Annotated in this window: 96 protein-coding genes (1 of these 96 cut by a window edge); 45 read left to right on the plus strand and 51 right to left on the minus strand. The window is 72.0% G+C overall.

Going from position 1 to position 114,396, the window contains the following annotated elements; translation table 11 throughout:
• The 3 genes from trhA to ACFPZJ_RS16685 all read left to right on the plus strand — a co-directional run.
• Window positions 1–149, plus strand: partial view of a PAQR family membrane homeostasis protein TrhA gene (trhA, locus tag ACFPZJ_RS16675; RefSeq protein WP_381021884.1) — the final stretch only. Its footprint begins 565 nt before the window's first position; only the last 149 of its 714 coding nucleotides appear in the window; its start codon lies beyond the left edge, outside the window; the stop codon is at window positions 147–149.
• 234 nt (window positions 150–383) lie between these two features.
• The gene (locus tag ACFPZJ_RS16680) at window positions 384–1,016 is read left to right on the plus strand and encodes a TetR/AcrR family transcriptional regulator (protein WP_381021886.1); all 633 of its coding nucleotides are present in this window, start codon (window positions 384–386) and stop codon (window positions 1,014–1,016) included.
• Between the two features lie 66 nt (window positions 1,017–1,082).
• Window positions 1,083–1,814, plus strand: a complete 732-nt coding sequence (locus ACFPZJ_RS16685) for a Mut7-C RNAse domain-containing protein (RefSeq protein ID WP_381021887.1) — start codon at window positions 1,083–1,085, stop codon at window positions 1,812–1,814.
• Here the strand turns inward: ACFPZJ_RS16685 and ACFPZJ_RS16690 are convergent.
• The 5 genes from ACFPZJ_RS16690 to ACFPZJ_RS16710 form a co-directional block, all read right to left on the minus strand.
• Entirely contained in the window at window positions 1,811–4,216 is a 2,406-nt protein-coding gene (locus ACFPZJ_RS16690; RefSeq protein ID WP_381021888.1) for a galactose oxidase-like domain-containing protein, read from the minus strand. The genes ACFPZJ_RS16685 and ACFPZJ_RS16690 overlap by 4 nt on opposite strands.
• On the minus strand, window positions 4,213–5,541 hold the full coding sequence (locus ACFPZJ_RS16695) for a glycosyltransferase (RefSeq protein WP_381021889.1): 1,329 nt from the start codon (window positions 5,539–5,541) through the stop codon (window positions 4,213–4,215). Before ACFPZJ_RS16695 ends, ACFPZJ_RS16690 begins: the two co-directional genes overlap by 4 nt.
• Complete coding sequence (locus ACFPZJ_RS16700) at window positions 5,538–7,199, minus strand: ArnT family glycosyltransferase (protein WP_381021891.1); 1,662 nt, start codon at window positions 7,197–7,199, stop codon at window positions 5,538–5,540. Before ACFPZJ_RS16700 ends, ACFPZJ_RS16695 begins: the two co-directional genes overlap by 4 nt.
• Entirely contained in the window at window positions 7,196–8,458 is a 1,263-nt protein-coding gene (locus ACFPZJ_RS16705; RefSeq protein WP_381021893.1) for a glycosyltransferase, read from the minus strand. The genes ACFPZJ_RS16700 and ACFPZJ_RS16705 overlap by 4 nt, the downstream gene beginning before the upstream one ends.
• 138 nt (window positions 8,459–8,596) lie before the next feature.
• Window positions 8,597–10,630 carry a thioredoxin domain-containing protein gene (locus ACFPZJ_RS16710; protein ID WP_381021894.1) on the minus strand — a complete coding sequence of 678 codons (2,034 nt, stop codon included), beginning with the start codon at window positions 10,628–10,630 and terminating at the stop codon, window positions 8,597–8,599.
• Between the two features lie 149 nt (window positions 10,631–10,779).
• On the opposite strand from ACFPZJ_RS16710, the gene ACFPZJ_RS16715 reads away from it, so the two are divergent.
• Complete coding sequence (locus ACFPZJ_RS16715; protein ID WP_381021895.1) at window positions 10,780–13,980, plus strand: tetratricopeptide repeat protein; 3,201 nt, start codon at window positions 10,780–10,782, stop codon at window positions 13,978–13,980.
• Between the two features lie 115 nt (window positions 13,981–14,095).
• On the opposite strand, the gene ACFPZJ_RS16720 is transcribed toward ACFPZJ_RS16715, so the two are convergent.
• Window positions 14,096–14,383 carry a hypothetical protein gene (locus ACFPZJ_RS16720; protein WP_381021896.1) on the minus strand — a complete coding sequence of 96 codons (288 nt, stop codon included), beginning with the start codon at window positions 14,381–14,383 and terminating at the stop codon, window positions 14,096–14,098.
• The gene (gene mca / locus ACFPZJ_RS16725) at window positions 14,376–15,236 is read right to left on the minus strand and encodes a mycothiol conjugate amidase Mca (protein WP_381022142.1); all 861 of its coding nucleotides are present in this window, start codon (window positions 15,234–15,236) and stop codon (window positions 14,376–14,378) included. The genes ACFPZJ_RS16720 and mca overlap by 8 nt, the downstream gene beginning before the upstream one ends.
• A gap of 224 nt (window positions 15,237–15,460) precedes the next feature.
• On the opposite strand from mca, the gene ACFPZJ_RS16730 reads away from it, so the two are divergent.
• Window positions 15,461–15,859 carry a DUF4307 domain-containing protein gene (locus ACFPZJ_RS16730; RefSeq protein ID WP_381021897.1) on the plus strand — a complete coding sequence of 133 codons (399 nt, stop codon included), beginning with the start codon at window positions 15,461–15,463 and terminating at the stop codon, window positions 15,857–15,859.
• A 179-nt stretch (window positions 15,860–16,038) separates the two neighbouring features.
• Window positions 16,039–16,536 (plus strand): transcription elongation factor GreA, encoded by a 498-nt coding sequence (gene greA, locus ACFPZJ_RS16735; protein WP_365666382.1) that lies wholly within the window; start codon window positions 16,039–16,041, stop codon window positions 16,534–16,536.
• 80 nt (window positions 16,537–16,616) lie between these two features.
• Here greA and ACFPZJ_RS16740 read toward each other — a convergent pair whose 3' ends face one another.
• The 3 genes from ACFPZJ_RS16740 to ilvA all read right to left on the minus strand — a co-directional run bounded on the left by ACFPZJ_RS16740 (window position 16,617) and on the right by ilvA (window position 19,799).
• Complete coding sequence (locus ACFPZJ_RS16740; RefSeq protein WP_381021898.1) at window positions 16,617–17,462, minus strand: ABC transporter permease; 846 nt, start codon at window positions 17,460–17,462, stop codon at window positions 16,617–16,619.
• A complete protein-coding gene (locus tag ACFPZJ_RS16745) occupies window positions 17,459–18,424 on the minus strand; it encodes an ATP-binding cassette domain-containing protein (RefSeq protein WP_381021899.1) in 966 nt (321 codons plus the stop codon). The genes ACFPZJ_RS16740 and ACFPZJ_RS16745 overlap by 4 nt, the downstream gene beginning before the upstream one ends.
• A 145-nt stretch (window positions 18,425–18,569) precedes the next feature.
• Window positions 18,570–19,799 (minus strand): threonine ammonia-lyase, encoded by a 1,230-nt coding sequence (gene ilvA / locus ACFPZJ_RS16750; protein ID WP_381021901.1) that lies wholly within the window; start codon window positions 19,797–19,799, stop codon window positions 18,570–18,572.
• 162 nt (window positions 19,800–19,961) lie between these two features.
• Between ilvA and ACFPZJ_RS16755 the strand changes: the two genes are divergently transcribed.
• The 3 genes from ACFPZJ_RS16755 (at window position 19,962) to ACFPZJ_RS16765 (ending at window position 21,618) form a co-directional block, all read left to right on the plus strand.
• Entirely contained in the window at window positions 19,962–20,486 is a 525-nt protein-coding gene (locus ACFPZJ_RS16755) for a MarR family winged helix-turn-helix transcriptional regulator (protein ID WP_381022143.1), read from the plus strand.
• Between the two features lie 246 nt (window positions 20,487–20,732).
• Window positions 20,733–21,236: a sigma factor-like helix-turn-helix DNA-binding protein gene (locus ACFPZJ_RS16760; RefSeq protein WP_381021903.1), complete on the plus strand. Its 504-nt coding sequence runs from the start codon at window positions 20,733–20,735 to the stop codon at window positions 21,234–21,236.
• Between the two features lie 133 nt (window positions 21,237–21,369).
• On the plus strand, window positions 21,370–21,618 hold the full coding sequence (locus ACFPZJ_RS16765; RefSeq protein WP_381021905.1) for a hypothetical protein: 249 nt from the start codon (window positions 21,370–21,372) through the stop codon (window positions 21,616–21,618).
• 28 nt (window positions 21,619–21,646) lie between these two features.
• On the opposite strand, the gene ACFPZJ_RS16770 is transcribed toward ACFPZJ_RS16765, so the two are convergent.
• Window positions 21,647–22,801, minus strand: a complete 1,155-nt coding sequence (locus ACFPZJ_RS16770; protein WP_381021907.1) for a cystathionine gamma-synthase — start codon at window positions 22,799–22,801, stop codon at window positions 21,647–21,649.
• Between the two features lie 244 nt (window positions 22,802–23,045).
• Between ACFPZJ_RS16770 and ACFPZJ_RS16775 the strand changes: the two genes are divergently transcribed.
• From ACFPZJ_RS16775 to ACFPZJ_RS16785, 3 genes are all read left to right on the plus strand, one after another.
• Window positions 23,046–24,164 carry a hypothetical protein gene (locus tag ACFPZJ_RS16775; protein ID WP_381021908.1) on the plus strand — a complete coding sequence of 373 codons (1,119 nt, stop codon included), beginning with the start codon at window positions 23,046–23,048 and terminating at the stop codon, window positions 24,162–24,164.
• 97 nt (window positions 24,165–24,261) lie between these two features.
• Window positions 24,262–24,936 carry a peptide-methionine (S)-S-oxide reductase MsrA gene (msrA, locus tag ACFPZJ_RS16780; RefSeq protein ID WP_381021910.1) on the plus strand — a complete coding sequence of 225 codons (675 nt, stop codon included), beginning with the start codon at window positions 24,262–24,264 and terminating at the stop codon, window positions 24,934–24,936.
• A gap of 215 nt (window positions 24,937–25,151) precedes the next feature.
• A complete protein-coding gene (locus tag ACFPZJ_RS16785) occupies window positions 25,152–26,267 on the plus strand; it encodes an AI-2E family transporter (RefSeq protein WP_381021912.1) in 1,116 nt (371 codons plus the stop codon).
• 15 nt (window positions 26,268–26,282) lie between these two features.
• On the opposite strand, the gene ACFPZJ_RS16790 is transcribed toward ACFPZJ_RS16785, so the two are convergent.
• A complete protein-coding gene (locus ACFPZJ_RS16790; RefSeq protein WP_381021913.1) occupies window positions 26,283–26,666 on the minus strand; it encodes a VOC family protein in 384 nt (127 codons plus the stop codon).
• A gap of 150 nt (window positions 26,667–26,816) precedes the next feature.
• The gene (locus ACFPZJ_RS16795) at window positions 26,817–27,857 is read right to left on the minus strand and encodes an NAD(P)-dependent alcohol dehydrogenase (RefSeq protein ID WP_381021915.1); all 1,041 of its coding nucleotides are present in this window, start codon (window positions 27,855–27,857) and stop codon (window positions 26,817–26,819) included.
• A 168-nt stretch (window positions 27,858–28,025) separates the two neighbouring features.
• Here ACFPZJ_RS16795 and ACFPZJ_RS16800 point away from each other — a divergent pair, with 168 nt between their 5' ends.
• On the plus strand, window positions 28,026–28,937 hold the full coding sequence (locus tag ACFPZJ_RS16800) for a helix-turn-helix domain-containing protein (RefSeq protein ID WP_381021916.1): 912 nt from the start codon (window positions 28,026–28,028) through the stop codon (window positions 28,935–28,937).
• Between the two features lie 301 nt (window positions 28,938–29,238).
• On the opposite strand, the gene ACFPZJ_RS16805 is transcribed toward ACFPZJ_RS16800, so the two are convergent.
• The 3 genes from ACFPZJ_RS16805 to ACFPZJ_RS16815 form a co-directional block, all read right to left on the minus strand.
• Window positions 29,239–32,553, minus strand: coding sequence for a S8 family peptidase (locus ACFPZJ_RS16805; RefSeq protein ID WP_381022144.1), 3,315 nt, complete (start codon window positions 32,551–32,553; stop codon window positions 29,239–29,241).
• A gap of 456 nt (window positions 32,554–33,009) precedes the next feature.
• The gene (locus tag ACFPZJ_RS16810) at window positions 33,010–34,263 is read right to left on the minus strand and encodes a L,D-transpeptidase (protein WP_381021918.1); all 1,254 of its coding nucleotides are present in this window, start codon (window positions 34,261–34,263) and stop codon (window positions 33,010–33,012) included.
• 240 nt (window positions 34,264–34,503) lie between these two features.
• Window positions 34,504–34,884 (minus strand): hypothetical protein, encoded by a 381-nt coding sequence (locus ACFPZJ_RS16815; protein WP_381021920.1) that lies wholly within the window; start codon window positions 34,882–34,884, stop codon window positions 34,504–34,506.
• A gap of 109 nt (window positions 34,885–34,993) precedes the next feature.
• Between ACFPZJ_RS16815 and ACFPZJ_RS16820 the strand changes: the two genes are divergently transcribed.
• Together ACFPZJ_RS16820 and ACFPZJ_RS16825 are read left to right on the plus strand one after the other, a co-directional pair.
• Entirely contained in the window at window positions 34,994–35,308 is a 315-nt protein-coding gene (locus tag ACFPZJ_RS16820) for a hypothetical protein (protein WP_381021921.1), read from the plus strand.
• Window positions 35,309–35,350: 42 nt separating this feature from the next.
• Entirely contained in the window at window positions 35,351–36,127 is a 777-nt protein-coding gene (locus tag ACFPZJ_RS16825) for a hypothetical protein (RefSeq protein ID WP_381021922.1), read from the plus strand.
• A gap of 305 nt (window positions 36,128–36,432) precedes the next feature.
• Here ACFPZJ_RS16825 and hutH read toward each other — a convergent pair whose 3' ends face one another.
• From hutH to ACFPZJ_RS16840, 3 genes are all read right to left on the minus strand, one after another.
• Complete coding sequence (gene hutH / locus ACFPZJ_RS16830) at window positions 36,433–37,971, minus strand: histidine ammonia-lyase (protein ID WP_381022146.1); 1,539 nt, start codon at window positions 37,969–37,971, stop codon at window positions 36,433–36,435.
• Between the two features lie 81 nt (window positions 37,972–38,052).
• Complete coding sequence (locus ACFPZJ_RS16835) at window positions 38,053–39,204, minus strand: GGDEF domain-containing protein (RefSeq protein WP_381021924.1); 1,152 nt, start codon at window positions 39,202–39,204, stop codon at window positions 38,053–38,055.
• Between the two features lie 94 nt (window positions 39,205–39,298).
• Window positions 39,299–40,099: an enoyl-CoA hydratase/isomerase family protein gene (locus ACFPZJ_RS16840; RefSeq protein ID WP_381021926.1), complete on the minus strand. Its 801-nt coding sequence runs from the start codon at window positions 40,097–40,099 to the stop codon at window positions 39,299–39,301.
• 217 nt (window positions 40,100–40,316) lie between these two features.
• On the opposite strand from ACFPZJ_RS16840, the gene ACFPZJ_RS16845 reads away from it, so the two are divergent.
• Window positions 40,317–40,967 (plus strand): hypothetical protein, encoded by a 651-nt coding sequence (locus ACFPZJ_RS16845; RefSeq protein WP_381021927.1) that lies wholly within the window; start codon window positions 40,317–40,319, stop codon window positions 40,965–40,967.
• A gap of 21 nt (window positions 40,968–40,988) precedes the next feature.
• On the opposite strand, the gene ACFPZJ_RS16850 is transcribed toward ACFPZJ_RS16845, so the two are convergent.
• Complete coding sequence (locus ACFPZJ_RS16850) at window positions 40,989–42,116, minus strand: adenylate/guanylate cyclase domain-containing protein (protein WP_381021929.1); 1,128 nt, start codon at window positions 42,114–42,116, stop codon at window positions 40,989–40,991.
• 546 nt (window positions 42,117–42,662) lie between these two features.
• Window positions 42,663–43,583, minus strand: a complete 921-nt coding sequence (locus tag ACFPZJ_RS16855; RefSeq protein WP_381021931.1) for a biotin--[acetyl-CoA-carboxylase] ligase — start codon at window positions 43,581–43,583, stop codon at window positions 42,663–42,665.
• Between the two features lie 110 nt (window positions 43,584–43,693).
• Here ACFPZJ_RS16855 and ACFPZJ_RS16860 point away from each other — a divergent pair, with 110 nt between their 5' ends.
• Together ACFPZJ_RS16860 and ACFPZJ_RS16865 are read left to right on the plus strand one after the other, a co-directional pair.
• The gene (locus ACFPZJ_RS16860; protein ID WP_381021933.1) at window positions 43,694–45,283 is read left to right on the plus strand and encodes an acyl-CoA carboxylase subunit beta; all 1,590 of its coding nucleotides are present in this window, start codon (window positions 43,694–43,696) and stop codon (window positions 45,281–45,283) included.
• 15 nt (window positions 45,284–45,298) lie between these two features.
• Complete coding sequence (locus ACFPZJ_RS16865) at window positions 45,299–45,511, plus strand: acyl-CoA carboxylase epsilon subunit (protein ID WP_381021935.1); 213 nt, start codon at window positions 45,299–45,301, stop codon at window positions 45,509–45,511.
• Between the two features lie 4 nt (window positions 45,512–45,515).
• On the opposite strand, the gene ACFPZJ_RS16870 is transcribed toward ACFPZJ_RS16865, so the two are convergent.
• Window positions 45,516–46,655, minus strand: coding sequence for an SGNH/GDSL hydrolase family protein (locus ACFPZJ_RS16870; RefSeq protein WP_381021936.1), 1,140 nt, complete (start codon window positions 46,653–46,655; stop codon window positions 45,516–45,518).
• Between the two features lie 121 nt (window positions 46,656–46,776).
• Between ACFPZJ_RS16870 and mmpB the strand changes: the two genes are divergently transcribed.
• Together mmpB and ACFPZJ_RS16880 are read left to right on the plus strand one after the other, a co-directional pair.
• Window positions 46,777–46,905 (plus strand): morphogenic membrane protein MmpB, encoded by a 129-nt coding sequence (gene mmpB / locus ACFPZJ_RS16875; protein WP_365666435.1) that lies wholly within the window; start codon window positions 46,777–46,779, stop codon window positions 46,903–46,905.
• A gap of 31 nt (window positions 46,906–46,936) precedes the next feature.
• The gene (locus tag ACFPZJ_RS16880; RefSeq protein ID WP_381021937.1) at window positions 46,937–47,557 is read left to right on the plus strand and encodes a Maf family protein; all 621 of its coding nucleotides are present in this window, start codon (window positions 46,937–46,939) and stop codon (window positions 47,555–47,557) included.
• Here ACFPZJ_RS16880 and ACFPZJ_RS16885 read toward each other — a convergent pair.
• Complete coding sequence (locus ACFPZJ_RS16885) at window positions 47,526–48,011, minus strand: hypothetical protein (protein ID WP_381022148.1); 486 nt, start codon at window positions 48,009–48,011, stop codon at window positions 47,526–47,528. The two genes, ACFPZJ_RS16880 and ACFPZJ_RS16885, sit on opposite strands and share 32 nt — an antisense overlap.
• A gap of 366 nt (window positions 48,012–48,377) precedes the next feature.
• Between ACFPZJ_RS16885 and ACFPZJ_RS16890 the strand changes: the two genes are divergently transcribed.
• Window positions 48,378–50,153, plus strand: coding sequence for an acetyl/propionyl/methylcrotonyl-CoA carboxylase subunit alpha (locus ACFPZJ_RS16890; RefSeq protein ID WP_381021938.1), 1,776 nt, complete (start codon window positions 48,378–48,380; stop codon window positions 50,151–50,153).
• Between the two features lie 708 nt (window positions 50,154–50,861).
• Here ACFPZJ_RS16890 and ACFPZJ_RS16895 read toward each other — a convergent pair.
• Window positions 50,862–51,854 (minus strand): DeoR/GlpR family DNA-binding transcription regulator, encoded by a 993-nt coding sequence (locus ACFPZJ_RS16895; RefSeq protein WP_381021939.1) that lies wholly within the window; start codon window positions 51,852–51,854, stop codon window positions 50,862–50,864.
• A 166-nt stretch (window positions 51,855–52,020) separates the two neighbouring features.
• Entirely contained in the window at window positions 52,021–53,466 is a 1,446-nt protein-coding gene (locus ACFPZJ_RS16900) for an NAD(P)H-quinone dehydrogenase (protein WP_381021940.1), read from the minus strand.
• A gap of 95 nt (window positions 53,467–53,561) precedes the next feature.
• On the opposite strand from ACFPZJ_RS16900, the gene ACFPZJ_RS16905 reads away from it, so the two are divergent.
• The 3 genes from ACFPZJ_RS16905 (at window position 53,562) to ACFPZJ_RS16915 (ending at window position 57,019) form a co-directional block, all read left to right on the plus strand.
• A complete protein-coding gene (locus tag ACFPZJ_RS16905; protein WP_381021941.1) occupies window positions 53,562–53,999 on the plus strand; it encodes a gamma-glutamylcyclotransferase family protein in 438 nt (145 codons plus the stop codon).
• 102 nt (window positions 54,000–54,101) lie between these two features.
• The gene (locus tag ACFPZJ_RS16910) at window positions 54,102–54,926 is read left to right on the plus strand and encodes a purine-nucleoside phosphorylase (RefSeq protein ID WP_381021942.1); all 825 of its coding nucleotides are present in this window, start codon (window positions 54,102–54,104) and stop codon (window positions 54,924–54,926) included.
• A 461-nt stretch (window positions 54,927–55,387) separates the two neighbouring features.
• On the plus strand, window positions 55,388–57,019 hold the full coding sequence (locus tag ACFPZJ_RS16915) for a phospho-sugar mutase (RefSeq protein WP_381021943.1): 1,632 nt from the start codon (window positions 55,388–55,390) through the stop codon (window positions 57,017–57,019).
• 211 nt (window positions 57,020–57,230) lie between these two features.
• On the opposite strand, the gene ACFPZJ_RS16920 is transcribed toward ACFPZJ_RS16915, so the two are convergent.
• Entirely contained in the window at window positions 57,231–58,883 is a 1,653-nt protein-coding gene (locus ACFPZJ_RS16920) for a hypothetical protein (protein ID WP_381021944.1), read from the minus strand.
• 247 nt (window positions 58,884–59,130) lie between these two features.
• Entirely contained in the window at window positions 59,131–59,826 is a 696-nt protein-coding gene (locus ACFPZJ_RS16925) for a PH domain-containing protein (RefSeq protein ID WP_381021945.1), read from the minus strand.
• 533 nt (window positions 59,827–60,359) lie between these two features.
• Between ACFPZJ_RS16925 and deoC the strand changes: the two genes are divergently transcribed.
• The 4 genes from deoC (at window position 60,360) to ACFPZJ_RS16945 (ending at window position 64,584) form a co-directional block, all read left to right on the plus strand.
• Window positions 60,360–61,316, plus strand: a complete 957-nt coding sequence (gene deoC, locus ACFPZJ_RS16930) for a deoxyribose-phosphate aldolase (protein WP_381022150.1) — start codon at window positions 60,360–60,362, stop codon at window positions 61,314–61,316.
• Between the two features lie 14 nt (window positions 61,317–61,330).
• Window positions 61,331–62,794 carry an aldehyde dehydrogenase family protein gene (locus ACFPZJ_RS16935; protein ID WP_381022151.1) on the plus strand — a complete coding sequence of 488 codons (1,464 nt, stop codon included), beginning with the start codon at window positions 61,331–61,333 and terminating at the stop codon, window positions 62,792–62,794.
• A complete protein-coding gene (locus ACFPZJ_RS16940; protein WP_381021947.1) occupies window positions 62,787–63,689 on the plus strand; it encodes an aldehyde dehydrogenase family protein in 903 nt (300 codons plus the stop codon). The genes ACFPZJ_RS16935 and ACFPZJ_RS16940 overlap by 8 nt, the downstream gene beginning before the upstream one ends.
• A 259-nt stretch (window positions 63,690–63,948) precedes the next feature.
• The gene (locus ACFPZJ_RS16945; protein WP_381021949.1) at window positions 63,949–64,584 is read left to right on the plus strand and encodes a uridine kinase family protein; all 636 of its coding nucleotides are present in this window, start codon (window positions 63,949–63,951) and stop codon (window positions 64,582–64,584) included.
• A gap of 272 nt (window positions 64,585–64,856) precedes the next feature.
• Here the strand turns inward: ACFPZJ_RS16945 and ACFPZJ_RS16950 are convergent, their stop codons facing one another.
• A complete protein-coding gene (locus tag ACFPZJ_RS16950; protein ID WP_381021950.1) occupies window positions 64,857–65,609 on the minus strand; it encodes a SigE family RNA polymerase sigma factor in 753 nt (250 codons plus the stop codon).
• Between the two features lie 239 nt (window positions 65,610–65,848).
• Between ACFPZJ_RS16950 and afsQ1 the strand changes: the two genes are divergently transcribed.
• From afsQ1 to ACFPZJ_RS16975, 5 genes are all read left to right on the plus strand, one after another.
• Window positions 65,849–66,526 carry a two-component system response regulator AfsQ1 gene (gene afsQ1 / locus ACFPZJ_RS16955; RefSeq protein ID WP_187827957.1) on the plus strand — a complete coding sequence of 226 codons (678 nt, stop codon included), beginning with the start codon at window positions 65,849–65,851 and terminating at the stop codon, window positions 66,524–66,526.
• Window positions 66,523–68,124, plus strand: coding sequence for an ATP-binding protein (locus ACFPZJ_RS16960; protein WP_381021951.1), 1,602 nt, complete (start codon window positions 66,523–66,525; stop codon window positions 68,122–68,124). The genes afsQ1 and ACFPZJ_RS16960 overlap by 4 nt, the downstream gene beginning before the upstream one ends.
• A 689-nt stretch (window positions 68,125–68,813) precedes the next feature.
• On the plus strand, window positions 68,814–69,392 hold the full coding sequence (locus ACFPZJ_RS16965) for a hypothetical protein (RefSeq protein ID WP_381021952.1): 579 nt from the start codon (window positions 68,814–68,816) through the stop codon (window positions 69,390–69,392).
• 92 nt (window positions 69,393–69,484) lie between these two features.
• Complete coding sequence (locus ACFPZJ_RS16970) at window positions 69,485–70,066, plus strand: VanZ family protein (RefSeq protein ID WP_381021953.1); 582 nt, start codon at window positions 69,485–69,487, stop codon at window positions 70,064–70,066.
• Window positions 70,067–70,130: 64 nt separating this feature from the next.
• Window positions 70,131–70,331, plus strand: coding sequence for a PspC domain-containing protein (locus ACFPZJ_RS16975; RefSeq protein WP_381021955.1), 201 nt, complete (start codon window positions 70,131–70,133; stop codon window positions 70,329–70,331).
• 79 nt (window positions 70,332–70,410) lie between these two features.
• Here the strand turns inward: ACFPZJ_RS16975 and ACFPZJ_RS16980 are convergent, their stop codons facing one another.
• Window positions 70,411–70,746, minus strand: a complete 336-nt coding sequence (locus ACFPZJ_RS16980; protein ID WP_381021956.1) for an ATP-binding protein — start codon at window positions 70,744–70,746, stop codon at window positions 70,411–70,413.
• Window positions 70,747–70,893: 147 nt separating this feature from the next.
• The gene (locus ACFPZJ_RS16985) at window positions 70,894–72,051 is read right to left on the minus strand and encodes an adenosine deaminase (RefSeq protein ID WP_381021957.1); all 1,158 of its coding nucleotides are present in this window, start codon (window positions 72,049–72,051) and stop codon (window positions 70,894–70,896) included.
• 113 nt (window positions 72,052–72,164) lie between these two features.
• Between ACFPZJ_RS16985 and ACFPZJ_RS16990 the strand changes: the two genes are divergently transcribed.
• A complete protein-coding gene (locus tag ACFPZJ_RS16990) occupies window positions 72,165–72,926 on the plus strand; it encodes an alpha/beta hydrolase (RefSeq protein WP_381021958.1) in 762 nt (253 codons plus the stop codon).
• 73 nt (window positions 72,927–72,999) lie between these two features.
• Here ACFPZJ_RS16990 and ACFPZJ_RS16995 read toward each other — a convergent pair whose 3' ends face one another.
• Window positions 73,000–73,962: a LysR family transcriptional regulator gene (locus ACFPZJ_RS16995; protein ID WP_381021960.1), complete on the minus strand. Its 963-nt coding sequence runs from the start codon at window positions 73,960–73,962 to the stop codon at window positions 73,000–73,002.
• 63 nt (window positions 73,963–74,025) lie between these two features.
• On the opposite strand from ACFPZJ_RS16995, the gene ACFPZJ_RS17000 reads away from it, so the two are divergent.
• Together ACFPZJ_RS17000 and ACFPZJ_RS17005 are read left to right on the plus strand one after the other, a co-directional pair.
• On the plus strand, window positions 74,026–75,300 hold the full coding sequence (locus ACFPZJ_RS17000; RefSeq protein ID WP_381021962.1) for an MFS transporter: 1,275 nt from the start codon (window positions 74,026–74,028) through the stop codon (window positions 75,298–75,300).
• Between the two features lie 385 nt (window positions 75,301–75,685).
• Window positions 75,686–76,702 carry a sigma-70 family RNA polymerase sigma factor gene (locus ACFPZJ_RS17005; RefSeq protein ID WP_381021964.1) on the plus strand — a complete coding sequence of 339 codons (1,017 nt, stop codon included), beginning with the start codon at window positions 75,686–75,688 and terminating at the stop codon, window positions 76,700–76,702.
• On the opposite strand, the gene ACFPZJ_RS17010 is transcribed toward ACFPZJ_RS17005, so the two are convergent.
• The gene (locus ACFPZJ_RS17010; protein WP_381021966.1) at window positions 76,586–76,972 is read right to left on the minus strand and encodes an STAS domain-containing protein; all 387 of its coding nucleotides are present in this window, start codon (window positions 76,970–76,972) and stop codon (window positions 76,586–76,588) included. The genes ACFPZJ_RS17005 and ACFPZJ_RS17010 overlap by 117 nt on opposite strands.
• Before the next feature lie 131 nt (window positions 76,973–77,103).
• Between ACFPZJ_RS17010 and ACFPZJ_RS17015 the strand changes: the two genes are divergently transcribed.
• Window positions 77,104–78,024 (plus strand): AEC family transporter, encoded by a 921-nt coding sequence (locus ACFPZJ_RS17015; RefSeq protein WP_381021968.1) that lies wholly within the window; start codon window positions 77,104–77,106, stop codon window positions 78,022–78,024.
• A gap of 119 nt (window positions 78,025–78,143) precedes the next feature.
• Here the strand turns inward: ACFPZJ_RS17015 and ACFPZJ_RS17020 are convergent, their stop codons facing one another.
• From ACFPZJ_RS17020 to ACFPZJ_RS17075, 12 genes are all read right to left on the minus strand, one after another.
• Window positions 78,144–79,427, minus strand: a complete 1,284-nt coding sequence (locus tag ACFPZJ_RS17020) for a thymidine phosphorylase (RefSeq protein ID WP_381022153.1) — start codon at window positions 79,425–79,427, stop codon at window positions 78,144–78,146.
• Between the two features lie 82 nt (window positions 79,428–79,509).
• Complete coding sequence (locus ACFPZJ_RS17025; protein ID WP_381021970.1) at window positions 79,510–79,905, minus strand: cytidine deaminase; 396 nt, start codon at window positions 79,903–79,905, stop codon at window positions 79,510–79,512.
• The gene (locus tag ACFPZJ_RS17030; protein WP_381021972.1) at window positions 79,902–81,176 is read right to left on the minus strand and encodes an ABC transporter permease; all 1,275 of its coding nucleotides are present in this window, start codon (window positions 81,174–81,176) and stop codon (window positions 79,902–79,904) included. Before ACFPZJ_RS17030 ends, ACFPZJ_RS17025 begins: the two co-directional genes overlap by 4 nt.
• Window positions 81,173–82,294, minus strand: a complete 1,122-nt coding sequence (locus tag ACFPZJ_RS17035; RefSeq protein WP_381021974.1) for an ABC transporter permease — start codon at window positions 82,292–82,294, stop codon at window positions 81,173–81,175. Before ACFPZJ_RS17035 ends, ACFPZJ_RS17030 begins: the two co-directional genes overlap by 4 nt.
• Window positions 82,294–83,874: an ABC transporter ATP-binding protein gene (locus ACFPZJ_RS17040; protein WP_381021976.1), complete on the minus strand. Its 1,581-nt coding sequence runs from the start codon at window positions 83,872–83,874 to the stop codon at window positions 82,294–82,296. The genes ACFPZJ_RS17035 and ACFPZJ_RS17040 overlap by 1 nt, the downstream gene beginning before the upstream one ends.
• 212 nt (window positions 83,875–84,086) lie before the next feature.
• The gene (locus ACFPZJ_RS17045) at window positions 84,087–85,133 is read right to left on the minus strand and encodes a BMP family lipoprotein (RefSeq protein ID WP_381021977.1); all 1,047 of its coding nucleotides are present in this window, start codon (window positions 85,131–85,133) and stop codon (window positions 84,087–84,089) included.
• Window positions 85,134–85,770: 637 nt separating this feature from the next.
• Complete coding sequence (locus ACFPZJ_RS17050) at window positions 85,771–86,817, minus strand: BMP family lipoprotein (protein ID WP_381021978.1); 1,047 nt, start codon at window positions 86,815–86,817, stop codon at window positions 85,771–85,773.
• A 570-nt stretch (window positions 86,818–87,387) separates the two neighbouring features.
• Window positions 87,388–88,620 carry an amidohydrolase gene (locus tag ACFPZJ_RS17055; protein WP_381022155.1) on the minus strand — a complete coding sequence of 411 codons (1,233 nt, stop codon included), beginning with the start codon at window positions 88,618–88,620 and terminating at the stop codon, window positions 87,388–87,390.
• Window positions 88,621–89,157: 537 nt separating this feature from the next.
• Window positions 89,158–90,309, minus strand: coding sequence for a hypothetical protein (locus ACFPZJ_RS17060; protein WP_381021980.1), 1,152 nt, complete (start codon window positions 90,307–90,309; stop codon window positions 89,158–89,160).
• Between the two features lie 46 nt (window positions 90,310–90,355).
• Window positions 90,356–91,294: an N-acetylneuraminate synthase family protein gene (locus ACFPZJ_RS17065; protein ID WP_381021981.1), complete on the minus strand. Its 939-nt coding sequence runs from the start codon at window positions 91,292–91,294 to the stop codon at window positions 90,356–90,358.
• Between the two features lie 14 nt (window positions 91,295–91,308).
• Window positions 91,309–92,625 (minus strand): cytidylyltransferase domain-containing protein, encoded by a 1,317-nt coding sequence (locus tag ACFPZJ_RS17070; RefSeq protein WP_381021982.1) that lies wholly within the window; start codon window positions 92,623–92,625, stop codon window positions 91,309–91,311.
• A gap of 50 nt (window positions 92,626–92,675) precedes the next feature.
• Window positions 92,676–93,989 (minus strand): DUF6716 putative glycosyltransferase, encoded by a 1,314-nt coding sequence (locus ACFPZJ_RS17075; RefSeq protein ID WP_381021983.1) that lies wholly within the window; start codon window positions 93,987–93,989, stop codon window positions 92,676–92,678.
• Window positions 93,990–94,187: 198 nt separating this feature from the next.
• Here ACFPZJ_RS17075 and ACFPZJ_RS17080 point away from each other — a divergent pair, with 198 nt between their 5' ends.
• The 5 genes from ACFPZJ_RS17080 to ACFPZJ_RS17100 all read left to right on the plus strand — a co-directional run bounded on the left by ACFPZJ_RS17080 (window position 94,188) and on the right by ACFPZJ_RS17100 (window position 99,344).
• Window positions 94,188–95,168 (plus strand): glycosyltransferase family 2 protein, encoded by a 981-nt coding sequence (locus tag ACFPZJ_RS17080; RefSeq protein ID WP_381021984.1) that lies wholly within the window; start codon window positions 94,188–94,190, stop codon window positions 95,166–95,168.
• A complete protein-coding gene (locus tag ACFPZJ_RS17085) occupies window positions 95,165–96,499 on the plus strand; it encodes a polysialyltransferase family glycosyltransferase (RefSeq protein WP_381021985.1) in 1,335 nt (444 codons plus the stop codon). Before ACFPZJ_RS17080 ends, ACFPZJ_RS17085 begins: the two co-directional genes overlap by 4 nt.
• Before the next feature lie 160 nt (window positions 96,500–96,659).
• Window positions 96,660–97,688, plus strand: coding sequence for a glycosyltransferase family 2 protein (locus tag ACFPZJ_RS17090; RefSeq protein WP_381021986.1), 1,029 nt, complete (start codon window positions 96,660–96,662; stop codon window positions 97,686–97,688).
• Window positions 97,675–98,085 carry a GtrA family protein gene (locus ACFPZJ_RS17095; RefSeq protein ID WP_381021987.1) on the plus strand — a complete coding sequence of 137 codons (411 nt, stop codon included), beginning with the start codon at window positions 97,675–97,677 and terminating at the stop codon, window positions 98,083–98,085. Before ACFPZJ_RS17090 ends, ACFPZJ_RS17095 begins: the two co-directional genes overlap by 14 nt.
• Window positions 98,082–99,344: an NAD(P)/FAD-dependent oxidoreductase gene (locus tag ACFPZJ_RS17100; protein ID WP_381021988.1), complete on the plus strand. Its 1,263-nt coding sequence runs from the start codon at window positions 98,082–98,084 to the stop codon at window positions 99,342–99,344. Before ACFPZJ_RS17095 ends, ACFPZJ_RS17100 begins: the two co-directional genes overlap by 4 nt.
• On the opposite strand, the gene ACFPZJ_RS17105 is transcribed toward ACFPZJ_RS17100, so the two are convergent.
• Genes ACFPZJ_RS17105 through ACFPZJ_RS17115 form a run of 3 tightly spaced genes read right to left on the minus strand, consistent with a single transcriptional unit; the run spans window position 99,316 to window position 104,843 of the window.
• A complete protein-coding gene (locus ACFPZJ_RS17105) occupies window positions 99,316–101,037 on the minus strand; it encodes a hypothetical protein (protein ID WP_381021989.1) in 1,722 nt (573 codons plus the stop codon). The two genes, ACFPZJ_RS17100 and ACFPZJ_RS17105, sit on opposite strands and share 29 nt — an antisense overlap.
• Before the next feature lie 3 nt (window positions 101,038–101,040).
• Window positions 101,041–103,377, minus strand: coding sequence for a glycosyltransferase (locus tag ACFPZJ_RS17110; RefSeq protein ID WP_381021991.1), 2,337 nt, complete (start codon window positions 103,375–103,377; stop codon window positions 101,041–101,043).
• Complete coding sequence (locus ACFPZJ_RS17115) at window positions 103,374–104,843, minus strand: glycosyltransferase family 29 protein (RefSeq protein ID WP_381021993.1); 1,470 nt, start codon at window positions 104,841–104,843, stop codon at window positions 103,374–103,376. Before ACFPZJ_RS17115 ends, ACFPZJ_RS17110 begins: the two co-directional genes overlap by 4 nt.
• 282 nt (window positions 104,844–105,125) lie before the next feature.
• On the opposite strand from ACFPZJ_RS17115, the gene ACFPZJ_RS17120 reads away from it, so the two are divergent.
• Complete coding sequence (locus ACFPZJ_RS17120) at window positions 105,126–106,247, plus strand: acyltransferase family protein (RefSeq protein ID WP_381021994.1); 1,122 nt, start codon at window positions 105,126–105,128, stop codon at window positions 106,245–106,247.
• 79 nt (window positions 106,248–106,326) lie between these two features.
• Window positions 106,327–107,226, plus strand: coding sequence for a class I SAM-dependent methyltransferase (locus ACFPZJ_RS17125; protein WP_381021995.1), 900 nt, complete (start codon window positions 106,327–106,329; stop codon window positions 107,224–107,226).
• Between the two features lie 44 nt (window positions 107,227–107,270).
• Here ACFPZJ_RS17125 and ACFPZJ_RS17130 read toward each other — a convergent pair whose 3' ends face one another.
• A complete protein-coding gene (locus ACFPZJ_RS17130) occupies window positions 107,271–108,851 on the minus strand; it encodes an acyl-CoA mutase large subunit family protein (protein ID WP_381021997.1) in 1,581 nt (526 codons plus the stop codon).
• A gap of 264 nt (window positions 108,852–109,115) precedes the next feature.
• Here ACFPZJ_RS17130 and ACFPZJ_RS17135 point away from each other — a divergent pair, with 264 nt between their 5' ends.
• Window positions 109,116–109,994, plus strand: a complete 879-nt coding sequence (locus ACFPZJ_RS17135; RefSeq protein ID WP_381021999.1) for a L,D-transpeptidase family protein — start codon at window positions 109,116–109,118, stop codon at window positions 109,992–109,994.
• A 242-nt stretch (window positions 109,995–110,236) separates the two neighbouring features.
• Here the strand turns inward: ACFPZJ_RS17135 and ACFPZJ_RS17140 are convergent, their stop codons facing one another.
• From ACFPZJ_RS17140 to ACFPZJ_RS17150, 3 genes are all read right to left on the minus strand, one after another.
• On the minus strand, window positions 110,237–111,289 hold the full coding sequence (locus ACFPZJ_RS17140) for a hypothetical protein (protein WP_381022001.1): 1,053 nt from the start codon (window positions 111,287–111,289) through the stop codon (window positions 110,237–110,239).
• Complete coding sequence (locus ACFPZJ_RS17145) at window positions 111,289–111,963, minus strand: RNA polymerase sigma factor (protein WP_381022003.1); 675 nt, start codon at window positions 111,961–111,963, stop codon at window positions 111,289–111,291. The genes ACFPZJ_RS17140 and ACFPZJ_RS17145 overlap by 1 nt, the downstream gene beginning before the upstream one ends.
• Before the next feature lie 395 nt (window positions 111,964–112,358).
• Complete coding sequence (locus ACFPZJ_RS17150) at window positions 112,359–113,279, minus strand: hypothetical protein (RefSeq protein WP_381022004.1); 921 nt, start codon at window positions 113,277–113,279, stop codon at window positions 112,359–112,361.
• Between the last annotated feature and the right edge of the window lie 1,117 nt (window positions 113,280–114,396).

Below are 114,396 nucleotides of genomic sequence, written 5' to 3' on the forward strand. Positions count from 1 at the left end.
ACAGCGCGGGCGGGGTGGTCTACGGCATCAAACGCCCCAACCCCTCACCGCGCTGGTTCGGCTTCCACGAGGTGTTCCACTCCCTCACGCTGGCCGCGTTCATCGCGCACTACGTCGGGATCTCCCTGGTGGCCTACCAGCACGGCTGATCCCCGATCTCCCTCCAGGGCCGCGGGCCTCGACGCCGCGGCCCTTTCGCACGCCCCGGACAGCCACCACCGACTGACACCGACTCCTTTTCGAGAGCCACTCTCACCTCCCACTCGGCCGGGCGCCGTGGGCCACGAGCCCCGCGACGCCGGCCCACGGCCCCGCAGCCGCCCGGCCCGTGCTCCGGCCCGGACATGGCCGCCCAGAAGGCCGTATGACCGACAATGAACGGCATGACCACGGCACGGACCCCTCTTCCCGAGGCCGCACGCCACCTCGGCCTGCGGGAACGGAAGAAGATCAAGACCCGGATCGCGATCAGGGAGGCCACCTACGCCCTGATCAGGGAGCAGGGGTACGAGGCCACCACCGTCGAGCAGATCGCCGACCGCGCCGAGGTCTCGCCGAGCACCGTCTTCCGCTACTTCCCCACCAAAGAGGACATCGTCCTCACGGACGAGTACGACCCCCTGGTGGAGGACCTGCTGCGGGAGCGCCCCGCCGACGAGCCGGTGCTGGAGTCGCTGCGCCGGGCGTTGCGCAAGGCGATGACCCTGGCGCTCGCCGACGACCCGCGCCCCGAGCAGGACGAGATGATCCCGCGGGTCCGGCTGATGGTCGAGGTCCCCGCGCTGCGCGCCCGGATGATGGAGAGCATGTCCGTGACGGGCCGCACCCTGTGCCGGACCCTGGCCGAGCGCACCGGGCGGGACGAGAACGACCTGGAGGTGCGGGTCTACGCCGCCGGGCTGATGGGCGCCCTGCTGGAGACGATGGTCTTCTGGGTCGAGGGGGACTGCCAGGAGGACGTCCTGGAGCTCGTCGACCGCACCCTGACCACCTTCAAGGAGCTGCCGCGACGCTGAGACCCGCCCGGCAGGAGCCGCGGAAAGCACCGGCCGCACGTGCGGCCACCGTGACATCCTGACCGGGTGAACGGTCCCGAGATCCACGTCGAGTTCGCCCCCGAGCTGCACCTCTTCGTCCCGCAGGCCCGGCGTACCGGCGCGGTACGGGCCGCCACCGACGGCGTCTCCAGCCTCGGGCACGTCATCGAGTCGCTCGGCGTCCCGCTCACCGAGGTCGGGACGCTGCTCGTGGACGGCCGCGAGGTGCCGGTCTCGCACGTCCCGGCGGCCGGCGAGTCGGTGCGCGTAGGGACCGTCACCCGCCCGCAGAGGGTGCCCGGCGCTCCCCTGCGGTTCCTCCTCGACGTCCATCTCGGCACGCTGGCCCGGCGGCTGCGGCTGCTCGGCGTGGACACCGCCTACGAGTCGACGGACATCGGCGACCCGGCGCTGGCCGCCCGCTCGGCGGCCGATAAGCGGGTGATGCTCAGCCGTGACCGGGGCCTGCTGCGCCGCCGCGAGCTGTGGGCGGGCGCGTTCGTCTACAGCACCCGGCCCGAGGACCAACTCCGCGACGTGCTCGACAGGTTCCGTCCCGAGCTGCACCCCTGGACGCGGTGCACCGCCTGCAACGGGCTGCTGAAGGAGGCCTCCAAGGAGGAGGTCGCCGACCAGCTGAAGCACGGCACGCACCGCACGTACGACGTGTTCGCGCAGTGCCGGGACTGCCGTCGCGCCTACTGGAAGGGCGCGCACCACGAGCAGCTGGTGGCCATCGTGGAGCGCGCCCTCGCCGAGTACGCACAGCGCGACTAGCGCTTGCGCGCATCGCCCTTCCCGCAGGCGACGCCGTCCCTGTCACGGTCCAGGCCGAGCGGGTCGTCCTTGCCGTTGACCTTCAGGCGGCCGTAGTCGTGCCGCTTCAGCCAGGTGCAGCGCGCTGCCGTCGTGGGCTTGACCTCCGCCGGGAAGGCGGTGGGAACGCACACGTTGATCGAGCCGTAGTGCCGGTCGCAACCGGAGACGGTGGGGCCGACCTTGTGCGCCGTCCGCTTCTTGCCGGGCCCCGCGGCCTTGCCCTTCAGGTCGTCGGCGAAGTCGTGGACGTGCGCCGAGGCGTCCGTGGTGGCGAGCGCCTTCGGGCCCGTCAGATGCACCCACTTCGCCACCGAGGGCACGCCGTTGGCGTCGACCGCGAAGAGCATGTACCAGCCGGGCGGCGCCAGGTCGGGGTTGCTCGTCACGTTCAGGTCGACGTTGTCGCCGTCGACGGACAGCGGCAGGTCCACGAACCGCTGGTTCGGGTCGGAGGAGTGGGTGACGGCGGCCGGGCGGATCAGCTCGGCCTTGGCGATGGGCCGGTCGACGGTGATCCGCTGGGTGTCGCCGTAGGTCCACTCGGTGTCGATGACCGAGGTGATCGCCGGACGCGGGCCCTTGAACAGGTACGGCGGGCTGTAGACCGACACGTCGTGGTTCCAGGTGCCGTTGCCCGGGTTGTCGCCGGTGGCCATGACCCGGCCGTCCGGCAGCAGGAACGCCGAGGAGTGGTAGCCGTGGGCCTCGGGGTCGGCGGCCACCGGGTCGAAGGTCTCCGTCTGCGGGTCGAAGACCGACGTCTCGTGGACGGGGTCGGCCCGGTTGTGCAGGGCGCCGCCCGTCTCCAGCACCTTCCCGTCGGGCAGCAGCACGGCGGAGACGTACATCTTGCCCTGGTCGCCGGTCTGCGGCACCGGGCCGTTGCCCAGGTCGACGGTGCCCTGCGGGATCGGTGGCCCGGCGACGTAGGCGGGGTTCGGCTGCTTGAGGTCGATGATGTCGGCCAGGCGGTTGGCCTCCGGGTTGGAGTCGATGTTGCCGCCGCCGAGGGTGAGGACCTTCTGGTCCTGCGCCGGGGGCAGCAGCACGCTCGCCGACTGGTCGCGCTCGTCCTTCTTCCGCAGGCCCGGGACCTGGGTGATCGTGTTGGCGTCGTAGTCGTAGATCGCCGCGCCCGTGCCGGGGATGTTGTTGCCGAAGACATGGCTGCCCGAGTAGAAGAGGCGGCCGTCCTGCATCAGGATCATCGACGGGTACAGGCCCCAGTAGGACCAGGTCTGGTTGACCTTCCACAGCGGCTGCCACCGCTGCTCGGCCTCGGAGAACAGCTCGGCGGCCACCGAACCGGTGGAGTCCTCCTTCAGTCCGCCGAAGGAGATGACGTCACCGTTGCCGAGGATCGTCGCCGACGGGTACCAGTGGCCGTCGTTCATGTCGTTGGTCCTGGTGTAGGTCTCGGTAACCGGGTCGAAGACGTACGAGTCCTTGTAGCCCTGGTAGCCGACCCGGCCGTCCGCCGTCGGGTAGCCCTTGTTGCCGCTCATCACCAGCACGCGCCCGTCCTGGAGCTGCACGTGCCCGGCGCAGAACATGTCCTTCGGCGTCGGAATGATCTTGTACGAGCCGTTGGCGGGGTCGTACACGGCGCTCGTGAACGTGCCCGCCTCGAACATCGATTCGTCGTTGCCGGAGCCCGCGATCAGCAGCACCTTGCCGTTGTGCAGGACGACGGAGTGCATGGAGCGGACAGGGTTCCGCGTGGGCAGCACGTCCCACTCGCCGTTCGCGCACTGCGCCGCCGTGCCGGTGCACTGCGGCGGCGGGACCGGGTCGGCGACCTGGTCCATCGTGTAGTCGTCGGTGGTGGCCGAGCCGGTGCCGTAGACGGAGACGCCCCAGCTGATGCGGTCGGTGCCGGCCGGGACCTCCGGGGTGCGGACCGTGGCCCAGGTCCAGTCCCCGGCCATGTCGAGGGTCTTGAGGTCGGTCCAGTACTGCCAGCCGGCCGTCGTGTCGTGGCGGAAGAGCGTGACGGCCGCGTCCGGTGTCGTCGTCTTGTACCAGAGGCCGAGGTCGTACTGCCTGCCCGGCGACACCACCGGCGCGCACTCGGCGGACTCCGTGATCAGGGCCTTGCGGTCGCCGTCCACACGGCGGGTCAGCTCCACCTTCATGGCCTTGCCGCCGCTGTGCGCGTCGGAGGTGGTGGTGAAGGTGAAGTCGTTGTCGCCCCAGCCGGACTTCTTCCAGCAGTACGGCATGCCGTCGCCGCCGGCGGTCTCGAAGCCGGGGTTCTTGATGAGGTTGGCGGCGGAGGCGGTCTCGGGCGAGGTCAGGAGCAGGCCCCCGGTGAGGCCCGCCACGGCCAGCAGTGCGGTTCTTCTGCGACGTCTGTTCACTCGGCTCTCCTTGCGGTGCGGCTCCCACGCGGCGCGGCACGGCCCCTGCGCGGCAGATAGACCAGCGCTTCGGTGGCCGCGAAGCGCAGGACGAACGTCGTCACCAGCGCGAGCGCGGTGGCGGACAGCGGCCCCATCCCGGACCGGTGCACGAACAGCGCGATCAGCGGGATGCGCAGCACCAGGTCGGCGTTGGCGAGCAGCGCGAACCGGCCGGCCCGGTCCCACCAGGTGCGGTGGCGCCGCCGTTCGCGGAACAGCAGGTGCTCGATGAGCAGGAAGTTCCAGGCGACGCCGAGCTGGTTGGCGAGGATCTCGGCCGGTACGTAGTGCATGCCGAGCGCGGTCAGCGCCCACAGGCCGAGCAGGTTCGGCACGAAGCCGGACAGCCCGATCAGACCGAAGCCGACCATGCGCGCGACGGGCGAGGCGGTGCGCAGCCCGGCCAGGTGGCGCAGGAAGCGCAGGCCCTCCTGGGCGGTCGACTTGGACTCCCCGGCGAACCGGTCCTGGAAGACGAAGGGGACCTCGGTCACACCGCGCGGGCGGCTGCGGACGGCCAGCTCCAGCAGGATCTTGTAGCCGAGCGGCTTGAGGACGTCGGCCGTCACCGCGCTGCGGCGGATGGCGAAGAAGCCGCTCATCGGGTCGCTGATGCCGTGCAGCCGGCGCGGGAACAGCGCCTTGGTCAGCCAGGTCGCGGCCCGGGAGACGGCCACGCGGTAACTGCCCGCGAGCCCGGCCCGGCTGCCGCCCTTGATGTACCGGGAGGCGACGACGAGCCCGGCGTTCGCCCGCTCCCCCGTGGCGACCAGCTCCGGCACCAGGGAGGGCGGGTGCTGGCAGTCGCCGTCCATGACGACGATCCAGTCGGACGAGGCCGCCTTCATGCCCTCCACGACCGCGCCGCCGAGCCCGCCGACCGGCTCGTCCCGGTGCAGCACGGTCACCGGGAACGGGCAGTCCTTGGCCGCCTCCAAGACGACCTCCGGCGTGTCGTCGGTGGAGTCGTCCACGAAGACGACCTCACAGGGCAGCCGCGACGGCACCGACTCGGTGATCTGGCGCAGCAACTGCCGCACGTTTCCCGCCTCGTTGTAGGTCGGGACGACGATGGTGACGGCCCCCGGCTCCGGAACGGCGCCGTCCTGCGCGGTTCGCCTCAGGGGTGCCGCGGCCGGTGTCGGGAGGACGATCGTGCTCAGCCCGTCGGTCCTCCGCGCGTGCGTCCTGTCGCCTCCGGCGCGCCCCTTCGGCTCACTCGCGGTGGCCGTCTCCCCGGTCGGACCCCCCAGCTCGCCGGGGACGGTGGACTCCTGGCTCATCGCGTGCCTCCGGCGATCGGCTGGTTCTCGGGCTGGATCCGGCGGATCTCGACGCGGTCCGCTCCGGTGCCGAAGACGGCGACCGGTTCGGAGTGTTCGATGGCTGCCTTGACGTTGGGCAGGTCCACCGCGTCGCGCCGCACGGTCGGCGAGGCGACGACGTAGTCGATGTCCCGCCAGCCGCCCGGCATGGTCCGGGTGACGGCCGGGTCGAGGTCGGCCTTGTAGAACCAGATGACGCCGAGCCCGGGCCGGTACCCGGCGTGCACCAGGTCCAGCCACAGCGCGTCGTCGACCAGCACCCGGGTCTCGCGCGGTTCCTCCACCTCGGTGGCCAGCCACCGGGAGGCGGCCCGGTAGGGGGCGTTGGCGTCGGCGGTGACGGCGGTGCGGTCGCCCTCGTACCAGCGGGGCACGGTGTAGGCGCCGGCGGCGAGGGCCAGCACGGCGGCGAGGGCGTACCGGGCCGCGCCGACCGATCGTCTCTCGGCCTCGGAGCGCCACCGGTGCAGCACGGCGTGGGCGACGGAGGCGCAGCCGCCCGCGAGGACCAGGGCGAGGAAGGGCAGGGCCTGGATGACGTACATCGCGGGCAGGTAGCCGTTGGGGCGCAGGGCGAGCGCGGCGAAGACCGCCACCGCGAGAGCCGGTCCGGCCAGGGCGCGGGCGGTGACCGACCAGCGCCAGGTGGCGAGCAGCAGCAGCGCGCCGGCGAGCCCGCCGAGGGGCAGGACGCGGTCGTAGTACAGCCACGACTGGAAGACGCCCCAGGAGCCGGAGCCCTGGTCGAGGATGAAACCCGAACCGGGCCTGGTCATCTGGTACCTGACGCCGTCCCAGAGCGAGACGTGGCCGCCGCCCGGCAGCAACTCGCCCTTGAGAAGGGCGAACAGCGGGTACGAGAAGCCGATCAGGGCGCAGGCGGTGACGGCGCCGGTGAGGGCGAACTTGCGGGTGTCGCGGTGGCTGTGCCGCCACATGGTGAGGAACAGGGCGGGCAGGACGACGAGCATCGTCTCCTTGGTGAGGACGGCCGTGGCGGCCGCGATGCCCGCTCCGAAGTGGTGCCACAGGTGCCGGCTCGGTGAGGCGGCGAGGGTGAACGCCAGCAGCGTCCACATCACCGCCAGGTTGTCGAGGAAGATCTCGCGCTGGAGCACGACCGACAACGGCGAGAGACCGAACAGGACCATGCCGAGGCCGGCCGCCCAGCGGGGCAGGGCGAGCCGGCGGCCCAGCACGAAGACGAGGACCGCGCTGACGCCGCTGACCACCAGCATCGCGGCGCGCATGGTGCCGACCGTCATCGACTCGGGGCTGATCAGCGCGGGTATCCAGGTCAGCAGGGCTATCTGGATCCAGCCCAGCGGCGGGTGGTCGTACCAGTAGGTGTAGTGGGCGAGGCCCTGGCCCTGCTGGACGGCCCAGGCCTGGGCGAGGTAGGTGCCCTCGTCGTCGCTGAGGGCCGGGTAGTCGGCGATGTTCCAGCCCTGCACGGTGAGGATCGCCACCAGGAGCACACCGCACAGCACCAGGTCGGGCCGGGAGGAGCGCAGCCGGCTCGGCGGCACCGGGCGACGGTGGGAGCCGGTGCGGGGCGCGGGCTGCCGCTGCGCGGGGACCTTCACCGTGGTCACCGCGGGAAGAGTGGAGGTCACGCGTGAACGTCCTCTCGGTTCACGGGGGCGAGGTGCGCGCCGACGTGGCTCGTCAGCTCCCAGTCGTTGCGGCCGCGGTGCTCGCGCCAGACGGCGCGGACGGCGGCCCCGGCGAGGAGCACCTGGTAGAAGGGGCCGCCCACGATGAGCTTGAGGTAGTGCGCGAAGCGGACGCGCAGCCCGTACTGCTTGCCGAAGTCGTGCAGTCCGACGACCTCGAAGACGAAGGTGACCAGGGCGGTGACGGCCGGCAGGAAGGTGATGAAGGCGATGCCGACGGGCACGTCGAGGAAGAGCGCGATCGCCACGTTCAGCGGGATGATCAGGCCGGTGAAGGCCTGCATGAACGGCGTCATCAGGGTGTAGCGGGCCAGCAGCCGCTGCCCGAAGGTGGGCAGTTGCTTCCAGTCCTTCTTCCGGTACACCTGGAGGAAGCCCTGGTTCCAGCGGGTGCGCTGCTTCAGCAGCGACATCAGCGAACCGGGGGTCTCCTCCCGGGTCACCATGTCGGAGTCGTAGGCGACGACGACCTTCTTGCCGACGCTGGACAGCCGTACGCCCAGGTCACAGTCCTCGGCGAGGCAGTCCGGGTCCCAGCCGTGCGCTTCCCGCAGGACGTCGGTGCGGACGAAGACGGTGTTGCCGCCCAGCGGGATGAACCCTTTCTGCGCGTGCAGGTGCAGCCGGGAGCGGAACCAGAAGAAGTACTCCAGGCAGTTGCGCAGGCTGTACCAGCTGGAGTGGAAGTTGATCAGCTGCACACCGCCCTGGACGACGTCCGCGCCGGTGGTGCGGAAGGCGTGGTCGACGTGGGCGAGGAGTTCGGGATGAACCTGGTCCTCGGCGTCGAAGACCCCGACGACGTCGCCGCGGCAGTGCGGCAGCGCCGTGTTCATGGCCTTCGGCTTGTTCTTCTTCTGGTGCGTGTCGACGACGACCCGCACCCGTGGGTCACGCGCGGCGGCCGCCTCGGCCACCTCGGTGGTCTCCGGGTCGTCGTGCCCGACGATCACGATGATCTCGAAGTCGGTGTGGCTCGACTCCAGCAGTCGCTGGATGGTGTGGTCGAGCACGGCCTGCTCGTGCCGGGCCGGTAACAGCAGCGAGAACGACAGGTGCTCGCCGCCGTCCGGTCTGCCGAACCGGGTGGAGGCGAGCACCTCGGGCGTACGCCAGGCGTGCATCTGCCACCACAGAGTGAACGCCGCCATCCAGAACAGAGCCAGTGAAACAGCAGCGATGAAGACAGACGTCAGCAAACAGATCCCCCCAGATCCCAAAGCCCCCTGTCGCAACGGGCGGTTCACGTCCGTCGCGTCAACGTGAAGAGATTAGGGGGGAACTGTGAAGCGCGGGGGCTGTTCCGATAAAGAGCGTGTTTCCGTTTATTCGCGACTTCAGGTGCTCAATACCGCGCGCAACCGGTCAGGATCGGTCGTCGGGGCGTCGCAAGTGAAGTTACGGCAGACGTACGCGGCCGGTTCACCGCGCACCAGCGGCCGGTCCGCGAGCAGCGGGAACTCGTCGCTGTCCGGAGTGCCGACGGCGACGACCGCACCGGGGGCCGTGCCCAGAACCGCCGTACGGTGCAGCCTCCTCGTCCCCTCGTCCTCCAGCGACGGCCCCACCACCGCGACCTCGCGGGGACCGTCCAGCAGCGCCTCGGCGACCGCGAGCCCCCAGCCGATGAAACGGGGCACGCGCGGACCGAGCGCCTTGACCACGCCGAGGGCCTTCTCGGCAGCGGCGCGGTGCGGCTCCGAACCGGTGTGGGCGGCATAGCCCAGCAGGGCTCCGGCGGCGGCACTCCAGCCGGACGGCGCCGCGTTGTCGGTCGGGTCCTGCGGGCGCCGGATCAGCTTCTCGGCGTCGGCGGCGGTGTCGTAGAGCGCGCCGGACTCCGGGTCGGCGAAGCGGGCGAGGACGTGGCCCAGGAGCAGCCCCGCGAAGTCCAGCCACACCCCCTCCCCCGTGACGGACGCGAGCGCGAGGAAGCCCTCGGCCACGTCGGCGTAGTCCTCCAGCACACCCGCGTTGGCCCCGGCCCGGCCGTCCTTGCTGGTGCGGGCCAGCTGGGCGTGCTCATCGAGATGCAGCCGTACGAGGAGGTCGGCGGCGGCCACGGCGGCCTCGACGAGGTCGGGCCGGTCGAAGTAGGCGCCGGTCTCGGCGAGCGCGGCGATCGCGAGGCCGTTCCAGGCGGCGACCACCTTGTCGTCCCGGCCGGGGGCGGGGCGGCCGGAGCGGGCCGCGAGCAGCCGCTCCTTGACCGACTCGATCCTCCCGGCGTCGAACACACCTTCCTGCTGCGGCAGTTGGAGCACGGACTGACCGTGCTCGAAGGTGCCCTCCACGGTGACGCCGAAGTAGCGGGCGGCGAGCTCGGCGTCCTCGTCGCCGAGCACCTCGCGCAGCTGCTGAGGCGTCCACACGTAGTAGGCGCCCTCGACGTGCCTGCCCGTGCCGTCGTCGCTGTCGGCGTCGAGCGCGGAGGCGAACCCGCCCTCGTCGGTGCGCAGTTCCCGCACCATGAAGTCGGCGGTCTCCAGCGCGACCCGGCGGGCGAGCTCCGAGCCGGTGGCCCGCCACAGGTGCGCGTACACCCGGCACAGCAAGGCGTTGTCGTACAGCATCTTCTCGAAGTGCGGCACGACCCAGTCACGGTCGACGGAGTACCGGGCGAACCCGCCCCCGAGCTGGTCGTAGATCCCGCCGCGCGCCATGCGCTCGCAGGTGTCCCGGGCCATCTCCAGGGCGCCCTCGGAGCCGGTGCGCGCGTGGTGCCGCAGCAGGAACTCCAGCACCATGGACGGCGGGAACTTCGGCGCCCCGCCGAACCCGCCGCGCTGCGGGTCGTACTCCCGGGTCAGCCCGAGCAGCGCCTGCGCGAGCTCCTGCTCACCGGGGGCCTTGGTGTCGCCGTAGGCGATCTCCCGCCCGGCCAGATCGCGCACGATCTTCCCGGCGACCTCGGTGACCTCCTCCCGCCGGTCGGCCCAGGCCGCGCGCACCCCCTCCAGCACCTGCCGGAAGGAGGGCATGCCGTGCCGGGGCGCGGGCGGGAAGTAGGTCCCGAAGTAGAACGGCTCGGCGTCCGGGGTGAGAAACACCGTCATGGGCCAGCCACCGTGTCCGGTCGCCGCCTGCACCGCCTCCATGTAGACGGCGTCGACGTCGGGGCGTTCTTCGCGGTCGACCTTGATGTTGACGAAGTGGGCGTTGAGGTAGTCGGCGGTCTCCCGGTCCTCGAAGGACTCGTGTGCCATCACATGACACCAGTGGCAGCTGCTGTAGCCGACGCTCAGCAACACGGGAGCGTTCCGCCTGCGCGCCTCCTCGAATGCCTCCGGCGACCAGGGCCACCAGTCGACGGGGTTGTCGGCGTGCTGCAGGAGGTAGGGGGACGTCTCGTGCGCCAGTCGGTTCGGCATGGTGTCCATCCTGCCGCAGTACCCCTTCCGGTGCCGGACGGCACACAGCCGCGCGATCCGGCCCTCTCCCCAGGGCGCCCGGTCCGCAGCACACTTGATGACCAAGGAGACGAGCGGCGAGAGCCGTTGCCGCCGGAGGGGGACGTGACATGCGGGACAGTCATCGGGCGGAGGCCGAGCGGCTGCTGGTGCGGGCCGTGGAGGAGGAGGTGCGCCGGTCGGGCGGGCGCACGGACGGGAAGGTGCTGCTGGCGCGGGCGCGCGGGGCGCTGGACGGGATGGCGGCGACGGCCGCCGAGGAGTACGAGACGTACGTCCGCGCCCTGGACGAGGCGGAGGCCGGGCAGCTCACCTTCCGGCAGCGGTACGCCCGGGACGCGGCCGGAACGCCGTTGCTGGTGGCCGCTGTCGCGGCGGTCGCGGCCACCGTCGCCGACCTGGCCCTCGGCACGGGCGCGGGCACGGCGCTCGGCGCGGGCGTCGCGGTGGGCGTCGTCGGTGCCGCCGCGACCGTCGTGAAGGTCGTCGGCTCGCATCTGCCCGCCGCGCATCACCGGGCCGGTGCGGCGAGCCAGCCGGGCGGACCGGAGCAGCTGAGACTGCAGTGGCTCACGGCGCTGGAGGTGCGGGGCATCCGGCCCTTCCTCGATCAGCAGCGGGTGCTGGCCGCGTCCACCGGGCCCAAGAAGACGGGGCCGCGCCTGAAGGGTGTGGACAAGAGCGCGGCGGCCCGCGGGCGCAGTGTGCTGGAGCAGTCCTTCGGGCAGCTCCCGGAGCCGGCGGACCCGTTCGCGGGACGGCGCCAGGAGATGGCACGGATCCGGCAGTGGGTGCAGGCGGCCCGCGCCAGTACGGAGACCCGGCCGACGGTGGTCGTGCTGCACGGGGCGCCCGGCAGCGGCCGTACGACGCTCGCGGTCCGCGCCGCCCACGACCTGCGGGACCACTTCCGCGGGGCCTGCGTCGTCGACCTGCGCGCCGACAGCCCGGGCGAGCCGCCGCTGTCCACCCGCGACGCACTGCTCCATCTCCTCAACCGGCTCGGCGCGCCCCGTGAGCAGTTGCTGTTCCGCGAGCGGTCCTCCCCCGACCAGCAGGTCAAGCGGCTGAGCGAGCTGTATCACCAGCATCTGACCGGCCTGCCGGTCACGGTCGTCCTCGACGACGCCTCGGACCCCGAGCAGGTGCGCACCCTGACCCCCGAGCGCTCCGACAGTCTCGTCCTGGTCACCGCGCGCACGCCGCTGGCCCTGGGGGACGACGTGCCGGCGCGTGTGCACCAGCTGCCCGTCGCACCGCTGGACGCGGCGGGCGCGGAGGAGCTGCTGGCCGCGACCACGCAGGACCCCTCCGAGCCGTACGACGCCGAATCCGCCGACCGCGTCCGGGAGCTGTGCGGCGGGCTGCCCCTCGCCCTGCGCGTCGCGGGCTCTTCGCTGGGCGCGCGCTCCCCGCGCGCCCTGGCCACGGACCTGGGCGCGTACGGCCCCGTCGAGCCCGTCGAACGCGCCCTGTGGCTGCGCTACACCGACCAGCCGGAGACGGTACGGCGGCTGCTGCGCCGCCTGGCCCTGGCGGGCCGCGCGTCGCTGGGCGCGGCAGCGGCGGCGGCGCTCCTGGCCACCGACGAGGCGGAGGCCACCCGCCATCTGGTGGCCCTGTCCCGCGCGGGCCTGATCGACCACGTCCGCAACAACCGCTACCGCCTGCACGACCTGGTGCGCGGCTTCGCCCAGGCCCGTCTCCTCGACGAGGAGGACCCGGCCGAGCGCACCGCGGCGCAGGAACGGCTGATCGTGGCCTACGCCGAGCTGGCCGACTCGGTGCTGCGCCTGGTCGACGGCAACGTGTCGACCCGCTCGGACCGCTTCAGCCCGCACGGCTTCACGTCCCTGGACGAGGCGCTGCGCTGGCTGGACGACGAGTCGAGCTTCATCACGGCGACGCTGCGGCAGGCCGAGGGCGTGAACCAGGGGGCCGTACTGAACCTCCTGGGCGCCCTGTGCGACTACTGCCTGCTGCGCGGCGACCTGTACCGGCTGGGCGAGATCAGCGAACTGGCCCAGTCCGTGGACCAGGGCCTGCTGGTCCGCTCCGTGCAGTGGCGCACGGGCATCGCGGCCCGGCAGCTCGGCGAGCTGGACAAGGCCCGTACGACACTGACGTCCGTGGTGGACCTGTACCGGGAGGCCCACCACGACGCCGGCGCGGCCCGCGCGCTGTGCTCGCTCGGCATCACGCTGCACCACCAGGGCAACCTGACAGAGGCGGCGGCCAAGCTCCGGGAGGCCCTGGCGCTGCAGGCGCCGCCGGAACTGGCCACGGACCGGGCCTGGACGCTGCACGCGCTGGCGGCCGTCGAGCGGGACCGCGCCCATGTGGCCGAGGCGTTGGACCTGCTCACCGAGTCCCTGGTCCTGCACCGGCGGGGGGAGTCGCTGCACGGGCAGGCCTGGGCCCACTTCCAGCTGGGCCAGCTGAACCTGCGCAGGGGCGACGTCCCGCGCGCCGAGTCCGAACTGCGCACGGCCCTGGACCTGTACGGCCGCACCCGCGACGCCCGCGGCGAGGCCTGGGCGCTGACCCAGCTGGCGCGGGCCCGGCTGGTCGCCGGCGACGCGTCACCGGCCGTCGACGAGCTGCGCCGGGCGGCGGCCCGCCACCGCGACAACGAGGACGCGCGCGGCGAGGCCTGGTCCCTGTACTACCTGGGCCAGGCCCTGGAGGAGACGGGCGACCTCGACCAGGCGGTGCGTGAGCTGGAGCGGGCGCGCACGATGTTCTCCCGCATGCGCGACGTGTACGGCCTGGCCTGCGCCCGCCACCACTCGGCCCGGGTGACCCGCGACCAGCGCGCGGCCCAGACGGGCTCGCTGCGCAACTCGGGCTTCGCCCGTCAGCTGCTGGTCGACGCCCGCGCCGACTTCCAGCGCATCGGGGTGGCGCACGGGGAGGCGTGGACCTGCCTGGAGCTCGCGGTCGTCGACGCGGGCAACGCCCGTACGCAGCAGGCACTGGCCCTGTGCGACGAGGCGATCGGCCTGTTCACCTCGTACGGCGACCGCCGCGGCGAGGACTGGGCCCGCTTCCTGCGCTGCACCCTGCTGCCCTACGCGGCCCCGGGCGGCGTGGAGGTCGGTACGGCGGTGGCGCAGGAGGAGCTGGCGCAGCTGGCCCGCGCGCGGCATCCGCTGCGGGACGAGAAGCTGGACGACTACGTCGACGCGTACCAGCTGCTGCTGGAACGGGGGGTGCGGCTGGAGGACGGCTGGCAGGGCTGGCGGCTGCGGATGGTGCCGGACCGGCATGCCCGGGAGGTGATGGGGGTGCCGGTGGCCGCCCAGCACTGAGGGCGCGTGCCGCCGCCTCACGGTCTGCGGCCCGCAGCCCTTCCTGTCGCCCCTGTCGTCCCGTGGCCGTACGCCTCTGTGACTCTGTGCCTCTGTGGCTCTGCGGCCGGGAGCGTCAGTCCTGCTGCGGTCCGCCCCGGCCGGAGGCCTCCGCGGAGGTCTTCGCGGCGTCCTTGGGTCCGGCGGAGTCCGCCGGTTCCGCCCTCGGGTCCGGGACCTCGGTGAAGTCGACCCTGCTCATGTGCCGGTTCATCGACTTCATCAGGCCCCACACCGCCAGGGCCATCACCGCGAAGACGATGAAACCGAGGACGCCGGGGGTGACCTTGTCCTCGTCGACCTCCTTGGCGAAGGTGACGAGGTGCGTCATTGCCAGGCTCGCGCTTGCGCTCATGTCAGGCATTGTCGCGGATACCCGCAAAGAGGTCGTCCTCGGGGAGGGAGGTATCGACGAGGGACTTCGCCAGCTCGTACTCCTCCGTCGGCCAGACCTCCCGCTGGAGGTCCATCGGGACCCGGAACCAGCCGCCGTCGGGGTCGATCTGCGTGGCGTGCGCGATCAGCGCCTTGTCACGGATCTCGAAGAAGTCGGCGCAGGGGATGTGCGTGGTCAGCGTGCGGTCCTTGTGACCCGAGTCGTCCCACCGCTTGAGCCACTCCCCGTACGGCGACTCCAGGCCGCGTTCGATCATCGCCCGGTGCAGTGCCTCGGTGCGAGGACGGTTGAAGCCCTGGTTGTAGTAGAGCTTCAGCGGCTGGTACGCCGGGCCGAACTCGGCCTCGGGGTACTTCTCGGTGTCCGCCGCGCCCTCGAAGGCCACCATCGAGATCTTGTGCGTCATGATGTGGTCGGGGTGCGGATAGCCGCCGTTCTCGTCGTAGGTGGTGATCACCTGGGGACGGAAGGAGCGGATCTTCTTCACCAGCTCGCCGGCCGCCTTGTCGACGTCCTCCAGGGCGAAGCAGCCCTCCGGGAGCGGCGGCAGCGGGTCGCCCTCGGGCAGGCCGGAGTCGACGAAGCCTAGCCACTCCTGCTTGACGCCGAGGATCTCGCGCGCCTCGTCCATCTCCTTCTTGCGCACCTCGTGGATGTGCTCCTCGATGTACGCGTCCCCTTGCAGCTTCGGGTTGAGGATGGAGCCGCGTTCCCCGCCCGTGCAGGTCACCACCAGCACGTCCACCCCCTCGGACACGTACTTCGCCATGGTGGCCGCGCCCTTGCTCGACTCGTCGTCGGGGTGGGCGTGGACGGCCATCAGTCGCAGTTGGTCAGTCAAGACTCAATCCTCAAGTCAGTAGGCGCCCGGTGTGCGTCGGCGCGATCCAACAGGTGTCGTCCCGCAGGACGTCGTTCAGGGGTGGCGGTCGGGTGGCGGGAGGGAGGCTTCTATAGTGACCGAATCGGGGGGCGAATAATTCCGGAGTCCGGCTCCGGCGCCCTTTTCGGGACACCCGTCCCGAACCGGTCGAGAGGACGATCATGAGCACGGTGAGCACGCGGCCGCCCGAGGGCCGTTACGGCCGCTCCTCGGACGAGCGCGCCGACCGCACGCTCCGGGTCGTCGGCGCCGCGCTGGCGGTGGCGCTGCTCGGCGTGATCGGCTGGTTCGGCTACCACTACGTGGGCCAGAACAAGATCAGCGCCGAGGTGATCAGCTTCGATCTCTCCAAGGACGCCGTGTGGGTGCACCTGGAGGTCCGCAAGGACGCCGGCGCCGAGGGCTACTGCACGCTGCGCTCCCAGGCCGAGGACGGCGCCGAGGTGGGCCGGGCAGACTTCCGCTTCGACGGCGACGCCACGCGCATCGACAAGGTCGTCACGCTCCGCACGACCTCGCCGGGCACGACGGCCGAGCTGCTGGGCTGCCACGCCGACTGACGCGATCCGGACATCAGTGGGAATACGTAGCCGCTGACCTGCGTTGATGTGATTCTGATGGCTTATGTCCTCCCCCTTCAGGCCGTGAATTGTTAGGCTCGTGGTTTCGCCCATCCCTGAAGGAACATGCTTCTGGGTAGGGCGATGCTTTGTATTCCCAGTACCTACGAGGAGCACCTGTGACCCAGACCAGCGAGAACGTCACCTGGCTGACCCAGGAGGCGTACAACAAGCTCAAGGCTGAGCTTGAGTACCTTACTGGTCCCGCGCGCGCGGAGATCTCCGCGAAGATCGCCGCCGCGCGCGAGGAGGGCGACCTGCGTGAGAACGGCGGGTACCACGCGGCCAAGGAGGAGCAGGGCAAGCAGGAGCTCCGAGTGCGCCAGCTCACCCAGCTCCTCGAGACCGCCAAGGTCGGCGAGCCGCCGGCGGCCGACGGTGCCGTGGCGCCGGGCATGGTCGTGACGATCGCCTTCGACGGCGACGAGGACGACACGCTCACCTTCCTGCTCGCCTCGCGCGAGTACGCGAGCGCCGACATCGAGACCTACTCGCCGCAGTCTCCGCTGGGTTCCGGCGTGATCGGCCACAAGGTCGGCGAGGACGCTGAGTACGAGCTGCCGAACGGCAAGAAGGCGTCCGTGCGCATCCTCAAGGCCGAGCCCTACAACGGCTGATCCGGCCCCCACGTCCCCGACGGGCCCCCGGCGTCCAGCGCGGCGCCGGGGGCCCGTCGTCATTCCGCCGCACGGCTCGGTCAGGCCGTGGCCGAGCGGTACTTGCGCACCGCGAGGGTGCGGAATACGGCGATGATCAGGACCGAGTAGATCAGCGACGCCCACACCGGGTGCTGCATCGGCCAGGCGTCCGAGGGCGAGACCCCGGGGTTGCCGAAGAGTTCCCGGCAGGCCTGGACGGTGGCGCTGAAGGGGTTCCACTCGGCGACGTGGCGCAGCCAGGGCGTCATCTGCTCGGTGTCCACGAACGCGTTCGAGATGAAGGTGACCGGGAAGAGCCAGATCAGTCCGCCCGAGGTGGCCGCCTCGGGGGTGCGGACGGACAGGCCGATCACCGCGCCGATCCAGGTGAAGGCGTAGCCGGTCAGCAGCAGCAGGGCGAACGCGGCGAGCACTTCGCCGATGTTGGTGTGGGTGCGCCAGCCGACCAGCAGGGCGACCACGGCCAGGACGAACAGGGTGAGCGCCGTCTGCACCAGGTCGGCGAGTGTCCGGCCGGTCAGCACCGCGCCGCGCGCCATGGGCAGGGAGCGGAAGCGGTCGATGAGCCCCTTGTGCATGTCGTCGGCGATGCCCGCGCCCGCTCCGGCGGTGGCGAAGGTGACGGTCTGGGCGAAGATGCCGGCCATCAGGAACTCGCGGTAGACCGAGGACTCCGTGGTGCCGCCGATGTTCATGGAGCCGCCGAACACATAGCTGAACAGCACCACGAACATGATGGGCTGGATCAGCCCGAAAATGACCATTTCAGGAATGCGGGACATTCTGATCAGATTGCGTTTGGCGACGACCAGCGAGTCCCGGATCGACTGGCTGACGGCGTTGCCGGATGCCGTGCTCGGCACGGCGTCGGTGACGGCACTCACTGGGCGGCCTCCTCGTCCTTGTTCTCCGCCAGATGTCCCGTGAGGGACAGGAAGACGTCGTCGAGCGTGGGGCGGCGCAGCCCGATGTCGTCGATCTCGATACCGCGGGCGTCCAGCTCGCGGATGACCTCGGCGAGCAGCTTGGCGCCGCCCGTCACGGGCACGGTGAGTTTGCGCATGTGCTCCTCGACCGTGGTGTCGCCCTTGCCGAAGCCGCGCAGGACCTCGGAGGCGGGCCGGAGGTGCTCGCGCTCGTGCACCACGACCTCGACGCGCTCGCCGCCGGTGCGGGCCTTGAGCTGGTCGGAGGTGCCCTGGGCGATGACCCGGCCGTGGTCGACGACCGCGATGTCGTGCGCCAGGTGGTCGGCCTCCTCCAGGTACTGGGTGGTCAGCAGCAGCGTCGTACCGCCGGAGACCAGTTGCTTGATGACCTCCCACAGCTGCTGGCGGTTGCGCGGGTCCAGGCCGGTCGTCGGCTCGTCCATGAACATCACGGGCGGCGAGACGACGAGGGCCGCGGCGAGGTCCAGCCGGCGGCGCATACCGCCCGAGTAGGTCTTGGTGGGCCGGTCGGCGGCGTCGGTCAGGTTGAACTGCTCCAGCAGTTCGGCCGCGCGCTCCTTCGCCGCCCTGGCCCTCATCTGGTACAGCTGGCCGACCATCTGCAGGTTCTCACGTCCGGTCAGGTACTCGTCGACCGCCGCGAACTGGCCGGACAGGCCGATGGAGCGGCGGACGGCGTCGGGCTGCTTGAGCACGTCGAGGCCGGCGACGACCGCCCTGCCGCTGTCGGGCCGCAGCAGGGTGGTCAGGCAGCGGACCGTGGTCGTCTTGCCCGCGCCGTTCGGCCCGAGCAGGCCGAGGACCGTGCCCTCGGGGACATCGAGGTCGACGCCGTCCAGAGCCCTTACGTCACCGAAGGTCTTCACCAGACCTTCGGCATAGATGGCGCCTGGCATATGAATCTCCACGTCGTCGGGGATCGCTGGGCATGGAACTGGGATGCGAGCCACACCATAAACGCGATGTATCGCGTCTCTCAATCGGTTTTCCCGGACGGAGCGAGGAGCGACGAGGGACGAGCAGGTACGGGCGCCGGTACTGTCAGTCCATGACCGTGTAGCCCGCGTCGCGCAGGGCCTGGTTGACCTCCGCGCAGTGGGCCGGACCCTTCGTCTCCAGGTGCAGCTCGACCTCCGCCTCGGTGAGCCCGAGCCGTGGATCGGTCCGTACGTGGCTCACATCGAGGACGTTAGCGTCGACCACTGACAACACCCCGAGAAGTGTGGCCAGGGCGCCCGGCCGGTCCGTCAGGCGCAGCCGAACGGCCAGGTAGCGGCCCTGCGCGGCCATGCCGTGCCGCAGCACCCGCTGCATCAGCACCGGGTCGACGTTGCCGCCGGACAGCACCGCCACGACCGGCCCCTCGAAGGTTCCGGGCGCGCTCAGCAGCGCCGCGACCGGACTCGCCCCGGCCGGTTCCACGACCAGCTTGGCCCGCTCCAGCATCAGCAGCAGCGCGGCGGACAGCTCGTCCTCGCTGACCGTGCGGACCTCGTCCACCAGGTCGCCGACGATCCCGAACGGCACGTCGCCGGGCCGGCCGACCTTGATGCCGTCGGCCATCGTCGCCGGGTTGTCCACGGACACCGGGCGCCCGGCCGCCAGCGACGGCGGATACGCCGCCGCGCCCTCCGCCTGCACGCCCACGATCCGCACGTCCGGCCGCAGGGCCTTGACGGCGACGGCGATCCCGGCCGCCAGCCCGCCGCCGCCGATGCCGACGACGATCGTGCGGACCTCCGGGCACTGCTCCAGGATCTCCAGGCCCACCGTGCCCTGGCCCGCGATGATGTCGGGGTGGTCGAAGGGGTGGATGAACACCGCACCCGTCCGGGCCGCGTACTCCTTGGCGGCGGCCAGCGTCTCGTCGACCACCTGGCCGTGCAGGCGCACCTCGGCGCCGTAGTCCCTCGTCGCACTGATCTTCGGCAGCGGGGCGCCCTTCGGCATGAACACCGTGGAGCGCACGCCGAGCAGCGAGGACGCCAGGGCGACGCCCTGCGCGTGGTTGCCGGCGCTGGCGGCGACGACCCCGGCCGCGCGCTCCTCGGGCAGCAGCCCGGCGATCCGCACGTACGCGCCGCGCAGCTTGAACGAACCCGTGCGCTGGAGGTTCTCGCACTTCAGGTGCACCGGCGCGCCCACCAGCTGGGACAGGAGCCTGCTGCCCTCCATCGCGGTCACCCGCGCCACGCCCGAGAGCATCTTCTGGGCGCCGCGCACGTCGTCGAGGGTGACGGGCAGCAAGGAGTCAGCCGTGCTGTAGCTCATGACTCCAGCATCGCAGTTCACGGGCGGGAAGGACGGCTGTGACCAACCTCCGAGACCCGCTTTGCGCAGCGCCGGTACGACCCGCGTGCGGGCCGCGTACTCTGTCCCCCAATTAGCAGCCCTCCACGAAGTGAGCCCCCGGCCATGCCCACAACACCTGAAATGTCGATGGACATGACGACCGTCGGTGACACCGGTCTTCTCGACACGCTGCAGCACGAGGTGGCGGTGTTCGCCCGACGTGCCGAACAGACCCGGCTCGGCGGGGTCGGGCAGGTGCGCAACTCCATGGACCGCGCCGCGTATCTGCTGCTCAACCGTCTCGACAAGGAAGGCCCGATGGGCGTCAAGGCGCTCGCCGCGAGCATGGGGATCGACTCCTCGACGGTCACCCGGCAGGTGGCTCCGCTCGTCGACACCGGCCTGGTCAAGCGCACCTCGCACCCCGAGGACGGCCGGGCGGTGGTGCTCCAGCTGTCCCCGCGCGGGCAGACACGGCTGGAGGAAGTGCGCTCCTCGCGGCGCCAGTTGATGGCCGAGCTGACCCAGGACTGGGCACCGGAGGAGCGCGAGGCGTTCTGCACGCTCCTCACCCGCTTCAACAGCGCGCTGTCGGCCCGGATGTCGGCCCACGGGGTACCGGGACCGGAGGCGCAGTCGCCGGCCGAGTCGAGCACGCCGTCCTGAACCGGGCTCACCGCGCCGGGGCCCGTATCCGGCCCTGAGCTGCCCCTCCCCGGGGCCGCCACGCCCGGGTGACAGATTTATCCGCGCACGCGCGCGCGTGCGCGGGGCCGACTCTCACGCCGGACTCTTGACCGGGCGGCCACCACTGGCCTCAGATGAGACCGGGTCCCCACGAACGTACGCGGCCGTCGTCTCCGTACGCGGCCGGGGCCCGCATCCTCAGGGTCGCCCTCAGGGGGAGGCGCGGTGCGAGAACGGCAAGTGTCCCGGGGCGCCCGCCGGGACCGCGAGTTCGAGGCGTTCGTCGCCGGCGCGGCCGGACGGCTGCTGCACACCGCCACGCTGCTCACCGCGGAGTCCCCGGCCGACAACCCGCGCGCGCGGCGCCTGCTGACCCGGGCGCTGGCCCACACGTACGCGTGCTGGGACCGGCTGCGCGGCGAGGACCCGTACGACCATGCGCGCCAGTACCTGGCCACCCGCTTCGCGCGCGGCGCGTGGCACCACTACGGCGGTCTCGGCCGGGCCCGCCCGCACCCCGCGAGCGTCCTGGCCCGCCTCAGTCCGCACGAACGACTGATCCTCGTCCTACGGCTCCACGAGGGCGTCGCCGAGGAACAGACGGCCGCCCTCCTCGGCCTGTCCGCCGACCGCGTCCGGGCCGTGTGCCACCGGGCGGCGACGACCCTGCTGCATCCGCCGCGCGGCCCGGCACCGGCGGAGCAGCCGGCGAAGGCGGTGCCGTCATGAGGCGGTCGTACGGGCAGGGTTCGTGCGCGTGCGGTGCCGTCATCGCGCCCGGTGCCGTCGTCGCGCGCAGAGTGGCAGTGGGGCGGCCCTGCGGGTCTGGCGCCCGCGTCCGGGCGGTCGGGCGGAGGCTGATGTGAGGGGCCCGGACCGTGAGGCCGTCGTGCGGCGGATGTTGGGGCAGGCGCCGCCGCCCGTGCCGCCCGAGCTGTACGCGGATGCGGTGCGCCGCGGTGGCCGCATGCTGCGGCGCAGGACGCGCGTCCGCCGCCTGATGTGGCTGCTGCTGTGCGCGGCGTCCGTCGCGTTCGTGGTGTGGGCACTGACCGCCCGCCCCTGGGTGGAGCCGCCGTCGGACACGACTCCACCCCTGACCGGCTGGTGAACCCTCCCAAAGGAGGGCCCGCAGGCGTCTAGCCGAGCGCCTGCTGGAGGTCTTCGAGCAGGTCGTCGACGTTCTCGATGCCCACCGAGAGGCGCACCAGGTCGGCGGGGACCTCGAGGGCCGAGCCGGCCGCGGAGGCGTGCGTCATGCGCCCCGGGTGCTCGATCAGCGACTCGACACCGCCCAGGGACTCGCCGAGCGTGAACACCTTGGCGCGGTTGCAGACCTCCACGGCCGCCTCCTCGCCGCCCGCGACGCGGAAGGAGACCATGCCGCCGAACGCCTTCATCTGCTTGGCGGCGACCTCGTGACCGGGGTGCTCGGGCAGACCCGGGTACAGCACGCTCGTCACCCGCGCGTGGCGGGTGAGCATGTCGGCGACCTTTGTGGCGTTCTCGCTGTGCCGGTCCATGCGCACCGCCAGGGTCTTGGTGCCGCGCAGCACCAGCCAGGAGTCGAAGGGTCCGGCGACCGCGCCCATCGCGTTCTGGTGGTAGGCGAGCTCCTCGCCCAGATCGGGGTCGCTGGTGATCAGCGCGCCGCCGACGACGTCGGAGTGGCCGCCCATGTACTTGGTCAGGGAGTGCACGACGACGTCCGCGCCGAGCGAGAGCGGCTGCTGGAGGTAGGGCGTGGCGAAGGTGTTGTCGACGACGAGGCGGGCGCCCGCGTCCCGGGCGACCTGGGCGACGGCGGCGATGTCGGTGATGCCGAGCAGCGGGTTGGAGGGGGTCTCCACCCACACGATCTTGGTCTTGGGGGTGAGGGCCGCGCGTACGGCGGCGGGGTCGCCGGTGTCGGCCACCGACCACTCCACGCCCCATCGCGAGACGACCTTGGCGAAGAGGCGGAACGTGCCGCCGTAGGCGTCGTTGGGGATCACCACGTGGTCGCCGGGGGTGAGCAGCGTACGCAACAGGCAGTCCTCGGCCGCCAGCCCGGACGCGAAGGCGAGGCCGCGGCGGCCGCCCTCCAGGGCGGCGAGGTTCTCCTCCAGCGCGGTGCGGGTCGGGTTGGCGCTGCGGCTGTACTCGTAGCCGCCGCGCAGACCGCCGACGCCGTCCTGCTTGTAGGTCGAGACCTGGTAGATCGGCGGGACGACCGCGCCGGTCAAGGGGTCGGCGGTGTTGCCCGCGTGGATCGCGAGCGTCTCGAAGTGCTGACTGATGTGCCTGTCGCTCATGGGCACCGAGGGTAGTGCGCCGGTGGACCGTATGACGGACGACGGGAACCGGCGAAGGGGCCCGGCCGTCGTGCGGGCGGGACGGAAGAGGTGTGTCCGACGGTCCGCGGGGGCTCCCGGGGGCGGTCCGCGAGGGTTCCCCGGGACGGTCCGCGGGGGTCCCCGAGAACGGTCGGCGGAAGTTTTTCCACAGGCCTCCCACCCAGGTTGGCCAATTGTCGGCGTGGTCTGGTTCGCTTGTGACATGGAGATTCTCTGGGTCCTGATGGCATTGGTCATGCTGGGCTTCGTGCTGCTGCCGTTTCTGCGCCGCAGGCGCGGAGCGATCGGGCTGGTCTCGCCCGACCATCCGGACGCCGCGGACCCGGCGAACTACGGCTTCGTCCGCGAGGAGGAGCTCGACATCCGGATGCCCGGCCCCGACCAGGACCTGCTGGACGTCCTGGACCTGGTGCAGCGCACCCAGGACTACCGCGCGGCCCAGCAGCTCCTGGCCGGCACGGAGACGGAGGGCGAGCTGCGCTGGCAGCGCGTGCAGGCCTTCGCCGGTGCCGCCTCGCTGGAGCTGCGGCAGCGGCCGGGCGGGGTGAGCGAGACGCCGGGCGGGCAGTGGCTGCGGGTGTGGCGCACCGAGCAGCCCAAGGACGCGGGCGGCGCGGCCGTGCACGCCGAGTTCCTGGTGCAGCAGGCGTGGCGGACGGCGGTGCCCGGGACGGACGAGTTCCGGATCATCATGGAGGAGGCGAAGGCGGCGTGCGGCGAGGCGGCGCTGCTGGCTCCCGGCGACCCGATCCCGTACATCGTCGAGCTGTCCGTGGCCCGCGGACTGGCGTACTCGCAGAAGGACTTCGAGCAGCTCTGGCTGAAGATCCTGGACCGCGCCCCGACCCACATGGGAGCGCATCTGGCGGCGCTGCACTACTGGTGCGAGAAATGGCACGGCTCGCGTGAGCTGGCGTACCAGTTCGCGGAGGCCGCGGCGGCCCGCGCCCCGCAGGGCTCGCTGTTGGCGGCCATGCCGCTCTTCGCGGTCTTCGAGCACCTGCCCGAGGTGACGCTGGTCAGCAGCTTCTGGCAGAGCGAGGTCGTCACCAAGGCGATCCACGGCGCGCTGCACGCGGTGCACTCGGCCCGTCCCGACGACCCGATGCTGGCGCATGTGCGTCACATGCTGGTGTTCTTCCTGGTGCGCGGCGAGCGGTGGACGGAGGCCATGCACCAGCTGATGCACGTCGACGGCCACGTCGGCGCCCTGCCCTGGACTCTCTCCACCGACCCGGCCGCGGAGTTCGCGGTGTACCGGGCGCTCGCGGTGGCCGGCTTCGAGGCGAACGGCGGCAGCCCGGCGAGCCTGCCGCGCTGACGCGGGGCGCGGCGCGGCCGTACCGGAATTCCCGGCGGTCTTCGCACGTTGGAAGGAGCGTCGCCCCGAGGTCGGCGCCACCCCGATTGGAGTCCGCATGTTCCTGTACAGCCGTACGCCCCAGCTGCCGACCCCCGAGCAGGCGCTGCCCGGCCGCCCGGAGCCGGCGTTCACGGTCCCCGACCGCCACACCGTCCTCGGCAACCCGCTCCTCGGCCCCTACCCCGAGGGCCTGGAGATCGCCGACTTCGGGCTTGGCTGTTTCTGGGGCGCCGAGCGCACGTTCTGGCAGCTCCCGGCCGGTGTCTGGACGACGCTGGTGGGCTACCAGGGCGGCTACACCGAGAACCCCACGTACGAGGAGGTCTGCTCGGGCCTGACCGGCCACACGGAGGTGGTGCGCGTGGTCTACGACCCCGAGGTGATCTCGTACGACAGGCTGCTGAAGACCTTCTGGGAGTCCCACGACCCCACGCAGGGCTTCCGCCAGGGCAACGACGTAGGCACGCAGTACCGCTCGGCGATCTACACCCACACCCCCGAGCAGACCGCCGCCGCCCGCTCCTCCCGCGAGGCCTACCAGAAGGTCCTCACGTCCTCCGGCTACGACAAGATCACCACAGAGATCCTCCCGGCACAGGACCGCCCCTTCTACCCGGCGGAGGCCTACCACCAGCAGTACCTCGACAAGAACCCGGCGGGGTACTGCGGGCTGGGCGGGACGGGGGTCACCTGCCCGACGGGCCTCACGCCGGCTCCCACGGACGACTGACCGCCCGCCGCTGTCCGTCCGTCGTCCGCGACGGGGGTCGCTCCGTCTCCCGGAGGGGTCCCCGCGCGTCAGCGACGCGCCTTCCGGCCCTGGCCCTGGAATCTCCTCGGGCACGACGGGACGTGGGCGACAAGTGGCTCCCCGCGCGCCCGAGTTGCCGCGCAGCGGCGCGGACGGCGATACCCCTGTGACCGCGGTGGCGATAGCGTGCCCACGTGACTGCCACGTTGAGTGCTACGAAGACCCGCACCGCGCTGCGCACATCGGCGCGCGTCTCCGGGGAGTTGCTGCTGGTGTCGGCCATGGCGGCGGTGAGCCTGTGGCTGCTGGGGCGGATGTGGTCGGTCGTGTGGCCGCTCGTGGTCGGTCTGCTGCTGACCACGCTGACCTGGCCCCCGGCTCGCTACTTGCGTCGTCACGGGTGGAGGCCCGCCCTCGCCGCGTCGGTCGTGACCGTGCTGTTCCTGCTGGTGGCCGCCGGTGTCGTGGCGCTGATCGCGGTGCCGGTGGCGTCCCAGTCGGGTCAGCTGACCGACGGTGTGGTCGAGGGCATCCAGAGGCTGCGCGAGTGGGCCGCCGGGCCACCGCTGAACATCGGTGACGCCCAGATCAACAAGGCCTTCGACACCGCGGTCGCCCGCGCGCAGGAAGGCCTCGGCAGCATGGTGACCGCCGTCGTCACGGGCGTGAGCACCGTGGTCAACGGCGTGGTCACCGCCGTCCTGGCGCTGTTCCTGATGTTCTTCTTCCTCAAGGACGGCCCTCGGTTCCTGCCGTGGCTCGCCCGTCAGCTGCCCGGCAGGCTCGCCACCGACGTCCCGACCGTGGCCGCGCGCGGCTGGGACACCCTGGGCTCGTTCGTGCGCTCCCAGGCGGCCGTCGGCCTGCTCGACGCCGTCCTGATCGGACTGGGCCTGTGGATCCTCGGGGTGCCGCTGGTGCTCCCGCTGGCGGTGCTGACCTTCGTCTCCGCGTTCGTGCCGATCATCGGTGCGCTGTTCGCCGGTTTCGTCGCGGTCCTCATCGCGCTGGTCTCCAACGGCCTGACGGACGCGCTGATCGTGCTGGCCATCATCGTCGTGGTGCAGCAGCTCGAGGGCAACGTGTTCCAGCCCATGATCCAGAGTCGTGGCCTCGGCCTCCACGCGGCCGTCGTGCTGCTCGCGGTGACGTTGGGCGGCAGTCTGGCCGGCATTGTGGGCAGTCTGCTCGCCGTACCGGCCGCCGCGCTGATCGCCGTGGTCTGGAACTATGTGCGCGAGCAGCTCAGCGAGCCGTCACGGGGGCCGGGGACGGGCAGGTCGGACACCGGCGCCGTCGTCCCGTCGTAGCGTTCGGGGATCGCGTCAACCGCCGCTGCCGTACGGCCTGGTGAGGATCTCCAGGCGGTGGCCGTCGGGGTCGTCGAAGTACGTGCCGCGTCCGCCGTCGTTGCGGTTGATCTCGCCCGGGCGGGTGTGGAACGGGTCCGCCCAGTAGGTCAGTCCCGCCTCCCGGATGCGGGCGAAGATCTGGTCGAACTCGTCCTCCGATACCAGGAACGCGTAGTGCTGCGGAGTGATGTCGCCGGGCGTGTCCAGGTAGTCGAGGGTCACGCCGTTGGGGATCTGCACCGGCACGAACGGGCCGTACGGCGGGCTCACTTCCAGCCCGAGGATGCCGGCGAGGAACCGGGCCGAGGCGTGCTTGTCGTGCGCGGCGACGATGGTGTGGTTCAGCTGCACGGTCATGGTGGGCCTCCCCTCCCGACCAGCGTATGACGGGAGCGGGGGCACGCTCGGGGCCCGGCGGTGGCGCCGCCGGGGCCCTCGTCGCGTCCTGTCCGGATCGTCACGCCCTGTCCGGTCATCGCGTTCCGTCCGGATCGTCGTCTGCCGAGCTCAGATCGTCGCGGTGTCGATCACGAAGCGGTACCGGACATCGCTGCTGATCACCCGCTCGTAGGCGGTGTTGATCTCGGACGCCTCGATCAGCTCTATCTCGGCGCCGATGCCGTGCTCGGCGCAGAAGTCCAGCATCTCCTGGGTCTCGGCGATCCCGCCGATCATGGAGCCGGCGAGGGTCTTGCCGCCCCCGATCACCGAGAAGAGGTTGAGGGAGACCGGCTCCTCCGGGGCACCGACGTTCACCAGCGCGCCCCGCGTCTTCAGCAGCGTCAGGTAGGCGTTGAAGTCCAGCGGAGCCGACACCGTCGACACGATCAGGTCGAAGGTGCCCCGCAGCTCCTCGAAGGTCTTCGGGTCGCTGGTGGCGTAGTAGTGGTCGGCGCCCAGTCGCAGGCCGTCGTCCTTCTTGCGCAGGGACTGCGACAGCACGGTCACCTCGGCGCCCAGCGCGTGCGCGATCTTCACGCCCATGTGGCCGAGGCCGCCCATGCCGAGGATCGCGACCTTCTTGCCGGGGCCGGCGTTCCAGCGCTTCAGCGGGGAGTACAGGGTGATGCCGGCGCACAGCAGCGGGGCTGCCACGTCGAGCGACAGCCCGTCCGGGATGCGTACGACGTAGTTCTCGTCGACGACGATCTTCTGGGAGTAGCCGCCGTAGGTGGGCTCGCCGTTCTTGTCGAGGGCGTTGTACGTGCCGACCATGCCGCGGGTGCAGTACTGCTCCAGACCGGCCTCGCAGTTGTCGCACTCCCGGCACGAGTCGACCATGCAGCCGACGCCCACCCGGTCGCCGACCTGGAACTTCGTCACACCCGGACCGACCTCGGACACCACACCGGCGATCTCGTGCCCGGGGACCATCGGGAAGATCGCCTCGCCCCAGCCCTCCTGGGCCTGGTGGATGTCGGAGTGGCAGATGCCCGCGAACTTGATGTCGATCAGGACGTCGAACTCGCCGACCGCGCGCCGCTCGATGGTCGTGCGCTCCAGCGGAGCCTTGGCGGCGGGGGCGGCGTACGCAGCAACAGTGGTCATGCCAGGGTTCTCCTCAGGGTCACGCGCCCGGCTGCCTTCCGACCGGGCACGACGTCCAGCCTGCCGGGCCGGAGAGGGTTCACCCAGGTCACGGCTTTGCGTACGTCCGCTGTTCCTACTACTGGCGGGGTCAGGTTCGTTTGCGTACGACCGTGAATACTGGACGGCATGGACGTACAGCCCGAGACCCCGCGGGAGCCCGGCGGTGGGCTCGACCGCCGTGCCGAGCTCAGCGAGTTCCTGCGCACCCGGCGTGCCCGGCTGAAGCCGGAGGACGTGGGGCTGCCGGACTTCGGGCGGCACCGGCGGGTGCCCGGGCTGCGCCGCGAGGAGCTGGCGCAGTTGGCCGGAGTCTCGGTGGCGTACTACACGCGCCTGGAGCAGGGCAACGGGCGCAATGTGTCGGCGGAGGTGCTCGACTCGATCGCCCGCGCCCTGCGGCTGACGGACGCCGAGCACGCGCACCTGACGCATCTGGCGAAGCCCAAGCAGCACAAGAAGAAGCCGGTGGCGCGCACCCAGCAGGTGCGCCCGGCGCTGCGGCACCTGCTGGACTCGATCGACAGCGTCCCGGCGTACGTCGTCGGGCGGCGCTCGGACATCCTGGCCTGGAACCGGATGGCCGCGGCCCTCTTCGGCGACTGGGCGGAGCTGCCGGCGCAGGAGCGGAACTGGGCGCGGCTGGTGTTCCTGAAGCCCGAGTACCGCGAGCTGTACGTGGACTGGGACCGGAAGGCGGCCGACATGGTCGCCTACCTGCGCATGGACGCCGGCTGCCATCCGGACGACCCGCGGCTGTCCGCCCTGGTGGGTGAACTCTCCGTGAAGAGCGAGACGTTCCGGCGGCTGTGGGCCACGCACGACGTCAAGGAGAAGAGCTACGGCGTCAAGCACATGCGGCATCCGCTGGTCGGTGACCTGACCCTGTCCTTCGAGACGTTCCGGCTGGTCGACGACGGCGAGCAGTCGCTGATCACGTACCACGCGGAGCCGGGGTCCCCGTCGGCGGAGGCGCTGCGCCTGCTGGCGAGCTGGGGCGTGGACGCGACACGGTCGGGGACACAGACGCCGACGGCCTGAAGCCCGCGCCGCGTCCAACGGCTCACCGATCGCCCCCCGGTCAGTCGGCCAGTCGCACGGCCGGTCAGCCGGTCAGCCGGTCAACCAGTCAGCGGTCAGCGGTCAGCCTTGGTAGGGCGGTGCCGCGCCCCCCGTCCAGCGCGGCATCGGCTGCTCCTCCCTCGCCTGCGTGGAGCGGGGCACACGGCCGGCGGTGCGCCTCTCCGGCCCGGACGCCCCGGCCCCCGGCAACAGGAACGGCCCGCCGGAAGCCGCGCTTCCGACGGGCCGTCCGCTGACGGCTCGATCGATCAGTCTCGGATCACTTGCCGTAGTAGGCGTTGTAGATCGAGATCGTCGACTTGTTGCCCTTCTTGTCGGCGATCTTGGCGTGGAAGGAGATGGCCTTCCCCTTCGCCGGGTTCTTGACGCTGATCTTGCCGTCCTTGACGGTGACCTTCTTCCAGGTCTGGCCGTAGTCGTACGACACGTACACCGACAGCGACTTGAGGTTGCTGCCCTTGGCCGAGCCCTGGACCTCGACCGGGATGCTGACCTTCTTGTCGGCCGGGACCTTGCTGTCCAGACCGGTCTTGGCGTTGAAGCGAACCGTGGAGGCGGGAAGCTTCGCGAAGTCGGTCTTCTTGGAGCGGAACGTGAAGCTCGCGTCGATGCGGGTGGAGGCCGCCGCGACCTTGACGCTGCGCTTGACCGACGTCGTCAGCTTGTACTCGGCGTCGCCGGACGGGACCTTGAACTCCTTCTCGCCGAACAGCGGGTCGTCGTTCGAGCCGACCTTGGTGCCGTTGCGGTAGAGGGTCGTGTTCACCGAGGAGAACAGCGAGGAGCCCGCGTGCTTGTGCCCGTCGGCGAACAGCGGCAGGAGACCGAAGATGGCGTTGCCGTCACGGTAGAGGCCGAAGTCCGCGTTCAGGTGCGGCCCGAAGACGGCGGTGTTGAAGGTCTTCGAGTAGGTCTGGCCGGCCTTGAAGGTCTGGGCCCCGCCGAGCGTGTAGTACGCCTCGGTGATCGGCCAGCCCTCCGCGTCGACTCCGCCGTACTGCTGGAAGTCCAGCTCCCACTTCACACCGCTGACGGTGGACAGGTGCAGGGTCCGGGTGCCGGGCAGGGTCTGCTGGATGCCGATGGAGGAGGCGCCGGTGCTCTCGGGCAGCCAGCCCACCGCGGAGACCGCGCCCTTCTTGCCGCTGGCGGCGGCGCCCAGGTTGGCCTTCACCGTGGCCAGCTCGCTCGCCTTGTAGTGGCGGGTGTAGCCGGTGGCGAGCTGCTTGACCTTGCCGCCGATCGTGGTGTCGTACTCCTCCTTGTCACCCTTGCTCCAGTGGCCGTCCCACTGCTGGGTCAGCGAACCGTCGGTGACCTGCGGGCCCAGGTGGCCGCTGCGGAAGTTGTCGTACGAGTCCAGCCACCAGCCGAAGCCATAGCTCGAGTTGCCGGACTCCACCGTGAAGTCGGCGGAGGCGAACTCGGACTTGGCGGCCGCGTCCGGCACCGTGATGGTGACCGGCTTGGCCTTGCGGGCGTCCACCGTGATGGTGGTGTTCTTGGTGACGCTCAGCTTCGGCTGGGCGAGCCAGTCGGCGCCCTCGTACTTCTCCGGGTCGTCACTGACGTAGACGGCCGAGTTGAGGACGTAGCTGCCCTTGGGCACGCGGGCGGTGACGGTGCCGTCGGCGTCGTACGGGGAGAACCACTTCTCCTTGGCCAGGCCGGACAGACCGACCAGGCTGGTGTCGTAGTTCTTCGTGGCGCTGCCGGCCCGGTCGAGGAACTTCAGGGTGACGTCGTACGACTCCACCTCACGCTGCACCGCGGCCGCCGTGCGGACGGTCTGGCCGCCGCCCGTCGCCGTGACGTACGCCGAGTAGGCGCCGTCGACCGTGCCGCCCAGCTTGGTGTTGACGGTGACGTCGACGGCGGCCTTGCCGCCGGCCGGGACGGTCACCTTGGTGGCGCCGAGCTTGAAGAAGCCCGCCGGAGCCGCCTGGCCCTTGGGGTTGGTGGCGGTGGCCGACAGCGCGAGCGTGACGTCCTTCGTACCGAGGTTGCGGTACGTCAGCTGCTTGGTGACCGGCTTGTCGTCGGTGTGCGGCCACTGCTGCACGCCGAAGCTCACCGACACCGGGTCGGCGATCACGGTCTGCTTGACGGCCTTGTCGACCTGGACGCGGCCCGAACCCTGCTGGAAGGGGGTGTACTTGCCGCCCTTGGTGGAGCCCGTCAGGGCGCCCTTCAGCTCGGTGTACTTCCACTCCGGGTGCTGCTGCTTGAGGATCGCCGCCGCGCCCGCGACATGCGGGGTCGCCATCGACGTACCGGAGATCGACATGTAGCCGGCCGGCTTCTCACCGACCTCCTTGGCGATGTCGTTGCCCTTGGCGGAGGCCGCGGTGATGTCCACGCCGGGCGCGGTCACGTCGGGCTTGAGAGCGCCGTCCATGCCCGGGCCGCGGCTGGAGAAGCTCGCCAGCTTGTCCTTGTCGTCGACCGCGCCGACGGTCAGGGCGGCGGCCGCGCTGCCCGGGGAGCCGATGGTCTGCTCGCCGAAGTCGCCCTCGTTGCCGGCGGCGATGGCGAACAGGACGCCCTTGTCCTCGGAGAGCTTGTTCACCGCCGCTTCCAGCGGGTCGATCTCGGCGGAGTCGCCGCCGCCGAGGCTCATGTTGATGACGTCGGCGCCCTCAGCGACGGCCCACTCCATGCCGGCGAGGATCTCGGAGTCGTTGCCGAAGCCCTCGTCGCTGAGCACCTTGCCGTTGAGGATCTTCGCGCCCGGCGCGACACCCTTGTACTTGCCGCCCGACTTGGCGCCGGTGCCGGCCGCGATGGACGCGACGTGCGTGCCGTGGCCGACCTTGTCGTTGGTGCCCGGCGACGGGGAGAAGTTCTTCTCCGCGACGACCTGGCCCTTGAGGTCGGGGTGGGTGGCGTCGACGCCGGTGTCCAGGACGGCGATCTTGACGCCCTTGCCGTCGTAGCCGGCCGCCCACGCCTTGGGGGCGCCGATCTGCGCGACGGACTTGTCGAGGCTGGCCTTGCGGACGCCGTCGAGCCAGACGTGCGCGATGCCGGAGGCGGTCCTGTCGCCGTTGGTGACCGCGTCCCACAGCTCGGGCGCGTCCTCCTGCGGCGTCTGCACCGCGTCGGCGTTCAGGGACTTCAGGCTCGCCCGGAGCTTGCCCGCGTCGCGGACCTCGGCCTTGGCGTTCGCCGCGGTGCCCTTGTAGCCGACGATGACCTTCAGGCCCTGCTTCTGGGACTTGCGGGTGGCGGCCTTGTTGAGTTCGGTGACGTCGAACAGCCGCTGGTCGAGCTTGCCGGTGGCGATCAGCCGGGCGACGTCCGCCGGGATCACCAGCGTGTGGCCGTCGATCTTGCGGATCTGGACGGGTATGCCCTCGCGGCCCTTCGCCCGCTCCAGGCCGACGACCCGGCCCTTGGCGTCGACGGCGACCCGGTCACCCGTGATGAGCGTGATGCGGTGCTTCGCCGAGAGCGACGAGGCCTGCGAGACGCCACCGGCCGGCTCCCCCTTCGCCGACGCGGGGCTGGTCATCCCTGCCGCCAGCGCCACCGCGGCCGCCGTGGCCACCGTGGCCGCGCATGCTCTTTTCACTTGTCTGCGCAAATTTCCCCCTAGCAGAAGAACCGGGCGAATTCCCTGTTCACCCGGCCGGGGGTGGTCTCGTACGCATGCTCGTACACCCCCCGGAATACGCAGTATGCCGGGGGGTGATCAGCCGCTCAATAGATGAGAGGACGATGAGAGATCTGTCGATGTTCTGTTACGGGACTGCCGGAACGCCGTTACAGGTTCGACGGTTGGTCTCCGGGATTCTCGTGACGGTGTTGTGCCCCTCGCGGACCGCCGACCGCCGACCGGCGCGGCGCCCTCCTCGCGACCGGCAAGCGAGGCTGACCCGACGAAGGCCGGCGCCGCGGCGGCCCGTTGGCGCCGCCCGGTGGTGTCGCCTGCCCGGAAGGCCGCTCGGGCGCCGGTGAAAAGGACGATGCCGCCAACCCGCCCCGAGGGACGGACGGCGGCATCGGACGATGTCCTGCCGCGGGGGCGTCAGACGGCCGAACCCGCCTTCCACTGGGCCCAGTCCATGTTCCAGCCGTTGAGGCCGTTGTCCGGGGCGACGGTCTTGTCGCCGGTGTTCTGGACGACGACCACGTCACCGATCAGCGTGTGCTCGTAGAACCAGGCACCCGGCATGTTGGGGTCGTTGGCGCCCTTCTTGTCCTGCAGGCCGACGCAGCCGTGGCTGGTGTTGACGTTGCCGAAGACCGAGGGGGAGCCCCAGTAGTTGCCGTGGATGAAGGTGCCGGAGGTGGTCAGGCGCATGGCGTGCGGCACGTCCTTGATGTCGTACTCGCCCTTGCCGTCGTCGTCGGTGAATCCGACGGTCGCGCCGTTCATCCGGGTCTCCTTGAACTTCTCGGAGATCACCATCTGGCCCTCGTACGTCTTGTTCTCGGGCGCGCCGGCGGATATCGGGATGGTGCGGATGGTCTTGCCGTCCTGCGTGACCTTCATCTGCTTGGTCTTCGCGTCGACGTAGGAGACCTGGTTGCGGCCGATCTTGAAGGTGACCGTCTTCTGCTGGACGCCGTAGACACCGGAGGCGCCCTCGACACCGTCGAGCGCCAGCTTCAGCGTGACGGTGGAGCCTTCCTTCCAGTACTCCTCGGGCCGGCAGTCCATACGGTTGGCGTTGAACCAGTGACAGGCCACTTCCTGGCCGCTGGTGGTGGAGACCGTGATGCCCTTCTGGACGGCGGCCTTGTTGGTGATCGCCTTGTCGAAGGTGATCGAGACCGGCATGCCGACGCCGACCGTGGTGCCGTCGTCGGGGGTGAAGGTGCCGATGAAGCTGTTGGCCGGGGAGACGGTGGTGAACGAGGCGTTCTCGTGGGCGGCGCGTCCCTCGGCGTCCTTGGCTGTGGCCGTCAGCTTGTAGGTCGTGGCGCGCTCCAGCTGCACGCTGGGCTTCCAGGTCTTCTTGTCGGCGGATATCTCACCGGAGACGGCGGTGCCGTCGGAGGTGGTCATCTTCACGTCCGTGAGGGTGCCCTTGGTCACGGTCACGGCGGCGGAGTTGTTGATGGAGGCGTTGGTCGAGCCGTCCTTCGGCGTGATCTTGATCTGGGCCTCGGACGTCTTCTCGGCTGCCGCCTCGTCCACCTTGGCCTGCGAGGTGCCGTCGCCTCCCTCGTCCCCGTTGGCGTTGTCGCCGCCGCCGGAACAGGCCGAGAGCACCAGCACTCCGCCGAGCAGTGCGGACGCGACCGTCAGGCCCCTGCGCCGCTTGCTGTCCGTCATCACACGCTTCTCCATCATTGCCGATTTCCCCAGAACCCCGAGAGTTCCCCCGTCACGACACGAGAGTCCCCCGCAAGACTTTCAACGCTACGACCGGCTCATCCCGTTCCCCGCCGTGCGGTGGTGTGGGGATCACCACGTCCGCGGGCCGACGGGACGGGTGTCGGTCAGTGCGCCGCTTGAGACGTCGAAACCCCGGGCGGCGGTTGCCGCCCGGGGTCACCTTTTCCCCAAGGCGCCTCAGCCGGCGTCCTCTTCCTCGTCGGTCCGGTCGTCTGCGCCGTAGTCGTCCGCGGTGTCGTCCTCGTCGACATCATCCTCGTCGAGGTCCCAGTCCTGCGCATCGGGGTCGTACTCGATGCGTTCGCTGCTCCATGAGGCCTGGTGGAGTTCCACCCCGGGAACCTCGCTGACCAGGTCGAACGGGTCGACGAGATAGGCGAGGGCCTCGGCCGTGTCGTCCCTGACGGCCCCTTCGGCGTGCACCCGTTCCGCGTCCGGCATGTCACTGTCGCCGGCGATCCGGCGCAGCGCCGCCCGGGTGACCGCGCCCTCGTCGTCGACCTCGAGAACGAGTTCCGCGCGAAGGCGGACAAAACGTGATGTCTCTGGAGTAGTCATAGCCGGAGCGTACGGCCCCGCGCTCCTGTGACTTTCCCGTGACCCGCGCCGTTCACTAACATCGCCCCACACGGCCAATTCGCCAGCACCACAAGGGGATCGATATTCCGTGTCATCCGCTCGCCGTCCGCTGCTGACCGCCACCGCCGCGGGCACCCTGCTGTGCGCCCTGTGGTTCGTTCCGTCCGCGAACGCGACGGCGGAGCACCCGGCCAGAACGGCACCTGGGGCGACCCCGTCTCCCCAGGTCACCGCGCAGGCCCGGGCCGTGTCGACGGTCACGCAGAGCGCCGCCGTCGAGGCCCGCCTCGCCGACACCGGCAGCTTCGACAGCACGCCGTACGTCGTTGGCGGCACCGTCTTCCTCACCGTGGGGGCGGGTTTCGTCGCGTATGCGGTTCGCCGGGAACGTCTGGGTTTTTGACCTCACTTGACGTTGCTTTGGCAGTCCCTTCATAGTCCGCCCATGAAGAGATCATCGGGCGCGCGACTGGGCGCCACGGTTGCCGTGAGCGCGCTGTCGCTCGCCCTCATCACGGGCTGCTCCGACTCCGGGTCGGACTCCAAGGGGTCGAAGGACCCCGGTTCCCCCTCCTCGGCGTCGTCGGCTCCGGCCGCCAAGGCGCTGACCAAGGCGGAGCTGGAGAAGCTGCTCCTCGCGCAGGGCGAGGTCAAGGGCTACAAGGTCGGCTCGGGCGACGACACCCTCCCGAAGTCCAAGACCGAGGTGAAGACCGACAAGCCGCAGTGCGACCCGCTCGCCTGGTCCACGGCCGCTCTCGCCCCTGGTGACACGGACGCGAACGCCAGCAACTCCGTAGCGGAGGACAAGGCGTCGACCGCCACGGCGCAGCCGGAGAACGTCGAGGACGCCTTCGACATCAACATGACCTTCGTGGGCCTGTCCTCGTACGAGGGCGACGGCGCGGAGAAGGCCATGAAGGCCGTCTCCGACGGCGTGACGGCCTGCTCCGGCGGGTACGGCCTCGCCGCCGGCGGCGAGAACTCGAAGGTCACCAAGGTCGCCCCGTCGAAGGGCTCCGGCCTGGGTGACGAGTCCGTCGCGTTCTCCGAGGACGTCGACATGGACGGCGAGGGCTCGGCCACCTTCCACACCGAGGTGGTGCGCAAGGGCAACACCATCGCCACGTTCTACACGGTGAACTTCGCCGCGCTCGGCTCCGGCAAGGCCGCCGAGATCCCGGCAGCCGTGATCGAGGCGCAGGTCGCCAAGCTGAAGTAACCCCTCGGGGCCCTGCCGTACGCCACGCGTACGGCAGGGCCCCGATACGTCACCGCCGTGGCGGCCTCCTGTGACGCCGACCCGTCCCGCCGCGCACCAGATCCCCTGGCAGGGCCGGGCTCCGCCCCCACCACCACGCCCGGGGCCGCCCCCGCGCACGTGAGCGACCGCCGCGACCGGATGACACACCGGGGCCGGGCCCTTCCCGCCCAACTCGGCGGCACGGCCCGCTCCCCCTCAACCCCCTTCCAGGCCCTGCCCATCACTCGCGCACACGCGCCGCAGGGCCCCGCCGAGCGGCACGCTCACCGCAACGGGCCGGTCACCGTCTCCACCGCCGCCACCAGGCGGCCCTCGCGCACGAACGTGTCCGCCGCGGCCAGGTCGGGCGCCAGGAAACGGTCCGGCCCCGGGCCGGCGACACCCGCCTTCCGTACGGCCTCGATGACCGCCTGGGTGGCGGGCGCCGGGGTCAGGCCCTCGCGCAGTTCGACGGCGCGCGTGGCGGCGTACAGCTCGATGGCGATGATCCGTGTGAGGTTGTCGACGGCCGTGCGCAGCTTGCGCGCCGCCGACCAGCCCATCGAGACGTGGTCCTCCTGCATCGCGGAGGACGGGATCGAGTCCGCCGAGGCCGGTACGGCCAGCCGCTTCATCTCACTGACCAGCGCGGCCTGCGTGTACTGGGCGATCATGAGACCCGAGTCGACACCGGCGTCGTCGGCGAGGAACGGCGGCAGCCCGTGGCTGCGGTTCTTGTCGAGCAGCCGGTCGGTACGGCGCTCGGCGATGGAGCCGAGGTCGGCGGCGGCGACGGCGAGGAAGTCCAGGACGTAGGCGACCGGCGCGCCGTGGAAGTTGCCGTTGGACTCCACACGGCCGTCGGGCAGGACGACGGGGTTGTCCACCGCCGACGCCAGTTCGCGGTCGGCGACCAGACGGGCGTGGGCCATGGTGTCCCGGCCGGCTCCGGCGACCTGCGGGGCGCAGCGCACGGAGTAGGCGTCCTGGACGCGGGGGGCGTCGTCCTGGTGGTGCCCGGTCAGGCCGGAACCTTTCAGCACGGCCAGCATGTTGGCGGCGCTGGCGGCCTGCCCCGGGTGCGGCCGGATGGTGTGCAGTTCGGGGGCGAGCACCCGGTCGGTGCCGAGGAGGGCCTCCAGCGACAGGGCGGCCGTGACGTCGGCGGACTTGTACAGCGTCTCCAGGTCGGCGAGGGCCATGATCAGCATGCCGAGCATGCCGTCCGTGCCGTTGAGCAGGGCCAGGCCCTCCTTCTCGCGCAGCTCGACGGGCCGGATCCCGTGCTCGGCGAGCAGGTCACCGGCGGGCCGTACGACGCCGTCCGGGCCTTCGGCGTCCCCCTCGCCCATGAGGGTGAGGGCGCAGTGGGACAGCGGGGCGAGGTCGCCGGAGCAGCCGAGGGAGCCGTACTCGTGCACGACCGGGGTGATCCCGGCGTTCAGCACGTCGGCCATGGTCTGCGCGACCTCGGGCCGGACGCCGGTGTGTCCCGAGCAGACGGTCTTCAGCCGCAGGAACATCAGGGCGCGTACGACCTCCCGCTCGACGCGCGGCCCCATGCCGGCGGCGTGCGAGCGGACGATGTTGCGCTGCAGCTGGGCGCGCAGCTCGGGGCTGATGTGCCGGGTCGCCAGGGCGCCGAAACCGGTGCTGACGCCGTAGACCGGGTCCGGCTTGGCCGCCAGCGCGTCCACGATCTGGCGGGCCGCGGCGAGCGCGGCCACCGCCTCCTCGGAGAGCTCGACCCGGGCGCCGCCGCGCGCCACGGCGAGGACGTCGGACGCGGTGACCCCGGACGTCCCCACCACCACAGTGTGCATATCCATATTCAGGAGCGTACGCAGTGAATTCGACAATGTCACCAGTGGGGGTGGGGTTCGCCCCTTACCCGGCGTCCGGAGCTACGGCGAGTGCCGCCCCCGGAACCGGCGGCGCTCGCCGTCCGCCTGCCGGGACGGCTCGTCCGCGAGCCGTACGACGGGATCGTCCGGCCCTTCGCGGCCGGCGACGACCGGCTGGGCGGCCCCTTCGGCCTTGGCGCGGTACTGGGCCGCGTCGGCGAGCCGGAAGAGCCGGCGGGCGTCGCGCACCGGCCCGATGGGGTGCTCGGTGGAGGCGACCCCGCAGGCCACGCCATCGCCGAGCTCCAATTCTGCGGCCCGGCGGCACAGTTCTTCGGCCGCCTTGACGACCTGGTCGGCGGGCGGGCCCACCGCGAGCAGACAGAATTCGTCACCGCCGAGCCGGGCGGCCAGCGCGCCCGGCAGCATGGCCCCGCACAGCGACAGCACGGAGCCGAAGCGCTCCAGGAGCCGGTCGCCGACGGCGTGCCCGCGGGTGTCGTTGACCCGCTTGAGCCCGTTCAGATCACACACGACGAGGCTGACGACGGCGCCGTCCCGGCGGTGCCGCTCGATGGCCTGCTCCAGGCGTACGTCGACGGCCCGGCGGTTGGCCAGGCCGGTGAGCGCGTCCGTGAACGCCAGCCGCCGCGCCTCCTCCAGCCGCTCGGTCTGCGCGATCCCCGCGGCGACGACGGCCGCCAGTACGGTGGCGAAGTCGGCGTCGGACCGGGCGAAGACCGGGGCACCGGCCTGGCGGGCCACGTACAGCTCGCCCCAGGCGCGGCCGTGCAGCACGATCGGGGCGACCACGCAGCAGCCGCGCCCCCTGCGCCGCAGCGCGGCGACGCGCTGGTGACAGTAGCCGGGACGCCGCCCGGCCGCCGGTCCCTCGGCGGTCTCCACCCACGCCCCGGGCTGTCCGCCGCCGGCCCACTGCTCGTGCAGGAACTCGGTGATCTCGGCGAACTGGTGGACGGGGTAGGCCTCGTCGTCCGGGAACTCCACCTCACCCTCGGCGAGCTCACCGACGTTGACGAGGACCCTGAGCCGCCCGAGGTCCCGCTCCCACACCGACAGCGCGGCGAAGTTCCCGCGCAGCGCCCGGCACGCCCCGAGGGCCGCCGCCCGCCACGCCTCCCGCGAACCGTGCGCGGCCGCCATGCCCTGCGCCAGCGCCACCACGTCCGCCAGCCGGCTGTCCTCACCCATCACTCCAGGCTAGGGATGTTCCGGACGAATAGGGACATTGACCGGGCGAACGGGGAGAGGAGCGCGGTGCGGCCGCCGCGCACCGACGGCCCGGCTACTCCCCGGGCCACTCCGGCCTGCGCTTCTCGTTGAACGCCGCCACCCCCTCCGCCCGGTCACCCGAGAACGCCACCGCCCGCCAGGCCGCGTCCTCGACCTCCAGGCCGGCCCGCAGATCCATCCCGTGCCCGAGCCGCAGCGCCCGCTTCGCCGCCCGCAGCCCCACCGGTGAGTTCGCCGCCATCCGGGCCGCCAGGGCGAGCGCCTCCTCCCGGTCCCGCCCCTCCTCCACCAACTGGTCGACGAGCCCCAACTCCCGCGCCTCGACCGCCTCCACACGGCGCGCCGTGAAGATCAGCTCAGCCGCCCGCGCCACCCCGACCCGGCGCGGCAGCAGCTGCGTACCGCCGCCGCCGGGGATCACCCCCACCGAGACCTCCGGCAGCCCCACCACGGCCGTACGGTCGGCGACGATCACATCGCACGACAGCGCCAGCTCGAACCCACCCCCGAGCGCGAACCCGTGCACCGCGGCGACCGTCGGCACCGGCAGCTCCAGCACGCCCGTGTACGCCCCGCGCGCCACGGGCCGCTGCCGCACCAGATCGGCGTCGGTGAACGAGTTCCGCTCCTTGAGGTCCGCCCCCACACAGAACGCCCGCTCGTGCGTCGAGGTCAGGACGACCACCCGTACGCTCCGGTCCTCCCCCAGCGCCGCGCACGCCCCGGCGATGGACCGGGCCATCTCGGTGGACACGGCGTTCATGGCCTTGGGCCGGTCGAGGGCGAGCTCCGCGACATGCCCCTCCTCGTGCCGCCGCACCAGCACGAACTCCCCGAACCGTTCCTCACTCATGACACCCTCCGGTTAACGCGGGTTAACACCACTCGCCCCGATCATCGCAGCAGGCCCGCTCCGGGAAAAGGCCGGACGCGACCGGTTCCCGGCATCACCGCCCGGCCACCCGTTCGAGTGACATACCTGCGAACTCGGGCCGCATCACACACGGAAACGCATAGCGTGCGCAGCGCCACGGCGCATCGACGGCGGGTGCGCGGGGGGAGGGATCGGGATGACGACGGACACGCCGGGGAAGCCGCGGCGAGAGACACCGCCCGCGGCGGCCGCGGCACCCGGGCCGAACGGCGCGGTCGGCCCCGACCCCCGACCGTTCACCTCCCGCGTCCGGGGCCGCCACCGCAAGCCCCGCCCCCGCAAGGTCGCCCTCGCCGCGGGCGGCCTCGCGCTGGCCGCCGGCGCCCTGAGCCTCGTACGCCTGACCTCCGGCCCGGGCGGCGGCGCCACCGGAACCGCCGAGGCCCAGCCGCACCCGGACCGGGTCACCGGCACGGACCGGGCCACCGACACCGCCGCGAGCACCGCCGCCCCCGAGGTCAGCCCCTCGACGCCCACCGCCCTCGGCGGCCTGAGCCCGACACCGCTGTCCCCGGGCAGCAGCACACCCCGCACCTCGCCGACGGCGACCCCGCCACCGGTCACCGAGCCCGACGCGACGACCATCCCCCAGGAGACGAACCCCGCCCCCGCTCCCCCGACGACCAGCACCCCGCACAAGCCGGCTCCGAGCCCGACCCCGGCCCCGAGCCGGACCACTCCGGCCCAGGATCCGGAACCGCACGAGCCGCAGGAGCCGGACCGGCCCGGCCTGTGCGTGCCGCTCGTCGGCCTGTGCGTCGACGCCGGACCGGAGCACGGCGGCTGACGTCAGGACGGGCGGGAACGGCTACGGTGCCCCGTTCCGCCGGGTGAGCAGCCACGGCTCCACGACGCCCAGCCCGCGCACCGGCCGCTGCCACATCGGCTGGAGCCCGAACCGGTACACCGGCGGCTCCTCGCCCTCCTTCTCCGCCGTGGCCGCGTCCTCGGCGGCCTGCGCCTCGGAGGCCGGGGCGTCCTGGGTGCGGATCAGCTCCTCGGCGAAGGCGCTGTCGACGAGGACGGCGTCCTTCGGCGCTATGGAGGTGAGGCGGGAGGCCAGGTTCACCGTCGTCCCGAAGACATCACCCATACGGGTGGTCACCGTGCCGAACGCCATGCCGACCCGCAGCTCCGGCATGGTCTCGTCGTGCGCCATCGTCTCGATGAGCCGCAGGGCGATCTCGGCGGCCGTGCCCGCGTCGTCGGCGGCGTACAGCACCTCGTCGCCGAGCGTCTTGACCAACCGCCCGCCGTGCGCGGCGATCAGGTCCGCGGCGGTGGTCTCGAAGGCCTCGACGAGCTCGCCGAGCTCCTCCTCCTCCATGCGGCGGGTCAGCCGCGTGAACCCGACGAGGTCGGCGAAGCCGACGGCGAGCCGCCGGTCGACCATCTCCTCGTCGTCGGCGGCCTGCACGACCCGGCCGGTCGCGGCGGCCAGCTGGCGCCGCCAGACGTACACCAGGAATTCCTCCAGCTCGGGCAGGAGCAGCTCGACCAGGGGATACGTCACCTCGGTACGCGTCATGCCCGGCTCGGGCGGCTCGGTCAGCCCCTCCAGGAAGGAGTCGATCTGCCACTCGGCGAGTCGGGCCGTGGTCTGCCCGGTGGACCGGGCCACCTGCACCGCCATGGCCTCACTGAGCAGCCCCGCCTCGACGAGACCTGCCAGCCGCCGCAGCGCCAGTACGTCCGCCTCCGTCAGCGCCTTGGCCTGCCCGATGTCGGCGAAGCCCATGGCCCGCCAGAACCGGGAGGCCAGCTCCATGGAGACGCCGGCGCTGCGGGCCGCCTGGAAGGGGGTGTAACGACGCTCCGCGCCCAGGATGAGCTGTTCGAGGCGCAGGGCGAGGGGGTCCTCGCCGGGGTCGTCGGGCTGGGGAGGGTCCACCCGGCCTTGCGCGTCCGTGCCGGAACCCGAGTCGTCGACGGTCACGCCTGTTGCCCTTCCGATCTGTCACGGTCATGTATCGACCGGCCTCAACTCTACGGCAGGTGTGCGCCAGCTCACTCCGTCAGGTTCAGCCGGGTGTACCCACAGGTGCGGTTACGGGTGCTCGGCGTCGCGCTGAGGCGCGGGGCGTTGCGCAACCCGGCGCAGCGCGGTGCCGTCCGCGCCTACCCGTGCCGTAGGCCCTGCGGCACGGGGGAGGTACGGCTGCCCGCAGCTGAGGCGACTGCACGGCGAGGTCGGCGCGCCCGCAGTCGCCCGTGCGCGGAAGGGGACGTGTCGCTGATGTCCGCCCGCAGCGGCTGCCGGACACGACCGGCACCCCTCCGAGGCACCGTGCGGCAGACGAGGACGGACACCCCCGGCGCGGGCCCCGACCCACGACGCACGAACGGCGCCACGGCAAGCCACAGCGGGGCCGCGCAGGCCGCCGCGGGCATCCGCACCCCCACCCGCACACCACCAGCCCGTACACCCTCCCGCGCCCGCACGGCACCCACACCCCGCCGGCACCGCACGGCACCCCACCTGTCAAGCCATCCGCAGATGCACGATGTCCCCCGCCCCCACCGGCTCCTGCACCCCCTCCTCCGTGGCCAGGACCAACCGCCCGTCCCCGTCCACGGCGACCGCCTCCCCCACCACCGACCGGTCCCCGGGCAACTCCGCCCGCACCACCCGCCCGAGCGTCGCGCACCCCGCCGCGTACGCCTCCTGGAGCCCGCACGCGGCCGGGTCGCCGCCGGCGTCCCGCCACCGCACGTACCACTGCTCCAGCGCCCGCAGCATCCCGCGCAGCAGCGGGTCCCGATCCGTGCTCACCGCCCCGGCCAGCGCCAGCGACCCCGCCGTGGGCACCGGCAGCTCGTTCTCCTTCAGGGTGACGTTCACCCCCACCCCGACGACCACCCCGTCGCCTCCCGCCCGCTCCGCGAGGATCCCCCCGGCCTTGCGCTCCTCGCCGCCGACGGTCACCAGCAGGTCGTTCGGCCACTTCAGCGCCGTGTCCACGCCCGCCGCCCGCGCCAGCCCGCTCGCCACCGCGACCCCGGTGAGCAGCGGCAGCCACCCCCACCGCGCCACCGGCACCTCGACCGGGTTCAGCAGCACCGAGAAGAACAGTCCCGACCGCGCCGGCGCCGTCCACTGCCGGTCCAGCCGCCCCCGCCCGGCGGTCTGCTCCTCGGCGACGAGGACCGCGCCCTCCCCGGCCCTGCCCTCAGCGGCCCGGGCCACCAGATCGGAGTTCGTGGAGCCCGTACGCTGCACCACCTCCACCTCCGACCACAGCCCTCCCTCGCGCACCAGCCCCCGGCGCAGGGCGGTCGCGTTGAGAGGGGGCCGGTCAAGGTCCGACCACCGGCTTCCGTTTCCTCCGAGGCCCTCCGGTCCCTCCGACCTTTCAGGCCCCTCGGAGTCCTCTGGCTTCTCTGATGCATCTCGCGGCGTCATGCAAGCCACCCTAGGTGTGGTAAACGCCGCACTGCCGACCCGAAGACACCCCACTACGCTACGGATGAGTAACCGTCCCCCCTTTTGAGCAGGCAGGGAGCCCGATCCCGATGTCCGAGCCGGAAGAGCAGCAGCCTGACATTCACACGACCGCGGGCAAGCTCGCGGATCTGCAGCGCCGTATCCACGAGGCGACGCACGCCGGCTCGGAACGCGCCGTCGAAAAACAGCACGCCAAGGGCAAGTTGACAGCCCGTGAGCGCATCGAGCTCCTCCTCGACGAAGGCTCCTTCGTCGAGCTCGACGAGTTCGCCCGCCACCGCTCCACCAACTTCGGCCTGGACAGGAACCGCCCCTACGGGGACGGCGTCGTCACCGGCTACGGCACGGTCGACGGCCGTCCGGTCGCCGTGTTCTCGCAGGACTTCACCGTCTTCGGCGGGGCGCTCGGCGAGGTCTACGGCCAGAAGATCGTCAAGGTCATGGACTTCGCGCTGAAGACCGGCTGCCCGGTCATCGGCATCAACGACTCGGGCGGTGCCCGCATCCAGGAGGGTGTCGCCTCCCTCGGCGCGTACGGCGAGATCTTCCGCCGCAACACCCACGCCTCCGGCGTGATCCCGCAGATCAGCCTGGTCGTGGGCCCGTGTGCCGGCGGCGCGGTCTACTCCCCGGCCATCACCGACTTCACGGTCATGGTCGACCAGACCTCGCACATGTTCATCACCGGCCCGGACGTCATCAAGACCGTCACCGGCGAGGACGTCGGCTTCGAGGAGCTCGGCGGCGCCCGGACCCACAACTCCACCTCGGGCGTGGCGCACCACATGGCCGGGGACGAGAAGGACGCCATCGAGTACGTCAAGCAGTTGCTGTCGTACCTGCCGTCCAACAACCTCTCCGAGCCCCCGGCGTTCCCGGAGGAGGCGGACCTCACCGTCACCGACGACGACGTGGAGCTGGACACGATCGTCCCGGACAGCGCGAACCAGCCGTACGACATGCACACGGTGATCGAGCACGTCGTGGATGACGGCGAGTTCTTCGAGACGCAGCCGCTGTTCGCACCGAACATCCTCACCGGCTTCGGCCGGGTCGAGGGCCACCCCGTCGGTGTCGTCGCCAACCAGCCGATGCAGTTCGCCGGATGCCTGGACATCAAGGCGAGCGAGAAGGCTGCCCGCTTCGTCCGCACCTGCGACGCCTTCAACATCCCGGTGCTGACCTTCGTCGACGTCCCCGGCTTCCTGCCCGGCGTCGACCAGGAGCACGACGGCATCATCCGGCGCGGCGCCAAGCTGATCTACGCCTACGCCGAGGCGACCGTCCCGCTCATCACGGTCATCACCCGCAAGGCCTTCGGCGGGGCGTACGACGTCATGGGCTCCAAGCACCTGGGCGCCGACCTCAACCTCGCCTGGCCGACCGCCCAGATCGCCGTGATGGGCGCGCAGGGCGCCGTCAACATCCTGCACCGCCGCACCATCGCCGAGGCGGACGATCCGGAGGCCACCCGCGCCCGGCTGATGCAGGAGTACGAGGACACGCTCCTCAACCCCTACGTCGCGGCGGAGCGCGGCTACGTCGACGCGGTGATCATGCCGTCCGACACCCGCCGCCATGTCGTACGCGGCCTGCGTCAGCTGCGGACGAAGCGGGAATCCCTGCCTCCGAAGAAGCACGGCAACATCCCCCTCTAGCCCCCAGGAGTGGCTGTGACGATCAAGGTCGTACGGGGCAACCCGACCCCGGAGGAGCTGGCCGCCGCACTGGCGGTGGTCCGGGCGCGCGCCGCGGCGGCGGCCGCCACGCCGTCCGGCGCGCCCGGCCCCCGCGACGCGTGGTCCGACCCGTCCCGTATCGCCGCCCACCGCCTGCCCCAGCCGGGCCGGGCGGCCTGGGCACGCACGTACTGGCCGGGCTCCTGACCCGCTAGAGCACCGCCGCGACGGCTTCGGCCATCACCGCGTACCCGGCGTCGTTCGGGTGCAGGTGGTCGCCGAAGTCGTACGACGGGCGCAGCCGGTCCGGATCCGCCGGATCGGCCAGGGCGCGGTGCAGGTCGGCGACCGCGTCGTACTCCCCCGTCCCTCCCGCGCGGCGGATCCACGCGTTCAGCTCGTGGCTCACCTCGGCCGCGTGCTCGCCCCAGTGGTCCGAGCCGCCGAACGGCAGCAGCGTCGCGCCGATCACCCGCAGCCCGCTGCCGCGGGCCTGATGTATCAACTCCCGGTGGCCCGCGATCAGTTCGGCCGCCTCGACGACCGGGGCCGGCCGGTACGTCGGCTGCTCGTCCGTCTCGCTGAAGCCGATGTCGTTCAGGCCGAGCAGCACGACCAGCGTGTCCACGCCCGGGTGGGCGAGCACGTCCCGGGCCAGCCGGTGGACGGCCTTCTCGCCGTACCAGGACGAGTCGTTGAGCAGCAGGTTCCCGCCGATGCCGGCGTTCAGCACGGGCCGCCCGGTGCGCTCGGCGAGCGCGTCGGACCAGCGGCGGTCGGCGCCGGGCGTGGAGCCGAATCCGTCGGTGAGGGAGTCGCCGAACAGGGCGATGCCATCCGTGCGGCCCGCGTCGGTCTCGACGGCCGACAGGAAGTACCAGGACTGGGTCGTCGCGCCGAAGCCCGACCCGTCGGCGTCCGTCAGCAGGTCGCCCGCGCCCCGGTGGCTGTTCGTGAAGGCCTGGGCGTGGAAGGTGGCCGGGCCGGTCGTGGTGGGGAAGTGCAGGGTGACGGTGACCGACTCCCGTGCGGCGACGACGAGTTCGGCCGGGTCGCTCAGCAGATCCCCGCGCGGGGGGATCGCGGCGCCGTGCGCGCCCTGGAAGGTGAGCCGCCGCAGTGAGCCGGGCACCACGGCCGCCCCCTCGGCCGTGCGGGCCACGGTGGCGCCCGCGATCCGCACCGGAGAGGTGCCGTAGGCGTTCGTCAGCCGGACACGCACCCGTCCCCCGCCCGCCGTCAGGCGGACGACCTGACGCACCGACTGACGCCAGAAGCCCTCGCGGGACCAGTTGGGCGTGAAGCCCTCGCCGGGCAGCTGCGGTGACGCGGTCCAGGCTGTGGTGAACATGGCACACCCTCCTTTAAGGGAACCAGAGTCCCTTTAGCTTAACGGAACGACAGGCCCCTTTGTGGAAGTTGAGTACGCGTACTCAGGTGCCGCGCGCGGCCCCCGTCCGACGATGGAAGGCATGCTGTGGTCCGACCCCGAGAACGAGCCGCCGAAAGAACTGCGGGACACGCAGGAGATGTTGCGGCGGCTGGGCGTTCTCATGGCGCTGGCCATGGTGCTCGCGATGCTCGTGATCGGCGTGAGGTGAGGCCACGGGGTCACGCCGATACGCTGATCGCATGACAGATCAGCCGCGCCGCCGACTCGTCCTCGCCTCCCAGTCCCCCGCCCGGCTCGGGCTGCTCCGCCAGGCCGGCCTCGACCCCGAGGTGATCGTGAGCGGAGTCGACGAAGACGCCGTCACCGCCCCCACCCCGGCCGAGCTGGCCCTCGCCCTCGCCGAGGCCAAGGCCTCCGTCGTCGCCGCGAAGCCCGAGGTCAAAGGCGCCCGCGTGATCGGCTGCGACTCGGTGCTGGACCTGGACGGCCAGGCCCTCGGCAAGCCCGCGGACGCCGAGGAGGCCACCGCCCGCTGGAAGGCCATGCGCGGGCGCGCCGGCACCCTCCAGACCGGCCACTGCGTCTACGACACGCTCACCGGCCGCTACGTCTCCGCCACCGCTTCCACCATCGTCCACTTCGGCGAGCCCACCGACGAGGAGATCGCCGCGTACGTCGCCTCGGGCGAACCGCTCCACGTCGCCGGCGCCTTCACCCTCGACGGCCGCTCGGCCCCCTTCATCGACGGCATCGACGGCGACCACGGCAACGTCATCGGCATCAGCCTTCCGCTGGTACGCCGCCTGCTCGCCGAACTCGGCGTCGGCATCACGGAGTTGTGGGCGCCGGCGGAGAAGTGACCGGAGAACCGCCGTCGCCGCCGCCCTGCCCGGGCGCGGCGTCGGCGGGCCCCTGCGGACGGTCGTACGTCATCAGCAGCAGGACGACCAGGCCGAGCACCAGCACCATGAACAGGAACGCGGGCCAGCCCACCAGCCCCCAGACGAACGCGCCGAGGACGCCGTGCACGACGGCGGCGCTGATCAGCAGCACACGCCCGAGGCCCGCCGGCGCCCGGTCCCGCAGGGCGACCAGCAGCGCCACCAGGCCGCACAGCGCGAAGTAGAGGCCGAAGACGACCCCGCCGGCCTTCGAGGACACCGCCATCATGTGCGGGTCGAGGCCGGCCAGGGACATGTCCTGACGGTCCACGACGACGCCGAGGAACCAGTTCAGCGCCGCCACGCCCAGCGCCTCCGCGAACAGCACGACCGCCACGACCCACGCCACCGGCCTGCGCACCACCGGCCCCACCCACTCTCCGAGCACACGTCCAGCCGGGATCCAGTTACCCCGGGTAGGTTCGAGACATCGCGAACGCTACTAACCGGTAAACACCGGGGCAAGGGTCCTACGGGCGGCAAAGAATCATTGGGCCATTCGTAGGGATTCCACAAAGAAACAGAGTGGCCCGCAGCACGTGATGACAGAGACCTTGACCACAGGGGACGGCTAGGGTTTCCCGGAGGAGTCCTGCGTAGTGCGGTGCGACAAGGGATTTCGCGGGTCGAGCGAGCCTCGTATCACGCTCCGTGTGGGCAAGCTCACCACTGGGGACGGGTCGAAGTGCCGTGTCGGCAGTCCCTAAACTCGGCTTGTTTCAAGGAGGGAGCCTCAATCGTGCGCAAGGTGCTCATCGCCAACCGTGGCGAAATCGCTGTCCGCGTGGCCCGGGCCTGCCGGGACGCCGGGATCGCGAGCGTGGCCGTCTACGCCGACCCGGACCGGGACGCTCTGCATGTCCGCGCCGCGGATGAGGCGTTCGCCCTGGGTGGTGACACTCCGACCACCAGCTACCTCGACATCGCGAAGGTCCTGAAGGCCGCGCGCGAGTCCGGGGCGGACGCGGTCCACCCCGGCTACGGCTTCCTCTCCGAGAACGCGGAGTTCGCGCAGGCCGTGCTCGACGCGGGCCTGATCTGGATCGGCCCGCCGCCGCAGGCCATCCGCGACCTCGGTGACAAGGTCGCCGCCCGGCACATCGCCCAGCGCGCGGGCGCCCCGCTGGTGGCCGGCACGCCGGACCCGGTGAGCGGTGCGGAGGAGGTCGTCGCCTTCGCCGAGGAGCACGGGCTGCCGATCGCGATCAAGGCCGCGTTCGGTGGTGGCGGTCGCGGTCTGAAGGTGGCGCGCACGCTCGAAGAGGTTCCCGAGCTGTACGACTCCGCCGTCCGTGAGGCCGTCGCCGCCTTCGGCCGCGGTGAGTGCTTCGTGGAGCGCTACCTGGACAGGCCGCGGCACGTCGAGACGCAGTGCCTCGCCGACCAGCACGGCAACGTGGTCGTCGTCTCCACCCGTGACTGCTCGCTCCAGCGCCGGCACCAGAAGCTCGTCGAGGAGGCCCCGGCGCCGTTCCTGTCCGAGCAGCAGGTGGCCGAGCTGTACCGCGCCTCCAAGGCCATCCTGAAGGAGGCCGGCTACGTCGGCGCCGGCACGGTGGAGTTCCTGGTCGGCAACGACGGCACGATCTCCTTCCTGGAGGTCAACACCCGCCTGCAGGTGGAGCACCCGGTCACCGAGGAGGTCGCCGGCATCGACCTGGTGCGGGAGATGTTCCGCATCGCCGACGGCGAGGAGCTCGGCTACGACGACCCGCCGCTGCGCGGCCACTCCTTCGAGTTCCGCATCAACGGCGAGGACCCGGGCCGCAACTTCCTGCCCGCGCCGGGCACGGTGACGACGTTCGCCCCGCCGTCCGGGCCGGGTGTGCGCCTGGACGCGGGCGTGGAGTCCGGCAGCGTGATCGGCCCGGCCTGGGACTCCCTGCTGGCCAAGCTGATCGTCACCGGCCGCACCCGTAAGGAGGCCCTGCAGCGCGCGGCCCGCGCCCTGGAGGAGTTCGAGGTGGAGGGCATGGCCACGGCCATCCCGTTCCACCGTGCGGTGGTCAAGGACCCGGCGTTCGCGCCCGAGGTGCATGGGCAGGACGGGCCGTTCACGGTCCACACCCGCTGGATCGAGACGGAGTTCGTCAACGAGATCAAGCCGTTCGCCGCGCCCGCCGACGCGACCGAGGCGGACGAGGAGCCGGGCCGCGAGACGGTCGTCGTCGAGGTCGGCGGCAAGCGCCTGGAGGTCTCCCTGCCGGCCTCGCTGGGCATGTCCCTGGCCCGTACGGGCCTGGCGGCGGGCGCCAAGCCCAAGCGCCGCGCGGCGAAGAAGTCCGGACCCGTGGCCTCGGGCGACACGCTGACCTCTCCCATGCAGGGCACCATCGTCAAGATCGCGGTGGAGGAGGGCCAGGAGGTGCAGGAGGGCGACCTGGTCGTCGTCCTGGAGGCCATGAAGATGGAGCAGCCCCTCAACGCGCACAAGGCCGGCACGATCAAGGGCCTGGCGGCCGAGGTCGGCGCGTCGGTGACGTCCGGGGCGGCGATCTGCGAGATCAAGGACTGAGACCGGCACAGTCGCATTGCCACAGAACCCGGTGGACCGAAGCAGTCGGTCCACCGGGTTCTTCGTGTCCGCGCGGTTCGACGGGGATGCCTGCGGCGGCCCGCGCGGCTCCGGTGGGGCTCGATGGGGCGCCTGCGGCTTCGTCGTGGGTCGGGGCCGCGCCCGGGGGATGTCGTCCGTCCTCGGTCTGCCGCATAGTGTCTTACGGGGTGCTGGGCCGTGTCCGGCAGCCGCTGCGGGCGGATACCCCCCGGCACGTCCCCTGCCCGCCGTGGGCGACCGCGGGCCCTCCACCGCGCCGGGGGCACCCACCCTGACCACGGGCGCCATCCCGCCCACCGCCAGCACCCGGCCGACCCGCGCCACGGGCACCCGTTCCACCAGCCGCGGCTCCGCGTCGGGCGAGTGCGGCGCGGAGCCGCGGGCACCCAGCCGCACCCAGCCGCGGGCACTCGCCGCATCCGCCGCGGACACCCGTCCCACGCGCCGCAGGCACCCGCCCCCACCCGCCGCGGGCGAGTACGGCCCGAGCCGCGGGCATGCGTGCCCCCGTGCCTCGAGGAGCTGGGAGGTACCGCCAGGGCGGCACGGGTGGGCGCGGGCGCCACGCCCGTCGCGCCGGGTTGCGCAGCCCCGCCCCCGGCACGTGCGCCGAGCGCCTGTCAGCAAGGGCTGTGGGGCAGATGTACGAGCCCGGCGCCGACGTGACTACCGGCGTCGCAGATCAGCGACGCGCCCCCGTTCCGTCCCGGGCGTCTGCTCGCCGAGGACCGCGGCCGTCCGCAGGCCGGGACCCGCCCCGGGGACCTGACGACGCGGCCCGGGCAGAGACACGTCCCGGCGCTGCTGACGCGCCGGGACCGAGTCACCCCCCGCGCCCACGGACCCGGAAGGACCCGCGGAACCCGCCGAGGCCCCCGGCACACCCGCCACCGCGATCTGCACGCCCTGGTCGGCCAGCGCCTGCAACTCCGTGGCCGCGCGGTCGTCGTGCGCGGGCGGCTCGTCCGTCACCAGCCGGGTGATCAGATCCGTCGGCACGGTCTGGAACATCGTGTCCGTGCCGAGCTTGGTGTGGTCGGCGAGGACGACGACCTCCGCCGCGGCCTGTACGAGCGCCCGGTCGACGGACGCCGACAGCATGTTGGAGGTGGACAGTCCTCGCTCGGCGGTCAGGCCGCTCCCGGAGAGGAAGGCCTTGGACACCCGCAGCCCCTGGAGCGACTGCTCGGCCCCGGACCCCACGAGCGCGTAGTTCGAGCCGCGGAGCGTGCCGCCGGTCATCACGACCTCCACGCGGTTGGCATGGGCCAGCGCCTGTGCCACCAGGAGGGAGTTCGTGACCACGGTCAGTCCGGGCACCCGGGCGAGCCGGCGCGCCAGCTCCTGTGTGGTGGTGCCCGCCCCGACCACGATGGCCTCGCCCTCTTCCACGAAGTTGGCGGCGAGGTCGGCGATGGCGGTCTTCTCGGCGGTCGCGAGATGGGACTTCTGCGGAAAGCCGGACTCCCGCGTGAAACCGCCCGGCAGTACCGCACCGCCGTGCCGGCGGTCGAGGAGTCCTTCTGCCTCCAGCGCGCGCACGTCCCGCCGTACGGTCACTTCGGAGGTCTGGACGACGCGGGCGAGCTCACGGAGCGACACGGCCCCGTTCGCCCGCACCATTTCGAGGATCAATTGGCGACGTTCTGCAGCGAACACGAAACTGACAGTAACGCCAGCGACCGTCTGCTTTCAGCAGTTTGCGCTGAATAGCAGAAGATGTTCGCACGGGGCAGCGGGAAGTGGTATAGGACCTATTCCCGCCGCCTATGCCGCACGCATGCTCGACAACTGCCCGTGACCAGCCAGGAGTCGGATCCGGCCGTCAGGCGTCGCCCGCCTTGCGGGTGTGGAGCTGCCGGGCGACCTCCGCGATCGAGCCGGACAGGGACGGGTACACGGTGAAGGCGTTCGCGATCTGCTCGACCGTCAGATTGTTGTCGACCGCGATCGAGATGGGGTGGATGAGTTCCGAGGCGCGCGGCGCCACGACGACACCGCCCACGACGATGCCCGTGCCCGGCCGGCAGAAGATCTTGACGAAGCCGTCGCGGATGCCCTGCATCTTCGCGCGCGGGTTGCGCAGCAGCGGCAGCTTCACCACGCGGGCGTCGATCTTGCCGGCGTCGACGTCGGCCTGGGTGTAGCCGACGGTGGCGATCTCGGGGTCGGTGAAGACGTTCGAGGAGACCGTCTTGAGGTTCAGCGGGGCCACGGCGTCGCCGAGGAAGTGGTACATGGCGATACGGCCCTGCATGGCGGCGACGGACGCGAGGGCGAACACTCCGGTCACGTCACCGGCCGCGTACACGCCCGGAGCGGTCGTACGGGACACCTTGTCGGTCCAGATGTGGCCGGACTCGCGCAGCTTGACCCCGGCCTCCTCCAGGCCCAGGTTCGCGCTGTTCGGGACGGCGCCGACGGCCATCAGGCAGTGGGAGCCGGTGATGACCCGGCCGTCGGCCAGCGTCACCTCGACCCGGTCGCCGACCCGCTTGGCGGACTGCGCGCGGGAGCGCGCCATGACGTTCATGCCGCGCCGGCGGAAGACCTCTTCCAGCACGGCGGCGGCGTCCGGGTCCTCGCCGGGCAGGACACGGTCGCGGGACGACACGAGCGTCACCTTCGAGCCGAGTGCCTGGTAGGCGCCGGCGAACTCGGCACCGGTCACGCCCGACCCGACCACGATGAGCTCCTCGGGCAGCTCGGTGAGGTCGTACACCTGGGTCCAGTTCAGGATCCGCTCGCCGTCCGGGCGGGCGTCGGGCAGCTCGCGCGGGTGCCCGCCGGTCGCTATCAGCACCGCGTCCGCCGCCAGCGTCTCCTCGCTCCCGTCGGCCGCGGTGACGACGACCTTGCGCGACCCGTCGAGGGCCTGCATGCCGTCCAGCCGGCCGCGCCCGCGCATGACCCGCGCGCCCGCACGGGTGACGGAGGCGGTGATGTCGTGCGACTGGGCGAGGGCCAGCCGCTTCACGCGCCGGTTGACCTTGCCGAGGTCCACCCCGATGATCCGGGCGGCCTGCTCCAGGGGCGGGGTGTCGTCGGCGACGATGATGCCCAGCTCCTCGTACGAGGAGTCGAAGGTGGTCATCACCTCGGCCGTGGCGATGAGGGTCTTGGACGGCACGCAGTCGGTGAGCACCGACGCCCCGCCCAGACCGTCGCAGTCGACGACGGTCACCTCCGCACCGAGTTGCGCGGCCACCAGCGCCGCTTCGTATCCGCCGGGTCCGCCACCGATGATCACGATCCGAGTCACGTACTCCATTGTCCCGCACCCTTCAACGTGCGACCGCCCGGGGCCCCGGCCGATGCGGCTCTGTTACGGGAGTGACCCCGGTGCCGCTGCCGTACCCTCTCCCCATGTCGCTCTACGCCGCGTACGCCGGCAACCTCGACGCGCGGCTGATGTCCCGCCGCGCCCCGCACTCGCCGCTGCGCGCCACCGGCTGGCTGAACGGGTGGCGGCTGACCTTCGGCGGCGAGCACATGGGCTGGGACGGAGCCCTCGCGACGATCGTCGAGGATCCCCTGGCCCAGGTCTTCGTCGCGCTGTACGACATCGCCCCCATGGACGAGGAGTCACTGGACCGCTGGGAGGGCGTCGGGATGGACATATACCGCCGGATGCGGATCCGGGTGCACACGCTCGACGGCGAGGAGCCGGCCTGGGTGTACGTCCTCAACGCCTACGAGGGCGGCCTGCCCTCCGCCCGCTACCTCGGGGAGATCGCGGACGCGGCGGAGTCGGCGGGAGCGCCCCACGACTACGTCATGGAACTCCGCAAGCGCCCCTGCTGAGCCCCCGCACCCCCTTCTCGTCGGAAACGACAAGACAACGATCGCCATCTCATCAGCTCTGTCATCTACGCGCGTAGGCCGATACCGGCTACCCTCGTCGGCGTGAACGCATCTCTTCTTCCGGACGACATCCAGGGCGACCCCTACACGGCCGCCGACGCCGCCGCCGCTCGCCTGCGCGAACTCACGGGCGCCGAGACCCACGACGTCGCCCTCGTGATGGGCTCCGGCTGGGCTCCGGCCGTGGGCGCCCTGGGCGACCCCGAGGCCGAGTTCCAGGTCACCGAGCTGCCCGGTTTCCCGCCGCCGGTGGTCGAGGGGCACGGAGGCAAGATCCGCTCGTACCGGATCGGCGACAAGCGCGCGCTGCTCTTCCTGGGCCGTACGCACTACTACGAGGGCCGCGGGGTGGCCGCCGTCGCCCACGGTGTGCGCACCGCCGTGTCGGCCGGCTGCAAGACCGTCGTCCTCACCAACGGCTGCGGCGGCCTGCGCGAGGGCATGCGCCCCGGCCAGCCGGTGCTGATCAGCGACCACATCAACCTCACGGCGACGTCCCCCATCGTCGGCGCGAACTTCGTGGATCTCACGGACCTGTACTCGCCGCGCCTGCGCGCGCTGTGCAAGGAGATCGACCCCACCCTGGAGGAGGGCGTCTACGCGCAGTTCCCCGGCCCGCACTACGAGACCCCGGCCGAGATCCGCATGGCCCGCGTCATCGGGGCGGACCTGGTGGGCATGTCGACGGTCCTGGAGGCGATCGCCGCCCGCGAGGCGGGCGCGGAGGTCCTGGGCATCTCCCTCGTCACCAACCTGGCCGCCGGGATGACGGGCGAACCCCTCAACCACGAGGAGGTCCTCCAGGCCGGACGCGATTCGGCGACGCGGATGGGTTCGCTGCTGGCTCAGGTTCTGGGCCGGCTGTAGGACCCGGCTCTGCCGGCTGGGGCTCGCTCGGCGTCGGTGCTGGGGGCGGGCGCCTGCGGGGGTTGCGCACCCCGGCGCCCCGGGGGTGCCGCCGTGCCCACCCGTGCCGGAAGCACCGGGCGAGGCGCGCACGCCCGCAGCTCGCGCCACACTCGCCCGCGGCGGGGCGGGACGGCCGCCCGTGGCCGGGCGTGTACGTGCGTCCGCGCGCTGGGTGCACTCGTCCACGGCGGGAAGGGACGTGTCGGGAGTGTCCGCCCGCAGCGGCTGCCGGACACGGCCCAGCACCCCCGTAAGACACCACGCGGCAGACCGAGGACGGACACCCCCCGGCGCGGCCCCCGACCCACGACGCACCACCAGGCGCTACGGCAATCCCCACAGAGGCGGCACAGGCCGCCGCAGGCATCCGCACCACCCGCACACCCCACACAACGAGAGGCTGACCGACCGTGCAGGACGTGCAAGACGGACTCATCGCACAGGCCCGCGCATGGCTCGCCGAGGACCCCGACGCGGAGACCCGCGCCGAACTCGCCGGGCTCATCGACGCCGAGGACCACGCCGAGCTCACCGCACGCTTCAGCGGCACCCTCCAGTTCGGCACCGCCGGCCTCCGCGGCGAACTCGGCGCCGGCCCCACGCGCATGAACCGCTCGGTCGTCATCCGCGCCGCCGCCGGGCTGGCCGCGTACCTGAAGAAGAACGGCCACGAGAACGGCCTGGTCGTCATCGGCTACGACGCCCGCCACAAGTCGGAGGAGTTCGCCCGCGACACCGCCTCCGTCATGACGGGCGCCGGTCTCGACGCCGCCGTGCTCCCCCGCCCCCTCCCCACCCCGGTTCTGGCCTTCGCCATAAGGCACCTCGGCGCGGTCGCCGGCGTGGAGGTCACCGCCAGCCACAACCCGCCCCGCGACAACGGCTACAAGGTCTACCTCGGCGACGGCTCCCAGATCGTCCCGCCCGCCGACGCGGAGATCGCCGCCGAGATCGCGGCCGTCCCGTCCCTCACGGTGGTCCCGCGCCCCACCGAGGGCTGGCAGATCCTCGACGACGCCGTGGTCGACGCCTACCTCGCCCGCACCGACGCCGTCCTGGCCCCCGGTTCCCCCCGTACCGCACGGACCGTCTACACGGCGATGCACGGCGTCGGCAAGGACGTCCTCCTCGCCGCCTTCGCCCGCGCCGGCTTCCCCGAGCCGGCCCTCGTCACCGAGCAGGCCGACCCCGACCCGGACTTCCCGACCGTCGCCTTCCCCAACCCCGAAGAGCCCGGCGCGATGGACCTGGCCTTCGCCAAGGCCCGCGAGACCGACCCGGACCTGGTCATCGCGAACGACCCGGACGCCGATCGCTGCGCGGTGGCCGTGCGGGACGGCGACGACTGGCGCATGCTCCGGGGCGACGAGGTCGGCGCCCTCCTGGCCGCGCACCTGGTACGCCGCGGCGCCACCGGCACCTTCGCGGAGTCGATCGTGTCGTCCTCCCTGCTCGGCCGCATCGCCGACAAGGCGGGCCTGCGCCACGTCGAGACCCTCACCGGCTTCAAGTGGATCGCCCGCGCGGAGGGCCTGCGCTACGGCTACGAGGAGGCCCTCGGCTACTGCGTCGACCCCGAGGGCGTACGCGACAAGGACGGCATCACGGCCGCCCTCCTGATCACGGAACTCGCCTCGGTCCTCAAGGCGGAGAACCGCACGCTCCTCGACCTCCTCGACGACCTCGCCGTCGAGCACGGCCTGCACGCCACCGACCAGCTCTCGGTCCGCGTCCAGGACCTGTCCCTCATCGCGGCCGCCATGCGCCGTCTGCGCGAGCAGCCCCCGACCCACCTCGGCGGCCTGCCGATCACGCGCTCGGAGGACCTCACCCAGGGCACGGACACCCTCCCGCCCACGGACGGCCTGCGCTACACGCTCGAAGGCGCCCGCGTGATCGTCCGCCCCAGCGGCACGGAGCCCAAGCTGAAGTGCTACCTGGAGGTCGTGGTCCCGGTCGCCGGGCACGCCGACCTCCCCTCAGCCCGCGCGAAGGCGACGGCCCTGCTGACGTCGATCAAGCGGGACCTGTCGACGGCGGCCGGCATCTGACCGGCCCGCACGGCACGACGGGGTGCCACTCCGCCGAAGGACTCGGAGGGCTCGGAGCACTCGGAGGGCTCGGAGGGCTCGGAGGGCACCCCATCGGGTGATGTCCCGGCACGGGCTCGCAGCACGGGCTGACAGCCACCCCCACGCCCCCGCACCGTCTACAGCCTCCGCCGACGCCAACGCCCACGCGCCGCCGACGCCCACGCAGCGTCTACGCCCACCACCGCGCGGCGAGCACGACCGCCGTCCACACCCCGCCCAGCACCACGGCCAGGGGCCACAACGCCCGCCCCCGCTCCCGCTTGCGGCTCTCACCGCCGGGACGCAGGGCCGGGTCGAGGTGCAGGGTGGTGAGTTCGGCGGCCAGCGCGTCGTACGGGTGGGTGAGCCCTAGCCGCCGTTGCAGCCAGGCCCAGCGGGGCGCGGCGACGGACCAGGACTCGCCCCGGCGTCGACGCAGCTTCAGCTCGAAGGAGTCGCGGCGTATCGAGCGCAGGTCGTCCCACGGGATGAGGACGGGCCCGCGCAGACCGCCGTTCAGCCACAGCCCGGCGCGGTCGGCGGTGATGCGCCAGCGGAGCTTGACCGCAAGCCGGCCCGCCACGAACAGGATCGCGGCGAAGGCGAGGATCTGCTGCCAGAGCGGGAAGCCCGCGTCGGTGGTGGGGCTCCAGAAGATCCAGCCCGCGCACAGCGTCATCAACGCGCTCGCCAGCCAGTCCACCGGCCCCGCACGCCAGCTGCGTACCGGCACCGGCACGGCGTCCTCGCCGGCCGTCCGCGCGCGGACGGCCGCCACCGCCTCCAAGGCGGCGACCTGCCTCTCCTCCTCGGCCCGCCGCCGCGCCTCCCGCTCCGAGAACGGCCGCACCGGCCCGGTCGACCACTCCACCACGGGCGGTGCGTCCGGCTCCTCGGCGGCACTGAGGATCAGGACCTCGGCCCCGTCACAGGGCGCTCCGTACAGCACGGCCTCCCGCAGCGGCCCTGGCTGCTCGTCCTCGTCGGGGAGGTCTTCGTCCGACTCGCCCTCGTCGTCAGCGTCATCGTCCTCATCGTCGTCCTCGTCGTCGCTCCATTCCGAGACAGAGACGGTGAACAGCGGCCGCAGCACCTCCGCGTCGTCCGCGGCGAACACCTCGGTGTCCCCCTCGGCGTCGTCACGCATCAGGACGCGCAGCACGGGGGCCGGCGCCGCGCGCAACCGGGTGGCGCGGCACCGGCCCAACGCCGCGGAGACCAGCACCGTGAGCCCGAGACCGACGACGAGACAGCCGAAGGCGGCGGCAGCCCGCCGGTCCTCCGCCGCGTCCCAGAACCGCTGCGCCGCCACCAGCGCGCCACCGACCAGCAGCAGGACCACCCCGGCCACGGCGAGGCCCCGCCCACGCCGGACGGGACCGCCCGCCTTCGGCAGCGGAGCCGTCACTCCCCCGGCCGCTGCCAGGGCCGTCGCCCGCTGCGCCGACCGCGCCCGCACCCGCAGCTCGGCGAGCACGAGAGCGACGAACGCGACCAGGGCCGCGCACACGGTCACCGGCCACGGCAACCGCTGTACGACGACCACGACGACGAGGGCGGGCGCCGAGAACCGCACCACCTCGGGCCGCGTCACCAGCCACAGCAGGTGGAGCGGCAGCAGCGCCGCGACGTGCGGGGGCAGCCCGGCGAACGCCAGCGCCGGGGTCGTCGCCAGGACGCTCAGCCACACCACGTCGAGGTGCCGCGACCGCAACCGCACCGGCACCCAGCGCGGCGGCAGCGCCTCGGCCCAGCGGCGCGCCTGTTCCGTGTCCCAGGAGGGGCAGCCGTCGGGCAGGGCGGTGGCGGGCAGCCGCAGGGGCTGGGGGAGATTCGTAGTCATCGCTTCCCAGACGCTCGGCCCGCGTCAGGGGTTGCGGTGCCAGCCCCGGCACCGCGTCCGGCCACTTCACCGTAGGACCCTGTGCCACCGTGGCCGCAACAGCCCCTCACGCCCCCCTGAAAGGCCCTGCCGAGCCCCTCGGTCAGAGCCCCGCCGAGCCCGGCACTGACAGCCCCGCCAGGCCCCGCACTCGAAGAAAGAGCCGCGGCGGACCCCGCACTCGAAGAGCCCCGTCAAGTCGCCCCCGTCAGCCGCCCGCCAGCAGAATCACCAGCAGCACCGCCCCCGCAGCCGCCGGTCCCGCGATCTCGTAGGCCCACCGCACGGTGACCTCGCCCTGGGCGGACGCCGCGTCCCGCCGGTTGGCGTGCAGCTCGCGCAGGTCGTCCATGATCCGGTCGGTCTCCGCCCGCACCGGTCCCTCGGCCGGCACGGAAACACCGCCGAGGCCTCCGCCCAGTCCGAGCCCCGCGCCGCGGCCGCTCCGGCCGCCCCGTGGCTCCTCGCCCGCCGCACGGATCAGCATTTCCCGCCGCGCGGCCCTCTTACGGGAGCGCAGCGACACGGGCAGCGCCCACAGCTGGTACTTCGTGCCGGACTTGGTCACGACCTCGTTCGAGTACCCGGACCGGAGCGAGGCGACCTCGCCCCACGGCAGCACGATGATCCGGAACGGGTTGCGGATACGCAGCCGGTCGTCGTTGACGTGGACGGCGGGGCGCAGGGTGAACGCGACGACCAGCGGTACGCCGAGGAGCAGCGCGGCGAGCGCCCGCCACGGGGTGCCGCCCTGCCCGGAGACCACGGCGTCGATGCCGAACCATCCGGCGACGGCGAGCAGCAGCACGCCGCCGACGATGGCCGCGGGCGACCGATGGACCCGGTCCTTGCGGTCGGGCTCCGGGGGCTGCGGCGCGGATGACGGGTGATCCGGGGTCGTCATGGTCCCGATTCTGCCCGACGGCCCCGGGGGCGCTGCTAGGCGGTGCCCCAGCACCCCCACAGCCGACTCCGACCGCCCCCGCCTCACCGGCCGCTGATCCGCCCGGCACCCACAAGCCGCTCATCCCCCGGCACCCAGAGGCCGCTCCCGCGCCCCGACCCCCACAAGCCCTCGTCGGCGCGGCGCCCACAAGAAGAAACCGCGCCGCCCCCACACAGGCCGCGTACCCGCGCCGCCGCACGCGCGAGCCGCTCGTCCGCCGAAGCCAAGTGCTTGTCCGCGCAATCCCCGAATCAGACGCTCCGCTCAACCGCCGAAGCGAAGCGCTCGGCCGCGCACCCCCCAACAAGACGCCCAACGCCCCAAGACGCCCAACACGCCGCCCCGCACGAGACGCCCAAAACGCTCCGCCCCCCAGGAGTCGCGCACCCGCGCCGCTCCCGCACGAGCCGCTCATCCGCGCCGCCCCCGCACAAGACGAGCGCGGGGGCCTGTACAGCCGCTACGCGCGTAGATATGCTCGTCTGGTGACCATGCCCACCACTGCACTCCCGCACTCGCTCTCAGACGTCACCGCGTCCGACAGCACGCTGCGCCGCTTCCTCCACGGGCTGCCCGGCGTCGACGCGGTCGGCCTGGAGGCGCGTGCCGCCTCCCTCGGCACCCGTTCGATCAAGACGACCGCGAAGGCGTACGCCATCGACCTCGCCATCTCGATGGTCGACCTGACGACGCTGGAAGGCGCGGACACCCCGGGCAAGGTCCGGGCGCTCGGCGCCAAGGCGGTCCACCCCGACCCGACCGACCGCAGCACTCCCGCCACGGCCGCGGTCTGCGTCTACCCCGACATGGTGGCCGTCGCCAAGGAGGCCGTGGCCGGCTCGGGCGTGAAGGTCGCCTCGGTCGCCACCGCCTTCCCGGCGGGCCGCGCCCCGATCGCCGTCAAGCTCGCCGACGTCCGGGAGGCCGTCGCCGCCGGCGCCGACGAGATCGACATGGTCATCGACCGCGGCGCGTTCCTCGCGGGCCGATACTTGAAGGTGTACGACGAGATCACCGCCGTGAAGGAGGCCTGCGGCACGAGCGCCCGCCTGAAGGTCATCTTCGAGACGGGGGAGCTGTCGACGTACGACAACATCCGCCGCGCGAGCTGGCTCGGCATGCTGGCCGGGGCGGACTTCATCAAGACCTCGACCGGCAAGGTGGCGGTGAACGCGACCCCGGCGAACACACTGCTGATGCTGGAGGCGGTCCGCGACTTCCGTGCGCAGACCGGTGTCCAGGTCGGTGTGAAGCCGGCCGGCGGCATCCGCACCAGCAAGGACGCGATCAAGTTCCTCGTCCTGGTCAACGAGACCGCCGGCGAGGACTGGCTGGACAACCACTGGTTCCGCTTCGGCGCCTCATCGCTCCTGAACGATCTGCTGATGCAGCGTCAGAAGCTGGCCACCGGCCGCTACTCCGGCCCCGACTACGTGACGGTGGACTGATCACCATGACCGAAATGACCCCGGAACTGACCCCGGACAAGCGGTCGTCCGCGTTCGCGTACGCTCCCGCCCCCGAGTCCCGCGCGATCGTCGACATCGCTTCCTCGTACGGCCTGTACATCGACGGCGAGTTCACCGACGCGGCCGACGGCAAGGTCTTCAAGACGGTCAGCCCGTCGACCGAGGAGGTCCTCTCCGAGGTCGCCCAGGCCGGCGAGGCCGACGTCGACCGCGCGGTGAAGGCCGCTCGCAGGGCCTTCGAGAAGTGGTCGGCGCTGCCCGGTTCCGAGCGCGCCAAGTACCTCTTCCGCATCGCCCGGATCGTCCAGGAGCGCTCCCGCGAGCTGGCCGTCCTGGAGACCCTCGACAACGGCAAGCCGATCAAGGAGACGCGGGACGTCGACCTGCCGCTGGTCGCCGCCCACTTCTTCTACTACGCGGGCTGGGCCGACAAGCTGGAGCACGCGGGCTTCGGCCCGAGCCCGCAGCCGCTGGGCGTCGCGGGCCAGGTCATCCCCTGGAACTTCCCGCTGCTGATGCTGGCGTGGAAGATCGCCCCGGCGCTCGCCACCGGCAACACGGTCGTCCTGAAGCCTGCGGAGACCACCCCCCTCTCGGCGCTGTTCTTCGCGGACATCTGCCGCCAGGCGGGCCTGCCCAAGGGCGTCGTCAACATCCTTCCGGGCTACGGCGACACGGGCGCCGCGCTCGTCGCGCACCCCGACGTCGACAAGGTGGCCTTCACCGGCTCCACCGCCGTCGGCAAGGAGATCGCGAGGACCGTCGCGGGCAGCCGCAAGAAGCTCACGCTCGAACTCGGCGGCAAGGGCGCCAACATCGTCTTCGACGACGCCCCGATCGACCAGGCCGTCGAGGGCATCGTGAACGGCATCTTCTTCAACCAGGGCCAGGTGTGCTGCGCGGGCAGCCGTCTGCTGGTGCAGGAGTCGGTCCAGGAGGAGCTGCTGGACTCGCTCAAGCGCCGTCTGTCCACTCTCCGTCTGGGCGACCCCCTCGACAAGAACACGGACATCGGCGCGATCAACTCCGAGGAACAGCTCACGCGCATCACGTCGCTGGTGGCGCAGGGCGAGGCGGAGGGCGCCGAGCGCTGGTCGCCGGCCTGCGAGCTGCCGGAGAACGGCTACTGGTTCGCCCCGACGCTCTTCACGAACGTCACCCAGGCGCACACCATCGCCCGCGACGAGATCTTCGGCCCGGTGCTGTCGGTCCTCACCTTCCGCACCCCGGACGAGGCCGTCGCCAAGGCCAACAACACGCCGTACGGCCTGTCCGCCGGTGTCTGGACGGAGAAGGGCTCCCGCATCCTGGCGGTCGCGAACAAGCTCCGCGCGGGCGTCGTCTGGTCCAACACGTTCAACAAGTTCGACCCGACCTCGCCGTTCGGCGGCTACAAGGAGTCGGGCTTCGGCCGCGAGGGCGGCCGCCACGGTCTGGAGGCGTACCTCGATGTCTGACAAGCCCGAGAAGACCGAGCGACTCTCCGTCTTCAAGACCTACAAGCTGTACGTCGGCGGGAAGTTCCCGCGTTCCGAGAGCGGCCGGGTGTACGAGGTGACGGACCCCAAGGGCAATTGGCTGGCCAACGCGCCTCTCTCCTCCCGCAAGGACGCCCGTGACGCGGTCGTGGCCGCGCGCAAGGCCTTCCCGGCCTGGTCGGGCGCTACGGCGTACAACCGCGGCCAGATCCTCTACCGCGTCGCGGAGATGCTGGAGGGCCGCCGCGAGCAGTTCGTCCGCGAGGTCGCGGACGCGGAGGGCCTGTCGAAGTCGAAGGCCGCGGCCGTCGTCGACGCGACGATCGACCGCTGGGTCTGGTACGCGGGCTGGACCGACAAGATCGCCCAGGTGGTCGGCGGCGCCAACCCGGTCGCCGGCCCGTACTTCAACCTGTCCTCCCCGGAGCCGACCGGAGTGGTCGCGGTCGTCGCACCGCAGGAGTCGTCCTTCCTGGGCCTGGTCTCGGTGGTCGCCCCGGTGATCGCGACCGGCAACACGGCGGTCGTGGTGGCGAGCGAGAGGTCCCCGCTCCCGGCCCTGTCCCTGGGCGAGGTGCTGGCCACCTCGGACGTCCCCGGCGGCACGGTCAACGTCCTCTCCGGCCGTACGGCGGAGATCGCCGCGCCGCTGGCCGCGCACCAGGACGTCAACGCCATCGACCTGGCCGGCGCCGACGAGGTGCTGGCGAAGGAGCTGGAGATCGCGGCGGCGGACAACCTCAAGCGGGTGCTGCGTCCACAGCCTGTGGATTACCTGGCGACTCCCGGCCTGGACCGCATGACGGCGTTCCTGGAGACCAAGACGGTCTGGCACCCGACCGGGTCGCTGGGCGCGTCCGGTTCCTCGTACTGACCGAAGGACCGGCCACGGAACCAGCCGAAGGACCGGCCGCAGCACCGGGCTCGGGATCAGCGCGGCGCCCCGCGCACCGGAGCCGCACAGGCCGGCAGCCCCGCCCTCCTCCGTCCGGGAGGGCGGGGCTGCCGTTCGGTGTCGCTCGGCCGCGGACGGTGACCGGTGGGACGCGAGGCGTGGTCGCGGTGTGATGCGCGCTGCAAAGCCGACCCGCGGGGTCGTACGGTGGCCGATCGATGCCTCACACTGGTGTCCCGTGAGTTCCCATCCGCCCATACCGACGCGAGTCGTGCTGCTCTGCGGCCCCTCCGGCTCCGGCAAGTCCCTCCTCGCGGCCCACTCCGGTCTTCCGGTGCTGCGGCTCGACGACTTCTACAAGGAGGGCGACGACCCGACACTTCCGCAGGTGGCGGGGAGCTCCGACATCGACTGGGACCACCCGGACTCCTGGGACGCGGACACGGCCGTCGCCGCGATCGCGGAGCTGTGCCGCACGGGCCGGACGAACGTCCCCGTCTACGACATCGCGCTGAGCGCCCGCACCGGCCAGGAGACGATCGACATCGGGCGGACCCCGCTGTTCATCGCGGAGGGCATCTTCGCCGCGGAGATCGTCACGCGCTGCCGGGACCTGGGCGTCCTGGCCGACGCGCTGTGCCTGAGCCGCGGCCCGGTGAAGACGTTCCGCCGCCGGTTCCTGCGGGACTTGAAGGAGGGCCGCAAGTCGGTGCCGTTCCTGCTGCGCCGCGGCTGGCGGCTGATGCGCCAGGAGCGCACGATCATCGCCCGCCAGACGGCACTCGGCGCCCACGCCTGCGACCGGGACGAGGCGATGGGCCGCCTGGCCGCCGCCGCGGCGGGCCGCTGCGCGACGGCGCGCACGGCGGTCTGACCGACCGTCCCGCCCCGCAGGAGACCACGGCGGCCTGACCGCCCCTCCCGCCCCGGGCAGAAAAAGCGGGACTGGACGGACCCCCCGGCCCTCCAGTCCCGCTCCCCCGTGGTTCCCCCGTGTCCCCCCGGTTTCCCCCGTGGTGCTCCCCCGTGGTGGTGCTTCCCCCGTGATCCCCCCGGGCCCCGGAGACCGGGACCCTGTCATGCAGACTCCGGTGTCTCTCCCCTGATACACCCGGAGCCCGTTTTTCTTTCGCTCCCCCCGAACCTTCAGGCGACGAGCTCGCCGAAGGCGTTCTCCTCGTCACGGCCGAAGCTGAGGACCTCGTCCTCGCGCAGCCGGCGGAGCGACCGCCAGATGCTGGACTTCACCGTGCCGACGCTGATGTCGAGGATCTCCGCGATCTCCGGGTCCGTGCGGCCCTCGTAGTAGCGCAGGACCAGCATGGTGCGCTGGAGCTCGGGCAGCCGGGCCAGCGCCTGCCACAGGACCGCGCGCAGCTCGGTGCCGCGCATCGCGTCCGTGTCGCCGGGCGTCTCCGGCAGTTCCTCGGTCGGGTACTCGTTGAGCTTGCGGCGCCGCCAGGCGCTGATGTGCAGGTTGGTCATGGTGCGGCGGAGGTATCCGCCGACCGCGGCCTTGTCACTGATCCGGTCCCACGCCTTGTACGTCGAGAACAGCGCGCTCTGCAGCAGGTCCTCGGCCTCGAAGCGGTCGCCGGTGAGGTGGTAGGCGGTGGCGTACAGGGAGGCGCGGCGCTCCTGGACGTAGGCGGTGAACGCGGCTTCGGCGTCCACCGTCGCCGGCAGGGAGCGGCGCTCCCCCGATTCCTCCCTGTACGCGGCTCCCCCGTGAGCCTCCCCCGTGTGCGCGTCAACCACCGTCATGTACGCGGTGTGCTGACGCCCGGCGCCGCGAGCGCACCCCCGCCCGCTCACGGCACCGGACTTCTCGTTACCTCGGTGCACGTCGTGCAGACGCGTGACCACAGCGCTGGTGCTGGTGCCGTGCAGCGTGTTCATCTCGCGCCCCCCGTCGTGGACTTCCGGTGTGCGGCCCGCCCGGTTTCGGCGAGCCTTCCTGCCTGTGCCGAAAAGCTTGCCGTCGCACTTTCATGGCCGTGTCCGCCGACTGTCACAGACCTGTCACAGGGGTCGGTGACAGTACCGCCACAGCTCCTTCCCGGGCGTCGGTGCCGCCGAAGACGACCATCTCCGCCCACAGGTCGAACAGCGCGCCCTCCATGGGCCAGAATGAGCCCGTGCCTTCCCTGTTGCTGATCGAGGACGACGACGCCATCCGGACGGCCCTGGAGCTCTCTCTCACGCGCCAGGGACACCGCGTGGCGACCGCTGCCAGCGGTGAGGACGGTCTGAAGCTGCTGCGCGAGCAGCGGCCGGATCTGATCGTGCTGGACGTGATGCTGCCCGGCATCGACGGGTTCGAGGTGTGCCGGCGCATCCGGCGCACCGACCAGCTGCCGATCATCCTGCTGACCGCGCGCAGCGACGACATCGACGTCGTCGTCGGTCTGGAGTCCGGCGCCGACGACTACGTCGTCAAACCGGTGCAGGGGCGGGTGCTGGACGCCCGGATCCGGGCGGTGCTGCGGCGCGGGGAGCGGGAGTCCAGCGACTCGGCGACCTTCGGCAGCCTCGTCATCGACCGTTCGGCGATGACCGTGACCAAGAACGGCCAGGACCTCCAGCTCACGCCGACCGAGCTGCGGCTGCTGCTGGAGCTGAGCCGGCGGCCGGGGCAGGCGCTGTCACGGCAGCAGCTGCTGCGGCTGGTGTGGGAGCACGACTACCTCGGTGACTCGCGGCTGGTGGACGCCTGCGTCCAGCGGCTGCGCGCCAAGGTCGAGGACGTCCCGTCGTCTCCGACGCTGATCCGTACCGTGCGCGGTGTCGGCTACCGGCTGGATCCGCCTCAGTGACACAGCACCACCCAGGGGGAAGCCGCGCCTGGGCCGCGGCGCGCAAGAAGGTCCTGTCGCGGCTGCGTTTCACCAGCCTGCGCCTCAGGCTGGTCGTCGTGTTCGGACTGGTGGCCCTGACGGCCGCCGTGTCCGCGTCCGCCATCGCGTACTGGCTCAACCGCGAGGCCGTGCTCACCCGTACCCAGGACGCGGTGCTGCGCGACTTCGAGCAGGAGATGCGCAACCGGGCGGGCGCGCTGCCCGAGCGTCCGACGCAGGACGAGTTGCAGAACACCGCGGGGCTGATGGCCACCAGCAGTCAGCGGTTCAGCGTGCTGCTGGTCGCCGAGGACGCCGAGGGCAGGACGGTGTACGGCAGCTCCGGCGGTCTGAGCGGTTTCTCGTTGCAGGACGTGCCCGTCTCGCTGCGCGAGGCGGTGAACGAGCGGCAGAAGGACACCTCGGCCGACAAGTCGGCGTACCACCTGTACTGGCAGCGGATCGTCGAGGGCGACACGCCGTACCTGGTGGCCGGCAGCAAGGTGAACGGCGGCGGCCCGACCGGCTACATGCTCAAGTCGCTGGAGCCGGAGGCCAAGGACCTCAACTCGCTGGCCTGGTCGCTGGGGATCGCCACCGGGCTCGCGCTGATCGGCTCGGCGCTGCTCGCGCAGGCCGCCGCGACGACGGTGCTGAAGCCGGTGCAGCGGCTCGGGGCGGCCGCCCGGCGGCTCGGCGAGGGCAAGCTGGACACCCGGCTCAGGGTGTCGGGGACGGACGAACTGGCCGACCTGTCACGGACGTTCAACAACGCGGCCGAGGCGCTGGAGAAGCGGGTGGCCGACATGGCCGCGCGCGACGAGGCGTCCCGTCGCTTCGTGGCGGACATGAGCCATGAGCTGCGTACGCCGCTGACCGCGATCACCGCCGTGACCGAGGTGCTGGAGGAGGAGCTGGACTCCGAGAGCGGCGGCATCGACCCGATGATCGAGCCCGCCGTACGGCTCGTCGTCAGCGAGACGCGGCGGCTGAACGACCTGGTCGAGAACCTGATGGAGGTCACCCGCTTCGACGCGGGCACCGCCCGGCTGGTCCTCGACGACGTCGACATCGCCGACCAGATCACCGCCTGCATCGACGCGCGTGCCTGGCTGGACGCGGTCGAGCTGGACGCCGAGCGCGGCATCCACGCCCGCCTCGATCCGCGCCGTCTGGACGTGATCCTGGCCAACCTCGTGGGCAACGCGCTCAAGCACGGCGGTTCGCCGGTGCGGGTGTCCGTCCGCGAGGCGGACGACTCGATCGTCATCGAGGTGCGCGACCACGGGCCCGGCATCCCCGAGGACGTCCTGCCGCACGTCTTCGACCGCTTCTACAAGGCCAGCGCCTCCCGGCCGCGTTCCGAGGGCAGCGGCCTCGGCCTGTCCATCGCCCTGGAGAACGCCCACATCCACGGCGGCGGGATCACCGCGGCCAACTCTCCGGAGGGCGGCGCGGTGTTCACCCTGCGGCTGCCCCGGGACGCGTCCGCGCTGACCGGGGGCGCGGAGGGCGCAGGGAAGGACCGTGCCGACGGCGACCAGAGCAAGGGCGAGGGCGCGAAGGGGAACGCCTGATGACCATACGACGCCTGCCGACCACACCCTCCGCCGACGGCCCCGGCGCCCCCCACCAGGACAGTCCGCCCACCGCACGCCACCCGTCGACGGGCGGCGACGGCGCCGCCCGGCAGAGCCACACGACACCCGCACCCGGCCCGGCGACCACCTCTCCCGGGGACGCCCAGCACAGCACCCGGGACACGGACCGCCTGCCTCCGGCTGCACGCAGCCCGCGGCCCACACCCTCCGACAGCGCCGCCCGGCAAGGCCGTCCGACACCCGCACCACGCCCGGCAACGGCCCCTCCCGAGGACGCCCAGCACAGCACCCGGCGCGCGAACCACCGGCCTGCTGCACGTAGCCCGCGGGCCACGCCCCCCGACGGCGCCGCCGGGCAGAACCAGCCGACACCCGCACCACGCCCGGCGACCACCTCTCCCGGGGACGCCCAGCACAGCACCCGGGACACGGACCGCCTGCCTCCGGCTGCACGCAGCCCGCGGCCCACACCCTCCGACAGCGCCGCCCGGCAAGGCCGTCCGACACCCGCACCACGCCCGGCAACGGCCCCTCCCGAGGACACGCGCCCCAGCGGCCGGAAAGGCCGCCCGGCAGCCGGGCCGCGGCCCGGCACGGCCTTGCCGCAGCACCCGCGCCGCGGCGGCGGTCGGGGGCGCCCGGCGGCCCTGTGGCGGTTGCTCGCCGTGTCCGGGCTCGCCGTGGTGCTCGCCGGGTGCGGGATCCGGGCCACGGAGGTGCCGACGGACTTCGGGACGGCGCCCTCACGGGTGCGCTGCTCGCTCACCGAGCCGGAGGTGTCGGCGCAGGCCACGCGCGGTGTGCCGGTGCGGGTGTTCCTGCTGTGCCGCTCCTCGCTGGTGGCCGTCGACCGCACCGTGCGGGTCCCGGACGGCGCCGCGGACTCCGAGCGGCGCGTGCTGGTGGCCCAGGGGCTGCTCGACCAGCTGTCGGCGCCGCCGTCGGCCGCCGAGAAGGAGGCCGGGTACACCTCGAACGTACGCGGCGGCATGACCGTCGGCGGGCCGCGGCCCGGCGACCCGAAGGACGCGCTGCGGCTGAGCACCGCGCCCGCCGGCCTCACCTCCTACGCCCTCGCCCAGATCGTCTGCACGTTCTCCGACTCGGCGGCGGCCGAGGGCGACGGCTCGGTGATCCTCGGCGGCCCGGGCACCGAACCGCCGCGCCGCTACGAGTGCACCGACGAGGTCCGCGCCCGGCCCGGCGCCGAGGAACCGCCGTCGACGGAGGTCACCGAGGGCTGACGGGCCGCCGGTGGGGGTTGTGGCGCATGCCTCACCCCGGTACCGGGTGACATCCCGGAACCGATCGTGCCGAAGGCCGCGTCTAGGGGTTCGTGCAGCGTCAAGGCTCCATCGGCGGCAGCGCCGCGATCCGCATCCGTGTGACAGGAGGTGTCCTCCTTGTCGCACACCTCGCGTTCGTCGCCTGGCTCACGCTGCGACCGCTGGACGTCCCCTGGGTGATGCCCGCCAATCTGCGTCCGTTCGCCGGGATCCGCGCCGACCTCGCGCTGGGGTGGCCTGAGGCGGCCCGGCGGATCGGTGAGGGCCTCGCCCTGCTGGCGCCGCTGGGTGTCCTGCTGCCGATGGCGGGCGGGCGGCTGGCCGTGTCGCGGCTGGGGTCGCTGCTGCGCACCGTCGCCGCGGGCGCCCTGCTGTCGCTGGGCATCGAACTGCTGCAGACCGGTGTGCCCGGCCAGGTCGTGGACGTCGACTCGCTGTTCCTCAACACCGCGGGCGTGGCGCTCGTCCATCTCGCCGTCGTCCCGGCCGGCCGCTGCTGGCTGCGCCGCCGGGCCGGGTACCGGTCTCCCGCGGCCCTCCTGCAGGAGGAGCCGGTTCAGGGTCGGACCCCGACGATTCCCAGGGTCGGGATCGCCCCGTGGAGTGACGCTTTGCCCCCTTCGTCTCCGTAACGTGGAGAGCAGCTGAGGCCGCTGGAGGACAGGCCTCACACCCGCTGCTACGAAGGAGCCGCACATGTCCCGCCTCGCCCGCCCCACCGACGGCCGCATGATCGGCGGAGTGTGTGCCGCGCTCGCACGGCGCTTCGGCACCTCCGCCACGACGATGCGCGTCATCTTCCTGCTGTCGTGCCTGCTGCCGGGCCCGCAGTTCCTGCTGTACATCGCGCTGTGGATCTTCCTGCCGTCGGAGGACAAGGCGCGCACGGCCTGGTGAGTGCCCGACGTACGTACGCCGATGGGGCGCACCCGTGAGTGGGTGCGCCCCATCGGCGCGTGTGTCCGCCTGAGCGGGGTCAGCCGAGCTGGTTCGCCGGCGCGCCCTGCGTGGGCAGCTCCTGCACCGGCAGACCCCCGAGCAGTCCGGAGACCGGCTCGGTCGGGGTCTGGGACAGCTGCTCGGCGTTCGGCTGCGCGGTCTCCAGACCGGCGCCGGCGGCGTGCTGCCCCTGCTCCAGCGCCTGACCCGCGCCCGGCAGCGCCTGGTCGGCCGGAAGGGTCGTGTCCACGGTCTCCAGCGTCTGGCCGGTGTCCGGGAGCTCGGGCGCCGCGCTGGCGGCACCGGCACCGGCGAAGGCGAAGGCGGCACCGAGGGCGGCGACACCGAGGGTCTTGGCAGCAGACTGCTTCATGAAATGCGTCCTCGACTGACTTGAAATGGGATCACGGGGTGTGAGCGGTCCAGCGACCGTAAACACGCGGGGTCACCCGCCGCAAACATCGAAATGCGGACGGTTTGTGAACGCCGCCCGCATTTCCCGTGCCCATATCGAGCCCTCTCAGCTGCCCGAATCCGCGGATCCGCTGGTGGAGGCGGTCTGCTGGAACAGCCATTCGGACTTCAGCTCGGCATATCCGGGCTTGATGACGTCATTGATCATGGCCAGTCGTTCATCGAAAGGAATGAATGCTGATTTCATCGCATTGACGGAGAACCACTGCATGTCGTCGAGTGTGTAACCGAAAGCCTCGACAAGGTGCTCGAATTCCCGGCTCATGCTGGTGTGGGACATCAGACGGTTGTCCGTGTTGACGGTGGCCCGGAAGTGCAGCCGGCGCAGCAGACCGATGGGGTGCTCGGCGTAGGAGGAGGCCGCGCCGGTCTGCAGGTTGGAGCTCGGGCACAGCTCCAGCGGGATGCGCTTGTCCCGGACGTACGACGCCAGCCGCCCCAGCTTGACCGTGCCGTCCTCGTGGACCTGGATGTCGTCGATGATGCGCACCCCGTGCCCCAGCCGGTCGGCGCCGCACCACTGGAGGGCCTGCCAGATGGACGGCAGGCCGAAGGCCTCGCCCGCGTGGATCGTGAAGTGGTTGTTCTCCCGCTTCAGGTACTCGAAGGCGTCCAGGTGCCGGGTGGGCGGGTAGCCGGCCTCGGCGCCCGCGATGTCGAAGCCGACGACGCCCAGGTCGCGGTAGCGGTTGGCGAGTTCGGCGATCTCCAGGGCGCGGGCGGCGTGCCGCATGGCGGTGAGCAGGGCGCCGACGCGGATGCGGTGGCCGTTGGCCCTGGCGCGCCGCTCGCCTTCCCGGAAGCCCTCGTTGACGGCCTCGACGACCTCTTCGAGGCTCAGCCCGCCGTCGAGGTGCTGTTCGGGGGCGTACCGCACCTCGGCGTAGACGACGCCGTCCTGCGCGAGGTCCTCGGCGCACTCGGCGGCGACCCGCACCAAGGCGTCACGGGTCTGCATGACGCCGACGGTGTGCGAGAAGGTCTCCAGGTACCGCTCCAGGGACCCGGAGTCGGCGGCCTCGCGGAACCAGACGGCGAGCTTGTCGGGGTCGGTCTCGGGGAGCTGGGAGTAGCCCGTGGCGTGGGCGAGTTCGACGATCGTGCCGGGGCGCAGCCCGCCGTCGAGGTGGTCGTGCAGCAGAACCTTCGGCGCCCGGCGGATCTGGTCCGGCGTCGGGGTCTTCGCGGTGGTCTGGCTCGTCATCTCGGCACTCTAACTCCTACGCGCGTAGATCGCGCTGTGCGGGAAACCGTCGATACGTAACGGTGACCCCACGGACGGGTGGAGTACACCCGCGCTTCTGACACTGTTCTGTCATGGCACAGCAAGCGACGCCGGTTCGCACGGCCCGGCTGGGGAGGACGCTCGGCCCGGAGCCGGCGCCGGTCAGCGGAGCGGTGCTGCTGCTCCCCGGTGGCGAGGAGGTGTCCAGCCGCAGACCGTCCCCGATGTGGGCGGCCGCGTCCGTCCGCGCGTTGGGGCGCCGGCTGGCCCGCGCGGGCAGGGACGAGGGTCTCGCCGTCCACGTGGTGCACTACCGCTACCGCGGCTGGAACGGCACCGAGGCGCATCTGGCCGGTGATGCCGCCTGGGCGGCGGACGAGGTCGTACGGCGCTACGGGGATGTGCCCGTCTGTCTCGCGGGCATCGGCATGGGCGGCCGGGCCGCGCTGCGCGCGGGCGGACACGAGGCCGTCAACTCCGTACTGGCGCTCGCCCCCTGGCTGCCCGAGGAGGACGTGGCCGCACCACCCGAACCGGTGAAGCAGCTCGCCGGGCGCCGGGTGCTGATCGTGCACGGCACGAACGACGAACGGACCGATCCCGAGCTGTCGTTCCGGCTGGCGGCGCGGGCGAAGAAGGCGAACCGGGAGGTGTGCCGGTTCGAAGTCCACACCGACGGGCACGGGTTGCACCAGTACCGGGACGAAGTCATCGCGCTGGCCGAGGACTTCGTGATGGGCGTGCTGTTCGGGCGGGCGTTGTCGCGGCCCGTGCAGGACGCGTTCGCCGCGCCGCCTCCGCTGGGGTTGCGGATGCCGTTGGCCGCGGGGTTCGGGTCCTCCTGGAGGCGGTAGCGCCGTCGGGCTTCCTGTTGTCCGGCGGGCGGGCGGGTCGTCCGGGGCCGCTCACGCGGTTCCCCACGTCCCTTCAGGTCGGCAGCAGGCTGCCCCTTCGTGACAGCAGGAACTTCTTGAAGGCGGCCACCGGGGGTGTGTCCGGGTGGCCCGCCAGCCAGGCCACGCCGATTTCGCGGACCGCGCGCGGGGCCGTGACCGTCAGCTCCACGACTCCCGGCCGGGGGACGGTCGGCGGGGGCAGCAGGGCGACGCCGAGGCCCGCCGCCACCAGGCCGCGCAGGGTCTCGGCCTCCTCGCCCTCGAAGGCGACGCGGGGTTTGAAGCCGGCCTCCTTGCAGAGGTCGTCGGTGATGCGGCGCAATCCGTAGCCGGGTTCCAGGGTGACGAAGGTCTCGTCGGCCGCCTCCGCGAGGCGGACGCGTCTGCGGGTGGCGAGGCGGTGGTCGGCCGGGACGACGAGGCGGAGCTTCTGTTCGTCGAGGCGGCGGGCCACCAGGTCGGGGGCGTCCGGGACGGGCGAGGTCAGGCAGAGGTCGAGTTCGCCCGCGCGCAGGCGCTCGATCATCGCCTCGCCGTAGTTCTGGACGAGGCTGAAGCGGACCCTGGGGTGGTCGGCGCGGAAGGCCTGGAGCAGGCCGGGGACGGTCTCGGCGCCCATGGTGTGCAGGAACCCGAAGGCGACCTTGCCGGTGGCCGGGTCGGCGTCGGCGCGCACCTCCTCGGCGGCCCGACCGATCTCGGCGAGGGCGCGTTCGACGGAGGCCAGGAAGGTGCGGCCGGCGGGGGTCAGGGACACCGTACGGCCGTGACGGGCGAAGAGGTCGACGCCCAGGTCCTGCTCCAGCCGGGCCAGGGCGCGCGAGAGCGTGGACTGCGGGACGTTCATCTCCTGCGCGGCGCGCGTGACGTGCTCGGTGCGGGCGACGCCGGCGAAGTACGCGAGGCGCGGCGCGAGCAGCATCGTCATCGCCGCCCTGTCTTCTGTGTCACTGGACGGTGACAGCCGCGCCGGTGAGCTTGGTTGATGCACCATGGGAACGATTATGGCTGTTCCATGCATTGGACGGATGAGTGGGGGCGTCCGTAGTTTCGAGGCATGTCTCCCGCCAGTACCGGGGCGTCCACCACCGTGGGCGCCGTCACGTCCGTTTCCCCTTCGCTCTCCTCCGGCTCCCGGATGGCCCCCGGCGGTCCCGGATACCGCCGGATGAGCCTGGCCCTCTTCCTCGCGGGGGTTGCGACCTTCGCGCTGCTGTACTCCACACAGGCCCTGCTGCCGCTGATCTCCGGCGAGTTCGGGGTGACGGCGAGCGACGCGAGCTGGACGGTGGCGGCCGCGACGGGCGGCCTGGCGGTGTTCGTCCTGCCGATGAGCGCGCTGTCGGAGCGTTTCGGGCGGCGTACGGTCATGACGGCGTCGCTGGCCGTCGCGGTGACCGTCGGGCTGCTGGTGCCCCTCGCCCCGTCGCTGGGCGCCCTGGTGGTGCTGCGGGCGCTGCAGGGCGCGGCCCTGGCCGGGCTGCCCGCGTCCGCGACCGCGTACCTCGCGGAGGAGGTCACGCCGAAGGCGCTGGTCACCGCGATCGGACTGTTCGTCGCGGGCAACAGCGTCGGCGGGATGAGCGGCCGGGTCATCACCGGGTGGGTCGCGCAGGAGTGGGGCTGGCGGGTCGCCGTCGGCACGATCGGCGTGATCGCGGTGGCGTGTGCGGTGGCCTTCCGGCTGCTGCTGCCGGCGCCGCGGCACTTCAGGGCGGGGTCGCTGCGCCCGCGGGTGCTGGCCCGTACGGTCCGCCGCCACCTCTCCGACCCGCTGCTGTGCCGGCTGTACGCGATCGGCGCGCTGTTCATGACGGTGTTCGGCGGCGTCTACACCGTCATCGGCTACCGGCTGACCGAGGCCCCGTTCTCGCTGCCCCAGGGCATCGTCGGCTCGATCTTCCTGGTGTACCTGGTCGGTACGGTGTCGGCGTCGACGGCGGGCCGGCTGGTCGGGCGCCTGGGCCGGCGCGGCGCCCTGTACGCGGCGGGCGGCACCACGGCGACGGGTCTGCTGCTGTCCCTGGCGGGCTCGCTCCCGCTGGTGCTGCTGGGCCTGGTCCTGATCACGGCGGGCTTCTTCGCGGGCCACGCGGTGGCGTCCTCGGCGGTCAGCAAGACGGCCACGCGCGGCCGCGCGCAGGCCTCGGCGCTGTACCAGTCGGCGTACTACGTCGGCTCCAGCGCGGGCAGCACGGTCGGGGCGATCGCATTCCACGCGGGCGGCTGGGCCGGGACGGTCGGGGTCGGGCTGCTGGCCGTGGCCGGCGTCGTGACCATCACGCTGTTCGGTACCCGCGCGGCGCGGGTCCGGCGCCTCGCGGCGGTCTGAGCCACCGGTACCTTCCCCCTGGCCGGAGCCGGTTGTCGGTTGACGCGGACGGCGTCCGCGCGACAACCGGTCCGGGCAGGGGAATCTTTCATGGAGCTCCGGGTCGGCCTGCGGACTTCGCCGGGGTCTGTCCGCTCGCTGCCCTCGTTCGACACGCCACCGCGTGCGGCTGGAGCCGCCGGGGGACGGGGCAGCGGGTGCTGCCGCCCGCCGTCGCCGACGACCGCGCGCCCGCCGGGTACCGACATCTGCTCATGTCCCTGCGGCAACTGGCCTGACCTGCGCATTCTCCCGCTCGGGGAGCCATTGTCAGTGGGCTGCGGTAGCTTCCGAAGTGCTGGGGCGCGATGGTGCGCGACAGAAAGGCCGCAGGGGTGGGTGGACGATGACGAACGGCACGGCGACTTCGACGGACCTGGACGCCAGGCTGGAGGCGCACCGGGTCGAACTGACCGGGTACTGCTACCGCATGCTCGGTTCCTCCTTCGAGGCGGAGGACGCGGTGCAGGACACGATGGTCCGCGCCTGGCGCAGCTACGACAAGTTCGAGGGCCGCTCCAGCCTCCGCTCCTGGCTGTACCGCATCGCGACGAACGTCTGCCTGGACATGCTGAACGCGGGCAACAAGCGCGCCCGGCCGATGGACCTGACCGAGTCGACCCCGCTCGCCCAGGCCGCCCTCACCCCCCGCCCGGACAACACCTGGCTGGAGCCGATGCCCGACGCCCGTGTGCTGCCCACCACCGACGACCCGGCGGAGGCGGCGGTCGCCAAGGAGTCCGTGCGGCTCGCGTTCATGGCCGCGCTGCAGAAGCTGCCGGCCAAGCAGCGGGCGGTGCTGATCCTGCGCGAGGTGCTGGCCTGGAAGGCGAGCGAGGTCGCCGAGCTGCTCGGCACCTCGGTCGCGTCGGTCAACAGCGCCCTCCAGCGGGCCCGGGCGACGCTGGCCGAGCGGCAGGAGCCGGGCGCCGAGGCGGCCGTCGCCGACCCCTTGGACGAGGAGCAGCAGAAGCTGCTGGAGCGGTACGTCGCGGCCTTCGAGGGCTACGACATGACGGCGCTGACCGCGCTGCTGCACGAGGACGCCGTCATGACGATGCCGCCGTTCGACCTGTGGCTGACCGGCCCCGAGGACATCACCGGGTTCATGACGACGCTGGGCGCGCCCTGCGCGGGGTCCCGTCTGGTGCCGGTGCAGGTCAACGGGCTGCCGGGCTTCGCCCAGTACAAGCCGGACCCGGAGGCGGGCGGCTTCGCCCCGTGGGCGGTGCAGGTGCTGGAGATCTCAGACGGCCGGATCACCGGGTTCCATTGCTTCCTCGACACCAAGCGCTGGTTCCCGCTGTTCGGTCTGCCCCTCCATCTCGAAGCGGAGACCGACCAGGTGCAGCAGGGCGGCTAGCGCGGGATCGGGGTCGCGCAGCCGGATGCGGCCCCCGGCCCGCCGGGCCGCGAGCTGGAGCCGCGCCAGCAGATCGACGGCAGCGAGCCCGGGCGGCCCCAGCCCTGCGACGTCGCACACGACGACCCCGACACCGCTGCTGTGCAGCAGTGCCCGCGCCTGGTCAGCCAGTTCCCTCACCTCGTCCCGGGTGACAGGGCCGGCCAGCACGAGCACGGGGGGTGTCGTCGCGTCCACGATCGGTAGACCGGGCGGGCGGGCGTAACTCATCGCGGCGGTCCGGCCGCTCCGCGAAGATCACATTGACCTGAGCCTGGCCTTCCGCACAGGGTTGGCTGCATGCCCCACCCATCTGCTCCTCCCGTGCCGGCTGCCGGCCTCTTCGCCGGTCAGGAGCCGCCGTGCAGGGGGTGCTGAGCGGCTTCGCGGTGATCGCCGTCGTGATCGCGGTGGGCTATGCGATCGGCCGCGGCGGCCACCTCGGCGACCAGGGGCGCGAGGTTCTGACCCGGCTGGCCTTCCATGTGGCCTCTCCGGCGCTGCTCTTCACCACGCTGGCGCGGGCCGACCTGTCGGTGATCTTCTCCAGCCGTCTCCTGGTCACGGCACTGAGCACGGCAGCGGCGGCCGGAGTCTTCGTGGCGGTGGGTGTCGTGCGCCGCTGGGGCGTGGGCCGGACGACGATCGGCGCGCTGTGCTCCAGCTACGTCAACTCCGGCAACCTCGGCATCCCGATCGCCGTGTACGTCCTGGGCGACGCCTCGCTGGTCGCGCCGGTGCTGCTGTTCCAGCTGGTCGGGGTCACTCCCGTGGCGCTGACGATCCTGGACCTCGCGAGTGGCGGGGGGAAACGGCCCCTGTGGCAGCGTCTGCTCACGCCGCTGCGCAATCCGGTGGCGGTGGGGTCGCTGGCCGGGGTGGCGGCGTCGGCGTCGGGCGTCCACGTCCCGGGCCCGCTGATGGACCCGCTGACTCTGATCGGCAACATGTCCGTGCCGGCCGTCCTGCTGGCCTTCGGCATCTCCCTGCGCGGCGGCACGCTCCCGCTGCGCGGTGCCGAACGCACTCCCGTGCTGCTCGCCGTGTTCCTGAAGTCGTTCGTCCAGCCCGCCGTCGCCTGGGTGCTGGCGGCGGGGGCCTTCGGGCTGCGGGGCGCGGCCCTGCTGGACGTGGTGGTGACGTCGTCCCTGCCGGCCGCGCAGAACCTGTTCACCTACGCGAGCAGTTACCGGGTGGGCGAGGTGCTGGCCCGGGAGGCCATCCTGTTGTCGACGGTGGTGTCGGTGCCGGTTCTGGTGGTGGTGGCGGCGCTGCTGGGGTGAGGTCCCCGGGCCCCCGCAGACCTTGCGGTTCGGCCATCGGTGCGGCCCCGGTCCCGGCACGCCGAACGGGACCGGCGGCGGTCCACCGATCCCGTTCGCCCCGAAGGGGAGCTCGCTGCTCAGGCGATGCGTTCCAGCACCACCGGCGCCGGCGTGAAGACCGTGCCGGGGGCCGCGATGTCGTACGAGTCCCGCACCGCCTGGAGGGCGTACTCGAAGCGCTCCGGGGTGTCGGTGTGGAGGGTCAGCAGGGGCTGGCCCTCGGTCACCGTGTCGCCCGGCTTGGCGTGCAGCTCCACGCCCGCAGCCGCCTGCACCGGGTCCTCCTTGCGGGCCCGGCCCGCGCCCAGACGCCACGCGGCGATGCCGATGGCGTAGGCGTCGAGGCGGGTCAGCACGCCGGAGGACGGGGCCTTGACCACGTGCTGCTCGCGCGAGGTGGGCAGCGGTGCGTCCGGGTCGCCGCCCTGCGCGGCGATCATGCGGCGCCAGACGTCCATCGCGGACCCGTCCGCCAGGGCCTTCGCCGGGTCGGCGTCCTTGATCCCGGCCGTGTCCAGCATCTCGCGGGCCAGCGCGATCGTCAGCTCCACGACGTCCGACGGGCCGCCGCCCGCCAGGACCTCCACCGACTCACGGACCTCCAGGGCGTTGCCCGCCGTCAGGCCGAGGGGGGTGGACATGTCGGTGAGCAGGGCGACCGTCTTCACGCCGTGGTCGGTGCCGAGGCCGACCATGGTCGAGGCCAGTTCCCGGGCGTCCTCGATCGTCTTCATGAAGGCGCCCGTGCCCACCTTCACGTCCAGGACCAGCGAGCCCGTGCCCTCGGCGATCTTCTTCGACATGATCGAGGAGGCGATGAGCGGGATCGCCTCGACCGTGCCGGTGACGTCACGCAGGGCGTACAGCTTCTTGTCGGCGGGGGCCAGGCCGTCGCCCGCCGCGCAGATCACCGCGCCGACGTCGTCCAGCACGGAGAGCATCTCGTCGTTGGAGAGCAGGGCGCGCCAGCCGGGGATCGACTCCAGCTTGTCGAGGGTGCCGCCGGTGTGGCCGAGGCCGCGACCGGACAGCTGGGGGACGGCGGCCCCGCACGCCGCGACCAGCGGCGCGAGAGGCAGCGTGATCTTGTCGCCCACGCCGCCCGTGGAGTGCTTGTCGGCGGTCGGGCGGGACAGGGACGAGAAGTCCATGCGCTCGCCCGAGGCGATCATCGCCGCCGTCCAGCGGGCGATCTCGCGGCGGTTCATGCCGTTGAGCAGGATGGCCATCGCGAGGGCCGACATCTGCTCGTCGGCCACCTCCCCGCGGGTGTACGCGTCGATGACCCAGTCGATCTGCTCGTCGCTGAGCTCGCCGCGGTCCCGCTTGGTGCGGATGACGGAGATGGCATCCGCCGACAGAAGCGTCATGGCTTTCCTTCCGAGGTTCAAGGAAGTGCGCGGCCCCTCCGGTTCGTGGTCGACTCGGAGGGGCCGCGTGGAGTCACTTGGTGAGATGGCCCGGGCCGAAGGCCTGGGGCAGCATCTCCGACAGCGGCAGGATCCCCGCCGGGGTCTCCAGCAGCAGGTCCGGGCCGCCGAACTCGTACAGCAGCTGCCGGCAGCGGCCGCACGGCACGAGCGTGTCGCCGTTGCCGTCGACGCACGTGAAGTGCGTCAGCCGGCCGCCGCCGGTGTTCTGCAGTTCCGAGACGAGCCCGCACTCGGCGCACAGTCCGAGTCCGTAACTGGCGTTCTCGACGTTGCAGCCGGACACGATCCGGCCGTCGTCGACCAGCGCCGCCACGCCGACCGGGTAGCCGGAGTACGGGGCGTACGCCCGGGACATCGCGTCCCGGGCCGCCTCGCGCAGCCGCTCCCAGTCGACCGCCGCGGTCACTTGCCCTGTCCCTTCCGGTACGGCATACCGTCCGCCTTCGGCATGCGCAGCCGCTGGGCGGACAGGGTCAGCACGACCAGCGTGACGACGTACGGCGTGGCGGAGACGACCTGGTTGGGGACCTCGTTGGTGCCGGCGTACCAGGCGAACACCAGGGCGCCGACGACCAGGGTGATCACGGCCGGGACGTACTTCTTGCGGATCGCCATCCAGATCGCGCCGATGATCAGCAGCAGCGCGCCGAGCAGCAGCAGCGCGTGGACGTTCTCGGAGCCGCCGCGCAGGTTGAGGCTGTCGGTGTAGCCGAACAGGCCCGCGCCGAGGGCGAGGCCGCCCGGCATCCAGTTGCCGAAGATCATCGCGGCGAGGCCGATGAAGCCGCGGCCGCTGACCTGGCCCTCCAGGTAGAAGGGGTTGGCGACGATGGAGAGGAAGACGCCACCGAGGCCGGCCAGGCCGCCGGAGATGATCACGGCGAGGTACTTGTACTTGTAGACGTTGACGCCGAGGGACTCGGCGGCGACCGGGTTCTCGCCGCAGGAGCGCAGGCGCAGGCCGAACGCGGTGCGCCACAGGACCCACCAGGTGGCCGGGATCAGCGCCACGGCGATCAGGGTCAGCCAGGAGACGTTGGTGACCAGGCCGCCGAGCAGGCCGGCGATGTCGGAGACGAAGAACCAGCCCTTGGCGTTGAGGTCGCGCAGCGCGTCGGACAGGCCCGGGATGGTGAAGCTGCCGAGGGACTCCACCGCCGGGGACTGCTTGGCGGAGCCGCCCTGGTGGCCCTCGAAGGCCAGCGGGGCGAGGTAGCGGGTGGCGCCCAGGGCGAGGATGTTGATGGCCACACCCGAGACGATGTGGTTGACGTTGAAGGTGACGGTGACGAAGGCGTGCAGCAGGCCGCCGATCGCGCCGCCGAGGATGCCGACGACGACACCGGTCCACGGGCCCCACTGGAATCCGGCCCAGGCGCCGAACCAGGTGCCGAGGATCATCATGCCTTCGAGGCCGATGTTGACCACGCCCGCGCGCTCCGCCCACAGGCCGCCGAGACCGGCCAGGCCGATCGGCACGGCGAGCTGGAGGGCGGTGGACATCTGGCTGACGTTGGTGATGCCGTCGGCGCCGGTGATGATGCGGACGACGGAGGTCAGCGCCAGGGCTCCGGCGATGACCAGCAGCAGGGTCTGCAGCGACAGGCGGCGGCCGGTGGGCGCCGCGGGCTGCAGCGTGGGCTGGTTGACGTCAGTCGCCGAGAGGGGGGTCGTCATCGGCCAGCCACCTCCTTCGTGGTGTTGTTGTTGCCGAGGACGTGCCCCGCGGCGAGTTCGGCGCCGACGCGGCGCTGCTGGCGGCGCAGGCCCCACTCGCGGACGGCCTCGTAGGAGACGACGACCGAGAGGACGATCAGGCCCTGCATGATGACCGCGATCTCCTTGTCGTAGCCGTGGAAGTCCAGCTCGGGCGAGGCCTTGTCGAGCCAGGCCCACAGCAGGGCGGCGAAGGCGATGCCGACCGGGCTGTTGCGGCCGAGCAGGGCGATGCCGATGCCGAGGAAGCCGATGCCGGTGGGGAAGTTCAGGCTGTAGGTGTGGGTGTCGCCCAGCAGGATCGGCAGGCCCGCCAGGCCCGCGATGCCGCCGGAGATCAGCATGGCGGTGAGCACCATGCGCTTGGGGTCGACGCCGCTGGCCGCCGCCGCGGTCTCCGAGGCGCCCGAGGCGCGCAGGTCGAAGCCGAAGCGGGTGCGGTTGAGGACGACCCAGTAGGCGATGCCGAGCAGCGCGGCGAGGAGCACCAGGCCGTAGATCTCACCGGCCGCGCCCATGCCGATGCCGGGGATCCAACCCGACTCGTGCATCTCGCCGGTGGTGTTGTTGTTGCCGACCTTCACACCGAAGACGTTCGGCAGCCACAGGTAGGCGATGACGGAGGTGGCGATCGCGTTGAGCATGATCGTCGCGACGACCTCGCTGACGCCGCGGGTGACCTTGAGGACACCGGCGATGCCGGCCCAGAAGGCGCCGGTGCACACGGCGGTCAGGAGCAGCAGCGGAACCTGGAGGAACGCCGGCAGGTTCATGTGGGCGCCGACGATGGCGGCCAGCATCGCGCCGAGCTGGTACTGGCCGTCGACGCCGATGTTGAACAGGTTCATCCGGAAGCCGATGGCCACGGCGAGCGCGGCGATGTAGTACATCGAGGCCTGGTTGATGATCAGGACCTGGATGTCGGAGAACGACGCCTGCTCGAACATCACGGCGAACGGCTCGACGGGGCTCTTGCCCGACGCGATCAGCACGATCGCGCTCAGCACGAAGGCCACGGCGAGCGCGATGACCGGTCCGGCCACCGCGAGGAGCACGCGCTCCTTGTCGAACTTCTTCATCAGCGGGCCTCGTCTTCCGGAGACTCGGGGGTGTCTGCCGAAGTCCCGGGGGTCTCCTCGGGGGTCTCTTCGTGCTCGAGGTGGCCGGTCGCGGCACCGGTCATGGCCGAGCCGAGCTCCTCGGGAGTGATGGTGGCCGGGTCGGCGTCCGCGACCAGCCTGCCGTTGTAGATCACGCGGAGCGTGTCGGACAGGCCGATCAGCTCGTCCAGGTCGGCGGAGATCAGCAGCACGGCCAGGCCCTCGCGGCGGGCCTCACGGATGTGGTCCCAGATGGCGGCCTGCGCGCCGACGTCCACACCGCGGGTGGGGTGGGCGGCGATCAGGAAGCGCGGCTTGTGGCTCATCTCGCGGCCGACGATCAGCTTCTGCTGGTTGCCGCCGGACAGCGAGGCGGCGGTGACGTCGATGCCGGGGGTGCGCACGTCGTAGGCCTCGACGATGCGGCGCGTGTCCTCCTGGGCCGCCTTCGGGTCCAGCCAGACGCCCTTGGCGAGGGGCTCCTCGGTGACGTGGCCGAGGATGCGGTTCTCCCAGAGGGGGGCCTCCAGCAGCAGGCCGTGGCGGTGGCGGTCCTCGGGGATGTAGCCGACGCCCTGCTCGCGGCGCCTGCGGGTGGGCCAGGCGGTGATCTCCTCGTCGGCCAGGGCGATGGTGCCGGAGTCGGCGTGCCGCAGGCCGATGAGCGCGTCGACCAGTTCGGTCTGGCCGTTGCCCTCGACGCCGGCGATGCCGAGGACCTCGCCCGCGTGGATGGTGAAGGTGATGTCGTCGAGGAGGGCCTTGCCGCCGGGCGCGGTCAGACGCAGCTTGTCGACGGTGATGACCGGGCGGTCGGTGACCGTCGACTCGGCCGTCTCGGGCGTGGGCAACTCGCTGCCGACCATCATCTCGGCGAGCTGGCGCGGGGTGGTCTCGGCGGGGACGGCCGTGCCGACCGTCGTGCCGCGGCGGATGACGGTGATCTCGTCGGCGACGGAGAGGACCTCGCCCAGCTTGTGGGAGATGAAGATGACGGAGAGGCCCTCGGACCGCAGCTCGCGCAGGTTCGCGAAGAGCGCGTCGACCTCCTGCGGCACGAGCACGGCGGTCGGCTCGTCCAGGATCAGGGTGCGGGCACCGCGGTAGAGGACCTTGAGGATCTCCACGCGCTGGCGGGCGGCGACGCCGAGCTCCTCGACCAGGACGTCGGGGCGTACGCCGAGGCCGTAGCGGTCGGAGATCTCCTTGATCTTGCGGCGGGCCTTGGCGCCGATGCCGTACAGCTTCTCGCTGCCGAGCACCACGTTCTCCAGCACCGTGAGGTTGTCGGCCAGCATGAAGTGCTGGTGCACCATGCCGATGCCTCGGGAGATGGCGTCCGCCGGGGACGAGAGGCTGACCTGCTCGCCGTCGATCGCGATGGTGCCCTCGTCCGGCTTCTGCATGCCGTAGAGGATCTTCATCAGGGTCGACTTGCCGGCGCCGTTCTCACCGACGAGGGCGTGGACGGTGCCCTTGCGGACCGTGAGGTGGATGTCGTGGTTGGCCACGACACCGGGGAAACGCTTCGTGATCCCGGCGAGTTCGACGGCGGTCACCTGACCGTTGACCGCCGCTCCGGCCGGAGGGCTGCTGGACGCGTTGATGGCGCACTCTCCTGGGGACGGGGGTCGTCTACGCGCGTAGCGCCCCTACGGCATACAAAGGGGCCGACGCACCGCGACAACGGGGTACGGGGAGCCGACCTCCCCGTACCCCGTTGAGCGGGCGTAACCCCGCGGTTACACGCTGCTCGAGGTGGTGCTGGGGCTCAGCTGCTCTTCACCTTGATCTCGCCGCTGATGATCTTCTCCTTGGCCGTCTCGATGGCTTTCTGGAGCTCGGCGTTGGCCGCGAACTTCGGGTTGGAGTTCGACAGGCTCACCTCGCCCGTCTTCAGATCGCCCCTGACGATACCGGTCTCCGGCTTGCCGTCCTCGACCGACTTCGCCAGGTTGTACACCGCCTTGGCGACGTCCTTCATCGCCGAGGTGAGGATCGCGTCCTTGTACTTGGCGAGGGCTTCCTGCTTGTACTGGTCGGAGTCGACGCCGATCGCCCACACCTTGTTGGCGGAGGCGGCCTCGATCACGCCCTGACCGGACAGGCCGGCGGCCGCGTACACGACGTCGGCCTTCTTCTCGATCTGGCCCTCGGCGGCGGTCTTGCCCTTGTCGGGGCTGGAGAAGCCGCCCTCCTCGGCCGTCTGGGTCAGGTACTGGGAGAGGACCTTGACCTTCGGGTCGGTGTCCTTGACGCCCTGCGCGAAGCCCGCCTGGAACTTGTGGATCAGCGGGATGTCGACACCGCCGACGAAGCCGACCACCTTGCTCTTGGTGCTCTTGGCGGCGGCGACACCGGCCAGGTAGGAGGCCTGCTCCTCGGAGAAGACCAGGTCGGCGACGTTCTTGGCGTTGATCGTCGAGTCGTCCACGATGCCGAACGTCGTGTCCGGGAACTTCTCGGCGGCGCCCTTGACGGCGGAGGCGTACGCGTAGCCGACGCCGATGACCGGGTTGTAGCCCTGCTTGGCCAGGGACTCCAGGCGCTGCTGCTTGTCGGCGTCGGTCTCGCCCTCGGTGGGCTCGATGTCGGCGGTCTTGTAGCCGAACTCCTTCTGCGCCTTCTCCAGACCCGCGTACGCGGCGTCGTTGAAGGACTGGTCGCCCTTGCCGCCGACGTCGTACGCGATGGCGAGGCCCTTGTCACCCTTCGAGTCCGACGAACCGGACGTGGAGGTGGAACCGCAGGCGGCGAGGGCGAGGGCCAGGGATGCGGTCGCTGCGCCTGCGACCGTGATCCGGGAAATCCGGCGCATGTGTGGTGCTCCTAGTCGGGGTACAAGCGCCGGACGGTTCAGCATCGGCGCTGGCTTCGCCGCAGATTAACGCGCGTAGACCTGCCTGAAAACCCCTTCTGTCCACCTTGTTATGCGCCCGTGGCCAACGCCTCACGTGTCCTTGGCCGGGGCATTGCCGACTGCGAACGGAGGGTGGCGGTGGGTGACGCGGGGGTGCGGTGGGTGAGGGCCGGGGCGCGGGCTGATTCCGTGCCGGGGAGGTCCGCGGCTCGGCTTCCGGGCCGGGGGTTCGCGGCTCGGCCGCCCTGCCGGGAGGGTCGCTGCTCGGCCGCCCTGCCGGGAGGTTCGCTGCTCGGCCTCTGTGCCAGGGACGTGCCACGCGGCTCGCTGCTCGGCCTCTGTGCCAGGGACGTGCCACGCGGCTCGCTGCTCGGCCTCTGTGCCAGGGACGTGCCACGCGGCTCGGCTTCCGTGCCAGGAGGTGGCGCGCGGCTCGGCTTCCGGGCCGGGGAGGTGCGCAGCCGGCTGGTTGTGCTCGCGCTGCGGCACCGCCAGCGCCCCGTGGGTGAACGGGGAAGCGGGCGGGCCCCGTCGGGGACCGCCCGCTTCCTGTGTTCACGTGGTCGGCCGCCCCGGAGGGTGTACCTGTTGCGTCCTACTCGGTCTTGACCTTGATGGAGCCGTCGACGATGCCTTGCTTGGCCTTGTCCACGGCCTCCTTGAGGCCGGCGATCTTGGCGGACTCGGGGTTGCTCTCGGACAGGCCCACACCGTTCACCTTGAGGTCGAAGGTCTGGGTGCCGGTGAGGGGCTTGTCGTCGTGGACCGACTTGGCCAGTGCGTACACCGCGCCACCGACGTCCTTGAGGGCGGACGTGAGGATGTAGTTCTTGTACTGGGCGAGGGCGGCCTGCTTGTACTGGTCGGAGTCGACGCCGATCGCCCAGACCTTCGCCTTGGCGGCGGCCTCGATCACGCCCTGGCCGGACAGGCCGGCCGCCTGGTAGACGACGTCGGCCTTCTTCTCGATCTGGCCCTCGGCGGCGGCCTTGCCCTTGTCCGGGCTGGAGAAACCGCCCTCCTCGGCCGTCTGGGTCAGGTACTGCGAGATCACCTTCACCTTGGGGTTGGTGTCCTGCACGCCCTGCTTGTAGCCGGCCTCGAACTTGTGGATCAGGGGGATGTCGACACCGCCCACGAAGCCGACGGTGTTCGTCTTGGTGGCCTTGGCGGCGGCGACGCCGGCGAGGTACGAGGCCTGCTCCTCGGCGAAGACGAGGGAGGCGACGTTCTTGCCCTCGACCACGGAGTCGACGATGCCGAAGGTCGTGTCGGGGTACTTCGCGGCCACGGCCTTCATCGCCGGGCCGTAGGCGAACCCGACGCCGATGACCGGGTTGTAGCCCTGCTTCGCCAGCGAGGCCAGGCGCTGTTCCTTGTCGGCGTCGGTCTCGCCCTCGGTGGGCTCGATGTCGGCGGTCTTGTAGCCGAACTCGTCCTTGGCCTTCGTGAGGCCGGCGTAGGCGGCGTCGTTGAAGGACTGGTCACCCTTGCCGCCGATGTCGTAGGCGATGGCGAGGCCCATGTCCTCCTTGCCGCCGCTGCCACCGTTCTCACTGCTGGTGCCGCCGCAGGCCGTGGCGGCGAGTGCGAGCGACGCGACCCCCACCGCGACGCGGGTCAGTTTGGATATCCGACGCATCTGAAGTTCCCCATTCTCCAAAGCCCCGCAGCGGGTGCTCAGTGCGGCGCACATTAACGCGCGTAGACACTCCTGGGAACGGGGTTCCGCGGGGCCGTTATCCATTCGTGCCGATGGCCGGTTACGTGCTTGTGAACCACACGGAGGAAAGGTGTGGTCGGGACATGGTGCGCACGCCTGGTCGGCACGGGCACCACGTTGCCTCCGGCCCGCCCCGGCCGCAACCGGAGGGGGCGGATGCCTGAAGGGGGGCGGATGCAGTGGCGGACAGGGGCCGGGGTTGATCGGGCGGCGGACCGGACACGGTGGTGGGCAGAGGCCGGGAGCCGAAGTGGCCTCGGGGTCCTCGTCGATGAGCCGCGCGACCATCACCAGGTTCTTGGCGACGTCGTCCGCGAGCGTGTCACCGGGCCCGGCGCGGCGGCGGCTGCCCAAGGACCCGCACGGCGGCGGCTACGGCACCATGCTGCCGCAGCGGCTGCGGAACCGCATGCGGCAGCGGCTGGGGAAGCGCGTGCGGCTGTGGCTGCCGGGTCGGGTGAGGGAGCAGCTGTCGCTGTACCGCAGCCGTTACCGGACCGCGTGCAGCAACGCCGCCGCCGTGAACAGTTCCACGCCGACGGTGATCGCCGACTCGTCGACGTCGAAGTCGCCCTGGTGCAGGTCCCGGACGATCCGTTCGCCGGGGGTGCGGACGCCGAGTCGGGCCATGGCGCCGGGCACGTGCTCCAGGTACCAGGAGAAGTCCTCGCCGCCGAGGCTCTGTTCCGTGCTTTCGACGGACTCGACGCCCCGGCGGGCGATCATGGCGTCGCGCAGCAGCTCGGTGACGCCCGGCTCGTTCACGACGGGCGGCACGCCGCGCACGTAGTTGATCTCCGACTTGGCGCGGTGCAGGTTGGCGATCTCGTCGATCGCCGCGACCACGACGTCGGGAGCCTGGCGCCACGCGTCGAGGTCGAGGCAGCGCACCGTGCCCGAGAGCTCGGCGTGCTGCGGGATGACGTTCGGGGCGTGCCCCGACTCGACCCGGCCCCAGGTCACGGCGAGTCCGCTGCGGCTGTCGAAGCGCCGGGCCACCAGCGCGGGTACGTCGGTGACGACGCGTGCGGCGGCGGTGACCAGGTCGGTGGTCAGATGGGGACGGGCGGTGTGGCCGCCGGGTCCGTCCAGGGCGATCTCCAGGCGGTCGCAGGCGGAGGTGATGGGGCCCTCGCGCAGCCCGATCCTGCCCGCGTCCACCCGGGGGTCGCAGTGCAGGGCGATGATCGCGCCGACCCCGTCCAGCGCGCCGCACGCGATGGCGTCGGCGGCGCCGCCGGGCAGCACCTCCTCGGCGGGCTGGAAGATCAGCCGTACGGGGCGGGGCAGCCGGCCCTGCCGGTGCAGTTCCGCGAGGAGCAGTCCGGCGCCCAGGACGACGGTGGTGTGCACGTCGTGGCCGCAGGCGTGGGCGCGGTCGGGCACGGTGGACCGGTAGGGGCACTCGGTCTTCATGTCCGGGATGGGCAGGCCGTCGATGTCGGCCCGCATGGCGAGCACGGCCGGCTCGCCGTCCACGCGGCCGTCCGGTACGCCGATGTCACAGACGAGTCCGGTTCCCACGGGGAGCACGCGGGGCTTCAGGCCCGCCTTCTCGAGGCGTTCCTTGATCGCGGCTGTCGTGCGGAACTCCTGGTTGCCGAGCTCTGGGTGCATGTGCAGATCGCGGCGGAACGCGATGAGCTCGGCGCGCAGCGCATCGGGCAGCGCGCCGGGAAGCACGGCTCCCTGGGGCAGATCGACCTCGGACTCCAGTGACATCAGTTGCTTCACCCTTTGAAGGGTAGGGCGCCGGGGCGGCCGGCTGACCGGCGATCAACAAAATTTCAGCCCCTCAGGGGAAGAAAAGCTGACCGCGCGACGCATGCCTATCGACTGAGATGGGTAAACTCGCCCGCCTTTACGGACGAGCGGGCGGCCGCCTGCCGTCGAATGTGAGATCGGCCACACCGGGCGTCCGGCCCGGTATCCATCCCTCCTTCCACGCATACCACGCCCCGCGCGGGGCAGGCTCGTTTGTTCACCTGGCGGACGGTGCGGACGCCCACCGTGCGGCGCTGCGGCTGGTGCCCCGCCGCCAGGGAGCGCCGGTGCCCGCCGATACCCCGGACTTCCTTCACGCGACCCGGACCTGGTACGACGCCGTGGCCGAGGCGTACACCGAACGTTTTCCCGACCGTCCACTCGACAGTCCCGTCGGCAGACCTCTGCAAGGCGCCCTGCGCACGGCCTTCGCCGGTCTGGCCCGCATCACGCGGTCCCGCCGCGCCCGTCCGCGCCTCGTCGGCCGTGTGGCCCTTACACCGCGGTCGCGGGTTCCGTGGTCACCGCTGTCAGGCGGTGCACGTCCCGGGCCGCGCCCGTGACCCCGGACAGGAATCCCTGGGCCCGCGGTGAGGCGTTCTCCGTCAGCCACTCGGGGTCGATGTCGCACACCGCGACCCGTACCTCCGTGCCGGACAGCGCGAGCGGCAGCGTGTGGACGACCGTCGACGGAAAACTGAGCACCGTTCGGCCGATCGGGCCACGGCGGGCTATCAGTTCCAGGGGGAGGTCGGGACGGACGATCTCCAGGCCGGTCTCGACGGCGAGGCGGTGGAGTTTCTCCGTGCTCTCGCGGCGGTGGGCGAAGTAGCGGGTGGCGCCGTGGGTCCTGGCCAGGGCGCGGACGGCATCCAGGTACCGGTCGCCGTCCACGACACCCGTCTCCACCAGGGACGTGCCGACCATGTCGGCGCCCTTGGTGATGCGGGGCGGGCCGAAGCGGGCGCGGGTCCAGGCGAAGGTGTTCGCGGACACCGTGACGCCCTCGGGCATGTCCTCCATCGGCATGGAGGAGAAGATCTGCACCCGCCGCCGGTCACCGGGCGTCAGGCGGCGCCGGGCCGAGGAGGACACCGGCGCGAAGAGCAGGTCACGCGGGCCCGGGCGGCCGCCCTTGCGGTGCCAGCGCACCAGGCGCTCGCCCCGGGCCAGTTGGCCGACGAACTCCATCGTCGCCGTACCGTCGTCGACGACGACCACGTCGCGGGCCCGCGTGATGGTCAGCAGCAGCTGCACGTAGCGCGAGAAGGGGTCCCCCAAGACCACCCGCCGCGCCCGGCGCAGCAGGCCGGCGAGTCCGCCGATGGTGTGGAACGGCGCCGCCGCACCGCCCCGCGCCTCCTCCCAGCGGACCTGGTAGCCCTCTTCGCGGGCCAGCTCGGACATGCGCCGCAGCTGGCCGCGCGTCATCGGGTCGATCGGGGACAGCACCACCAGGGTGAGCCCCGTTCCGGGCGGGGTGTCCGCCCCGCCCGGTTCCCCGTCACGGGACGGCGCACGTCCGCTGCCGGGCCGCCCGCCGCCGGGCGCGTGCTCGTGCGCCCACTCCAGCACGTTCAGCAGCTGTACCGGACTCTCGACGAACGCGAGAGTGTGGGGGCCGGCATTCCCGGCGCGGGGGCTCATCGGCGTACGACCGTCCCGTCGGAAGGGGCTAGGGAGTCGGGGTGGTTCAGACGGTCACCGGCTCGCCCGCCGCCGTGGCGATCTCCGCCTCGGCGACCACGCCGGTGACACGGCGCAGCTTCTTCATCGGGCCGAGCTCGGACTCGTAGACCTTCTTCACGCCGTCACCGAGGGAGGCCTCGATGGTGCGGATGTCGCGGACCAGGCGCGTCAGACCCTGCGGCTCGACGGACGCGGCCTGGTCAGAGCCCCACATGGCGCGGTCGAGGGTGATGTGGCGCTCGACGAAGACGGCGCCGAGGGCGACGGCGGCCAGGGTGGTCTGCAGGCCGGTCTCGTGGCCGGAGTAGCCGATCGGGACGTTCGGGTACTCCTTCTCCAGCGTGTTGATCACGCGGAGGTTCAGCTCCTCGGCCTTCGCCGGGTAGGTGGAGGTGGCGTGGCAGAGGAGGATGTTCTCCGAGCCGAGGACCTCGACGGCGTGGCGGATCTGCTTCGGCGTCGACATGCCGGTGGAGAGGATGATCGTGCGGCCGGTGGCGCGCAGGGCCCGCAGCAGCTCGTCGTCGGTCAGGGAGGCGGAGGCCACCTTGTGGGCGGGGACGTCGAACTTCTCCAGGAAGGCGACGGCCTCGGTGTCCCACGGGGAGGCGAACCAGTCGATGTTCTTGGTCTTGCAGTACTCGTCGATCTGGCGGTACTCGTCCTCACCGAACTCCACGCGGTGGCGGTAGTCGATGTACGTCATCCGGCCCCAGGGCGTGTCGCGCTCGATGTCCCACTGGTCGCGCGGAGTGCAGATCTCCGGCGTGCGCTTCTGGAACTTGACCGCGTCGCAGCCGGCCTCGGCGGCGGCGTCGATCAGCTTGAAGGCGTTCTCGATGTCGCCGTTGTGGTTGATGCCGATCTCGCCGGTGACGTAGACGGGGCGGCCGGGGCCGACCTCGCGGGTACCGAGCTGACGGATGCGGGAGTTGGTGCTCATGGCAGGAGGTGTCCTTACTTGGTGAGGGGGTCGAGAGAGTCGAGCGAGGGTCCGAGAATCCAGCCGGCGATCTCTCGGATCGCGCCGTCGCCACCGGGGACGGTGGTGACCGCGCGTGCGGCGCCGCGTACGACGTCGTGGGCGCTCGCGACCGCCACGGGCCAGCCGACGAGGGCGAAGCACGGGAGGTCGTTGACGTCGTTGCCGACGTAGAGCACGCGCTCCGGCGCGATGCCCTGCTCCTCGCACCACTGCTTCAGCGCGAGGTCTTTCCGGTCGACGCCGTGCAGCACCGGGAGCTTGAGCTTCCGGGCCCGGGCGGCGACGACCGGGTTCACTTCCGTGGACAGGATCAGCATCTTCAGCCCCGACGTGCGCAGGGCCGCGATGCCGAGGCCGTCCCCGCGGTGCACGGAGACGAACTCCCGTCCATCGGCGTCGATCAGCACCCGGTCGTCGGTCTGGGTGCCGTCGAAGTCCAGTACGACCGCGTCGATGTCGTCGGCGGTCGGCAGCGAACCGGGCCGGTCCGCGTCGAAGAGGGGTGCGAGGGCCCGGGCCCGGGCGAGGTCGTGCGGGTCGTCGACCTCCAGCACGCGCGCGGGGTCGGTGCGCACGAGCTCGGTGCGGCCGAAGAAGCGGTGCTGGTGCTTGCGGAAGCCGGGCGCGTCCATCGCGTAGGCGGCGCCGGTCTCCAGGAAGTCCTGGGGGCGGTCCTGGCGGCGCGGGCGGTAGGACTTGTCGTGGTTGACGCCGTAGCCGCCCTCCGGCCGGGCGCCGGGCGAGGCCGCCGGGGTTGCGTCGGCCTCCTGCGCCCCGTCGACGGCTCGGGCCTCGTCGTCGGCGTTGCGCCAGACGAAGCCGTGGAACGGCGCCACGGTCACGGCGGTGTCGGCGCCGTTCTCGGCGACGGCCGCGGCGACCCCGTCGACGTCCTCCCGGACCAGGAAGGGGCTGGTGCACTGCACGAGCAGCACCACGTCCACCGGCGCGCCGTGCAGCGCCTCGTGGGCGTCCAGGGCGTGCAGCACGGCCGCCTCGGAGGTGGCGGTGTCGCCTGCGATGGCGGCGGGCCGCAGCACGACCTCGGCGCCGGCCTGCCGGGCGGCGGCCGCGATGGCCTGGTCGTCGGTGGAGACGACGACGTCCGTGACGAGCCGGGCGGCCCGGCACTCGCGCACCGCGCGCGCCACCAGGGGCACTCCGCCGACGGACGCGAGGTTCTTGGCGGGCACGCCCTTGGAGCCGCCGCGCGCGGGGATCACCGCGAGCACCCGGCGCACCGTCGCGCCGTGGCCCGCTTCCGGGTGGGACGCTTCCGCGTGGGACATGGGATCTACTCCTTGGGCAGGTGTGGGCCGGCGGCGGGCAGGGGCGGCGGTCACAGCTCGCCCATCCGCCGGATCACCGGCGCCACCCGCTGCACGCCGTGCCGGTAGGCGCCGCGCGCCGCCCGGCGCACGATCTGCCGGACCGGTCCGGGCTCCTTGTCGGCGGCGGGTGCGCCGGGCAGCGGCGTGCCGTCCGGGCCGAGGTGGTGGCGGGCGAGGATGCCGGGCAGGTAGCCGGGCGCGGTGCCGGGTGTGTAGTACGGGGTCAGCGGGGGCAGGCCGCCGGGCCGCCGGAGCAGCTTGCCGATGCGTTCGCGGGCCGCGTCGAAGGCGGTCGCGTACGAACCGTCCGCGGCGACGCCCTGCCGCGACACCCACTCCTCGTCGGGCACCGGCCGGTGGCCGGCGTCGAGCTGGTCCCAGGAGGCGAGGCAGCCGGAGCCGACGAAGTGGTGGTTGCCGAGCGCCTCGCGGATGCCGAGGTCGGTGAGGACGACGGTGGGGACGCGGCGGTGCAGGGCCTCCAGCGCGGCCGTGGAGCTGACCGTCACCAGCAGGTCGGTGCGGTCGAGGACCTCGCCCATGTGCCCGTACACCAGGCGGAAGTTGGACGGCAGGTCCAACTTCTGCGCCAGCTTCTGGTAGGGCAGCTCCTCGATGTGGGTGGTGTGTTCGCCGGGCTTGGAGCGCAGCTTGAGCAGCACCTCGCGCTCGGGGTGCCTGCGGGCGTGCTGCACGAGCCGGTTCAGCAGGTACGCACGGTCCCTGCGGTTCTCCGGGACGGAGGGCTGGGCGGCGAAGACCACCGTGTAGGGGTCGTGTTCGCCGGTGTAGGGGGCGCCGCCCAGGAACGGCAGCGCCACCTCGGTCACCGCCGAGGCGTCGGCGCCGACCCCCTCGTACACGGCGCGGAAACGCTCCGCGTCCTGGCGGGAGTTGGCGAGGACGAGGTCGGCGCCGTGCCGCAGCAGCAGGCCGTCGGCGAGCTTCTCGTAGACGACACCGACGTAGCCGGTGACGACGACGGGACGCTCGCTTTGGTCCTCCCAGACCCGCTTGAGGCCGTGCAGCATCGCCTGCACTCCGCCGCCGACCAGGGCGAGGACCAGGATGTCGTACGTCTCCTGCGCCATGGTCCGCAGGAACTCGACGGCGGTCACCTCGCGGAGCGAGTCCGCCTGGACGCCGACTTCCTGGAGCTGACGGGGGGTGGGGGTCGCGCGGCCGCGCAGCAGATAGCCGTCCAGGTGGATGCCCGAATGTTCCGGGGCAATGCGGTTCGCGGTGAGCGCGCCCCATTTCCACCGGGTGTCGGAATCCGCGAGAACGGCGACTCGCAGGGCCTTCGTTGCACTTGCTGGCACGTCGAAGACGCTAGGAAGCCATTTCTAGGTTCCGCCCAACCCGAATGCAACAAACGGTTAACAGCACACCGCCGAACGGCGAATCCGGCCGTGTGACGTCCGAAAAGGCTTTCACTTCACGGCATCGCCACGCGGCGTTCACCGCGGCTCAAACCACAGGTAAAGACGCGGGCCGGGCCGCCGCCTAACGTCGTTGACGTGCTCAAGCTCTCCGTCATCGTGCCGTTCTACAACGTGCAGCAATACGTCCCCGACACCCTGAGGAGTCTGCGTGCGAACGCGCGTGACGACTTTGAATTCATTCTCGTCGACGACTGCTCGACCGACGGGACACCGGACATTCTCGCGCGCGCGGAGCGTGAGCTGCCCGGCGCGGTGCTGGTCAGACACGAGCAGAACGGCGGTCTGGCGACCGCGCGCAACACCGGCATCGACCGGGCGCGCGGCGAGTACCTGACGTTCCTGGACGGCGACGACTGGCTCGCCCCCGGCTACTACCCGAAGCTGGTCGACACGATAGAGCGGCTGGGCTGCGACTTCGTGCGCGTCGACCATGTGCAGTGCACCGCACGGGCCCGCTCGGTGCACCGGGTGCCGCACGGCCGCCGGGGCACCGTGCTGAACCCGCGCGAGGCGATCCTGCCCGCCCACCGCTCGACGTCCGTCGACTACGCCTACGCCTGGGCCGGCATCTACCACCGCCGGCTGGTCGACCGCGGCCTGCTGCACTTCACCGACGGGCTGCGCACCGCCGAAGACCGGCCGTGGATCTGGAAACTGCACCGTGAGGCGGAGTCCTTCGCGGTGTCCGGGCTGCTCGGTGTGTTCTACCGGCGCGGGGTGGCCTCGTCGCTGACGCAGATCGGCGACGCCCGGCAACTCGATTTCATCCGCGCGTTCGACCAGGTCGTGAGGGAAACGGCCGAGGACGCGGATGCCAAGAATCTGCTGCCGAAGGCCGTGCGCACCTATTGCGCCATCATTTCGCACCACCTTGGATCCATCGAAAGGTTCGAGCCTCCCGTGGCCCGGAAACTGAAGCAGATGAGCGCCGCCGCGCTGCGGCGCATGCCGCAGGACGCGCTCGACGAGGTCCTCGGCTCGATGGACACCGAACGCGCCACGCGTCTGCGCCGGCTGCGGCGCCGTCCGGTGCCGGCCGCGGAGGTGGCGGCGTGACCACCCAGATCTTCATGGCGTCCACGCTGTACGGCACGGCCACGCTGGCCGCCGCCCTGGACGCCGGCTGCTTCGACGCGGCCGACCGGCGGATCCTGCTGGTCTCCAACAACGCGGCGACCCCCGAGACCGCGCCCTCCGTGGACCGGATGCCCGGATTCGAGCGGCTGCGGGGCCGGTTCGACGACGTGGTCTCGTGGAACGAGGCCATCTCCCCCTTCCACCCGGGCGGTTGGGCGCCCCGCACGGACGACGTGCCCCTGTGGGAGCGTTACCTGCGGCTGGCCTGGGGCCTCGGTGACGACGACCTGGCGCTAGCGGTCGAGTCCATCCAGGTCAACCCGGCGCTCGGCGTGGCGCAGATCTTCGCCGACGCGCCCGTCACCGTGTACGCCGACGGCCTGATGAGCTACGGCCCCACCCGCAACAAGATCGACCCGCTGGTCGGCACGCGCGTGGAACGGCTGCTGCACCTGGACCTGGTGCCGGGGCTCAGGCCGCTGCTGCTCACCGAGTTCGGCGTGGAGCCCGAGGTCGTGCCCACGGCGGCCTTCACCAAGGTTCTCGCGGAACTCGTCGACACCGGCGCCGAGTTGCCCGAGGTGGAAGAGCCCGCGCTGCTGCTCGGGCAGTACCTGTCGGCCCTGAACATCCTCTCCGCCGAGCAGGAGGAGAAGCTGCACGTACGGATGCTGAAGGGCGCCGTCGACCTCGGGCACACCCGGGTCGTGTTCAAGCCGCACCCCTCGGCCCCGGCCCGCTTCACCCGCGTCCTGGAGACGGAGGCCGAGCAGCTCGGCGTCGACCTCACCGTGCTGGACACGCCGGTGCTGGCGGAGGTGCTGTACCAGCGGATGCGTCCGGCGCTGGTCGTGGGCTGCTTCTCCACGGGCCTGCTCACCGCGTCCGCGCTGTACGGCCTGCCGGTCGCCCGGACCGGCACGGACACCCTGCTGGAGCGGCTGACGCCGTACGAGAACAGCAACCGGGTGCCCGTCACGATCGTCGACGCGCTGCTGCCCGAACTGACCGACCGCGCCGCCGTCCACGAGCAGCGCGCCTCGATGGACGCCGAGGCGCTCGGCGACCTCGTACGGGCCGTCGGATTCGCGATGCAGCCGAAGATCCTGCCGCAGCTGCGTCCGGAGGCCGAGCGGTATCTGGCGCGCCATCTCGATGCGCGCACCTGGCGGTACTTCAAGAAGAAGCGCCTCACCTCGCTGGGCCTGCCCGGCGGGGTGCCCGCCCAGTTGTCGTTCCTGCCGCGCAACGCGACCGTACGGCGGTTCGCGCGCAAGGCGCGCAGCCTGAAGCGGGTGGTACGCCGCTGAGGGCGGCGGGCGCGGCGAAGGGACAGAGGGAGGACGGCATTCCGACGCGGGGCGTTCGGCCGGGGTTCACGGAACCTCCATAGCGTCCTCCAATGCTTCGAGCAGCGTTCTCCCGAGTACCGTCCGGCCGCACACCGCTCGACTCCGCGGGCGGACCGAGATGACCCAGCAGGACATCCGCCGGCCCGCTCCCGCCCCGGCTCCGGTCCGGCTCGCGCCGCCGGAGCCGAGGCCGCTGATCTCGTACGTGCTGCCGGTCTACAACGAGCAGGACGGCATCGCCGCCTTCCACGCCGAGCTGACCGCCGCGCTCGCCGGGCGCCCGGAGTTCGACTACGAGCTGGTGTACGTCAACGACGGCTCCTGCGACGGGTCGCTGGCGATCCTCAGGGACGTCGCGGAACGGGACCGGCGGGTCCGCGTCGTCGACTTCGCCCGCAACTTCGGCCACCAGCTCGCCATCACCGCGGGCCTCGACCTCGCCACCGGCGACGCGGTGATCGTCATGGACACCGACCTCCAGGACCCGCCGCGCGTCAGCCTGGAGCTGATCGACGCCTGGCGGGCCGGCGCCGAGATCGTGCACGCCCGGCGGCGCACCCGGCAGGACTCCGCGTTCAAACGCGCCACCGCGCACCTGTACTACCGCGCCCTGCGCTCCGCCGCCGAGGTCGACATCCCCCTGGACACGGGGGACTTCCGGCTCCTGGACCGGCGGGTCGCCGACGAGCTGCGCAGGTACCGCGAGCGCAGCCGCTTCGTGCGCGGCATCGTCGCCTCGATGGGCTTCCGCCAGACCGAGGTGGCCTTCGACCGCGACGAACGGTTCACGGGCGAGACCAAGTACCCGCTGCGCAAGATGGCCCGCCTCGCGGTCGACGGGGTGACCGGCTTCTCCACGGTGCCGCTGCGGCTGATCACCCGGCTCGGCTTCGTGGTGCTGCTGCTGTCCCTGCTCGGCATCGCCTACGCGCTGTTCATGAAGTTTTTCCGGCCCGAGATCACCGTTTCCGGCTGGACGATGCTGATGGTCGTGGTGCTGTTCCTGGGCGGCACCCAGATGCTGTCGCTCGGGGTGATCGGCGCGTACGTGGGGCGCATCCACCGCGAGGCACAGGGGCGGCCGCTGTACCTGGTGCGCGAGGTGATCGGCGCGGACCGGGGGGACGCGTCCCGTGACGACGACTGAGCATCCGGCCGGGGCGGTCCCCTCGCGGACGGTGCGCCAGCTGGCCCGTTACACCCTGATCGGCGGCAGCGGTGTGGCGCTGGATCTCCTGGTCTTCCTGTTCCTGCACAACGCGGCGGGGCTGCACGAGCAGCTCGCCAACGTCATCGGCACCACCCTCGGCACCACCAACAACTTCGTGCTCAACGCGCTGTTCACCTTCGACCGGCGGGACCGGATCGTCGTGCGGCTCCTGCGTTTCCACGCCGTCGGGCTGACCGGACTCGCCCTGACTTTCCTGCTGTTCCTCGTCTTCACCGACGCGCTGGGGATCGACGCCGACCTCGTCAAGGCGGCCTCGCTGCCGCCGGTCCTGGCGCTGCAGTTCGCGCTCAACAGAAAGTGGAGTTTCGGATGAACCTCGGCATCGTCGGCGCGGGTGCCACGGGCCTGACCGCCGCCTGGGACGCCGTACGCGCCGGCCACCAGGTCACCGTCCTGGAGGCGGCACGCGAACTGGGCGGTCTCGCCGCATCACTGGAGGTGGGGGGCGTACCGCTGGAGCGCTACTACCACCACGTCTTCCGCAGCGACCGGGACATGATCGCGCTGATCGAGGAGCTGGGGCTCGGGCACGCGCTGCGGTTCCACCGGCCGACGACGGGCATCTTCCGCGGCGGCAGACTGATCGACTTCACCACGCCGGCGGACATGCTGCGCTTCCCTGAGTTCTCGCCGCTGGACGCGGTGCGGTTCGCGGGGTCGTCGGCGGTGCTCAAGGCGGTGCGGAACGGGGAGCGGTTCAGCGACCGTACGGCGCTGGCGTGGCTGCGCCGCTGGGCAGGCCGGAGGGCGACGGCGGCGATCTGGGAGCCGCTGCTGCGCGGCAAGTTCGGCGAGCGGGCCGAGCAGGTGTCGATGGCGTGGCTGTGGGCGCGGATCCACTGCCGTACGTTCGAACTGGGTTATGTGGACGGTGGGTTCGAGCGGGTGTACGCGGCGCTGCGGGACGGTGTGCAGGAGCGCGGCGGCAAGGTGGAGTTCGGCAAGGCGGTGGAGTCCGTCCGGCAGGACGGCACCGTCCTGGTGCGGTGCGCCGACGGTTCGTCCTACGCGTTCGACCGGCTGATCGTCACCACCCCGCAGCCGGTCTTCGCGCGGGCCGCCGGGCTGCCCGCCGACGACACGGTGTGGAAGAACCAGTACCTGGGGGCCACCTGCTTCGTACTGGAGCTGGACCGCAGTGTGATCCCGTACTACTGGCTCAACATCAACGAGCCGGACTTCCCGTTCCTGGCGGTGGTCGAGCACACCCGCATGATCGACCCGTCCGTGTACGGCGGCCGGCACATCCTCTACGTGGGCAACTACGTGGAGCGCGACGACTGGCGGTTCACGACGGAGCCCGCCGAGCTGCTGACGGCGTTCCTGCCGTATCTGCGGCGGATCAACCCGGCCTTCGACGAGTCCTGGATCGACAACTGGCACTTCTCGAAGGCCGGGTTCGCCCAGCCGGTGGTGACGCCCGGCTACCGCTCGCTGATCCCCGGCCACGAGACGCCGATGAGCCGGGTCACGCTGGCGACGATGGCGCAGATCTATCCGCAGGACCGGGGCCAGAACTACGCCGTGGCGCTGGCACGCGAGGTCACCGCATCGCTCGGGCTGCGCGGCTGACGCACAGGACCGTCTTCCACCCGGCGCTCGCGGCCGGGCAGTCGTACACCGCCGTGATCCTCCGCCACAGCGCCGGGTCGACCCTGCCCGGTCGGAACCAGGCCCGGTCCAGGATCGCGTACGGGGCCGGGTCGTGGTCGACGCAGTCGGCGTTCTCCCGGAAGGACGGCAGCCCGGCGACGTCCGGGAGGAAGCGGCTGCGCTGGAGGAACGTGGCGATCGGGTAGCGGCAGCGCGCCGGGTGGCCGACGTAGTACGTCGTGTCGCCGAAGGCGAGGTAGAGGACCGGCGCGCCGTCGGGCATCCTCGCCCGCAGCCGCTCGGCGTCCTCCTGGGTGCGGCGCATGCCGTCCAGGTAGCCGGCGCCGGTCATCGTGACCGTGCCGCGCTGCACCAGATGCGGGGAGCCGGGCCACATGCCGCCGGACAGGCACACCACCCCCGCCAGGGCGATCAGCGTGGCCGGCCACGCCCGGCGCGGGCCGCGCGGCGGACGGGTCTCGGTCAGGGCGTCCACGAGCGCCGCGAACGTCACCACGGCCCCCGTCGCCCAGACCAGGCCCGGCCGCTGGACGTCCCCCGGCGCTCGGGCGTACAGCACCGGCAGCACACCGCACAGCGCCGAGGCCGTCCCGAAGCACCACGGCGGTCGGCGGCGCGCGCCGCCGACCGCGAGCCCCCACACGGCGGCGGCGAGCACCGGCAGCTGGGCTCCGTGATACAGGAACCAGTTGCCCTGGACGATCACGACGGCCAGCGCGCCGAGCCCCACGGCCGCCGCGACGAACAGCAGTTCGGCGCGCCTCGCCCACCCCCGCACGCGGGCGACCACCAGCAGCAGCGCGCCCGGCAGGAGCAGCAGCACCGCACTGAGCACGGCCCGGTCGGCCAGGAAGTCCACGGAGCGGTCGAGGGCGGCCGGCACGTCCAGCCCGGTGCGGCCGAGCGCCGACTGGTTGATCCGCGGCATGTCCTCGGTCCACTGCCACTCGTGGGACCCGGCCAGCACGCTCAGCCCGAACAGGGCCACCGCCCCGAGAACCGCCGGCAGCGCGAGCCGTACGGCGCGGCCCCGGTCGACGGCGTACACGAACAGCACACCGATCACGGCCGTGGCCGCGGTGGAGTACTTCATCATCACCGCGAACGCCAGCGGCAGCGCGCCGAGCAGGGCCGCCGGCCACGGCCGGGACACGCCGAGCGCCGCAGCCACACCGAGCACCGTCAGCAGCACCGCCGCCCACTCCGGCTGGAGGAAGTCGGTGCGCGGGGCCAGGGCGAGCGCGAGTCCGACCGCGCCCGCCGTGAGGGCAGCCTCCCGGCCGGTGGTCCGGCGCAGCAGGGCGGCGTACAGCGCGTAGGCCGCGGCGGCGGCGAGCAGCGCGCCCGCCGCCTCCAGCACCGTCTCCCGTACGACGGTCCCGCCGAAGGACAGCGCGTCCAGACCGGCCAGGAACCACCGGTAGAAGAACGGGCGGTGGGTGAAGACCTCCGACGGCGAGTACCCGGCGGCCCCGCCCGTGCGCAGGGCGCCGAGGACGTAGTGCAGGTCCCCGGTCAGCCGCCGGGTGAGCACGGCGTACGCCACGGCCGCCGCCGCGGGCAGGGCGACAACCGGCCACCACAGCGGTGACCGGCGTCCGCCCGTGCGGGGCCGAGCGGCGGGCGGTCCGTCGGCGCGGAGGGCGGCCATGGATCAGCCGCCCAGCAGCGCCCGCAGTTCGGCCGCGTTCGTCTCCGTCACCTTCCACAGCAGCCGCTGCCGGTCGTGGACGTCCGCGACCGTCTCCGCGTGCCGGTCCAGCATGGCGACCGCCTTCTCCGTGAGTACCGCGCCGAGGTTGCGGTCGTGCACCGAGACACCCCACTCGGGGCGTTCGATGTCGTTCAGGAAGTACGCCATCTTCGGGTGCGAGATCAGGCTGACGATGGGCGTGCCGACGCCGAAGGGGATCATGCCGGCGTGGCCGCGCATGCCGATGACCAGCCGGGTCTTGGCGTAGGTCTCCCGGATCGCGTCGTTGTCGAAGTCGTACATCGGGATCACGGGCAGCGACACGCCGTGCTCGCGGCGCAGGTCGAAGGCGAGGCGCTCGTCGTCCAGGGAGTGCGCTGCGCACCGGACCTCGGTGTGCGCGCCGATCGCCCGGACGGCCTTGGCGATCTCGGCGAGGAAGTGGCCGTAGTCGTGCCCGAAGCGCAGGCCCGCCCGGTCGTAGGCCGCGTTGAGCAGCACGGTGTCCTCGCGGTACGCCGGGTCGCTCCAGCCGGGGAGCAGCTGGCGGGTGACCGTGGTGGGGCAGGGCTGGAAGCGGACCTTGTCGCGCAGCCGCGGCGGCAGCAGCGCGCGGACCTTCTCGATGGAGCCGTGGTTGCGCAGCCCGAAGAACGCGGACTTCTCCACCAGCAGCCGCAGGCTGGAGTTGAACCTCTCCGCGCGGTACGACTGCCCGTCGAAGGCGTTGAAGCCGACCGCGTACACCATGATCGGCACGTCGACGGCGCGCAGGTGCTCGTCGGGGACGTTCCACTGCCAGGCGCTGTTGCCGTTGGGCATGGTGTCCGGGATGAACAGTCCGCCACCGCCGATGACCAGGCCGCGCCGGGCGTTGACCCGCTCCAGGGCGGCCCGGTCGAAGAGGCGGTGGGCGTGGACGGAGTGCCAGCGGCGGCTGGTGGTGTCCGCGCCGAAGCCGAGCCGCACGGTCTCCGGGAGCAGTTTGTCGCCCGCGTTGCCCTGCCGGTCCATGTAGAAGGCGACGTGCGCGAGCTGGTCGTCGGGGCTGCCCTGTTCCTGGGCGGGGACGGCGGCGGCGCGCTGCGCCCACAGGCGGCTCGCCCGGTGGGTGGGGTCGACGGACAGGCCGGCCGTGGCGTACCTGAGGGCCTCGGTGTTGTCGCCGTGCACCCAGGAGATCTGGGCGAGCCGGGCGTAGGCGGTGGCGGCCCGGTTGGGGGCGGCCGTGGCCAGCAGTAGCTGCGCCCTGGCCTCCTCGTAGCGGGAGACGCTCATCAGGGCGTGGCCGAGCACCTCGTGCGGCCAGGCCTCGTCGAGCGGGATGCGCACCGCGGACAGCAGGTCGACGGCCTGCTGGTACTCGCCGGCCGCGATGTGCGCGGCGGCCACCTTGCGGGCGCTCTCGACGTCGCCGGTGCGCTTCACGTGCGGGGTGCCGTAGTGCACGAGCAGGTCGTGGTGGAGGGTGCCGCCGAGGGCCAGGTACGCGGCGTGGAAGTCCGCGTCGGACATCTCGTACGCCCGCCAGCGCTCCTCTGCCTGGCTGTACCCTGCCTCGCCGCCCTGCCAGGGCTTGTGGCGGCCGGTGAAGTGCAGGATCGCGGTGTCCTCGGGGACCGGCAGGTCGCCGGACAGGCGCCGCTTGACGAAGTTGTAGCGGGCGTCGAGCCGGACGAAGTCGCCGTCCAGGACGGCGTTGAGGATGCCCTGGTCGTGCTTGTCGAGCTCGTAGTCGCCGCTGCGGCCGGTCGCGTCGAGCCTGGCGCAGAACGCGTCGGTGAGGTACTCGCGCTGGATGACCAGCAGCCCGGAGTTGAGTTTGTGCCGGCCGTAGAAGAACTGCGGCACGGCCGCCAGCCCCTCGCGCAGCTTGAGCAGTTCGCCCAGGTCTCCGAGGACGACCATGTCCGTGTCGAGGGTGACGACGGTGTCGTACTCGCGCAGCCGGAACACGTCGAGGATGAAGTACGCCTTGCGGACCAGGTAGTTGTCCTGGTCGCCCTTGACGTAGGAGTCGTAGTGCCCGGCGTTCACGCGGCGCAGCACGATGCGCGGGTGCAGGGCGCGGATCCGGGCGACGGAGGCGGGGCGCAGGTCGTCGTACAGGACGACGAAGTCCTCGCACACGCCCGGGTTGGACAGGGCGAGGCTGCGCAGCAGGACGAGGAAGCCGGGCAGGTAGTTCTCGTCGACGTAACTCGCGAAGGCGATGCGGCGCTTGCCGGTCAGCGCGTGCGCGGAGGCCGCCGCCGGGTGCTGCGCGGAGGCGCTCCCGGCCGGGAAGGTGGTGGTCATCGCAGGGATATCCTCATGTCGGTCACGCGCTGGGCCCGCTGCATGACCCAGTCCTTCTCGCTGGTGTATTCGTGCACGGACGTGACGGGCATCTTCATGGCTTCCTGGACGCGGTAGGCGCCGGACTCGTAGAAGTCGAAGCCGATCAGGTCGAGGGTGGGGCTGACGTCCAGGAAGTCCAGCAGCCACAGCATGTTGAAACCGGTGGTCGGAATGCCCGACCAGGCGTCCGTGCCGAGTCTGCCGATGGCGCGGACGGGCCAGCGCAGCGACTCGTCGCCCAGGTTCTGCTGGGCGCCGGGGACGAGGCGGGTGCGCAGCGACCACTTCCAGTCGCCGGAGACGCCGCCGAAGACGAGCCGGGTGGTGACGGGCTTGTCCCAGTTGAAGCCGTGCTTGTGGATGGTGGCGTGGATGTCGGTACGGCTGCCGGTGTGCCGCGGGTCGATCCGGTACGAGTTGAAGCGCACCACGAGGTCGTAGGCGTCGATCTCGGCGCCCATCGAACTGGCGCCGACCCGCCCGGAGTTGGCGACCAGGCAGATCGACTTGCCGGCGATCTGGTTGCGGAACTCGCCGAGGCTGATCCACCGCACGCCGCCGATCGTCGGGTCGGCGACGGGCCCGCGCATACGGGCACGGCGCTGCTCGGCGTAGAGGGCGAGGGCCTCGGTGAGGGCCGGCAGGTCCACACCGGGCACGGCGGTGCGCAGGTCGAGGTACTGGCTGAGGAGTTCCTGCCGGTCGGCGACCGGCGCGTCCTGCCCGGCCAGGTGGAGAAGCGCACCCACCAGGCGCGGTTCGGCCTCGGCCCAGTCGCCGACGGCGTGCGCGGCGAGGCCCTCGGCCCACACGTCGGTGGCGGGACCGCCGGCGAACTCGGCGGCGCGCGGGCACTGCCGCTCCAGCAGGGCCAGCAGGTCGCGCTCCTTCTCGGCCGCGTGGCGCAGTCCGGCGACCCGGGCGCGCACACCGAAGCCGTCGTCGTCGGTGAGGCCGAGGTAGCGCTCGTACGCCTCCACGGCCCCGGCCTCGTCGCCCACGGCCTCCAGCAGGCGGGCGCGCAGCCGCCAGCCGGCGCGGGAGTTCCTGCGCTGCGCGAGGACGGTGTCACTGATGACGAGGGCGAGGTTCAGCTCGTCGTCGTAGCCGCACTCCAGGGCCTTGTTGGCGACGGCGAGGAGCGCGTCGAGCAGCTCGTTGGAGAGGGCCGGGGCGGGCGCCGCGGCGCCCTTGACGGCACGCTTGAGCAGGGCGGCCGCTCCACCGGCCGGGGCGGGCGCCGCAGTGGCCGTGCCCGCGGTGGTGCTGCACACCACCAGCAACTTGCGCAACTGCTCGGCGAGTTCGGTGCGCCGCCGGTCGAGACTGCCGACGAGTTTGCCGCTGTGCACCGCACAGGCCCGCACACACTCGTCCAGTTCCCCCCCGCCCGCGCGTGCCCGTCTGTTCTGGACCGTCGTCATGACACTCCTGGTCTTGTGCCGAAGGCATGCTGATGTTGCGGCTGCTACGGCCGCGTTTACCGCACCGTGGGGGGATGTTGGGAAAATCTAGAAACCGAAAACGACGCCCCGGTGAACTCGTCGGGACCAGGCGGCGAATCGTTGGGCCGTCAACCAAGCCCCCTCCGTGGCGCGGATTAACGTGTGTTGCGCCCACAGACACGCACCGCCGCGCCCACAGGAATGTGCTGCCGCGTCCACCGGAAGAGCAGCACCGCAGGACCACCCGCGAGGGGATTCTCCGTGACCAGCACGACCGTCCGCCCGGCTCCCGACGTCATCGTGCCGACGCGGCCCGTACGGCCACGCCGTGAGACGCGGCTGCGCGCCCTGGACGGGCTGCGGCTGGTCGCCGCGCTGATGGTGGCGGCGTACCACTACGGCGGGCGCGGCGGCGAGGTCACCGAGGCGTGGGGCAGCTCCCCCAAGGACCAGTTCCCGACGCTGCACCAGTTCTTCGCCTACGGCTGCCTCGGCGTCCAGGTGTTCTTCGTCATCAGCGGGTTCGTGATCTGCATGAGCGGCTGGGGCCGGCCCCTGCGGTCGTTCTTCGCCTCCCGCGCCTCCCGCCTGCTGCCGGCGTACTGGGTGGCGGTGATCCTGGTGACGGCGGTGTTCGCGCTGCCGGTGGTCGCCTACGAGGCGGTGTCGCCCAGCGACGCGCTGGTGAACCTGACGATGCTGCAGATGCCGCTGGGCGTGGACCGGGTGCTCGGGGTGTGCTGGACGCTGTGGGCGGAGATCCGCTTCTACGCGCTGTTCGCGCTGTGCGTCGTGCTGCCGGGTGCGAGCAGGCAGCGCGTGGTCATGTTCTGCGCGGGCTGGACGCTGGCGGCCGTGATCGCCGAGGCCGCGAACGAGCCGCTGCTCGACCTGGTGCTGATGCCCGAGTACGCGCCGTTCTTCATCGGCGGCATCGGCCTGTACCTCGTCCACCGCGACCGCAGGGACGCCCACGCCTGGGGCATCGTGGCGGTGAGCTGGCTGATCGGGCAGCACTACGCGGTCAAGGGGCTGTGGCACGCGCCGGACGCGGGCGGCTTCTCCTACCGCTCCTCGTTCGGGATCGTCCTCGTGGTGACGTTCGGGTTCGTGGCGGTCGCGGCGATCGCGCTGGGTTGGCTGAACCGGGCGAACTGGCGCTGGCTGACGGTGGCGGGCGCGCTGACGTACCCGTTCTACCTAGTGCACGAGCACCTCGGCTGGGTGGTGATCCACGCGCTGCACATCGGGCTGGGTCTGCCGTCGGCGGCGGTGTTCGTCCTGACGGTCGCGTCGATGCTGGCGCTGGCCTGGCTGCTGCACCGGTACGTGGAGACGCCGCTGACGCCGCGGCTGCGGTCGGCGCTGTCGAAGCCGCGCTGACACCCGTTCGCGCGGGCATCTTCACGACACGTTCAGTCCGATGACAGTTTTTTCGGGCCGCGCCGAGCAGGCTCCCCTCATGGCCAACGCACAAGCCACCGACACGTACCCGGGCACCCTCGCCGACGTCCCCGGCTGGTTCCCGCCGCTCGACCAGGTGCTGTTCACCTGGTTCCTCGAACGGCAGGAGGCGAACGGGCTGCGCGGCGATCTGCTGGAACTCGGCGCCTACCTCGGCAAGAGCGCGATCCTGATGGGCCGCCACCTGCGCGACGGCGAGACGTTCACGGTCTGCGACCTGTTCGAGAGCGAGGCCCCGGACGACGCCAACAAGGCCGAGACCTCCAAGTCGTACGCCTCCCTCACCCGGCAGGCGTTCGAACGCAACTACCTGTCCTTCCACGACACCCTGCCGACGGTGATCCAGGGCCCGAGCTCCGTGATCTCCTCGCACGTCGCCCCCCGCACCTGCCGCTTCGTCCACATCGACGCCTCGCACCTGTACGAGCACGTGCACGGCGACATCGGCGCGACCCGCGACATCCTGCTGCCCGAGGGCGTGGTCGTCCTCGACGACTTCCGCTCCGAGCACACCCCGGGCGTCTCCGTCGCCGTGTGGGAGGCCGTGCTCAACCGGGGCCTGCGCCCGCTCTGCCTCAGCACGCAGAAGCTGTACGGAACCTGGGGCGACCCCGAACCGATCCAGGAAGAGCTGCTCACCATGCTCGAGGGGCGCGACGACTGCGGCCTGAGCGTCCAGTGGGCCGCCGGCCACCGTCTGATCCGCACCCACGCCAGGCGTGTGCAGCCCCCGCCCTTCCCCCGCTCCCGCCATTACACCGCACCGGCGCCGCAGCCGGTCCCGGTGCCCCGGCCGTCCGCCCGCCCGGAGCGCTCCCGGGCCCGCCGCCTCGCCACGGACCTGCTGCCGCCGGTGGTGACGCGGGCGGTACGGCGGGCACGCGCGGGCCGACCGTAGCCGCACGAGCCGGCCCGGCCCGCGGGCCGGGCCTTCGCCGTCGCTCAGAAGGCGTCGCTCGGCACGTACGTCCCCCAGACCTCCCGCAGCGCGTTGCACACCTCGCCGACGGTGGCCCGGGCGCGCAGGGCGTCCTTCATCGGGTACAGGACGTTGTCCTCGCCCTCGGCGGCCTTCCGCAGCGCGTCCAGGGCGGCGTCCACGGCCGCCTGGTCGCGCTCGGCGCGCAGCTTGGCCAGGCGTTCGGCCTGCTGGGCCTCGATGGCCGGGTCGACGCGCAGCGGCTCGTACGGCTCCTCCTCGTCGAGCTGGAAGCGGTTGACGCCGACCACGACCCGCTCGCCGGAGTCGGTCTCCTGGGCGATGCGGTAGGCGCTGCGCTCGATCTCCTGCTTCTGGAAGCCGTGCTCGATGGCGTTGACGGCGCCGCCGAGGTCCTCGACCTTCTCCATCAGCTCCCGCGCGGCCGCCTCGACCTCGTCGGTCATCTTCTCGATGACGTAGGAGCCCGCGAAGGGGTCGACGGTCGCCGTCACATCGGTCTCGTAGGCCAGCACCTGCTGGGTGCGCAGCGCCAGGCGCGCGGACTTGTCGGTGGGCAGCGCGATGGCCTCGTCGAAGGAGTTGGTGTGCAGCGACTGGGTGCCGCCCAGCACCGCCGCGAGCGCCTGGACCGCCACCCGGACCAGGTTCACCTCGGGCTGCTGCGCGGTCAGCTGCACCCCGGCCGTCTGCGTGTGGAACCGCAGCATCCACGACTTGGGGTTCTTCGCCCCGAACTCCTCGCGCATCACCCTGGCCCAGATCCGGCGGGCCGCGCGGAACTTGGCGACCTCCTCCAGGATCGTCGTACGGGCGACGAAGAAGAACGACAGGCGGGGGGCGAAGTCGTCGACGTCCATGCCGGCCGCCACCGCCGTGCGCACGTACTCGATGCCGTCCGCCAGCGTGAACGCGATCTCCTGCGCCGGTGAGGCGCCCGCCTCGGCCATGTGGTAGCCGGAGATCGAGATCGTGTTCCACTTCGGGATCTCGGCCTTGCAGTACTTGAAGATGTCGGCGATCAGGCGCAGGGACGGCTTGGGCGGGAAGATGTAGGTGCCGCGGGCGATGTACTCCTTGAGCACGTCGTTCTGGATCGTGCCGGTCAGCTTGTCGGCGCTGACGCCCTGCTCCTCGGCCACCAGTTGGTACAGGAGCAGCAGGAGGGCGGCGGGCGCGTTGATCGTCATCGACGTGGAGACCTTGTCCAGCGGGATCCCGTCGAACAGCACCCGCATGTCGTCGATCGAGTCGATGGCGACGCCGACCTTGCCGACCTCGCCGTGCGCGATCGGGGCGTCGGAGTCGTGGCCCATCTGGGTGGGCAGGTCGAAGGCGACCGACAGGCCCATCGTGCCGTTGGCGATCAGCTGCTTGTAGCGGGCGTTGGACTCCACCGCCGTGCCGAAACCGGCGTACTGGCGCATCGTCCAGGGCCGGCCGGTGTACATCGTCGGGTACACACCGCGGGTGTACGGGTACTGCCCGGGCTCACCCAGCTTCTCGGCCGGGTCCCAGCCCTCCAGCACCTCCGGCCCGTAGACCGGCTCGATGGGCAGACCGGACTCCGACTCGCGCGCCATGGTGTGATGCCTCCCGCTGAGCAGTTGCTCGAGTTACTCGCCAGTTACTCGCCAGTACAGACCGACCCTTCGACGGACTGTAGCGGTGGCCGTGCACCCGGTGGAGGGGCGCACGCTGGGAGCTTGCTCACAGCCGCGATGGGACCTCGCTCACAGCCTCCACCGTGGCAGCGGCCACCGCAATGCCGCCGGGTTCGCGGGCGGGCCCGTCCGGGGTAGATGTCCGGTGACACCCGGGCGCACCGGCGAGATGGTGGGGGCTGTATGCGGACCACGGGCATGGGCAGGGCGTTGGCCGCCTCAGTGGCGCTGGCCGCGGTGACCGGCTGCACGGTGCAGACCGCCGGCGGGGACGGCGAGCGCCGGTCGCCGGTGCGCATCGAGATCCCGAGCGGTACGCCGACACCGCCCGGGGCCCGTTACGACGGCCGGCCCTCCGAGGGCAGCCGTGGCTCCGACGGCGGCCGGCCCTCCGCGGGCGGGCCGAAGTTGGCGCCGCCGCCGGCACCGGCCCGCGTCCTGTGGTCCCGTGGCGACACCGGCCGCGACGTCCGTGAACTCCAGGCCCGGCTGCGCCAGGTCGCCTGGCTCCTCCACGGGCCCACGGGGACGTACGACGAGCGGACGCAGGAGGCGGTCCGGGGGTTCCAGGGCAAGCGCGGGCTGCCGCGGACCGGTGAGGCCGACACCGTCACCTGGCAGCGGCTGGTGGGGATGACGCGCGAGCCGGGCAGGTGGGAGCTGTACCTGATGGGCGGCCAGCCGGCCGACCGGCCGGACCCGCGCTGCCTGACCGGCCGGGTGCTGTGCGTCAGCAAGTCGAGCCGGACGCTGCGCTGGATGGTGGACGGGCGGACCCTGTCGACGATGGCGGTGCGCTTCGGCTCGGAGTACACCCCGACCCGTGAGGGGGTGTTCCGGGTCTACTGGAAGTCCCGCGACCACTGGTCGACGCTGTACGACTCGCCCATGCCGTACGCGATGTTCTTCAGCGGCGGCCAGGCGGTGCACTTCAGCCCCGACTTCGCCGCCCGCGGCTACGCCGGCGCCTCGCACGGCTGCGTCAACGTCGGGGACGAGGCGGCGATCGCGGATCTCTACGCGCAGGTGAGGAACGGCGACAAGGTCGTCGTCCACTGGTGAGACCGGGCGGTGGGATGCGGGGCGCGGGCGGGACCGGGGGAACGTGTCCCGCCCGCGCCAAGTGCACGAGCCGTGGGTACGGGGGGAACCCCGGCTCCGTGCGACAGCCGATGACCAGTCGGCTCACTCATTACTGCGCCGCGGCGGCCGAAAACGTCACACCCTCGCCGAAGAAATTTCTAAGGAACAAGAAACTGCCGGTCAGAGGGCATATCGAGGGCGTTCGGGGTGGCCCGGCGGGGTCAGAGCGCGCTGTACGTGGGGCTGGGCGACGTCTCGGTGAGCGTCGTGGCGTTCTTCGGCAGAGCAGGCTCGGGCTGTGTCGCGGGGGCGAGGGCGCCGTCGCGGTGGCCGCGTCCCCGGCCCGAGTGGCCCTCGCCGTCACCGGCCTTGCCGCCCTGCTCTCCCTGGTTGCCCCGGCCTCCGCCGGTGCCGGCCCCGTTGTCGCCGCCGCTGGTGCTCGGGGCCTCGCCGTCCGCGGAGCCGCCGTCGGCCGCGGCCAGGACACCCTCGCAGTAGGTCCCGATCCGGGAGGGGCCGCCCGCCGCCCGGTCCAGGGCGCGCTTGCGGCCGGCGTCCAGGTCCTTGCCGTCGCGGAGGTCACGGCAGGCCGACGCGAGGCCCTTCGCCCGGTCGCCGGAGGACGACCCGTGATCACCGCCACCGTTGCCGGGCTTCGTGGTCGCGCCGCCGCTCGGCTCGTCCCGGCCCGAGCCCCCGGCGATCCCGCTGGAGGGGCCGTCCGGCGAGCCGCCGGGCCTGGGCTCGCCCTGCGCCGAGTCGTGCGGGGACGGCGACACCAGCGGAGGCTCGGAGGGTGTCACCGCGACCGAGACGGAGGCGGCGGGCTCCGGCTCCTCACCGCCGAACGGAGCCGGCAGAACTCCGGTTCCGGCCGCGACCGCTACACCGCCGACCATGCCGACGGCCAGCGCGGCGGCCAGCCCGAGACGCGCCGGGCGGCCCCAGCGGGAGCGCGGGGCGGCGCCGGAGGAACCGCCGATCCGGACCAGTCCGGGCTCAAAAGCCCGGCCACCGGAGCGCCGGCCGGCCGTCGCCTCGACGTCGCCGCGTTCCGCGCGGGCCTTGCGGAAGGCCGCCAGCGCGGCGGCCTCACCGGGAAGTTCCTCGCTGGTCAGCGGGGATGGCGTGGGCGGCGGGGAGAGCGCGCCGAGCGTCTTGGCGAGCCGTTCGGCCTGCTCGCGGGCGGCGGGGTCGACAGCTTCCAGTGACTCGCCGCTCAGCAAACGCTCCGCCGTTTCGCGGTCCAGCCACCTGTACTGCTCGTCGGCCATCACATGTCCTTCTGCGTCCGCGCGCGCGTATGCGTCACACTCGCGGACGTCACCGCGCGGCGGCGCGGTTCTCGCTGGGGCGGCACGGCATCGAGCACTCCGGCCGATTCCGGATCGGCCTCCGGATTCTCACCGAGTAGTTCGGCAAGCCGCTTCAGACCCCGGTGGGCCGCCGTGCGTACGGCCCCCGGCCGCTTGCCGAGGGTTTCGGCCGCGGTCTTCGCGTCCAGGCCCACCACCACGCGCAGCACGACGGCCTCGGCCTGGTCCTGGGGCAGCCGGGAGATGAGGGAGAACGTGCTGTCGGTGGCCAGCGCCTCGATGGCCTCGCCGGCGGTGTCGGACTCGGCGGCCCGGCCGGTCAGCTCGTCCTCGTCGCCACCGATCGCGGGGCGGCGTCCGCGCATCCGTATGTGGTCCAGCGCGCGGTTGCGGGCGATGCGGGCGGCCCAGCCGCGGAACCGGTCGGCGTCACCGCTGAACCGCTCCAGGTCACGGGCGATCTGCAGCCACGCCTCGGAGGTCACGTCCTCGGCGTCCGGATCACCGACGAGCGTCCGTACGTACCCGAGCAGCCGCGGGTGCACAGCGCGGTACACAGTCCGGAACGCGGTCTCGTCCCCGTCCTGTGCCGCACGCACCGCGGCGGTCAGCTCCGCGTCGTCCCCCAGCACCGCGCGCGCCCTTCTGCGCCTAAGCCCGCGCCGCTCTCGCGGACCGGGTTGCTCGCCGTCGTGGTTCCTCAATGCCTGGTTGCGGTCTCAGGACCGCGGGTGGTCGCTCTGGTCATCTGTCCTCCGCGGTCTGGCGCGAAAGGCACGTTACGACCTGAAACCGCTCTTCGTCCATGTGGGTACAGGATGCAACCAAGCCGTGACTCGGCGGGTGTGACACAAAACGCCCTCCGGGCGCTGTAGGGAGTACGGGCCGCCGCGCGGCCCGTGCCGCGCGACGGCCGGGGCCTCTCCTGTGGGGGGTGGCGGCCCCGGCCGTTGCCTCGGCAGCGAGACCTCGGGGCCGTGGACGGGTGCGGAGCACAGGCACCGCCGGCCCGGGTGCGCAGGGGCGTCTACGGCTTTCCGCCGGTGGCCCTGTCGTTGCCGTTCTGTTCCTGACCGTTGCCGGCGGCCCCGCCGGGGTCGGTGCCGTTGCCCGCGCCGGACGCGCCGCCCACGCCGGCGGTGGTGCCCGGGTCGGGCGTGTTCCCGGCGGCGGCGCCGTTGCCCGGTTCGGGTGTCCTCCCCGCGTCCGCGCTGTTGCCGGCGGCCGGGGTGCCGTTCGCCTTGTCCGCGCCGCTGTCCGCCCCGGGACCGCCGGCCGCCGCCTCCTCCAGGGCGCGGGCGCAGTACGCGGCGACACGGCGTTCACCGCCCGCCGCCGCGACGAGCCGCTCCCAGGCCGTCGCGTCCAGGGCCTTGCCGCGCCCCTCGACCTGCTCGTAGGCGCGGCAGTGCGCCTCGGTGTCCTGTGCGGTGCCCGGGCGGTCCGCGGGGGCCGTACCGGCGACGGACGGTGCCGCGGAGGCCCCGGCCTGCGGCTGCTCCGGGGCACCGGCCGACGGGCGGGTGCCCTGCCGGTCGTCACGGGCTCCCTCGTCGCCCGAGCCGACCGCGCCGATCCCCGCGACCGCCACACCGCCCAGAGCGAGGCTCGCCAGCGCCACGGACAGGGCGGTCTTCATCGACCGCCCTGCGCGCCACCGGGTCCGGGGGCGCCAGTCGTCCCGGCGACGGGTCCGCGTCCGGTGCGTCCCCGCGGCCCGGGCCGCCCGGAACGCCGCCACGGCCCGCTGCTCACCCTGGGCGTCGACAGCGCCGCCGCGCAGGGTCGCCGCGAGCAGCGCCTCCAGCGCCGCGCCGTCGAGGGCCGTGCCCCGGGCGGCGGAGGCGGGAGCCCCGGGGCCCGCCGCGCTCCGCTGTCCGGACGCCGGGCCGCCAGGGTGCACACGCCGACGGCCAGGAAGCCCGCCGCCGCTCTGCCGTTCACCCATGTCCGTTCCCGTCCCTGCTCGCTCTGTGCCGCTTGCGTGCCCCGAGGGGGCCGTGCGGTTCTTCCTCGTCCACGCGGTCCGTCCGTCCCGCGGCCGCACCGGCCGACCGGGGCCTTCCGACCACCGTTCCATCCGCCCCGCGGCCGCGCCGACCGACAGGGCCGACGCGGCCACGCGACCTGCCGACCCGTACGACGTGCCGGCCTGCACGCCTGCCGGCCCGCACGACGTGCCGACCCGTACGCCTGCCGGCCCGCGCACGGTGCGTGCCGCTCCGTACGGCCGGCTGGTCCGTACGGCCCGACTACTGCGTACGGCCTGGCTGATCCGTACGGCCCGACCGCTTCGTACCGTCCGACCGCTCCGTACCGTCCGCTCGGCCGTGCGGCCGGTCCGACCGTCCGGTCCGTCAGACTCCGGTGCTCCAGACCTGGGGGCCCATCGGCGCCGGGCGGTTCGTCCGACGCCGGTGGTCCTTCCGGACCTGGGGGTCCTCCCAGACCCGGTGTTGCGTCCGGACCCGGAAACCCGGGGGTGACACGCTGGTCCGTCCGACACCGCCGACCCGTCCAGGTCGGGTGGCCCGTCCGGCCCTGCTGGGCCATCCGGAACCGGCGGCCCGTGCGAAACCGCCCGCCCCGTTCAGGCCCGGCGGCCCGTCCAGGGCTGGTGGTTCGACCGACCCACTGGCCCGTTCGGGCCCGCGGCCCGTCCCAACCCGCCGAGTCGTCCGGACCCGGTGATCGGTCCGAACCCGTCGACCCGTCCGAACCCACCGGCCCGACCGACCCACTGGGTCGTCCGGACCAGCCCGAACCATCCGGGCCCGGGACCCGCACGGCCCTGGGCCATTGGGCCCTGCTGGACCACCCGGACCTTCCGGCCCGTCCGGCCCTGCTGGACCACCTGGACCTTCCGGCCCGTCGGGCCGTCCTGGACCATCCGGAACCGGCGGACCGTCCCAACCCGCCGACCCGTCCGGACCCGGCGGACCGTCCGGCCCGTGCGGACCCGGCGGACCGTCCGGCCCGTGCGGACCCGGCGGGTCCGTCCTCCGGTCCGGCCAGGCCCACTGGTCCGTACGGCTCGTGCGGCCCGTGCGGTTCATCGGCCCGTG

Source organism: Streptomyces bullii (genome assembly GCF_042657145.1).
Taxonomy (GTDB): Bacteria; Actinomycetota; Actinomycetes; order Streptomycetales; family Streptomycetaceae; genus Streptomyces; species Streptomyces bullii.

Bases quoted from the DNA above. Each gene is read 5' to 3' on its own strand.
- ACFPZJ_RS17055 (WP_381022155.1), bottom strand. From the start codon at position 88,620: ATGTCACTGGAGTCCGAGGTCGATCTGCCCCAGGGAGCCGTGCTTCCC.
- ACFPZJ_RS16980 (WP_381021956.1), bottom strand. From the start codon at position 70,746: ATGAAGCAGTCTGCTGCCAAGACCCTCGGTGTCGCCGCCCTCGGTGCC.
- ACFPZJ_RS17065 (WP_381021981.1), bottom strand. From the start codon at position 91,294: ATGAGCACCAACTCCCGCATCCGTCAGCTCGGTACCCGCGAGGTCGGC.
- ACFPZJ_RS16810 (WP_381021918.1), bottom strand. From the start codon at position 34,263: ATGACGGACAGCAAGCGGCGCAGGGGCCTGACGGTCGCGTCCGCACTG.
- ACFPZJ_RS17010 (WP_381021966.1), bottom strand. From the start codon at position 76,972: ATGAGTTACGCCCGCCCGCCCGGTCTACCGATCGTGGACGCGACGACA.
- ACFPZJ_RS17005 (WP_381021964.1), top strand. From the start codon at position 75,686: ATGACGAACGGCACGGCGACTTCGACGGACCTGGACGCCAGGCTGGAG.
- ACFPZJ_RS16975 (WP_381021955.1), top strand. From the start codon at position 70,131: ATGTCCCGCCTCGCCCGCCCCACCGACGGCCGCATGATCGGCGGAGTG.
- ACFPZJ_RS17045 (WP_381021977.1), bottom strand. From the start codon at position 85,133: ATGCGCCGGATTTCCCGGATCACGGTCGCAGGCGCAGCGACCGCATCC.
- ACFPZJ_RS16755 (WP_381022143.1), top strand. From the start codon at position 19,962: ATGTCGATGGACATGACGACCGTCGGTGACACCGGTCTTCTCGACACG.
- ACFPZJ_RS16870 (WP_381021936.1), bottom strand. From the start codon at position 46,655: ATGTTCACCACAGCCTGGACCGCGTCACCGCAGCTGCCCGGCGAGGGC.
- ACFPZJ_RS16730 (WP_381021897.1), top strand. From the start codon at position 15,461: ATGAGCACGGTGAGCACGCGGCCGCCCGAGGGCCGTTACGGCCGCTCC.
- ilvA (WP_381021901.1), bottom strand. From the start codon at position 19,799: ATGAGCTACAGCACGGCTGACTCCTTGCTGCCCGTCACCCTCGACGAC.
- ACFPZJ_RS17130 (WP_381021997.1), bottom strand. From the start codon at position 108,851: ATGGCGCGCGAGTCGGAGTCCGGTCTGCCCATCGAGCCGGTCTACGGG.
- ACFPZJ_RS17115 (WP_381021993.1), bottom strand. From the start codon at position 104,843: ATGACGACGGTCCAGAACAGACGGGCACGCGCGGGCGGGGGGGAACTG.
- ACFPZJ_RS16995 (WP_381021960.1), bottom strand. From the start codon at position 73,962: ATGGTGCATCAACCAAGCTCACCGGCGCGGCTGTCACCGTCCAGTGAC.
- ACFPZJ_RS16745 (WP_381021899.1), bottom strand. From the start codon at position 18,424: ATGCCAGGCGCCATCTATGCCGAAGGTCTGGTGAAGACCTTCGGTGAC.
- ACFPZJ_RS17035 (WP_381021974.1), bottom strand. From the start codon at position 82,294: ATGAAGAAGTTCGACAAGGAGCGCGTGCTCCTCGCGGTGGCCGGACCG.
- ACFPZJ_RS17125 (WP_381021995.1), top strand. From the start codon at position 106,327: ATGGCCAACGCACAAGCCACCGACACGTACCCGGGCACCCTCGCCGAC.
- ACFPZJ_RS17070 (WP_381021982.1), bottom strand. From the start codon at position 92,625: ATGTCCCACGCGGAAGCGTCCCACCCGGAAGCGGGCCACGGCGCGACG.
- ACFPZJ_RS16770 (WP_381021907.1), bottom strand. From the start codon at position 22,801: ATGAGCGACAGGCACATCAGTCAGCACTTCGAGACGCTCGCGATCCAC.
- ACFPZJ_RS17060 (WP_381021980.1), bottom strand. From the start codon at position 90,309: ATGAGCCCCCGCGCCGGGAATGCCGGCCCCCACACTCTCGCGTTCGTC.
- ACFPZJ_RS16920 (WP_381021944.1), bottom strand. From the start codon at position 58,883: ATGACTACGAATCTCCCCCAGCCCCTGCGGCTGCCCGCCACCGCCCTG.
- ACFPZJ_RS17140 (WP_381022001.1), bottom strand. From the start codon at position 111,289: ATGGCCGACGAGCAGTACAGGTGGCTGGACCGCGAAACGGCGGAGCGT.
- ACFPZJ_RS16710 (WP_381021894.1), bottom strand. From the start codon at position 10,630: ATGCCGAACCGACTGGCGCACGAGACGTCCCCCTACCTCCTGCAGCAC.
- ACFPZJ_RS16815 (WP_381021920.1), bottom strand. From the start codon at position 34,884: ATGACTACTCCAGAGACATCACGTTTTGTCCGCCTTCGCGCGGAACTC.
- ACFPZJ_RS16680 (WP_381021886.1), top strand. From the start codon at position 384: ATGACCACGGCACGGACCCCTCTTCCCGAGGCCGCACGCCACCTCGGC.
- ACFPZJ_RS16935 (WP_381022151.1), top strand. From the start codon at position 61,331: ATGACCCCGGAACTGACCCCGGACAAGCGGTCGTCCGCGTTCGCGTAC.
- ACFPZJ_RS16825 (WP_381021922.1), top strand. From the start codon at position 35,351: ATGAAGAGATCATCGGGCGCGCGACTGGGCGCCACGGTTGCCGTGAGC.
- deoC (WP_381022150.1), top strand. From the start codon at position 60,360: ATGCCCACCACTGCACTCCCGCACTCGCTCTCAGACGTCACCGCGTCC.
- ACFPZJ_RS16775 (WP_381021908.1), top strand. From the start codon at position 23,046: ATGGAGATTCTCTGGGTCCTGATGGCATTGGTCATGCTGGGCTTCGTG.
- ACFPZJ_RS16905 (WP_381021941.1), top strand. From the start codon at position 53,562: ATGTCGCTCTACGCCGCGTACGCCGGCAACCTCGACGCGCGGCTGATG.
- ACFPZJ_RS17030 (WP_381021972.1), bottom strand. From the start codon at position 81,176: ATGACGACCCCCCTCTCGGCGACTGACGTCAACCAGCCCACGCTGCAG.
- ACFPZJ_RS16855 (WP_381021931.1), bottom strand. From the start codon at position 43,583: ATGACGCCGCGAGATGCATCAGAGAAGCCAGAGGACTCCGAGGGGCCT.
- ACFPZJ_RS17100 (WP_381021988.1), top strand. From the start codon at position 98,082: ATGAACCTCGGCATCGTCGGCGCGGGTGCCACGGGCCTGACCGCCGCC.
- ACFPZJ_RS16720 (WP_381021896.1), bottom strand. From the start codon at position 14,383: ATGCCTGACATGAGCGCAAGCGCGAGCCTGGCAATGACGCACCTCGTC.
- mmpB (WP_365666435.1), top strand. From the start codon at position 46,777: ATGCTGTGGTCCGACCCCGAGAACGAGCCGCCGAAAGAACTGCGGGAC.
- ACFPZJ_RS16900 (WP_381021940.1), bottom strand. From the start codon at position 53,466: ATGGAGTACGTGACTCGGATCGTGATCATCGGTGGCGGACCCGGCGGA.
- hutH (WP_381022146.1), bottom strand. From the start codon at position 37,971: ATGCACACTGTGGTGGTGGGGACGTCCGGGGTCACCGCGTCCGACGTC.
- ACFPZJ_RS17050 (WP_381021978.1), bottom strand. From the start codon at position 86,817: ATGCGTCGGATATCCAAACTGACCCGCGTCGCGGTGGGGGTCGCGTCG.
- ACFPZJ_RS17000 (WP_381021962.1), top strand. From the start codon at position 74,026: ATGTCTCCCGCCAGTACCGGGGCGTCCACCACCGTGGGCGCCGTCACG.
- ACFPZJ_RS17110 (WP_381021991.1), bottom strand. From the start codon at position 103,377: ATGACCACCACCTTCCCGGCCGGGAGCGCCTCCGCGCAGCACCCGGCG.
- ACFPZJ_RS16845 (WP_381021927.1), top strand. From the start codon at position 40,317: ATGACGACGGACACGCCGGGGAAGCCGCGGCGAGAGACACCGCCCGCG.
- ACFPZJ_RS16990 (WP_381021958.1), top strand. From the start codon at position 72,165: ATGGCACAGCAAGCGACGCCGGTTCGCACGGCCCGGCTGGGGAGGACG.
- ACFPZJ_RS16835 (WP_381021924.1), bottom strand. From the start codon at position 39,204: ATGGGTGAGGACAGCCGGCTGGCGGACGTGGTGGCGCTGGCGCAGGGC.
- msrA (WP_381021910.1), top strand. From the start codon at position 24,262: ATGTTCCTGTACAGCCGTACGCCCCAGCTGCCGACCCCCGAGCAGGCG.
- ACFPZJ_RS17135 (WP_381021999.1), top strand. From the start codon at position 109,116: ATGCGGACCACGGGCATGGGCAGGGCGTTGGCCGCCTCAGTGGCGCTG.
- ACFPZJ_RS16880 (WP_381021937.1), top strand. From the start codon at position 46,937: ATGACAGATCAGCCGCGCCGCCGACTCGTCCTCGCCTCCCAGTCCCCC.
- ACFPZJ_RS16985 (WP_381021957.1), bottom strand. From the start codon at position 72,051: ATGACGAGCCAGACCACCGCGAAGACCCCGACGCCGGACCAGATCCGC.
- ACFPZJ_RS16800 (WP_381021916.1), top strand. From the start codon at position 28,026: ATGGACGTACAGCCCGAGACCCCGCGGGAGCCCGGCGGTGGGCTCGAC.
- mca (WP_381022142.1), bottom strand. From the start codon at position 15,236: ATGGCCGTCCACGCCCACCCCGACGACGAGTCGAGCAAGGGCGCGGCC.
- ACFPZJ_RS16795 (WP_381021915.1), bottom strand. From the start codon at position 27,857: ATGACCACTGTTGCTGCGTACGCCGCCCCCGCCGCCAAGGCTCCGCTG.
- ACFPZJ_RS16840 (WP_381021926.1), bottom strand. From the start codon at position 40,099: ATGAGTGAGGAACGGTTCGGGGAGTTCGTGCTGGTGCGGCGGCACGAG.
- ACFPZJ_RS16715 (WP_381021895.1), top strand. From the start codon at position 10,780: ATGCGGGACAGTCATCGGGCGGAGGCCGAGCGGCTGCTGGTGCGGGCC.
- ACFPZJ_RS16940 (WP_381021947.1), top strand. From the start codon at position 62,787: ATGTCTGACAAGCCCGAGAAGACCGAGCGACTCTCCGTCTTCAAGACC.
- ACFPZJ_RS17105 (WP_381021989.1), bottom strand. From the start codon at position 101,037: ATGGCCGCCCTCCGCGCCGACGGACCGCCCGCCGCTCGGCCCCGCACG.
- ACFPZJ_RS17150 (WP_381022004.1), bottom strand. From the start codon at position 113,279: ATGGGTGAACGGCAGAGCGGCGGCGGGCTTCCTGGCCGTCGGCGTGTG.
- ACFPZJ_RS16695 (WP_381021889.1), bottom strand. From the start codon at position 5,541: ATGAGCCAGGAGTCCACCGTCCCCGGCGAGCTGGGGGGTCCGACCGGG.
- ACFPZJ_RS16925 (WP_381021945.1), bottom strand. From the start codon at position 59,826: ATGACGACCCCGGATCACCCGTCATCCGCGCCGCAGCCCCCGGAGCCC.
- ACFPZJ_RS16860 (WP_381021933.1), top strand. From the start codon at position 43,694: ATGTCCGAGCCGGAAGAGCAGCAGCCTGACATTCACACGACCGCGGGC.
- ACFPZJ_RS16950 (WP_381021950.1), bottom strand. From the start codon at position 65,609: ATGAACACGCTGCACGGCACCAGCACCAGCGCTGTGGTCACGCGTCTG.
- ACFPZJ_RS16790 (WP_381021913.1), bottom strand. From the start codon at position 26,666: ATGACCGTGCAGCTGAACCACACCATCGTCGCCGCGCACGACAAGCAC.
- ACFPZJ_RS17090 (WP_381021986.1), top strand. From the start codon at position 96,660: ATGACCCAGCAGGACATCCGCCGGCCCGCTCCCGCCCCGGCTCCGGTC.